Origin of the sequence: Pseudomonas sp. NPDC087342, from assembly GCF_044744265.1 — a bacterium.
Classification (GTDB): Bacteria; Pseudomonadota; Gammaproteobacteria; order Pseudomonadales; family Pseudomonadaceae; genus Aquipseudomonas; species Aquipseudomonas nunensis.
Genome location: NZ_JBIUXZ010000010.1, coordinates 95847 through 183274, shown reverse-complemented (window position 1 = coordinate 183274; position 87428 = coordinate 95847). Strand labels below are relative to the sequence as shown.

The 87428-nt window shown below is 60.9% G+C and carries 51 protein-coding genes, 1 rRNA gene and 2 pseudogenes; 40 read left to right on the top strand and 14 right to left on the bottom strand.

Going from position 1 to position 87428, the window contains the following annotated elements:
• Together rrf and ACIOYV_RS20640 are read left to right on the top strand one after the other, a co-directional pair.
• Positions 1-93 (top strand): 5S ribosomal RNA (rrf, locus tag ACIOYV_RS20645); the annotation flags it as partial.
• 303 nt (positions 94-396) lie between these two features.
• The gene (locus ACIOYV_RS20640; protein WP_401326552.1) at positions 397-2277 is read left to right on the top strand and encodes a methyl-accepting chemotaxis protein; all 1881 of its coding nucleotides are present in this window, start codon (positions 397-399) and stop codon (positions 2275-2277) included.
• A 57-nt stretch (positions 2278-2334) separates the two neighbouring features.
• On the opposite strand, the gene ACIOYV_RS20635 is transcribed toward ACIOYV_RS20640, so the two are convergent.
• The 5 genes from ACIOYV_RS20635 to ACIOYV_RS20615 form a co-directional block, all read right to left on the bottom strand.
• Positions 2335-2802: an SRPBCC family protein gene (locus tag ACIOYV_RS20635; protein WP_163914918.1), complete on the bottom strand. Its 468-nt coding sequence runs from the start codon at positions 2800-2802 to the stop codon at positions 2335-2337.
• Positions 2803-2824: 22 nt separating this feature from the next.
• Positions 2825-6235, bottom strand: coding sequence for an amino acid adenylation domain-containing protein (locus ACIOYV_RS20630; RefSeq protein ID WP_401326550.1), 3411 nt, complete (start codon positions 6233-6235; stop codon positions 2825-2827).
• Positions 6236-6248: 13 nt separating this feature from the next.
• A complete protein-coding gene (locus ACIOYV_RS20625; RefSeq protein WP_401326547.1) occupies positions 6249-7178 on the bottom strand; it encodes a diiron oxygenase in 930 nt (309 codons plus the stop codon).
• Positions 7175-7951, bottom strand: coding sequence for a DUF3050 domain-containing protein (locus ACIOYV_RS20620; RefSeq protein WP_401326545.1), 777 nt, complete (start codon positions 7949-7951; stop codon positions 7175-7177). The genes ACIOYV_RS20625 and ACIOYV_RS20620 overlap by 4 nt, the downstream gene beginning before the upstream one ends.
• Positions 7952-8736: 785 nt before the next feature.
• Positions 8737-9447 carry a GntR family transcriptional regulator gene (locus tag ACIOYV_RS20615; protein WP_401326542.1) on the bottom strand — a complete coding sequence of 237 codons (711 nt, stop codon included), beginning with the start codon at positions 9445-9447 and terminating at the stop codon, positions 8737-8739.
• A gap of 267 nt (positions 9448-9714) precedes the next feature.
• Here ACIOYV_RS20615 and lapG point away from each other — a divergent pair, with 267 nt between their 5' ends.
• On the top strand, positions 9715-10407 hold the full coding sequence (lapG, locus tag ACIOYV_RS20610) for a cysteine protease LapG (RefSeq protein WP_401326540.1): 693 nt from the start codon (positions 9715-9717) through the stop codon (positions 10405-10407).
• 14 nt (positions 10408-10421) lie between these two features.
• On the top strand, positions 10422-12368 hold the full coding sequence (gene lapD / locus ACIOYV_RS20605; protein ID WP_401326537.1) for a cyclic di-GMP receptor LapD: 1947 nt from the start codon (positions 10422-10424) through the stop codon (positions 12366-12368).
• Positions 12369-12505: 137 nt separating this feature from the next.
• On the opposite strand, the gene ACIOYV_RS20600 is transcribed toward lapD, so the two are convergent.
• The 3 genes and pseudogenes from ACIOYV_RS20600 to ACIOYV_RS20590 form a co-directional block, all read right to left on the bottom strand.
• Positions 12506-12844, bottom strand: a complete 339-nt coding sequence (locus ACIOYV_RS20600) for a hypothetical protein (protein WP_054050336.1) — start codon at positions 12842-12844, stop codon at positions 12506-12508.
• Positions 12845-12992: 148 nt separating this feature from the next.
• Positions 12993-26339 carry a LapA family giant adhesin gene (locus ACIOYV_RS20595; protein ID WP_401326557.1) on the bottom strand — a complete coding sequence of 4449 codons (13347 nt, stop codon included), beginning with the start codon at positions 26337-26339 and terminating at the stop codon, positions 12993-12995.
• Positions 26331-32747: pseudogene (locus ACIOYV_RS20590) on the bottom strand (immunoglobulin-like domain-containing protein); the annotation flags it as partial. The gene ACIOYV_RS20595 and the pseudogene ACIOYV_RS20590, both read right to left, overlap by 9 nt.
• A gap of 740 nt (positions 32748-33487) precedes the next feature.
• Here ACIOYV_RS20590 and ACIOYV_RS20585 point away from each other — a divergent pair.
• The 15 genes from ACIOYV_RS20585 (at position 33488) to ACIOYV_RS20515 (ending at position 53136) form a co-directional block, all read left to right on the top strand.
• Positions 33488-34840: a TolC family outer membrane protein gene (locus tag ACIOYV_RS20585; protein WP_054050332.1), complete on the top strand. Its 1353-nt coding sequence runs from the start codon at positions 33488-33490 to the stop codon at positions 34838-34840.
• A 42-nt stretch (positions 34841-34882) separates the two neighbouring features.
• Positions 34883-37039 (top strand): type I secretion system permease/ATPase, encoded by a 2157-nt coding sequence (locus ACIOYV_RS20580; RefSeq protein ID WP_054050330.1) that lies wholly within the window; start codon positions 34883-34885, stop codon positions 37037-37039.
• Complete coding sequence (locus ACIOYV_RS20575; RefSeq protein ID WP_054050328.1) at positions 37029-38396, top strand: HlyD family type I secretion periplasmic adaptor subunit; 1368 nt, start codon at positions 37029-37031, stop codon at positions 38394-38396. The genes ACIOYV_RS20580 and ACIOYV_RS20575 overlap by 11 nt, the downstream gene beginning before the upstream one ends.
• A 319-nt stretch (positions 38397-38715) precedes the next feature.
• Positions 38716-39603 carry a TauD/TfdA family dioxygenase gene (locus tag ACIOYV_RS20570; protein ID WP_163907644.1) on the top strand — a complete coding sequence of 296 codons (888 nt, stop codon included), beginning with the start codon at positions 38716-38718 and terminating at the stop codon, positions 39601-39603.
• Positions 39604-39620: 17 nt separating this feature from the next.
• Entirely contained in the window at positions 39621-40646 is a 1026-nt protein-coding gene (locus tag ACIOYV_RS20565) for an ABC transporter substrate-binding protein (RefSeq protein WP_054050324.1), read from the top strand.
• 5 nt (positions 40647-40651) lie between these two features.
• On the top strand, positions 40652-41515 hold the full coding sequence (locus ACIOYV_RS20560; protein ID WP_401326533.1) for an ABC transporter ATP-binding protein: 864 nt from the start codon (positions 40652-40654) through the stop codon (positions 41513-41515).
• A gap of 20 nt (positions 41516-41535) precedes the next feature.
• Entirely contained in the window at positions 41536-42402 is an 867-nt protein-coding gene (locus ACIOYV_RS20555) for an ABC transporter permease (protein WP_401326530.1), read from the top strand.
• Between the two features lie 168 nt (positions 42403-42570).
• Complete coding sequence (locus tag ACIOYV_RS20550) at positions 42571-43491, top strand: LysR family transcriptional regulator (protein ID WP_054050318.1); 921 nt, start codon at positions 42571-42573, stop codon at positions 43489-43491.
• 262 nt (positions 43492-43753) lie between these two features.
• Entirely contained in the window at positions 43754-45289 is a 1536-nt protein-coding gene (locus tag ACIOYV_RS20545; RefSeq protein ID WP_401326527.1) for an MFS transporter, read from the top strand.
• 26 nt (positions 45290-45315) lie between these two features.
• Complete coding sequence (locus ACIOYV_RS20540; RefSeq protein ID WP_401326524.1) at positions 45316-46380, top strand: HlyD family secretion protein; 1065 nt, start codon at positions 45316-45318, stop codon at positions 46378-46380.
• On the top strand, positions 46377-47915 hold the full coding sequence (locus ACIOYV_RS20535; protein WP_401326522.1) for an efflux transporter outer membrane subunit: 1539 nt from the start codon (positions 46377-46379) through the stop codon (positions 47913-47915). Before ACIOYV_RS20540 ends, ACIOYV_RS20535 begins: the two co-directional genes overlap by 4 nt.
• Positions 47916-48403: 488 nt before the next feature.
• Positions 48404-49186, top strand: a complete 783-nt coding sequence (locus ACIOYV_RS20530) for an efflux RND transporter periplasmic adaptor subunit (protein WP_401326520.1) — start codon at positions 48404-48406, stop codon at positions 49184-49186.
• Complete coding sequence (locus ACIOYV_RS20525; protein ID WP_401326517.1) at positions 49183-50502, top strand: efflux RND transporter periplasmic adaptor subunit; 1320 nt, start codon at positions 49183-49185, stop codon at positions 50500-50502. Before ACIOYV_RS20530 ends, ACIOYV_RS20525 begins: the two co-directional genes overlap by 4 nt.
• Positions 50503-52599 carry a biotin/lipoyl-binding protein gene (locus ACIOYV_RS20520; protein ID WP_401326514.1) on the top strand — a complete coding sequence of 699 codons (2097 nt, stop codon included), beginning with the start codon at positions 50503-50505 and terminating at the stop codon, positions 52597-52599. It abuts the gene before it with no gap.
• 18 nt (positions 52600-52617) lie between these two features.
• A complete protein-coding gene (locus ACIOYV_RS20515) occupies positions 52618-53136 on the top strand; it encodes a GNAT family N-acetyltransferase (RefSeq protein ID WP_054616604.1) in 519 nt (172 codons plus the stop codon).
• On the opposite strand, the gene ACIOYV_RS20510 is transcribed toward ACIOYV_RS20515, so the two are convergent.
• Together ACIOYV_RS20510 and ACIOYV_RS20505 are read right to left on the bottom strand one after the other, a co-directional pair.
• The gene (locus tag ACIOYV_RS20510) at positions 53129-53440 is read right to left on the bottom strand and encodes a DUF6916 family protein (RefSeq protein WP_054050302.1); all 312 of its coding nucleotides are present in this window, start codon (positions 53438-53440) and stop codon (positions 53129-53131) included. The genes ACIOYV_RS20515 and ACIOYV_RS20510 overlap by 8 nt on opposite strands.
• A gap of 55 nt (positions 53441-53495) precedes the next feature.
• Positions 53496-54119, bottom strand: a complete 624-nt coding sequence (locus tag ACIOYV_RS20505; RefSeq protein WP_265045735.1) for a phage tail protein — start codon at positions 54117-54119, stop codon at positions 53496-53498.
• A 191-nt stretch (positions 54120-54310) separates the two neighbouring features.
• On the opposite strand from ACIOYV_RS20505, the gene ACIOYV_RS20500 reads away from it, so the two are divergent.
• The 6 genes from ACIOYV_RS20500 to ACIOYV_RS20475 all read left to right on the top strand — a co-directional run bounded on the left by ACIOYV_RS20500 (position 54311) and on the right by ACIOYV_RS20475 (position 68825).
• Positions 54311-55903, top strand: a complete 1593-nt coding sequence (locus tag ACIOYV_RS20500; RefSeq protein ID WP_401326510.1) for a glycosyltransferase family 39 protein — start codon at positions 54311-54313, stop codon at positions 55901-55903.
• 176 nt (positions 55904-56079) lie between these two features.
• On the top strand, positions 56080-56925 hold the full coding sequence (locus ACIOYV_RS20495; RefSeq protein WP_401326507.1) for a sulfotransferase family protein: 846 nt from the start codon (positions 56080-56082) through the stop codon (positions 56923-56925).
• Between the two features lie 53 nt (positions 56926-56978).
• Positions 56979-65531, top strand: a complete 8553-nt coding sequence (locus ACIOYV_RS20490; protein WP_401326505.1) for an Ig-like domain-containing protein — start codon at positions 56979-56981, stop codon at positions 65529-65531.
• A gap of 43 nt (positions 65532-65574) precedes the next feature.
• Positions 65575-67092 (top strand): TolC family protein, encoded by a 1518-nt coding sequence (locus ACIOYV_RS20485; protein WP_401326502.1) that lies wholly within the window; start codon positions 65575-65577, stop codon positions 67090-67092.
• Positions 67093-67107: 15 nt separating this feature from the next.
• Positions 67108-67893, top strand: coding sequence for an aspartyl/asparaginyl beta-hydroxylase domain-containing protein (locus ACIOYV_RS20480; RefSeq protein ID WP_401326499.1), 786 nt, complete (start codon positions 67108-67110; stop codon positions 67891-67893).
• Positions 67881-68825, top strand: coding sequence for a sulfotransferase family protein (locus tag ACIOYV_RS20475; RefSeq protein ID WP_401326496.1), 945 nt, complete (start codon positions 67881-67883; stop codon positions 68823-68825). The genes ACIOYV_RS20480 and ACIOYV_RS20475 overlap by 13 nt, the downstream gene beginning before the upstream one ends.
• Before the next feature lie 236 nt (positions 68826-69061).
• Here ACIOYV_RS20475 and ACIOYV_RS20470 read toward each other — a convergent pair.
• From ACIOYV_RS20470 to ACIOYV_RS20460, 3 genes and pseudogenes are all read right to left on the bottom strand, one after another.
• A pseudogene (locus ACIOYV_RS20470) lies at positions 69062-69437 on the bottom strand (DUF6124 family protein).
• 348 nt (positions 69438-69785) lie between these two features.
• On the bottom strand, positions 69786-70544 hold the full coding sequence (locus tag ACIOYV_RS20465) for a slipin family protein (RefSeq protein ID WP_054050285.1): 759 nt from the start codon (positions 70542-70544) through the stop codon (positions 69786-69788).
• 2 nt (positions 70545-70546) lie between these two features.
• Positions 70547-71080, bottom strand: a complete 534-nt coding sequence (locus ACIOYV_RS20460; protein WP_401326493.1) for an NfeD family protein — start codon at positions 71078-71080, stop codon at positions 70547-70549.
• A 196-nt stretch (positions 71081-71276) separates the two neighbouring features.
• Between ACIOYV_RS20460 and ACIOYV_RS20455 the strand changes: the two genes are divergently transcribed.
• From ACIOYV_RS20455 to ACIOYV_RS20440, 4 genes are all read left to right on the top strand, one after another.
• Complete coding sequence (locus tag ACIOYV_RS20455) at positions 71277-71738, top strand: aminoacyl-tRNA deacylase (RefSeq protein WP_054050281.1); 462 nt, start codon at positions 71277-71279, stop codon at positions 71736-71738.
• Positions 71739-71857: 119 nt separating this feature from the next.
• A complete protein-coding gene (locus ACIOYV_RS20450; RefSeq protein WP_265042432.1) occupies positions 71858-72103 on the top strand; it encodes a DUF2789 domain-containing protein in 246 nt (81 codons plus the stop codon).
• 145 nt (positions 72104-72248) lie between these two features.
• Complete coding sequence (locus ACIOYV_RS20445) at positions 72249-72494, top strand: type II toxin-antitoxin system prevent-host-death family antitoxin (protein ID WP_133840022.1); 246 nt, start codon at positions 72249-72251, stop codon at positions 72492-72494.
• Positions 72484-72765, top strand: coding sequence for a type II toxin-antitoxin system RelE/ParE family toxin (locus tag ACIOYV_RS20440; RefSeq protein ID WP_169372203.1), 282 nt, complete (start codon positions 72484-72486; stop codon positions 72763-72765). Before ACIOYV_RS20445 ends, ACIOYV_RS20440 begins: the two co-directional genes overlap by 11 nt.
• Here ACIOYV_RS20440 and ACIOYV_RS20435 read toward each other — a convergent pair.
• On the bottom strand, positions 72762-72959 hold the full coding sequence (locus ACIOYV_RS20435; RefSeq protein ID WP_401326488.1) for a hypothetical protein: 198 nt from the start codon (positions 72957-72959) through the stop codon (positions 72762-72764). The genes ACIOYV_RS20440 and ACIOYV_RS20435 overlap by 4 nt on opposite strands.
• A gap of 195 nt (positions 72960-73154) precedes the next feature.
• Here ACIOYV_RS20435 and ACIOYV_RS20430 point away from each other — a divergent pair, with 195 nt between their 5' ends.
• The 11 genes from ACIOYV_RS20430 (at position 73155) to pgaD (ending at position 87299) form a co-directional block, all read left to right on the top strand.
• Positions 73155-73583 (top strand): MarR family winged helix-turn-helix transcriptional regulator, encoded by a 429-nt coding sequence (locus tag ACIOYV_RS20430; RefSeq protein ID WP_401326485.1) that lies wholly within the window; start codon positions 73155-73157, stop codon positions 73581-73583.
• A complete protein-coding gene (locus tag ACIOYV_RS20425) occupies positions 73580-75652 on the top strand; it encodes an FUSC family protein (protein WP_401326482.1) in 2073 nt (690 codons plus the stop codon). Before ACIOYV_RS20430 ends, ACIOYV_RS20425 begins: the two co-directional genes overlap by 4 nt.
• Positions 75649-75858 (top strand): DUF1656 domain-containing protein, encoded by a 210-nt coding sequence (locus tag ACIOYV_RS20420; protein WP_054050271.1) that lies wholly within the window; start codon positions 75649-75651, stop codon positions 75856-75858. The genes ACIOYV_RS20425 and ACIOYV_RS20420 overlap by 4 nt, the downstream gene beginning before the upstream one ends.
• Positions 75855-76742: an HlyD family secretion protein gene (locus ACIOYV_RS20415; RefSeq protein ID WP_123516005.1), complete on the top strand. Its 888-nt coding sequence runs from the start codon at positions 75855-75857 to the stop codon at positions 76740-76742. The genes ACIOYV_RS20420 and ACIOYV_RS20415 overlap by 4 nt, the downstream gene beginning before the upstream one ends.
• Positions 76739-78187, top strand: a complete 1449-nt coding sequence (locus ACIOYV_RS20410) for an efflux transporter outer membrane subunit (protein ID WP_054616590.1) — start codon at positions 76739-76741, stop codon at positions 78185-78187. The genes ACIOYV_RS20415 and ACIOYV_RS20410 overlap by 4 nt, the downstream gene beginning before the upstream one ends.
• Before the next feature lie 82 nt (positions 78188-78269).
• Positions 78270-78905, top strand: coding sequence for a hypothetical protein (locus tag ACIOYV_RS20405; RefSeq protein ID WP_054050265.1), 636 nt, complete (start codon positions 78270-78272; stop codon positions 78903-78905).
• Between the two features lie 284 nt (positions 78906-79189).
• Positions 79190-80695: a YdgA family protein gene (locus tag ACIOYV_RS20400; RefSeq protein WP_265042435.1), complete on the top strand. Its 1506-nt coding sequence runs from the start codon at positions 79190-79192 to the stop codon at positions 80693-80695.
• Positions 80696-80927: 232 nt separating this feature from the next.
• Positions 80928-83408 (top strand): poly-beta-1,6 N-acetyl-D-glucosamine export porin PgaA, encoded by a 2481-nt coding sequence (pgaA, locus tag ACIOYV_RS20395; protein WP_401326476.1) that lies wholly within the window; start codon positions 80928-80930, stop codon positions 83406-83408.
• A 12-nt stretch (positions 83409-83420) separates the two neighbouring features.
• The gene (gene pgaB / locus ACIOYV_RS20390; RefSeq protein WP_401326473.1) at positions 83421-85418 is read left to right on the top strand and encodes a poly-beta-1,6-N-acetyl-D-glucosamine N-deacetylase PgaB; all 1998 of its coding nucleotides are present in this window, start codon (positions 83421-83423) and stop codon (positions 85416-85418) included.
• A 1-nt stretch (position 85419) separates the two neighbouring features.
• Positions 85420-86775 (top strand): poly-beta-1,6-N-acetyl-D-glucosamine synthase, encoded by a 1356-nt coding sequence (gene pgaC, locus ACIOYV_RS20385; RefSeq protein WP_401326470.1) that lies wholly within the window; start codon positions 85420-85422, stop codon positions 86773-86775.
• A complete protein-coding gene (gene pgaD / locus ACIOYV_RS20380; RefSeq protein WP_401326467.1) occupies positions 86772-87299 on the top strand; it encodes a poly-beta-1,6-N-acetyl-D-glucosamine biosynthesis protein PgaD in 528 nt (175 codons plus the stop codon). Before pgaC ends, pgaD begins: the two co-directional genes overlap by 4 nt.
• Positions 87300-87428: the final 129 nt, after the last annotated feature.

Below are 87428 nucleotides of genomic sequence, written 5' to 3'. Positions count from 1 at the left end.
ACCACCTGATCCCATCCCGAACTCAGCAGTGAAACGATGCATCGCCGATGGTAGTGTGGGGTTTCCCCATGTGAGAGTAGGTCATCGTCAAGATTGAATTCCGAAACCCCTGTCTGCTAACGCAGACAGGGGTTTTGTCGTTTTGGAGCAGATAAATCTTCAAGCGACAGCAAGGGCTTAAAGCTAACCCAGAAGCTCTAGCGCGCCGTTCGGCGGGAATCCGCTACGAATCCATACCATTTCAGACAATCCCCTAAGATTTCTCCCGCTCGTGCCGAAAGACTGGTGAGACATGCGTGCACCAAAGTAGAGCGGCCTCAGAAGCCGTCTGCGCTGTTACATGGAATGTTGCAATCCGGAACGCATCCCCACTTTTTGCATAAGAAGTCCCATGAAATGAATCTCAAGTTCAGCCATAAAATCCTGCTGGCCGCTTCAGGCGTCGTGGTGCTGGCTTTTGCGTTGTTCACTTTGTACAACGACTATTTGCAGCGAAATACTATTCGGCAGAATCTCGAATCCTCCGTCCAGCAAGCCGGCGACTTGACCGCCAGCAGCGTGCAGAACTGGATGAGTGGCCGCGTACTGGTGCTAGAGAACCTGGCACAGAACGTTGCCCATCAAGGTGCAAACGCCGATCTGCCAGGATTGGTTGATCAACCGGCCTTCACCTCGAACTTCCAGTTCACTTACGTCGGCCAGGCCAACGGTGTATTCACCCAACGCCCAGACGCGAAGATGCCGGATGGCTACGATCCACGTCAGCGCCCTTGGTACAAACAAGCCGTCGCTGCCGACAAGACCATGCTGACTCCGCCTTACATGGCTGCGGTCGGTGGTCTGGTGGTGACCATCGCCCTGCCCGTTAAAAAGAACGGCGAACTGCTCGGCGTTGTCGGCGGTGACCTGAGTCTGGAAACCCTGGTCAAGATCATCAACTCGGTAGACTTCGGCGGCATCGGTCACGCGTTCCTGGTCAGCGCCGACGGTCAGGTGATCGTCAGTCCGGACAAAGATCAGGTGATGAAGAACCTGAAAGACATCTACCCAGGCTCCAACGTGCGCATCGAGAAGGGTAATCAGAACGTCACTCTGAACAAGCAGGACCGCATCCTCTCGTTCACCCCGGTCACCGGGTTGCCGAACGCTGAGTGGTACATCGGTCTGTCGATCGACAAGGACAAGGCCTATGCCCCGCTGAGCCAATTCCGCACCTCGGCATTGATCGCGATGTTTATCGCCGTGAGCGCCATTGCAGTGCTGCTGAGCCTGCTGATCAACGTGCTGATGCGTCCGCTGACCACCATGGGCCGTGCGATGCAAGACATTGCCCAGGGTGAAGGTGACCTGACCCGTCGTCTGGCCGTGGAAAGCAAAGACGAGTTCGGTGAACTGGGTGGTGCGTTCAACCAGTTCGTGGAGCGGATTCACGCATCGATTTCTGAAGTGTCCTCGGCGACCCGTCAGGTCCATGACCTGTCGCAACGGGTTATGGCTTCGTCCAACGCCTCGATCATTGGTTCCGACGAACAAAGCGCCCGCACCAACAGTGTGGCTGCCGCGATCAATCAACTCGGTGCCGCAACTCAGGAAATCGCGCGCAACGCCGCCGATGCTTCGCAACACGCCAGCGGTGCGAGCGAGCAGGCCGACGACGGTCGTCAGGTGGTGGAAAAAACCATCCTGGCCATGACCGAGTTGTCGCAGAAAATCAGCCTGTCCTGCACTCAGATCGAAACCCTGAATGCCAGCACCGACAACATCGGGCACATTCTGGACGTGATCAAAGGCATCTCCCAACAGACGAACCTGCTGGCACTCAACGCGGCCATTGAAGCAGCTCGTGCCGGTGAAGCCGGTCGTGGTTTTGCGGTAGTGGCGGATGAGGTGCGTAACCTCGCCCATCGCACCCAGGAATCGGCAGAAGAGATCCACAAAATGATCACTTCGCTGCAGATCGGTTCTCGCGAAGCGGTGACCACCATGAACGCCAGTCAGGTCTCCAGCGAAGAGAGCGTCGAAGTGGCGAACCAGGCCGGTCTGCGACTGGTCAGCGTGACCCAGCGCATCGGTGAAATCGACGGCATGAACCAATCGGTGGCCGCGGCGACCGAAGAGCAGACCGCAGTGGTGGAAACCCTCAACGTCGACGTCAACCAGATCAACCTGCTGAACCAGCAAAGCGTGGCCAACCTCAATGAAACATTGAAGGATTGCGATGCCTTGTCGTTGCAGGCGAATCGGTTGAAGCAGTTGGTCGACAGCTTCAAAATCTGATCCATCGATGTAAAGAAGCCCGCTGTGGAGTCGATCCACAGCGGGCTTTTTCATGCCTTACGCAAACAACTTCAACACATTGTTCATCGCATCATCAGCAAACCCCTGCACAAACTCCGTGAACCCCGGCAACGCCTCAGCGCCGCCCTGAGCAGGTTCGGCAATGATGGTCCAGGTTGCCCGGGACTTGCCTTCCCCCAGAGACTCCACATTCATTGCCGCCCACAAATTGGCCACGCCCAAGGTGTTGTAGATCGTGGTCCAGGTCATGCTCAGCGCCTGGTCGTCCCGGGAGTTGAGTTGCTCGACCACCAGGTTGCCGTCCTTGAAGAATTTCTTGCGCAAGGACGACACGCCGTCGCCGGTCATTTCGATGTGCGACAGCGCCGGGATGAATTGATCGAAGCCGGCGAAGTTGCCGACCACTGCCCAGACTTTCGCCGCGTCCGCAGGCACGTCTACCGAAGACGCTACGTGGCAGCCGTGAGGGTTTTGGATCAGGGTATCGGGTTGCAAGGTTTTCATGGTTTTGCTCCAGTTGGGTGGGTCAGATGAAGTTGATTTCTTTGAGGTAGTCGCAGCCGCGGCGTAGCAGCGCCGGGGATTTTTGTGGGTAGTGCGCGCCCATCTGCCGGACGCCGGCCTGGGCGTTGTCGTGGCCGATCATCGAGATGTCGCCGATGTCTTCTTCAAAGCCGTTGAGGTAGAAACCCAGCACGCCGAACAACGCGTTGTCGCTGTCGACCCGGCCCAGTTGCTGCTGCCAGTCGGCGACGCTGACCATCGAGAATTCCCGACCGGCTTCGCGAAACGAATCGACGTAGGCATCCCAGCTCAGCGGCTCGGGGTTGTGCAGGTTGAACACCGCGTGTTCCGGTTGATAACGGCTGGCATGGAAGGCGATAAATCGGGCGAGGAAGTCCACCGGCATCAAGTCAAAGTTCAGCGAGAACTCCGGCACCTGGCCGAGCTGGATCGAGCCCTTGAGCATCAACATCAAACGATTCTTGTGCGGCTGGCACACGCCCGTGAGGCTGTTGAAACTGATATTGCCGGGGCGATACAGATTGACCCGCACACCGCGCTCCCGCGCACGCTCAAGGATCCGCTCACCAACCCATTTGGACAGGTTGTAGCCGTTCTTGATGTAGATCGGCGGGGTCTGCGCGGCGGGCAATTCAAGCACCCGGCCATCGTCAGAAATCGTGCTGGACGCCGAAAGCGTCGAGACGAAGTTGAAGATCTTCTTGCTGCGCCCTTCACACAGGCGCAGGCACTCGAAAATCGGTTCGACGTTATCCCGTGCCAGCGACTCGTAATCGAGCACGTGATTGACGTTGGCCGCGTTGTGCACCAGCGCACCGAACTCCCGGTCCAGTCGCTCGTAGACATCCTGCGCGAGCCCCAAGGACGGGCGCGTGATATCCGCTGCATAAACCCGCACCCGATGCAGGTCCAGGTGCTCCAGACGGTTCTCGCGCAAGGCCTGGGCGAAGCGTTCCGCCGCCGATTGTCCACCGCCATCGCGTACCAGGCAGGCCACTTCTGTGGCGCCCCACGCCAGCAGCGCTTCGACAATGTGTACACCTACAAAACTGTTGGCCCCGGTGACGATCACCTTGTGCACATCCCCCATGCGACTGACCGGCAGCGGCTGCACATCCAGTTCACGAAAAGCATCGGCCATGGCCTGCGCGCTCAGCACTTCCTCGGTACCCGAGCCACGAACCAACGTCGCCAATTTCGCGATCGTCGGCAGCTCGATAAAGCGGTTGATCGAAATGCTGCGCCCAAACTCCTCACGCAGTCGCAGCAACATCCGCGACAACAGAATCGAATGACCGCCCAGATTGAAGAAGCTTTCGTCGGTGGAAATATCGCTCGCCGGCAGTTCCAGCAATTCGGCCCAGATCTCCAGCAAGAGCTCTTCATCGGCACTGGTGGGCAAACGCCGAGCGCTGTTCTCCAGCACGTTAACCGGCAGCGCCAGCAGCGCCTTGCGATCAACCTTGCCGTTACTGGCGAACGGCATGCTTTCCAGTTCAGTCCACGCACCGGGTTGCATGTAGTCCGGCAAGAATTGCACGGCGTGGGCCTTCAGCGCTTCGCGAGCGGCGCCGGGCTGGTCTTCCTGAGGTTGGGCGAGGAACGCCAGAATCCGTCGCTGACTGTCGATGACCACCGCCACTTGCCGGTAGAGCTGACTGTCCCGCAGGCAACGTTCGATCTCCTCCGGTTCGACCCGGAAGCCGCGGATCTTCACCTGATTGTCGCGCCGCCCACACAGTTCGATACCGTCGCGGGTCCACTTCGCCATATCGCCGGTACGGTAGGCACGCAGGCGTTCACCGTTCGGCAGGCTCAGCTCCAGATAGCGTTCGGCAGTTTGCTGCGGGTTGTTCAGGTAACCCAGGCACACCCCCGGGCCGACGATGTACAACTCGCCGACGGTCTGCTCGGCCACCGGTTGAAAGTCTTCATCGAGAATCAGCACCTGGCTGTTGGCAATCGGGCCGCCGAGGGTGCGGTTGTTGTCGCCGGGTCGCAGTTGCCGCGCGGTGATCAGCACCGTGGCTTCGGTCGGGCCGTAGAGGTTGTAGAGGTTGCCCTGGCGGGTCAGTTGCTCGATGACGTAGGGCTCGCAAACGTCGCCGCCGGTCATCACGTGATCCAGCACCTGCAACTGATCCAGCGGCAGAATGCTTAACAGCGCCGGCGGCAGGAAAGCGTGGCTCAGCTGTTGATTGCGGATCAGCGCCACCAGTTGCAACGGATCGCGGCGCTGGTCGTCACTGGGTACGATCAACTCGGCGCCCTGCAACAGCGTCGGAAAAATATCGATCAGCGACGAGTCGAAACTCAGCGATGAAAACTGCAATACCCGACTCTGTTCGGTCAGTTGCACGTAGTCGGCGTACCACGCGGTGAAGTGCGCGAGGTTGGCCTGGCTGAGCAGCACGCCTTTCGGGTGCCCGGTGGTGCCCGAGGTGTAGAGCGCCATGCACGGTGCATCGAGCGCCGGCCGCTGACGCATCAACGGTAGATCGAAATCCATGGCATCACAGTCGATACGACTGATATCCAGCCCCGGCATCTGATCCGCCAGAGGATGCTCGCCGTCATGCAGCAGCAACACCGCCCCGGCGTTCTCCAGAATGTACTGCTGACGTTGCAGCGGATGGCTCGGTTCCAGCGGCAGGTACACCGCGCCGCTGCCGAGAATCGCCACAATCCCTGCATACAACGCGCTGCATTTCGGCAGGCAAATACCCACCACCAATGAGCCCTGATGCTGATCAAGTAGCGGCTGCAGACGCTGCTGAATCGCGCGACTGTGAGCATGCAATTGGCGATAGCTGAGGGACGTGCCGGCGATGCTCAGTGCAGGTCGTTCGGCGCATTGGATAAAGCGCTGTTCAAGCCGCTCGATCATCGGGATCTGGCCCAGTTGCAGCAGCCCTTCGTGCGCGGTCATGTTGAGCTGATGGACGAAGGCCAGATGCTCGAGAAACAGCAGGTTTTCTACTCGATCAAAATCAATCGGTGCCACCGTTTCGGTGAGTTGGAAATACTCGGCATCCCGGGAAAACCGGCTGACCAGTAACGCCACGTGATCCACCAGTTCTGCCACCGCCCGCAGGCGCAGCGCCTGGCCGTTACCGGACGATTCTTCGGCAATCGGCACGCGAGTGAACAGCGTCGAGCCGAACTTGCACAGCAAGTCCAGGGTTGGCAGCCCCAAAGACTCCCCAACACCCAGTTGCAGCATCAATCGCGGTACATCGCCAAAGTCGGCAAAAGCCAGACTGGCGTCGTCGATGACTAAATCGACGTTGCCCAACGCTCGCTCACCCGAAGCAGCCCGCCGCACCAGTGAATGTCCATGTTGTTCGAGCTCCAGCGCCAGGTCGGTCAAGGCCTGGCTCTGCCCTATAAGCACAATGTCGAGACGTCTCATGATGTTCTCCTCGTTAAACCAGGTAGTCGCTCAGAGCTTCTTGAACGCACGGCGAATCGAGCAGCGAGCTGCTGCGAAAAAACCGCACGATGTTGGCAACCAACGGGTGATGGCGATTGATCGGGAAGGCCAGGCCCGAGACTTCGCTCTTGAGTGCGCGGCGCGCAGCGTCACTGACCTGCAAGGACTCGATCAGGCGAAAGTCGAAGGACTTCTGAATGTCGTTGGTCAGGTAGTGGCCGATAAACACCGGCAGGATCTGCGCGATGCATTGGCGGTCGGCTTCGCTCGCGGTGTGCCAGTAGATGCGCACCAGTCGCGCCCAGAAACCGGAGTGGCGGCCTTCGTCCAGCAAGTGATCGGCCATCAGCCCCTTGATCGATTGCTTGACCGTGTCGTCCTTGGCAAACGCCGCCACATCGCCGGTCACGGTGTTCTCGGCGATGGCCACGCAGATCAGTTCCACAGCGCTGCGCAAGTGTTCCGGGGCGAGCGCGACTGCTGCCGGAATCGCCCGGCTCAATTCGATTTCATCCGGCAGTTCGATCGGCGTGATGCCGGTCATGGCCACGGTCTGCTGCATGAAATCCATCGCCACCAGGGCGTGGTAATCCTCGTCTACCACCACGGTCATGGCGTCGTAGCGGCAGGCGAACGGAAAGGCCACGGCGAAGCGGTTTTTGGCGATACTGCGCGCGGTCTTGTCGACGATCTCGGTTTCGAAAATCACCACGTCGTTGATGAACTTGTAGAGCGTCTGCACCAGGGCGAAGTCCCTTTGTTCGGGGCATTCGCGCAGGAAGGTTTCGCTCAACACCAGGGGTTGGCGGCTCAACGGGTAGATCAGTTTGTCGTCGTTCTCCAGCACGCGCCGGGGCCGGGTGCGGATGGTGGCGCGGCTCTCCCAGGCGTCAGCGAAGGATTGGTAATCGGCGGCGTTCATGCACTCACCTCGCCGACGGCTTCACTCATGCTGACGCGCAAGCCATCCCACAGGGCGATGCGGCTTTCCACCGCGGCGATGGCGCTGGCGTAGACATCTTCCTGACGTTGCGGATCGCCATCGACCAGCCGGGCGAGGAGTTTTTCTGCCGCCGGGCCGTGGTCTTCGGAATCGACTTCGATGTGGCGTTCCAGGTAGTAACGGAAGGTCGGGGCTTGATCGAGGCCAATGCCCCAGTCGTCGAGAATCCGCTGGAACATCTGCGGGATCACGCTTTCCCGGCCGTGCAGAAACACGGCGGCAACGCTATGACCCGGCGCATGCAGCGCGGTGTTCAAGGTATGGCGCACGAACTGTGCAGCGGCGGGGTCGATTTTCACGCTTTGCAGTGCCACGTCGTAGCTCACGCCTTCTTTTTGCAACGCGACGAAGCGCTCTACCGCAACGGTACTTGCACCGACTTCGCGCATCGCATCCAGGTACAACTCGAAATGGCTGTAGTGACCATTGGCAGGACGGTCATCGGACTCTTCGCCGAGCACAATCTCGTTGATCAGCCGTGCCGCTTGCGGATCTTGCGGTGGCAACCAGGGCAACTGCACGCAGGTCAGTTCCTGCTGCAGGCGCTTGGTCAGCGACATAAAGTCCCAGACGGCAAACACATGGGTTTCCATGAAGCGTTGCAGGATCGACAACGAATGTATTTCGCCAAAGATTGGGTGAGCGCTAAGTTCTGCTTTCTTTTGGTTGAGACGGTCTTTAGTCGGTTTCATGGGCGAGCCTATAAGTAAATTGGAAATACCAATGGGAGATGTAAACAACTAGCGGTAGTGAGTAGATGTTTTATCTGGGCGAGCGGAGGCCTCAATCGAATTGATGTATGTGAGTAACGAAACAGTCTTTGTTGCGCCGCGTAAGGATTGGGCTTGAGCCTTGCTGGCCTGGATCCAATGGCGGCGGAGAAAAACTAATACATCAATAAAGTTCCCGGCAAGTTATTTTTATATTATTTGAAAGTTTAACTTTTTCGGGCGCGAAAAGTTTCAATAAGACTTTTGATTCAAGTTTTATTTGGATGAAGTTACTCCTTCCGGCTTATATAAGTCAGAATCGAATAAGAGAGTGAATGCCTCACTCAAAGTAACTTTAAAACTGTGATCGCTGGTGTCATCTGAGGGGATGGAAGTTGGCCGGGAATACGCCATTTACTTCCTTTCCCGTGGCAAGACTCCTTCCGTAGGTTCTTGGTGCGCAGTCGGCTCCCGCGAGAGCGGTGCGTCTGCGTTCATTGTTGAGTTGGCAGGCCCAAGAGTGAGCGTAATTGACGGTAGCCGCTATCGTTGGTACGGCATTCGTTGGCTGCCATTATCGGGATTGAGAAGAAGTTGCCAGGCGGGCTCCGGGAACGCAGGAGTGGCATTGTTCTAGCGGGTTGGTATGAGCGAAGGGGGATTTGTAAGCAGGCTTTTCGCCGAATGACCCAGGACAGGTTCAGCGACACGTTGCGGCAAGCGCTGGCGAGCACATTCGATGTGCTCGCGCGTGCCTGGGGGGCGGTTTATCTCGAGTTTTTCTTGCTTTGGGTGCCGGTGCTTTCGAGATAGCGTGTGATGACCTCGACACCGCGATTGAGGTGATGCTCAAGCAGTTCGACCGCCAGCTCAATGTTCCGGTCTTCTACGGCGCGCAACAAACTCCGGTGATCTTCCTGGGACAGCTTGCCCAGGCCCATCGCCTCAAGATTGAAGCGCAGGAAACGCTCTTCTTCGTTCAATCCGTCTTCGACCAGTCGCAACAGCCGGCGATTGGGCGCCTTGCTGTACAGTGCCATGTGGAACAGGCGATTGAGTCGACCTATCTCGGTGTAGTTGTGTTCGGTTTCCAATTCGTCGATGTAGCGGGCGGCCAGTTCGAAATCGGCGACTTCGAGCAAGGGAATCGAACGGCGCAATGCTTCGGATTCCAGCAGGATCCGCAGTTCATAGGTTTCCGTCGCATCGCCCTGTACCAGCGCAGCGACCACGGCGCCTTTATGGGCAACGACATTGAGCAGCGATTGCGCTTCGAGCTGGCGCAACGCTTCGCGTACCGGCATGCGACTGACGCCGAACAGGTCCGCCAGGTCTTGCTGGCGCAATGCTGTGCCGCAAGGGATGCGTCCGTCGAGAATGGCCGAACGCAGGGTTTCTTCGATCACCGAACGCGCCAGGTGAGCGGGAATCGGCCCGTTGACCTTGATGCTGTTCAGAGGATTGGGCTTCTGTGTCACTACTACGCACCCTGCATGACTGAAGTTGTTTTTGGATCCAAATGGACACTAGTGACTGTTATACAGGTTGTCAAACCTTGTAAAAGATCACCGCAACTTCTGTCGCGCCCGTGGCCCTTGCAGTGCTTGCTACAGGTTGTGATCTTTTTATGACTACTCACATTCCAAGTTTAGCGTGCTGGCAGTGATCTCACCGTGCCATTGTCTTTTATCGGCCTAACCTGCACCATCAACCGATTTCCACCTGCCTACCCTGGATGCCTCGCATTGGCGGTACGTTTCGCAATCCCCCGGATGTTGCGCTGGCTGTGCTGCGCGCTGCTGCTGGCCGGCGTCATGCTGGGCGGGTTGCATGCCGACTGGGATTTTTCCCTGATCAGCCGCCGTGCCCAGGCCATTTACGGGCCATTGGGCGAGGGCCAGCAACGCATCGATGCCTGGCAGCGTTTGCTGGCCACCCAGAAGCAGGTCGGCGAGATTGAAAAACTTAATGTGGTGAACCAGTTCTTCAACAAACAGATGCGCTACGAAGAAGACATCGACCTGTGGCACGAGGTCGATTATTGGGAAACCCCCATCGAAGCCTTGTGGAAGGGCGCCGGCGACTGCGAAGACTACGCCATCGCCAAGTATTTCAGCCTGCGCCATCTTGGTGTTTCCAGTGACAAGCTGCGCATCACTTACGTCAAGGCGTTGCGTTTGAACCGGGCGCACATGGTGTTGACCTATTATTCGACACCCGAGGCAATGCCGCTGGTACTCGATAGCCTGATCAACGAGATCAAACCGGCCAGCCAACGAACCGATTTGCTGCCGGTCTACTCTTTCAATGCCGAAGGCTTGTACCTGCCCGGTGCCAAGGGCAACAAGAAAGTCGGTGACACCAAGCGCCTGTCCCGTTGGCAGGATGTGTTGAAAAAAATGCAGGCCGAAGGATTTCCGGTCGAGACGACTAACTAGGAGCACGCGCTCAGATGTCTTTGTTCAAACAGCTGTTGATCGCTATCTGCCTGTTCCTTGTGGTCGCCTTCACTGGCAGCTTCATGGTCAGCCTGGAGAGCTCGCGCACTCAGTACGTCAACCAGTTGCGCTCCCACGCCCAGGACGCCGCCACGGCGCTGGCATTGTCCCTGACGCCGAATATCGACGACCCGGCGATGGTCGAGTTGCTGGTCAGTTCGATCTTCGACAGCGGCTACTACGCGAGCATCCGCGTGGTCGATCTTAAGACCGATCAGACCATCGTCGAGCGCAGCGGCATTCCGGCGGTGAATAACGTGCCGGACTGGTTCGTCAAAATGATCGGCCTGGAAGCCGCCGGCGGTGATGCACTGGTCAGCCGTGGCTGGGAGCAGGCTGCAAGGGTCGAAGTGGTCAGCCATCCGATGTTCGCCCTGGCCAAACTGTGGCAGAGCGCGCTAGGGAGTCTGGGCTGGTTGCTGATCTGTGGCGCGGTGAGTGCGGTGCTGGGCGCGTTGCTGCTGCGCCGGCAATTGAAGCCGCTGGACTACATGGTCAAGCAATCCCACGCCATTGCGCGCCGGGAATTCCTCAGCCTGCCGGAACTGCCGCGCACCCCGGAACTGCGCCGGGTGGTGCAGGCCATGAACCAGATGGTCGAGAAGCTCAAGGCGCTGTTCCAGGAACAGGCCGAGCGCAGTGAAAAACTGCGGGTTGAGTCCTATCAGGACAACCTCACGGGCCTGGCCAACCGACGCTATTTCGAAATGCAATTGAACGCCCGGGTGAGCAACCCGGAGCAAGCCAGTTCCGGTTATCTGCTGCTGTTGCGGGTCAAGGACCTGGCCGGTCTGAACCAGCGCCTGGGCGGGCAACGCACCGATGATTTGCTGAAAGCGGTGGGCGAGCAGTTATCCCGCGAGTGCGCCAAATACCCGGAAACCCAGAACCTCGTCACGCGGATTCGCGGCGGTGAATTCGCCGTGTTGGCGCCGGGACTGGTGCGCGAAGAAGCGCTGCAACTGGCGCAGAACCTCGACAGTGCGTTGGCAAGTTTGCATGCGACCGGCGCCACCGATGTGGCCTCAGTAGCGTCCATCGGGCTGGCACCGTTTGCCCATGGCGACTCGCCGCAAGCGGTGCTCGGCCTGGCGGATCAGGCGTTGGCGCAGGCCGAAGGTCAGGGCGAGCAGAGCTGGGTATGCCTGGATCACAGTGCTTCGGCGAGTGTCGGGGATGATCATCATGCGTGGCACACACTGCTCGATGGCGCACTGAATCAGCAGCGTTTCGAGTTGTATTTCCAACCTGTGGTGGCGAGTCAGGACACCGCGCTGGTGCTGCATTACAAGGTGCTGTCGCGTTTGATCGACGATCAGGGCCAGACCATTCCCGCCGGGCGCTTCCTGCCGTGGCTGGAGCGCTTTGGCTGGACGGCGCGGCTCGATCGGTTGATGTTGGAATTGGTCCTGGAGCAGATGGCCGGGCATGAAGAATCGCTGGCGCTGAACTTGTCTTCGGCGACCCTGGCGGATCCACAGGCGCTGAATAGAGTCTTCGAGATTTTGCGTCAGCATTCGAATCTGGGCGAGCGCCTGACCCTGGAAATCGGTGAAGAGCAACTGCCCGAGCAAGCGGTGCTGGAGCAGTTGACGCGGCGTCTGCGCGAACTTGGGTTCTCCCTGAGCCTGCAACGCTTTGGCGGGCGGTTCAGCATGATCGGCAACCTGGCGCGGCTGGGGTTGGCCTATCTGAAGATCGACGGCAGCTACATACGGGCGATCGATCAGGAGAGCGACAAGCGTCTGTTCATCGAGGCCATCCAGCGCGCGGCGCACAGCATTGACCTGCCGCTGATTGCCGAGCGGGTCGAGACCGAAGGGGAGTTGTCAGTGATTCGCGAGATGGGCTTGTATGGGGTTCAGGGGCAGTTGTTTGGTGAGCCCAAGCCCTGGCGGTGAAGCTGCTACCGCCATCGCGAGCAAGCTCGCTCCCACAGTGGATTGATGTTGACCACACAACCTGTGGCCAACCCAAAACCCTGTGGGAGCGAGCTTGCTCGCGATGGCGTCAGTAAAGGCACCGATGAAGGTGGGGTCTAGATCAACCCCGTCTCATCATCATCTATCAAATGACTCAACCCACCCAACGCTTCCCGGGCCTGGGTCCGGTCCATCAGTTTGGCTTGGGCGGCGGCCGGCAGATCGGTGACGCGGATCACGCCTTTGCTGGTCAGCACCTGGATCAAGTCGTCGAGTACCCGGATCATTTCCAGGTCGCTCTGCTTGAGCTGCTTGAGGCTGGTTTCCATCACTTCGTTGGCGTACCAGGCCTGGATTTCATGGTTGTCGGCCGGCAGTGTTTCCGTGGCCTCGGCGTAGGCCGCGGCTTCCACGCGCACCAATTGGCCTTGCGCATCGCGTTGCACGTAAAACATTGAGCATCCCTCAGAAATGGACCAGCGTCATGCTGTCAGCAGCATAGGCCAACTGTTGGCGAGTATGCGGTGCGGCGACGAAATCGTCACCGCCGAGATAGCCGCAAACGTGACGGCCGCCCCATAAGGGCGGCCGTTTTACCTGGCATCAGCTGTTGTTGTGGTCGACTTTGATGGTCGGATCGCTACCGGCAATCAGGTTGTGCAGGTTGGCGGTAGACCAGTTGTTGCCTTCCAGTTTGATCGTCACATCCGGTGTCGCTGCCGCAGCATCCGCCGAGTTGAACTTGCCGGCCGAGCTGACCTGCAACGACGACACGCCATCGACCGTGGTGATTTTCAGGAAGTTGTCGATGGTGCTGCCGGTTTCGCCCTGCAACAAATCGCGCAGGTCTATACGGTCACCTTCGCTGGCCTTGAAGTCCTTGATCACGTCGCTGCCGGTGTCGCCCGCCTTCCACACAAAGGTGTCGGCACCCGAGCCGCCAATCAGGATGTCGTTGCCCGAACCGCCGATCAGCGTGTCGTTGCCGGTGCCGCCGAGCAGGATGTCATTGCCCTTGCCGCCATCGAGCGTGTCGTTACCGCCCGAGCCGAACAGAATGTCATTGCCCGCACCGCCCAGCAGCGTGTCGTTGCCGTCGTGGGCGCCGGACACGTCGAACGCGGTGTAGTGCTCGGTGATGAACTGGTGCACGTTGCTGGTGGTGACTTTGCTGACGTCCACGCCGGTTTGCTGGGCAACGAATGCCTGCATGGCCTGGTAACCCTCGCCGGCGATGCCGTTGAAGCTCACCAGGTCGCCGAACAGGATGTCGTTGCCGTCGCCGCCGCTGACCGTGTCGGAACCTGGCAGCGTCGCTTCGGTGTGACCGATGATCGAGTTGGCCAGGTCTTTCGGGTCGATGTTGGTTTGTGGCGATTTGTCCGAGTCGTACGGTTTCAGGTCAGCCAGGGTCACGTCGCTGTTCAAGCCGATGGCTTCGACGTTCGACAGGTTGCCCAGCAATGCGAAGCTGCTGCTGGCGTTGTCGACGGTGGTTTGGCTGGTGCTGTTACCGCTGCCCGCCAGGCTCGACAACTCGTAGGTGCCATCGCCCTGGGCGTGCAGCGAACCCGGAGTTGTGTACGACCAACTGCCGCCGGACTTGGTCCAGACAGTCACAGCGCCCGAGGCGGAGATATCAATCTGGTGGTTGCTGTCCGGGACCAGGCTGACGGCTTTGCCCAACTGGTAATTGGTGGTGTTGATCACGCTGTCCAGTTTGACGCTGCCATACAGGTTCGGGTTGGTCTGCTCGCCGCTCTGGTAGTAGGTCGGCTTGCCGTCGGTGATGAAGTACGTGAGGTTCTTCGCCCCGGTATTCGCCACCGCGTCAGCACTCTGGAACCAGTTGGCCGTGGTCTTGAACACGTCCTCGTAGTTGGTGCCACCGCCGGACGACATCGAGTCCAGGACTGCCTTGAGCGAGGTCAGGGCATTCGGGTCGTTCAGGTTGACCGACACCGATTTGTTGACCTGGGTATCGAAGTCCACCAGGAAGATGTTCACGGTGCCCGAGTTGCCGCCCATGCTCTGCTTGAGGGTGTTGAACACCGAGGTCAGCGAGTCTTTGGCCGCGCTGATCGACGACGCGCTCATGCTGCCCGAACTGTCGACCATGAAGGCGATGTTGTAGTTGGTGCCCGGCACCACGGTCAGGCCGCCGATGTCGGCGATCATGATGTCGTTGCCGTCGGTGCCGCTGATGGTGTCACTGGCCGAGGTGGCGGTGATTGCGTTGTAGGTCGCCGGGTACACGGTGACCGGAATCTGCGCCGTGGTGATTGCCGAACCGCCCAAGGCCTCGGTGGAGGTCGAGGTCACGGTCAGGTTGAATTGACCGTTGTAGTAGGTCGGCGGGGTCACGGTCAGGGAGCCGAGGCTCCAGCCGGTAACGTTGGCTTCGCCGGAGGTCGCGGTGGCGGTGAAGGTGTGACCCGCGCCGTCAGTCAGGACCGAGCCCGCCGGGATACCGCTGATTTTCACGCTCAGGCTTTCGGAGCCGTCGGTGTCGGTCAGTGCGGTGTTGATCGCGGACAGGTGAACGCTGGTGCCTTCGAAGCCTGTGTTGAGTTTGTAGCCGTCGTAGTAACCCTCGCCGTTGGTACCGTGCAAGTCGGAGACGGTCACGCCGGAAGCGGCCAGATCCGCCACGCCGGTGTACAGCGGCACGCCAGCGCTGCTCAGGTCGATGGCGGTGCCGCCGTTGACCGACAGGTTGACGTCATAGCTGCCCGGGCCACTCTGGTTGTGGTGGTAGATGTCCAGGGTGTAGTAGCCGCTGGCGGTCGGAGTGATCGAACCACTCAGGTTACCGCCCGAACCCCACAGGGCGGACGCGACGTTCTTGCCGCCAACGGTCACGAGCAGGCTGTCATCGCCCGAGCCGCTGAAGGTGTAGGTCTTGCCGGCTTCGAGGTAGATCAGGCCGGAGGTTTTCGACGCCGTACCTGCCGCGACACTGCCGTCGGACTGCACGTTGGTCACGGTGGTGCTGGAGTTCGGTGTGCCCGCCGCGTCGATGACCGATTTGAGCGTGGCCGTCGGCGCGCCGCTGCCATCGGTGCCCAGGCCCGACAGACCGGTCCAGACTTCCTTGATCAGCCCGGTGGATTTGACGCTGTTGTCCGCTACGGTCAGGGACGGTGCATCGGCCACTGGCGTGATGTCGATTTTCACCGTGCCAGTGTTGCCCAGCAGTTGGCCATCGGTTGGCTGGAACTTGATCTGCGCGTAATCCGCCTGATTGTTGCCCAGGCCGCTGCCGCCATAGCCGTTGGTGCCGGATTCGTTGGCGTCCGGGGTGAAGCGCAGCTTGCCAGCGTCGATGTCAGCCTTGGTGATGGTCTGATTGTTAGTAACGTCGGTCCAGGTCGAACCGTTCAGGTACTGCAACTTGCCTTCGCCCGGCAGGCCGGTGATTTTCACGCCCAGGCTCGCGGCCGGGCTGTCGACATCGCTGACGCCGAAGGTCGACCAGCCGAGGATCAGCGGGGTGTCTTCAGTGCCGGTGACGTTGACCGGTGCAGCGGTCGGCGCGTCGTTCACGGCCACCACGTTGACGGTGGTGGTCGCGACGTTCGAGTAGTTGCCGCCATCGGTCACGGTCACGGTGATGATCCGTGGCACGGTGCTCGGGTCTTCACTGCTGTTGGTGAAGCTGATGTTCTTGATCGCCTGCATGTAGTCGGCCAGCGTCGCGTTGCCCGACAAGGTCAGCGTCACGGTGCCATTGGTGCTGTTGGCATTAATGGTGATGCCGTTGACGCTGTTGCCCAGGTTCAGCGCATCGCCATCCTGACGGTTAGTCAGCACGACGGTGGCGCCGGTCAGCATGGTGCTGTCCGGGTCGGTGATTTTCAGGTCGGTGTCGGCAATCGACACGCCCGCACCCGGGGTGTTTTCGGTGAAGGTCACGTTGTAATTGGCACCGGTGGCGCCGCTGGAGTTGTTGGCATCCAGGTCGATGACCGGCGGCGCATCGTTGTCGATGATCGAGGTGCTGACGCTGCCATTGGTGGCGCTGACCGCGAGGTTCTCGAAGTTGCCGCCAGTGGCCGAGTCGATCTTGACCACGAAGTTCTCGGTGCCTTCAGTGATCTTGTCGTCAATGGTCGCCACGTTGAAGTTGGCGCTACTGGCGCCGGCCGGAATCTTCACGGTGTACACGCCGGTGAAGTCCGAACCGTCGGCGGCGGTGCCGCTGTAGACGATTTTCAGCGTCACGTCGGTTTGCGCCGGGTGCGTCAGGCTGACGGTGTAGCTGGCGGTCTGGCCTTCAGTCACCGAGGTGCTGCCGGTGATGCTGACTTCGGTTTTGTCGATGGTGTCAGTGACGTTGGTCACGGCTGGCGTGTTGTTGGTGGCCAGGTTTTCGAAGCCGCCGCCGGTGGCGTTGGTGATCGTCGCCTGGACGCTGCCGGCATCCTTGTACACGTCATCAGCCGGAGCTGGAACGGTCACGGTGCCGGTGGTTTTGCCGGTGTCGATGGTGATCACCGAGCCGTTGCTGAGGGTCACGGTGACTGGCGTGCCGGCGGCGTTGGTCAGGGTCGCGGTGTAGGTGATTTGGCCACCCTCGGCGACCGAGCCGGTTGCGCTCAACGACAGGTTGGTGGTGTCGACGGTGTCGGTCACGGTGGTGCTGACCGGCGTCTTGTCGGCTACGAGATTTTCGTAGTTGCCGCCAGTGACGTTGGTGATCGAGTTGGTCAGCGGTGCGTGACCAGTCAACGCGTCGTTTGGCGCGATAGTGGTGACGGTGCCGGTGGTTTTGCCGATGTCGATCGTGATGTTTTGGCCGTTGGCCAACGTCACGGTCACTGGAGAGCCAGTCACTGGCTGCCCGACAGTCGCGGTGTAGGTGACGGTGCCACCTTCAGCGGCGGTGCCGGTTGCCGTCAGTTTGACGGTCGAGGTGTCGATGGTGTCGGTCACGTTGGTCACCGCAGGCGTGCTGCTGGTGGCCAGGTTTTCGAAGTTGCCACCGGTTGCGGTGGTGATCGTTGCCTGGACGGTGCCGGCGTCTTTGTACACGTCATCAGCCGGAGCTTGAACGGTCACGGTGCCAGTGGTTTTGCCCGCGTCGATGGTGATCACCGAGCCATTGCTCAGGGTCACGGTCACCGGGGAACCAGCGGCGTTGGTCAGGGTTGCGGTGTAGGTGATCTGACCGCCTTCAGCCACGGAGTTGGTTGCACTCAGCGACAGGTTGGTGGTGTCGACGGTATCAGTAACGGTGGTGCTGACCGGCGTCTTGTCGGCTACGAGATTTTCGTAGTTGCCGCCAGTGACGTTGGTGATCGAGTTGGTCAGCGGTGCGTGACCGGTCAGCACGTCGTTTGGCGCGATGGCGTTCACGGTGCCGGTGGTTTTACCGATATCGATGGTGATCGTCTGGCCGTTCGCCAGGGATACGGTCACCGGGCTGCCCGTTACTGGCTGACCGACAGTCGCGGTATAGGTGACGTTGCCACCCTCAGCAGCCGTGCCGGTTGCAGTCAGTTTGACGGTCGACGTGTCGATGGTGTCGGTCACGTTGGTCACCGCAGGCGTGCTGCTGGTGGCCAGGTTTTCGAAGCTGCCACCGGTGGCGTTGGTGATCGTTGCCTGGACGGTGCCGGCGTCCTTGTACACGTCATCAGCCGGAGCCGGAACGGTCACGGTGCCGGTGGTTTTGCCGGTGTCGATGGTGATCACCGAGCCGTTGCTCAGAGTCACGGTGACTGGCGAGCCGGCAGCGTTGGTCAGAGTCGCGGTGTAAGTGATCTGACCGCCTTCGGCTACCGAGTTGGTTGCGCTCAACGACAGGTTGGTGGTGTCGACGGTGTCGGTTACGGTGGTGCTGACCGGCGTCTTGTCGGCTACGAGGTTTTCGTAGTTGCCGCCGCTCACGTTGGTGATCGAGTTGGTCAGCGGTGCGTGACCAGTCAACGCGTCGTTTGGCGCGATAGTGGTGACGGTGCCGGTGGTTTTGCCGATGTCGATCGTGATGTTTTGGCCGTTGGCCAAGGTCACGACAACTGCAGAACCGGTTACTGGCTGGCCGACGGTGGCGGTATAGGTGACGGTGCCACCTTCAGCGGCCGTGCCGGTCGCAGTCAGTTTGACCGTCGAGGTGTCGATGGTATCGGTGACGTTGGTCACTGCCGGAGCCGTGCTCGGTACCAGACTTTCGAAGTTGCCACCGGTGGCGGTGGTGATCGTTGCCTGGACGGTGCCCGCATCTTTGTAAACGTCATCAGCCGGAGCTGGAACGGTCACGGTGCCGGTGGTTTTGCCGGCGTCGATGGTGATCACCGAGCCGTTGCTCAGGGTCACGGTCACTGGCGAGCCAGCGGCATTGGTCAAGGTCGCGGTGTAAGTGATCTGACCGCCTTCGGCTACCGAGTTGGTTGCGCTCAACGACAGGTTGGTGATGTCGACGGTGTCGGTCACGGTGGTGCTGACTGGCGTCTTGTCTGCTACGAGGTTCTCGTAGTTGCCGCCAGTCACGTTGGTGATCGAGTTGGTCAGCGGAGCGTGACCGGTCAGCACGTCGTTTGGCGCGATGGCGTTCACGGTGCCGGTGGTTTTACCGATGTCGATGGTGATCGTCTGGCCGTTAGCCAGCGATACAGTTACCGGCGAGCCAGTCACTGGCTGGCCGACAGTCGCGGTGTAAACGACGGTGCCACCTTCAGCCGCAGTACCGGTTGCCGTCAGTTTGACGGTCGAGGTGTCGATGGTGTCGGTGACGTTGGTCACTGCCGGAGCGGTGCTCGGTACCAGACTTTCGAAATTGCCACCGGTTGCGGTGGTGATCGTCGCCTGGACGGTGCCGGCGTCCTTGTACACGTCATCAGCTGGAGCTGGAACGGTGACGGTGCCGGTGGTTTTGCCCGCTTCGATGGTGATCACCGAGCCATTGCTCAGGGTCACAGTCACTGGCGAGCCAGCCGCGTTGGTCAAAGTTGCGGTGTAAGTGATCTGGCCACCTTCAGCCACGGTGTTAGTGGCGCTCAGCGACAGATTGGTGGTGTCGACGGTGTCGGTCACGGTGGTGCTGACCGGGGTTTTGTCGGCGACCAGGTTCTCGTAGTTGCCGCCAGTGACGTTGGTGATCGAGTTGGTCAGCGGCGCGTGGCCGGTCAACGCGTCGTTTGGCGCGATGGCGTTCACGGTGCCAGTGGTTTTACCGATGTCGATGGTGATCGTCTGGCCGTTCGCCAGGGATACGGTCACCGGGCTGCCCGTTACTGGCTGACCGACAGTCGCTGTATAGGTGACGGTGCCACCTTCAGCGGCCGTGCCGGTTGCCGTCAGTTTGACGGTCGAGGTGTCGATGGTGTCGGTGACGCTGGTCACTGCCGGAACGGTGCTCGGTACCAGACTTTCGAAGTTACCACCGGTGGCGGTGGTGATCGTTGCCTGGACGGTGCCGGCGTCTTTGTACACGTCATCAGCCGGAGCAGGAACGGTCACGGTACCGGTGGTTTTACCGGCGTCGATGGTGATTACCGAGCCGTTGCTCAGCGTGACTGTCACTGGCGTGCCGGCGGCGTTGGTCAGGGTCGCGGTGTAGGTGATCTGACCACCCTCGGCGACCGAGTTGGTAGCGCTGAGGTTGAGGTTAGTCGTATCGACAGTGTCAGTGACAGTCGTCGAAACCGGCGTCTTGTCAGCAACCAGATTCTCGTAGTTACCGCCGCTCACGTTGGTGATCGAGTTGGTCAGCGGCGTATGGCCGGTCAACGCATCGTTCGGCGCAAGGGTGGTTACGGTGCCGGTGGTTTTACCGATGTCGATCGTGATGTTTTGGCCATTGGCCAACGTCACGGTCACTGGAGAGCCAGTCACTGGCTGCCCGACAGTCGCGGTATAGGTGACGGTGCCACCCTCTGCGGCAGTGCCAGTCGCAGTCAGTTTGACGGTCGAGGTATCGATGGTGTCAGTGACGTTGGTCACCGCAGGAACCGTGCTCGGCACCAGGTTCTCGAAGTTGCCACCGGTAGCAGTGGAAATAGTCGCTTCGACTTTACCGGCGTCTTTGTAAACGTCATCGGCTGGAGCCGGAACGGTCACGGTGCCAGTGGTCTTGCCTGCGTCGATGGTGATCACCGAGCCATTGCTCAGGGTCACAGTCACTGGCGAGCCAGCGGCATTGGTCAGGGTCGCGGTGTAAGTGATCTGGCCACCTTCAGCCACGGTGTCGGTCGCTGTCAGCGACAGATTGGTGTTATCCACCGTGTCAGTGACAGTCGTCTTGGCAGGGTCAGCATTGACGTCCAGTTTCTCGTAATTGCCGCCAGTTGCATCCTTGATGGTGGCGCTCAGCGAGCTGCCGCCAGCCAGGGCATCGTTTGGCGCGACGAAATTGACCGTGCCGCTGCTTTTACCGATGTCGATCGTGATGGTCTGGCCGTTGGACAGCGTCACGACAAGCGGGGCGCCAGTCACTGGCGCACTCACGGACGCGGTGTAGACGACGGTGCCGCCTTCAGCGACGGTCGACGTGGCGGTCAGCGATACGGTGCTGGTGTCGATGGTGTCGGTGACGCTTGTGACTGCGGCCGACGGGTCTTTGACCAGGTTTTCGAAATCGCCGCCAGTGGCGTCCTTGATCGTGGCTTCAACCTTGCCGGCGTCTTTGTAGACGTCATCGGCCGGAGCGGCGACGGTCACGTTGCCGCTGGTGGCGCCGGCGGCGATCAGGATGACGGCGCCGTTGCTCAAGGTCACGGTGACCGGCGAGCCGGCCGCGTTGGTCAATGTCGCGGTGTAGACAATCGAACCGCCTTCCGCCACGGAGTCAGTCGCGCTCAGGCTGAGGGTCGTGGTGTCCGGGGTGTCGGTCACAGTGGTGCTGACCGGGGTTTTGTCGGCCACCAGATTCTCGTAGTTACCACCGCTGACATTGGTGATCGAGTTGGTCAGTGGCGCATGGCCGGTCAGTGCATCGTTTGGCGCGACAGCGTTGACGGTACCGCTGGTTTTGCCGATGTCGATGGTGATCGATTGACCGTTGGCCAAAGTCACGACAACCGGGGCGCCAGTAACTGGCTGGCCGACAGTCGCGGTGTAAACCACGGTGCCGCCTTCAGCAACACTGTCGGTGGCGGTCAGTTTGACGGTCGAAGTGTCGATGGTGTCGGTGACATTAGTCACTGCCGGAACCGTGCTCGGCACCAGGTTCTCGAAATTACCGCCGGTAGCAGTGGAGATCGTGGCTTCGACTTTGCCGGCGTCTTTATAGACGTCGTCGGTTGGCGCAGGAACCGTCGCGGTGCCGGTGGTTTTACCGGCTTCGATGGTGATCACAGCACCGTTCGACAAGGTCACAGTCACTGGCGAGCCAGCGGCGTTGGTCAGTGTCGCGGTGTAGGTGATCGAACCGCCCTCGGCAACCGAATCGGTAGCGCTCAAGGACAGGTTGGTGGTGTCGGCAGTGTCAGTGACAGTAGTCGAAACCGGTGTCTTATCAGCCACCAGATTTTCGTAATTACCACCGCTCACGTCAGTAATCGAGTTGGTCAGTGGCGCATGACCAGTCAGCGCATCGTTCGGTGCAACGGCGTTGACGGTGCCGCTGGTTTTGCCGATGTCGATGGTGATCGATTGGCCGTTGGCCAAAGTCACGACAACCGGGGCGCCAGTAACTGGCTGGCCGACGGTGGCGGTGTAAACCACGGTGCCGCCTTCAGCAACGCTGTCGGTGGCGGTCAGTTTGACGGTCGAAGTGTCGATGGTATCGGTGACGTTAGTCACTGCCGGAATTGTGCTCGGTACCAGATTCTCGAAGTTGCCGCCGGTAGCGGTGGAGATCGTCGCTTCGACTTTGCCCGCGTCTTTGTAGACGTCATCGGTTGGTGCTGGAACAGTCGCAGTACCGGTGGTTTTACCGGCTTCGATAGTAATCACCGCACCGTTCGACAAGGTCACAGTCACTGGCGAGCCAGCGGCGTTGGTCAGTGTCGCGGTGTAGGTGATCGAACCGCCCTCGGCAACCGAATCGGTAGCGCTCAAGGACAGGTTGGTGGTGTCGGCAGTGTCAGTGACAGTAGTCGAAACCGGTGTCTTATCAGCCACCAGATTTTCGTAATTACCACCGCTCACGTCAGTAATCGAGTTGGTCAGTGGCGCATGACCAGTCAGCGCATCGTTCGGTGCAACGGCGTTGACGGTGCCGCTGGTTTTGCCGATGTCGATGGTGATCGATTGGCCGTTGGCCAAAGTCACGACAACCGGGGCGCCAGTAACTGGCTGGCCGACGGTGGCGGTGTAAACCACGGTGCCGCCTTCAGCAACGCTGTCGGTGGCGGTCAGTTTGACGGTCGAAGTGTCGATGGTATCGGTGACGTTAGTCACTGCCGGAATTGTGCTCGGTACCAGATTCTCGAAGTTGCCGCCGGTAGCGGTGGAGATCGTCGCTTCGACTTTGCCCGCGTCTTTGTAGACGTCATCGGTTGGTGCTGGAACAGTCGCAGTACCGGTGGTTTTACCGGCTTCGATAGTAATCACCGCACCGTTCGACAAGGTCACAGTCACTGGCGAGCCAGCTGCGTTGGTCAGTGTCGCGGTGTAAGTGATCGAACCGCCTTCAGCAACCGAATCGGTAGCGCTCAAGGACAGGTTGGTGGTGTCGGTTGTGTCAGTAACTGTGGTCGAAACTGGCGTTTTATCGGCGACCAGATTTTCGTAGTTACCACCGCTCACATCAGTGATCGAGTTGGTCAGTGGCGCATGACCAGTCAATGCATCGTTTGGCGCGATGGCGTTGACGGTGCCGGTGGTTTTACCGATGTCGATGGTGATCGATTGACCGTTGGCCAAAGTCACGACAACCGGGGCGCCAGTAACTGGCTGGCCGACCGTCGCGGTGTAAACCACGGTGCCGCCTTCAGCAACGCTGTCGGTAGCGGTCAGTTTGACGGTCGAGGTGTCAATGGTGTCGGTGACATTGGTAACCGCTGGAACAGTGCTCGGCACCAGGTTCTCGAAGTTGCCACCGGTAGCAGTAGTAATCGTTGCTTCAACTTTGCCGGCATCTTTGTAGACGTCATCGGCTGGCGCTGGAACAGTCGCAGTACCGGTAGTTTTACCGGCCTCGATGGTGATCACAGCACCGTTCGACAAGGTCACGGTGACCGGCGAGCCGGCAGCGTTGGTCAGTGTCGCGGTATAAACAATCGAACCACCTTCAGCAACCGAGTCAGTCGCGCTCAGGCTGAGGGTCGTGGTGTCTGGCGTATCGGTAACCGAGGTCTCCGCTGGTTTGCCGTCAACGTCCAGTTTCTCGTAGTTGCCGCCCTTCGCATCATCAATCTTGACGCTCAAGGAGCCGCCGCCCGCCAGGGCATCGTTCGGTGCAACGAAGTTCACGCTGCCACTGCTTGCCCCGACCGGAATGGTGATGGTCTGGCCGTTCGACAAGGTGACGACGACTGGCGCGCCGGTCACCGGAGCGGTGACGGATGCGGTGTAGACCACGGTGCCGCCTTCGGCAACGGTCGACGTCGCGGTCAGGTTGACCGTCGAAGTGTCGATGGTGTCGGTGACGTTGGTCACGGCCGCCGTCGGATTGGTTGCCAGGGTTTCAAAGTTGCCGCCGCTGGCATCCTTGATGGTTGCTTCAACCTTGCCGGCGTCTTTGTAGACGTCATCAGCCGGGGCTGCGACGGTTACGGTGCCGCTGGTGGCGCCGGCGGCGATGGTGATCACCGCGCCGTTGCTCAGGGTCACGGTTACCGGAGTGCCGGCCGCATTGGTCAGGGTTGCGGTGTAGACGATCGAGCCGCCCTCGGCCACGGTATCGGTCGCGCTCAGGCTCAGGGTCGTGGTGTCAGGCGTATCGCTGACCGCCGTGTCCGCAGGCTTGCCGTCCACTTCCAGTTTTTCGTAGTTGCCGCCGGTGGCGCCGTCGATCTTCACGCTCAGGGACGTGCCGCCCGCCAGTGGGCTGTTCGGCGCGATGAAATTCACGCTGCCGCTGGTTTCGCCCACCGGGATGGTGATGGTCTGGCCGTTGGACAGGCTCACCACAACCGGCGCGCCGGTCACCGGAGCGGTAACGGACGCGGTGTAGACCACGGTTTCGCCTTCGGCGACGTTCGTGGTGGCGACCAGCGATACGGTGCTGGTGTCGATGGTGTCATTGACGGTGGTGACCGCCGGGGTGTCGCTGCTGACCAGGTTCTCGAAGTTGCCACCGGTCGCGCCTTTGATGGTCGCTTCAACGGTGCCGGCATCTTTATAAACGTCGTCCTTCGGCGCATCGACGGTCACAGTGCCGGTGGTTTTGCCCGCATCGATGGTGATCACGGCGCCGTTGCTCAGGGTGACGGTCACTGGCGTGCCGGCCGCATTGGTCAGGGTCGCGGTGTAAGTGATCTGGCCGCCTTCATCCACGGTGCCGGTCGCGCTCAGTGACAGGTTGGTGGTGTCGGTGGTATCGGTCACGGTGGTGCTGACCGGTGTTTTGTCAGCGACCAGGTTTTCGTAGTTGCCACCGCTGACGTTGGTGATCGAGTTGGTCAGTGGTGCGTGGCCATTGAGCACGTCGTTCGGCGCGACGGCGTTGACGGTGCCAGTGGTTTTGCCGATGTCGATAGTGATCGATTGACCGTTGGCCAAGCTCACAACAACCGGGGCGCCAGTGACTGGCTGGCCGACGGTGGCGGTGTAAACCACAGTCCCGCCTTCAGCAACGCTGTTGGTCGCGGTCAGGGTGACGGTCGAGGTGTCGATGGTGTCGGAGACGTTGGTCACCGCTGGAGCGGTGCTCGGTACCAGGTTCTCGAAGTTACCGCCGGTAGCGGTGGTAATCGTGGCTTCGACTTTGCCGGCGTCTTTGTAGACGTCATCGGCTGGCGCTGGAACAGTGACGGTGCCGGTGGTTTTGCCGGCGTCGATGGTGATGACGGCGCCATTGCTCAAGGTCACGGTCACCGGAGTGCCGGCCGCATTGGTTAATGTCGCGGTGTAAGTGATCTGGCCGCCTTCAGCGACCGAGTCAGTCGCGCTCAGGCTCAGGTTCGTGGTGTCCGGAGTGTCAGTAACCGAGGTTTCAGCCGGTTTGCCATCAACTTCCAGCTTCTCGTAGTTGCCGCCCTTGGCGTCGTCGATCTTGACGCTCAGGGAAGCACCGCCCGCCAAGGCGTCGTTCGGGGCCACGAAGTTCACGGACCCGCTGCTCGCGCCGACCGGAATGGTGATGGTCTGGCCGTTGGACAGGGTTACGACGACAGGCGCGTCGGTGACTGGAGCGCTGACGGACGCGGTGTAAACCACGGTGCCGCCTTCAGCCACGGTCGACGTTGCGGTCAGGGTTACAACCGAAGTGTCGATGGTGTCGGTGACGTTGGTCACGGCTGGCGACGGATCAGTGGCCAGGTTTTCGAAGTTGCCACCGGTTGCGTCTTTAACGGTGACTTCAACCTTGCCGGCGTCTTTGTAGACGTCATCGGCCGGGGCCGCGACGGTTACGTTGCCGCTGGTGGCGCCGGCGGCGATGAGGATGACGGCGCCGTTGCTCAAGGTCACAGTCACCGGAGTGCCGGCTGCATTGGTCAGTGTCGCGGTGTAAACGATCGAACCCCCTTCAGCCACGGAATCGGTCGCGCTCAGGCTCAGGCTGAGGGTCGTGGTGTCCGGTGTGTCGGTGACGGTGGTGCTGACCGGTGTTTTGTCAGCGACCAGGTTTTCGTAGTTGCCACCGCTCACGTCGGTGATCGAGTTGGTCAACGGCGCGTGGCCATTGAGCACGTCGTTCGGTGCGACAGCGTTGACGGTGCCGGTGGTTTTGCCGATGTCGATGGTGATGGTCTGACCGTTGGCCAAAGCCACGGTGACTGGCGAGCCGGTTACTGGCTGGCCGACCGTCGCGGTGTAAACCACAGTCCCGCCTTCAGCGACGCTGTTGGTCGCGGTCAGGGTGACGGTCGAGGTGTCGATGGTGTCGGAGACGTTGGTCACCGCTGGAGCGGTGCTCGGTACCAGGTTCTCGAAGTTACCGCCGGTAGCGGTGGTAATCGTTGCTTCGACTTTGCCGGCGTCTTTGTAGACGTCATCGGCTGGTGCTGGAACGCTGACGGTGCCTGTGGTTTTGCCGGCGTCGATGGTGATTACGGCGCCATTGCTCAGCGTAACGGTCACAGGTGTGCCCGCAGCGTTGGTCAGGGTCGCGGTGTAGGTAATCTGGCCGCCTTCAGCCACGGAGTCAGTTGCGCTCAGGCTGAGGGTGGTGGTGTCTGGCGTATCGGTAACCGATGTTTCAGCCGGTTTGCCGTCAACGTCCAGCTTCTCGTAGTTGCCGCCCTTCGCATCGTCAATCTTGACGCTCAGGGAGCCGCCGCCCGCCAGGGCATCGTTCGGCGCCACGAAGTTGACGGAACCGCTGCTCGCGCCGACCGGAATGGTGATGGTCTGGCCGTTCGACAAGGTCACCACAACTGGCGAACCGGTAACCGGTGCACTGACCGATGCGGTGTAAACCACAGTGCCGCCTTCAGCCACGGTGCTGGTGGCGGTCAGGTTGACCGTCGAGGTATCGATGGTGTCCGTCACGTCGGTGACGGCTGGCGCTGGGCTGGTGACCAGATTTTCGAAGTTGCCGCCCGCTGCATCCTTGACGGTCACTTCGACTTTGCCGGCGTCTTTATAGACGTCATCAGCCGGTGCGGCGACGGTCACGGAACCGCTGGTGGCGCCAGCGGCGATGGTGATCACCGCGCCGTTGCTCAGGGTCACGGTCAATGGCGTGCCGGCGGGGTTGGTCAAATTGGCGGTGTAAACGATCGAGCCGCCCTCGGCGACCGAGTCGGTAGCTGACAGGCTCAGCGTGGTGGTGTCGGCAGTGTCAGTAACGGTGGTCGAAACTGGCGTTTTGTCGGCGACGAGGTTTTCGTAGTTGCCGCCGCTCACGTCGGTGATCGAGTTGGTCAGCGGTGCATGGCCGGTCAGCGCGTCGTTTGGTGCGACGGCGTTGACGGTGCCGGAGCTTTTGCCGATGTCGATGGTGATCGTCTGACCGTTGGCCAAGGTCACGATGACCGGGGCGCCAGTCACTGGTGCGCCGACGGACGCGGTGTAAACCACAGTGCCGCCTTCGGCGACGCTGTTGGTAGCGGTCAGCGTAACGGTTGAAGTGTCGATGGTGTCAGTGACATTGGTCACCGCCGGAGCCGGGTCAGTGGCCAGGTTTTCGAAGTTGCCACCGGTGGCGTCTTTAACCGTGACTTCAACCTTGCCGGCGTCTTTGTAGACGTCATCGGCCGGGGCTGCGACGGTCACGGTGCCAGTGGTTTTGCCGGCATCGATAGTGATCACGGCGCCGTTGCTCAGCGTGACAGTCACAGGTGTGCCGGCCGCATTGGTCAAGGTCGCGGTGTAGGTAATCTGGCCGCCTTCAGCTACGGAGTCAGTTGCGCTCAGGCTGAGGGTGGTGGTGTCGGCTGTGTCAGTGACGGTGGTCGAAACCGGTGTCTTATCAGCCACCAGGTTTTCGTAGTTGCCGCCGCTCACGTCGGTAATCGAGGTGGTCAGCGGCGCGTGGCCGTTAAGTACATCGTTCGGCGCGACGGCGTTAACGGTGCCGCTGCTTTTACCTATGTCGATGGTGATGGTCTGGCCGTTGGCCAGGGTCACGATGACCGGGGCACCGGTCACTGGTGCGCCGACGGATGCGGTGTAAACCACCGTGCCGCCTTCAGCAACGCTGCTGGTGGCGGTCAGGGTGACGGTCGAAGTGTCGATGGTGTCGGTGACGCTGGTCACAGCCGGAGCCGGGTCAGTGGCCAGGTTTTCGAAGTTGCCACCGGTGGCGTCTTTAACCGTGACTTCAACCTTGCCGGCGTCTTTGTAGACGTCATCGGCAGGCGCGGCGACGGTAACGTTGCCGCTGGTGGCGCCAGCGGCGATGGTGATCACCGCGCCGTTACTCAGGGTCACGGTGACCGGAGTACCGGCGGCGTTGGTCAGAGTCGCGGTGTAGACAATTGAACCACCCTCAGCCACGGAGTCAGTTGCGCTCAGGCTCAGGGTGGTGGTATCGGCGGTGTCGGTAATCGTGGTCGAAACCGGTGTCTTGTTGGCGACCAGGTTCTCGTAGTTACCGCCGCTCACATCAGTGATCGAGGTGGTCAGCGGCGCGTGGCCATTCAGCACATCGTTCGGCGCGACAGCGTTGACGGTGCCGGAGCTTTTGCCGATGTCGATGGTGATGGTTTGACCGTTGGCCAGGGTCACGACAACCGGAGCACCGGTCACTGGAGCGCCGACGGATGCGGTGTAAACCACCGTGCCGCCTTCGGCAACAGACGATGTCGCGGTCAGGGTCACAACCGACGTGTCGATGGTGTCAGTGACGTTGGTTACCGCTGGAGCAGGATCAGTGGCCAGGTTTTCGAAGTTGCCACCGGTGGCGTCTTTAACCGTGACTTCAACCTTGCCGGCGTCTTTGTAGACGTCATCGGCAGGCGCGGCGACGGTGACGTTGCCGCTGGTGGCGCCGGCGGCGATGGTGATCACCGCGCCATTGCTCAGGGTCACGGTTACCGGAGTGCCGGCAGCGTTGGTCAGGGTGGCGGTGTAAACAATCGAACCACCTTCAGCCACGGAGTCAGTTGCGCTCAGGCTCAGAGTGGTGGTGTCGGCAGTATCAGTGACGGTGGTCGAAACCGGTGTCTTGTTGGCGACCAGGTTCTCGTAGTTACCGCCGCTCACGTCGGTGATCGAGTTGGTCAGCGGTGCGTGGCCATTGAGCACGTCGTTCGGTGCGACGGCGTTGACGGTGCCGGAGCTTTTGCCGATGTCGATTGTGATGGTCTGGCCGTTGGCCAGGGTCACGACAACCGGGGCACCGGTCACTGGAGCGCCGACGGATGCGGTGTAAACCACGGTGCCGCCTTCAGCCACGGTCGACGTCGCGGTCAGAGTCACTACCGATGTGTCGATGGTGTCGGTGACGTTGGTCACCGCTGGAGCAGGATCAGTGGCCAGGTTTTCGAAGTTGCCACCGGTGGCATCTTTAACGGTGACTTCAACTTTGCCAGCGTCTTTATAGACGTCATCGGCAGGTGCGGCGACTGTCACTGAACCGCTGGTAGCGCCAGCGGCAATAGTGATCACCGCGCCGTTGCTCAGGGTCACAGACACCGGAGTGCCGGCGGCGTTGGTCAGATTGGCGGTGTAAACGATCGAACCACCTTCAGCCACGGACTCAGTCGCGCTCAGGCTCAGGGTGGTGGTGTCTTTCGAGTCGGTGATGGTGGTCAGCGCCGGCTCGGCGCTCGGGGTCAGCTGCTCGAAATTGCCACCGGTGGTGCCGGTGATCGTAGTGCTGACGGTGCTGCCATTGTTGTAGACGTCGTTCGGCGGGGTATCGACGACAACGCTGCCAGTGGTTTTGCCCGCTTCGATGGTAATGACCGAGCCATTGCTCAAGGTCACAGTCATCGGCGTGCCGGCCGGATTGGTCAGCGTCGCGGTGTAGGTGATCTGGCCACCCTCGACCACAGTGCCGGTGGCGGTGAGACTCAGGCCGGTGTTGTCGATCGAATCGGTGATGGTCGTCACGGCCGGCGCCGGGTTCGGTGTCAGCTGTTCGAAGTTGCCGCCGGTTGCGCTGGTAATCGTGGTGCTGACAGTGCTGCCGTTTTGGTAGACGTCATTAGCTGGGGTCGGAACGTCCACGCTGCCAGTGGTCTTGCCGGCTTCAATGGTGATAGTCGAACCGTTGGACAGTGTGACGGTAACTGGCGTCTGCGCAGGGTTGGTCAGTGTCGCTGTGTAAGTAATCTGACCGCCTTCAGTGACAGTCGAGCCCGCTGTCAGCGTGACAGTGGTGGTGTCGACCGAATCGGTGATGGTCGTGACCGCTGGAGCCGGGTTTGGCGCCAGGTTTTCGAAGTTGCCACCGGTTGCGCTGGTAATCGTAGTGCTGACGGTGCTGCCGTTTTGGTAGACGTCATTGGTTGGCGTCGGAACGTCCACCGAGCCAGTGGTTTTGCCGGCTTCGATGGTGATGGTCGAACCGTTGGACAGGGTGACGGTAACCGGGGTTTGCGCCGGGTTAGTCAAGGTAGCGGTGTAGGTGATCTGACCGCCTTCAGTAACGGTCGAGCCCGCTGTCAGCGTGACAGTCGTGGTATCAACCGAATCAGTAATAGTCGTAACCGCTGGCGCCGGGTTCGGCACCAGATTCTCGAAGTTACCGCCAGTTGTGCCGGTAATCGTGGTCGTGACGGTGCTGCCATTTTGGTAGACGTCATTGGCTGGCGTCGGAACGTCCACCGAGCCAGTGGTTTTGCCGGCTTCGATGGTGATGGTCGAACCGTTGGACAGCGTAACGGTCACCGGCGTCTGCGCCGGGTTCGTCAATGTAGCGGTGTAGGTGATCTGACCGCCTTCAGTGACGGTGGAGCCTGCTGTCAGCGTGACGGTGGTGGTGTCGACCGAATCGGTGATGGTCGTGACCGCTGGAGCCGGATTTGGCGCCAGGTTCTCGAAGTTACCGCCAGTTGTGCCGGTGATCGTGGTCGTGACGGTGCTGCCGTTTTGGTAGACGTCATTGGCTGGCGTCGGAACGTCCACCGAGCCAGTGGTTTTGCCGGCTTCGATGGTGATGGTCGAACCGTTGGACAGCGTAACGGTCACCGGCGTCTGCGCCGGGTTGGTCAGTGTCGCGGTGTAGGTAATCTGACCGCCTTCAGTAACGGTCGAACCCGCTGTCAGCGTGACAGTCGTGGTATCAACCGAATCAGTAATAGTCGTGACCGCTGGCGCCGGGTTCGGCACCAGGTTCTCGAAGTTACCGCCAGTTGTGCCGGTAATCGTGGTCGTGACGGTGCTGCCATTTTGGTAAACGTCATTGGCAGGCGTCGGAACGTCCACAGTGCCGGTGGTCTTGCCGGCATCAATGGTAATGGTCGAACCATTGGACAACGTGACGGTAACCGGCGTCTGCGCCGGGTTGGTCAGTGTCGCGGTGTAGGTAATCTGACCGCCTTCAGTAACGGTCGAACCCGCTGTCAGCGTGACAGTCGTGGTATCAACCGAATCAGTAATAGTCGTGACCGCTGGCGCCGGGTTTGGCGCCAGGTTCTCGAAGTTACCGCCAGTTGTGCCGGTGATCGTGGTCGTGACGGTGCTGCCGTTTTGGTAGACATCATTGGCTGGCGTCGGAACGTCCACCGAGCCACTGGTTTTGCCGGCTTCGATGGTGATGGTCGAACCGTTGGACAGCGTAACGGTCACCGGCGTCTGCGCCGGGTTCGTCAATGTAGCGGTGTAGGTGATCTGACCGCCTTCAGTGACGGTGGAGCCTGCTGTCAGCGTGACGGTGGTGGTGTCGACCGAATCGGTGATGGTCGTGACCGCTGGAGCCGGATTTGGCGCCAGGTTCTCGAAGTTACCGCCAGTTGTGCCGGTGATCGTGGTCGTGACGGTGCTGCCGTTTTGGTAGACATCATTGGCTGGCGTCGGAACGTCCACCGAGCCAGTGGTCTTGCCCGCTTCAATGGTAATGGTCGAACCATTGGACAACGTGACGGTAACCGGCGTCTGCGCCGGGTTGGTCAGTGTCGCGGTGTAGGTAATCTGACCGCCTTCAGTAACGGTCGAACCCGCTGTCAGCGTGACAGTCGTGGTATCAACCGAATCAGTAATAGTCGTGACCGCTGGCGCCGGGTTCGGCACCAGATTCTCGAAGTTACCGCCAGTTGTGCCGGTAATCGTGGTCGTGACGGTGCTGCCATTTTGGTAAACGTCATTGGCTGGCGTCGGAACGTCCACAGTGCCAGTGGTCTTGCCCGCTTCAATGGTGATGGTCGAGCCATTGGACAGCGTAACGGTAACCGGCGTCTGCGCCGGGTTAGTCAGCGTCGCGGTGTAAGTAATCTGCCCACCTTCAGTGACACTGCCGCCCGCTGTCAGCGTGACAGTGGTGGTGTCGATGGTGTCAGTGACCTGGGTCGTGGCCGGCACGGTCGGCGTGGTAACCACGATGCCGGCGCCGCCAGCGATGCCAGAGACAGTGACGTCGATCTGGGTCGCATCGTTATAGACGGTGTCATTCGGCGCCAATGGGACGTTGACGGTGCCGGTAGTTTGACCGGCCTGGATCACGATCACCGAGCCGTTGGACAGGGTGATGGTCAGGTCGCTGGTCGGTGCCTGGGTCAGGGATGCGGTGTAAACCAGTACGCCACCGGCCTCGGTGATGGTCGGCGTGGCGGTCAGGCTCAGGGTCGATGCCTGCACGATGTTGGCGTTATTGGTGGTCTGGCCGCCAATGGTGTTCTGGGTGACAGCCCCGGCAGCGCCGATGCCTGCGGTCGGGAAGCCAATGGTCGGGTCTACCCGGCCAGCGGTAGCGTCCAGCATGACGAAGCTGTGGCCACCACCGGCCGCGCCGTCGCCGCCTGCTGCGGTCGGGCCGGCAGCGGTGGCTTCGAGGTCTGTGGTCGGGTCGGCGCCGGCCGCGATGGCTTGCTGCAGTTCTTCAACCGATGGCGCGGCTTGTGCAGTGGCTTCTGCCAGGTCAGTGCTGGAATCCGGATCGGTGCCGCTCCATTGAGTGTCGCGGCCAAGGTCCAGGGTCCGGCCATCAGCCAGTTCGAGGGTTACGGCGCCAGCGGCACCGGTGTCTACCTGATCGCCGACAAACAGCCGATCGCCTTCAACGAGTACGCGACGGACGCCCTCTGGGGACACCGCGAAAACCTGACCAACAATGCTTTTGACGATGGCAACAACACTGCTCATTGAAGACTTCTCCGGGTGTCACGTTCAGTTGACTTCCATGGACCTGATGGCGCTCTCGCCAAAGCAGTCTGGACGTACTTTAAAAAATTTAGTGCATAAGCTTGACGCTGCAACTCGTCAATTATTTGGCTATATTCTTTCGCTATTTACTTTATGCCAAACTATTGACCTTATGGGTGCCATCCTAAACAATCGCCCCAGTAATGTCACATTGATATTTAAGCGGCGACCTGTCCTACAGCGTGTGATCCAGTTCCTGTTTTGAACTTTCCGACATACGGTCATTCCGGTTGCCATCATCCGACGCAGCGCCCCTATTTGCTGTGATTCAAGACAAGAAGTTCTGGGATATTTCTTACATGCGTTCGTCTTTGTTCAAGGCTTTACCCTTCGCCCTCGCCGCCAGTTTCGCCCAGGCACAAAGCCTTCCAGAAGCCATGCAACAGGCGCTGGATGTCCATCCGGAGATCCAGGCAGCGGTTAACAGTCGATTGGCCGCGGATTATCAGTTAAAGGCAGCCAAAGGTGGATACCTGCCACGGGTCGATCTGCTGGGCGGTTATGGTCGCGAAGGCACGGATAACGTCACCACGCGTGCCGATACCGGTAGCAACCACTGGGAAACCTTGAACCGCAGCGAGTCAAGTTTGCGTCTCTCGCAAATGGTTTTTGACGGTTTTGCGACGTCCAGCGAAGTGGGGCGTCAACAAGCCACCGTTAACTCCCGCGCCTATTCCTTGCTTGGGACCTCGGAGCGCACTGCGCTGACCGTGGCCCAGGTTTATCTCGACGTGCTGACCCGCCGTGAATTCGTGCGCCTGGCCGAAGAAAACCTGAAGAGCCACGAACGCATTTTCGACCAGATCAAACTGCGCACCTCCCGCGGTGTAGGCAGCGGCGCTGACCTCGATCAGGCCGAAGCTCGTATGGCCCAGGCCCGCAACAACCTGATCACCGAACAGACCAACCTGGCCGATGCCGAAACCAACTTCCTCAGCGCTGTGGGCCAGATGCCCGACCAGCTCGAGCGTCCCGCGCCGTTCCTTGCGCTGCTGCCGGCCAACCTGAATGAAGCCCGCACGCAGATGCTGGAAAACAGCCCGATCCTGCGTTCCGCCGAATCCGACATCGCCGCTGCCGAGAAGCAGTACGACGCCGCCAAGTCGACGTTCTACCCGCGTTTCGACGCTGAACTGGGCCGTACCGCCGACAACGACCTCGACGGTCAAAACGGTCACAGCAACGAATGGCAAGCCATGCTGCGCATGCGCTTCAACCTGTTTGCCGGTGGCAGCAACAAGGCTGACCTGGAATCCAAGTCCTACCTGTCGAACCAGGCGCTGGACATTCGCAACAACGCCTTGCGCGTGTTGAACGAAGAGCTGGGCCTGGCCTGGAACGCCTTGAATAATGCTAACGCCCAAGTGCCGATCGCCCAGCAATATGTGGATCGCAGCACCGCTGTGCGCACGGCTTATCAGAAGCAGTTCAGCCTTGGCCAGCGCACCTTGCTCGACTTGCTCGACAGTGAAAACGAACTGTTCACCGCGTCGCGTCGTCTGGCGGACATCAAAAACATTCAGTTATTTACTCAGTACCGAATCAAGGCGACCATGGGCGAGTTGCTCAAGAGCCAGGGAGTGGTCGCACCGTTGGCATCCGTTGTGCAGAACGACGTGAAGCCAAAGGTCCAATTGCCCGGCATGAATTGAGCAGGACCTTCATTGTTCAATAGTTAGCCAAGAGTGCCGAGCGTGGAATCAGAAGTCAGTCGAGTTCAACTCATTAATGATCCACGCGCGCTGCATGACGATCCGTTGCTGGATGGCCTGCTCGCCCTGTGCACGCTGCACCAGAAACCGGCCAGCGCCGCGATGCTGACCACCGGCCTGCCGCTGCCCAAGCAGCGCCTGAGCGTCGAGTTACTGCCCCGCGCAGCCGCTCGCGCCGGTCTGCAGGGCCGAGTGCTGCAACGCAAGCTGGAAGATATTCCGGCGATTGCGATGCCGGCGCTGTTGTTGCTCAAGGACGGCCGCAGCGCGGTGCTGCTCGGCTGGCAAGGTGAAGACCAGGCCCGCGTGCTGCTCAGCGAAACCGATGGCGGCGAAAGTGTCGTCAGTCGCGAACTGCTGGCCGACGACTACATTGGCAAAGTCTTCTTCGCTCAACCGCAGCATAAATTTGACGTTAACCACGGCACGCTGATTCCGCGTGCGCGTTCGTGGTTCCGTGACACCCTCAAGCGTTCGCGCTGGCTCTATGCCGACGCCATCGCCGCCAGTTTCCTGATCAACATCATCGCCATGGCCGCGCCGCTGTTCGTGATGAACGTCTACGACCGCGTGGTGCCGAACCAGGCGGAATCCACCTTGTGGGTGCTGGCGATCGGTATCACCGGCGCCTACCTGTTTGACCTGATCCTTAAAAGCCTGCGCAGCCTCTGCCTGGATCTGGCTGGCAAGAAAACCGACCTGATCATCTCAGCCACGCTGTTCGAGCGCATCGTCGGCATGGCCATGAAATACCGCCCGGCGCGGGTCGGTAGCTTCGCCCAGAACATCCACGAGTTTCAGAGTCTCCGCGACTTCCTCGCCTCGCTGACGCTGACCAGCCTGATCGACCTGCCGTTTACGCTGCTGATCTTCATGGTCATCGCGATTCTTGGCGGGCATCTGGTGTGGATTCCGGTGCTGGCGTTCCCGATTGCCCTGTTGATTGGCTACGCGTTGCAGAAGCCGTTGGTGGCGACCATGGAACGAACCATGGCCCTCGCCGCCGAGCGTCAGTCGAGCCTGATCGAAACCCTCGCCGGCCTCGATGCGGTGAAGGTCAACAACGCCGAAAGCGAACGCCAATACCAGTGGGAGCAGACCATCGGCACGCTCAGCCGTCTCGAGCTGCGGGTGAAAATGCTTTCCGGCCTGGCGATGAACATCACCTTGCTGATCCAGCAACTGGCCGGGGTGATCATGATCGTCTTCGGCGTGTACCAGATTATTGACGGTCACCTGAGCATGGGCGGTTTGATTGCCTGCTACATGCTCAGTGGTCGAGCGCTTAGTCCGCTGGCTTCGTTGTCCGGCCTGCTGACCCGTTACCAGCAAGCGCGGGTGACCATGGTTTCGGTGGACCAGATGATGGAGCTGCCGCAAGAGCGCAATTTCGAAGAGCGTCCGCTGAGCCGCAAAGTGCTGCAAGGCGCCATCGAATGCCGTCAGCTGAACTTCACCTACCCGAACCAGCAAAACCCGGCGCTGAAGAACATCAACCTGATCATCAAGCCCGGCGAGAAAATCGGCATCATCGGTCGCAGTGGCTCGGGCAAAAGCTCTCTGGCCAAATTGCTGGTGGGCCTCTATCAGCCGGACGACGGCGCGTTGCTGGTGGACGGCGTTGATATCCGCCAGATCGATGTCAGCGAACTGCGCCACAACATCGGCTACGTGCCCCAGGACATTCAATTGCTTGCCGGCACCCTGCGCGACAATTTGGTGTCCGGTGCGCGTTATGTAGAAGACGAACTGGTGCTGCAAGCCGCCGAACTGGCCGGCGTGCACGAATTCGCCCGTCTGCACCCGCAAGGCTATGAACTGCAAGTCGGCGAGCGTGGGCAGAACCTGTCCGGCGGCCAGCGCCAGAACGTGGCCCTGGCCCGCGCGTTGCTGCTCAACCCGCCGATTCTGCTGCTCGACGAACCGACCAGCGCGATGGACAACACCGGCGAAGAACGCCTCAAGCAGCGTCTGGCTGCAGTGATCGAAAACAAAACCGTGGTGCTGGTGACGCACCGGGCTTCGCTGTTGTCGCTGGTGGATCGCCTGCTGGTGATCGACCGTGGGCAGATTCTCGCCGATGGCCCGAAAGCCGCCGTGATGGAAGCGTTGAAGAAGGGGCAGATCAGTGTTGCTTAAGTCGGGTTTCAAGGACTCTGTCCGCCGTTACTTCAAAGGCTCCGCGTCGCTGCAAGGCCAGCCGTTGCCGGAAGTGAACAAGGCGCTGATCGAAGACGCACCGCGCGTGGTGCGGCTGACAATTTGGGCGATCATCGGCTTCTTCGTGTTCCTGATGCTCTGGGCCAACTTCGCGGTGATCGACGAAGTGACCAAGGGCGACGGCAAGGCGATTCCGTCGTCGAAGATCCAGAAAATCCAGAACCTTGAGGGCGGTATCGTCTCCGAGCTGTTCGTCAAGGAAGGGCAGATCGTCGAGGCTGGCGCGCCGCTGATTCGCCTGGACGACACGCGGTTCGCCTCCAACGTGGGCGAAACCGAGGCCGATCGCCTGTCGATGCTGCTGCGGGTTGAGCGCTTGAGCGCCGAGGTGGATGACCGTCCGCTGAATTTCCCGGCCGATGTGCTGAAAGCCGTTCCCGGCCAGGCTGCCAGCGAAGAGTCGCTGTACACCAGCCGTCGCCAGCAATTGCACGATGAAATCGGTGGCTTGCAGGAACAGTTGATTCAGCGTCAGCAAGAGCTGCGCGAATTCACCTCCAAACAGTCCCAGTACCGCAATGGGCTGGCGTTGCAGCGCCAGGAAATCAACATGTCCGAGCCGCTGGTGGCCCAGGGCGCGGTGTCGCCGGTGGAAGTGCTGCGACTCAAGCGCGCCGAAGTCGAAACCCGCGGGCAACTGGACGCGACCACCCTGGCGATTCCTCGCGCCGAATCGGCGATCAAGGAAGTGCAGCGCAAGATCGATGAGACTCGCGGCAAATTCCGCAGTGAAGCGCTGACTCAGCTCAACGAGGCGCGCACTGACTTGAATAAGGCTCAGGCCACCGGCAAGGCGCTGGAAGACCGGGTCAGCCGCACGCTGGTGACATCGCCGGTGCGCGGCATCGTCAACAAATTGCTGGTGAACACCATCGGCGGCGTAATCCAGCCGGGCAGCGATCTGGTAGAAATCGTGCCGCTGGACGACACCTTGCTGGTGGAAGCCAAGGTTCGCCCGCAAGACATCGCGTTCCTGCATCCGGGGCAAGAGGCGACGGTGAAATTCACCGCGTACGACTACACCATTTACGGTGGGCTCAAAGCCAAGCTTGAGCAGATCGGCGCCGACACCATTACTGATGAAGACAAGAAGACTACTTACTACATCATCAAGCTGCGCACGGACCGCAGTCACCTGGGGACGGATGAGAAGCCGTTGCTGATCATTCCGGGGATGGTGGCGTCGGTGGATATCATCACCGGCAAGAAGACCGTGCTCAGCTATCTGCTCAAGCCGATTATTCGGGCGCGGGCTGAGGCTTTGCACGAGCGGTAGTTCTTCGGTGCGGATGCGGGCCTCTTCGCGGGCAAGCCTCGCTCCTACAGGTCCAAGTCGTGCGCAGTTAAAGCGGACGACTCAAAACCTGTAGGAGCGAGGCTTGCCCGCGAAGGCGGCCTCAAGAACTGCGCAATCCAAAAGCCATATCGTTATTCATTAACGGTATTTAAATTTCAATTCTTATATCTATAAAGTCACTCTCCTGCGTACCTGCCGACCAATCGGCGCGCCGCACGACACGAACCAACACGGGACCTCCGTGAGTTTCTGATCGACGCGCGCGCCCTTGAGCGTGCCGTGCGTGGGAGTGATTTAAATGTCAGCCGTCTCTGCATCTCAAAGCATCGCGCCGCAAACCTTCGACATCCGCCCATTCAGCGGCGCCGTCGGTGCCGAAATCATCGGCCTGGACCTGTCCCGCCCGATCAATGACCAGGATTTCGCGCGCATCCACCGCGCACACCTGGATCATCACGTGGTGGTGTTCCGTGACCAACGCATTACCCCCGAACAGCAAATCGCCTTCAGCCGCCGCTTCGGCGTGTTGCAGATCCATGTGCTCAAGCAATTCCTGCTGGCCGGGCACCCGGAAATCCTCATCGTTTCCAACATCGTCGAAAACGGCGTGTCCGTCGGCCTCGGTGACGCCGGCAAGTTCTGGCACTCCGACCTCTCTTATAAAGAGCTGCCGAGCCTCGGCTCGATGTTGCACGCCCAGGAACTGCCGTCCGAAGGCGGCGATACGCTGTTCGCCGACATGCACAAAGCCTGGGACGGCCTGCCCGACGCGCTGCGTAAAGCGGTTGAAGGTCGATCCGCCGCGCACTCCTACACGGCGCGCTACAGCGAAACCAAATTCGAAGGCAACTGGCGCCCGACCCTGACCCCGGAGCAACTCGCCCAGGTGGCCGAAGTCGTGCACCCGATCGTCCGTACTCACCCGGAAAACGGGCGCAAGGCGTTGTTCGTCAGCGAAGGCTTCACCACGCGCATCGTTGGCCTTCCGGAAGACGAGAGCAAACAGCTGCTCGACGAGCTCTACGCCCACAGCGTGTTGCCGCAAAACATCTACCGCCATCAGTGGCAGCCCCACGACCTGGTGTTCTGGGACAACCGTTCGCTGATCCACCTTGCCGCCGGTTGCCCAAGCTACCTGCGCCGCAAGTTGTATCGCACCACCATCCAGGGCGACGCGCCTTTCTGATTTGCCGGAGAACCATCATGTCCAAACGTCTTCCATTCGCGCCGTTGGCGGCTGCCATCGGCCTGGGTTTCAGCCTGATCGCCGGCAGCCTGGTGGCGCCGACCGTGGCCCACGCCGAAGGTGAAATCCGCATCGCCGAGCAGTTCGGTATTGTTTATCTGTTGCTCAACGTGGTGCGTGATCAGGGACTGATCGAAAAGTACGGCAAGCAGGAAGGCATCGACATCAAGGTCGACTGGACCCAGCTCTCGGGCGGTGCGGCGGTCAACGACGCGTTGCTCTCCGGTTCCATCGACATCGCCGGGGCCGGCGTCGGTCCGCTGCTGACCATTTGGGACCGCACCCACGGCAAGCAAAACGTCAAAGCCGTCGCTTCGTTGGGCAACTTTCCTTACTACTTGCTGAGCAACAATCCGAACGTCAAAACCATCGCCGACTTCACCGAAAAGGACCGCATCGCGGTGCCGGCGGTGGGTGTGTCGGTGCAGTCGCGTTTCCTGCAATACGCGGCGGCCAAGCAGTGGGGCGACAAGGAATTCAATCGCCTCGACAAGTACACCATCGCGGTTCCGCACCCCGACGCGACGGCAGCTTTGATTGCTGGCGGCACAGAGTTGAGCGGGCACTTTTCCAACCCGCCATTCCAGGATCAGGCGTTGGCCAATCCCAACGTCCATGTGGTGCTGAACACCTACGACCTGCTTGGCCCGAACTCGCCAACAGTGCTGTTTGCCACCGAAAAATTCCGCGACGAGAACCCGAAAACCTACAAGGCCTTCGTTGAAGCCCTGACCGAAGCCGCCGAGTTCGCCCAGAACGATAAAGGCGCGGCGGCCGACACCTACATCCGCGTGACCAAGGCAAAAATCGACCGCGCCGCGCTGCTGAAAATCATCGATAACCCGCAGTTCGAATTCAGTGTCACGCCGAAAAATACCTACCCGCTGGCGGAATTCCTCTACCGCGTCGGCGCGATCAAAAACAAACCGGATTCGTGGAAGGATTACTTCTTCCAGGACGCCAAACCGCTGCAAGGGAGCTGATCGACATGAACGCCCCCTTGCAAGGCCACACGGCCAGCAACCCGATCGCACCGACAGCCGAAGCGCTGCTGTCGGTCGATCACGTCAGCCTCGAATACCGCACGCCGCAGCGTGTGGTTCGGGCCACCCACCAAGTCAGTTTCGAGATCGATCCGGCGGACCGCTTTGTGCTGCTCGGCCCGTCCGGGTGCGGTAAATCGACGCTGCTCAAAGCGGTCGCCGGGTTTATCCAGCCGTGCGAGGGCGAGATTCGTCTTCAGGGGCAAACCGTCAACGCGCCGGGCCCGGACCGGATCGTGGTGTTCCAGGAATTCGATCAACTGCCGCCGTGGAAAACCGTCAAACAGAACGTGATGTTTCCGCTGCTGGCGTCGAAAACCCTCAAGCGCAAAGAGGCTGAAGAGCGGGCGTTGCACTATCTGGAAAAGGTCGGGTTGGCGGGGTTTACCGATGCCTATCCGCACACCTTGTCCGGCGGTATGAAGGCGCGGGTGGCGATTGCTCGCGCGTTGGCCATGCAACCGAAAATCCTGCTGATGGACGAACCCTTCGCCGCCCTCGACGCGTTGACCCGACGCAAGATGCAGGAAGAGTTGCTGCTGCTTTGGGAGGAAGTGCGCTTCACCCTGCTGTTCGTCACGCACTCCATCGAAGAAGCGCTGGTGGTGGGCAATCGCATCCTGCTGCTGTCGCCGCATCCGGGGCGGGTACGGGCGGAAGTCCACAGCCATCAATACGATTTGCACAGCCTCGGAGGCGTGGCGTTCCAGGAGTCGGCGCGGCGCATTCATCGGTTGTTGTTCGATGAAGGCCAGTCCCCGGAAACCGAGCGTGAACTGGATTTCTCCGACATTCGCATCGCTTATTGAGCCATTGAGAGGATTGCCCGATGAGCCAGTTGTCATCTGCACGCAAAGAATTTGAAACCGTCCTGGAGCCACTGACCAGCGTACCGCTGGAGCGAGAGTTACCCCTCGGCCAGCGTGTCTGGCAACAGGGCTGGGTTCGCAAAAGCCTGATCCTGATTTTGCTCGCGGTGCTGTGGGAAGTGGTTGCCCGCATCCAGAACAACGACCTGCTGCTGCCGAGTTTTCTGCAAACCAGCAGTGCGCTGTACGACGGCCTGCTCAGCGGTGAATTGCTGGGCAAAGTCTGGATTTCCCTGGTGGTGTTGCTCAAGGGTTACTTGATCGGCATCGTCCTGGCGTTTGCCCTGACCACGCTGGCGGTCTCGACGCAGTTCGGTCGTGATCTGCTGAGCACGCTGACCTCGATGTTCAACCCGCTGCCGGCAATCGCGCTGTTGCCGCTGGCGCTGCTGTGGTTTGGCCTGGGGCAGAACAGCCTGATTTTCGTGCTGGTGCATTCGGTGCTCTGGGCCTTGGCCTTGAACACCTATGTCGGGTTTCTCGGTGTCTCGGAAACCCTGCGCATGGCCGGTCGCAACTATGGCCTCAAGGGTATGCGCTTTGTGTTGTTCATCCTGATCCCGGCGGCGTTGCCGTCGATCCTGGCCGGGCTGAAAATCGGCTGGGCGTTTGCCTGGCGCACATTGATCGCGGCTGAGTTGGTGTTCGGTGCGACCAGCGGCAAGGGTGGTTTGGGTTGGTATATTTTTCAGAACCGCAATGAGCTGTACACCGACAAAGTGTTTGCCGGGTTGGCGGTGGTGATTTTGATTGGGTTGCTGGTGGAGAACCTGGTGTTCGACACCCTGGAGCGGGTGACCGTTAAGCGCTGGGGGATGCAGCGCTGAGTTCTCTGGTGTCTGAGCGGGCGCTTTCGCGAGCAGGCTCGCTCCCACATTGAAATGCATTCCCCTGCGGGAGCGAGCCTGCTCGCGAATGGCCCAGACAACCCAATAATTGAGGATGTTTGCTAGCATTGCGTCTGAATCAATCTTGATCAGCCATGAGTGCTCAGCATGCAACTCCCGGACATGAACCTGCTGGTCGCCCTCGACGCCTTGCTCGACGAGGGCAGTGTGGTGGGCGCCGCGCGGCGGATGAACCTCAGCCCGGCGGCCATGAGCCGCACTCTGACCCGCATTCGCGAGGCCATCGGCGACCCGATCCTGGTGCGCGCCGGCCGTGGCCTGGTGCCAACCCCCAAGGCATTGGCGCTGCGCGAGCAGGTGCGCGACGTGGTAGAGCAAGCGGCGCTGCTGTTCCGCTCCGCCGATGCCGTGGAACTGGGCACCTTGCGCCGTCGTTTCAGCATTCGTGCCAATGACTTTTTCGTCGGCGTTTATGGCGGCAAGCTGTTCTCCACCATGGAGCGTCAGGCGCCGCATTGTGAGCTGCGTTTCGTCCCGGAAGGTGATGGCGACGATGAGGCGCTGCGCGAAGGGCGGATCGATCTGAACATCAGCAACAACCGTCCATTGATGCCGGAAGTGAAGATTCAGAACCTGTTTTCCACGCACTTCGTCGGCTTGGCGCGAGAAGATCATCCGCTGTTCGATGAGGAAATCACCGCTGAACGCTATGCCGGGTTTGCGCATATCAGCATGTCCCGTCGCGGGATTGCCCGGGGACCGATCGATACAGCTCTCAACGCCTTGGGGCTGGAGCGACGGGTGGCGGTGATCGCGCCCAGTTTCCATGCGGCGATGTTTGCGCTGCCCGAATCCGATCTGCTGCTGCCGGTGCCGAAAGAAGCGCTGCTGAGCGTACGGCGTCTGGGCCTGAAGCTGCGCTCGTTCACACTACCAATTCCGCTGCCAACGCTGATGTTGACCCAGGCCTGGCACCCTCGCTACGACAAGGATCCGGCCCACCGCTGGATGCGCGAGATGCTCAAGGCGTGTTGCGACGAAACCTGGCTGGCCGCGCAACCAGTCTGAAGCCAACACAAATCTCCCCCTGTGGGAGCGAGCCTATGTGGCGAGGGGGCTTGCCCCCGTTGGACTGCGTAGCAGTCCCATGACTTCAAATTCTGGGTCGCTTCGCGACCCGACGGGTGCAAGCCCCCTCGCCACACAAGCCCGCTCCCACAGGGTTATTCATCGTTGCGTCTGGCGCACTTATAACCTGCCAACAAGTCAATTTTCGTAACGTCTAACCCTCCCTAAAATGCCCCGGTATTCCTCCCGGAGCTTGCAGTACATGACTTCCCTCACGGCCCCGGCCTCTCTCGCCGCGACCAGCCCTGCCGCCGCTGCGCCACCGGTCTTCGGTCTGCGGATCATCATCGGTCTGGTGGGCGTGTTGCTGGCGGTGCTGGTGTCGGGCCTCAACGAGATGGTGACCAAGGTTGCCCTGGCCGATATTCGCGGCGCGTTGGCCATCGGTTACGACGAAGGCACCTGGCTGGTCGCCAGTTACACCGCGACCTCGGTGGCAGCCATGGCGTTCGCGCCGTGGTGCTCGGTGACGTTCTCGTTGCGGCGCTTCACCCTTTACGCCATCGGTGTCTTCACCTTCCTCGGCGTGCTGTGCCCGTTCGCCCCGAACTACGAAAGCCTGTTGCTGATGCGCATCGTGCAAGGCCTCGCGGGCGGTGCATTACCGCCGATGCTGATGACCGTCGCCCTGCGCTTTCTGCCAGCCAACGTCAAACTTTATGGTCTCGCCGGATACGCTCTGACCGCGACCTTCGGACCGGGCCTCGGCACGCCGCTGGCCGGGTTGTGGACCGAGTACGTTGGCTGGCAATGGACCTTCTGGCAAATCATCGTGCCGTGCCTGATTGCCATGGCCGCTGTGGCTTACGGGTTGCCCCAGGATCCGCTGCGCCTGGAGCGCCTCAAGCAGTTCAACTGGCGCGGGTTGCTGCTGGGTTTTCCGGCGATTTGCATGCTGGTGATCAGCATCCTGCAGGGCAATCGGCTGGACTGGTTCGAGTCGAGCCTGATCTGCTTTTTACTCGGCTTCGGGTTGCTGTTGTTGGTGCTGTTCCTGATCAACGAATGGTCGCAGCCGATCCCATTCTTCAAGTTGCAAATGCTCGGCATCCGCAACCTGTCGTTCGCCCTGATGACGTTGGCCGGGGTGTTGGTGGTGTTGCTGGCGGTGGTGATCATTCCGTCCAGTTACCTGGCACAGGTCCAGGGTTATCGGCCGATCCAGACCGCGCCGATCATGCTGCTCGCGGCGCTGCCGCAATTGATCGCGCTGCCGTTGGTGGCGGCGTTGTGCAACTTTCGCTGGGTCGATTGTCGCTGGGTGCTGGGGATTGGCCTGGGCATGCTGGTGCTGTCCTGCCTCGGCGGTTCGCAGCTGACGTCGGTGTGGATTCGCGATGATTTCTACGTGCTGCAACTGCTGCAAATCTTCGGTCAGCCCATGGCGGTGTTGCCGCTGCTGATGTTGGCCACCGGCAGCATTTCGCCGATGGAAGGGCCGTTCGCCTCGGCCTGGTTCAACACCGTCAAAGGTCTGTCCGCGGTGATCGCGACCGGCATCCTCGAAGCGCTGACCACCGCCCGCCTGCATTTCCACTCGACCATGTTGGTGGACAACCTCGGCAACTCGCCCCTGGCCGACAGCGACAGCGCCGGCCTTGCCCACCGACTGCATGAGCAGGCCGTGGTGCTGACCGCTTCCGATCTTTATCTGTGCATGGCGGGTGTCGCTGCGGCGTTGATCCTGCTGATTTTCTGGCTGCCGACGCGGATGTATCCACCGCGCGCGCCGACTTGAACGCTTCACTGAACCAGAAGGTTTTTATGACGACTTTTACCAAGCAAAAAGTGGCTGTCGGCGTCGCCGCAGCGATCGTGGTCGGCGTGCTGATTTACCTGGTCGCGCCGGGCCTGTTCGGCAAACGCACGCAACAGAGCACCAATGACGCCTTTGTCTCGGCGGACTTCACCCTGGTGGTGCCGCGTGTCGCCGGGTTTATCAAAGAGGTGTTGGTGGAGGACAACCAGCAGGTCAAGGCCGGGCAACTGCTGGCGTTGATCGATGACCGTGATTTGCGCGCCGCCGCCCAGGCTGCCGATGCCGAAACCCTGGTGGCTCGGGCGCAACTGCAAAACGCCCGCGCGACCCTCGAGCGCCAGACATCGGTAATCGCCCAGGCCCAGGCCACGGTGGTGTCGGCCAAGGCGGAAATGGCTTTCGCCGAGCATGAGTTGAATCGCTACGACCACCTCGCGGGTGTCGGTGCCGGTACGGTGCAAAACGCGCAACAGGCCCGCACGCGCATCGATCAGGCGACCGCTCGATTGGCCAACGCCACGGCGGTGCTGGCGGCGGAACGCAAGCAGGTCGACATTCTCACCGCCCAGCGCGACGCGGCCGAAGGTGGGCTGAAACGCGCGCAAGCGGCGTTGGAGATCGCCAGTTACGAGCTGTCCTACACGCGGATCGTCGCTCCGCAGGACGGCATGGTCGGTGAGCGGGCGGTGCGGGTCGGTGCTTATGTCACGCCGGGGAGCAAGATTCTCGCCGTGGTGCCATTGGCCCAAGCGTATGTCGTCGCCAATTTCCAGGAGACGCAATTGACGGATGTGCAGCAGGGGCAGGACGTGCAGGTCTGCGTCGACAGCCTCGGCGGCCAACTGTTGAGCGGCCGCGTCGAAAGCATCGCGCCGGCCACCGGGGTGACGTTTGCCTCGGTCAAACCGGACAACGCCACGGGCAACTTCACCAAAGTGGTGCAGCGGATTCCAGTGAAAATTGTGCTGGATCCGGGACAGCCGTTGGCTGAGCGGTTGCGGGTGGGGATGTCGGTGGATGCGCGGATTGATACTGCCAGCGTGGATAAGCATGAGGTGGTTCAGCGATGAAGATTTTTGTTGATCGTGCTGGCGCCTTCGCGAGCAAGCCCGCTCCCACAGGGGACCGCATTTCAATGTGGGAGCGGGCTTGCTCGCGAAGAGGCCGTTTGCCTCAACTCACCTTGTTGGTCTTGAGCCTCAGCGCCTGCACCGTCGGCCCGGACTTCCACAAACCCCAGCCACAGCAAATCGCCGAATGGTCAAAACCAGCCAAGCCCGCCGAAAGCCAAGCGGTCACCCAAACCATGGACGAACGCTGGTGGGAAGTCTTCCACGACCCGAAACTTTCAGCCCTGAGCCAACGCGCCCTGACCGATAACCTCGACCTGAAACTCGCCAGCAGCCGCTTGCAACAAAGTCGCGCCGCCCGACAGGTGATCACTGCCGACCGCTACCCGACAACCGCCGCCACTGGCAGCTATGGGCGCGAACGCAACAGTGGCGAAGGCTTGAGCGATCCCTCGGGCAAAAACGGCCGCTCGGCGTTCAACCTCTGGGATGCCGGTTTCTCCGCCTCCTGGGAACTGGACTTCTGGGGCCGCGTGCGCCGCGAAACCGAAGCCGCCGACGCGACTCTCGAAGTCGCCGAAAATGATCGTCGTGGCGTGCTGCTGTCGGTATTGGCCGAAACCGCCCAGGACTACATCCAGTTGCGCGGCGTACAGAACACCCGCGCCGTCACCGAGCAGAACCTCGACGTCGCCCGGCACAGCCTGAAACTCTCGCAACTGCGCCTGGCGGACGGCGTCGCCACGGACCTGGACGTCGCCGAAGCCGCCGCCCAAGTCGCGGCCATCGAATCGCGCCTGCCAGCGTTGGAGCAGCGTCAATCGCAATTGATCAACGCCCTGAGCCTGTTGATGGGCGAGCCGCCGCAAGCGCTGCAAGCCGAGTTATCCACAGACGGCCCGGTGCCGCAGACACCGCGCCAAGTCGCGATCGGCCTGCCGTCGCAACTCGCCGAACGCCGCCCCGACATCCGTCAAGCCGAAGCCCGCCTGCATGCCGCGACCGCCAGCATCGGTGTGGCCAAGGGAGATTTCTATCCACGCATCACGCTGTCGGGCAACATCGGTTCCCAAGCCATGCAACTGAGCGATTTCGGTTCCTGGGGCTCGCGCTCATTCGGCATTGGCCCGCAATTCAGCCTGCCGCTGTTCGACGGCGGCCGTCTGCGCGGCATGCTCAACCTGCGCGAGGCCCAGCAACAGGAAGCCGCCATTGCCTACCAACAAACCGTGCTGCGCGCCTGGCATGAAATCGACGACCAACTGACCGCCTACAACGCCAGCCAACGACGCCGCGACAGCCTCGCCGAAGCCGTGCGCCAGAACCAGATAGCCCTGCGCACCGCGCAACAGCAATACGTCGAAGGCGTGGCGGATTTCGTCAACGTACTGACCGTGCAGGGCGAGTTGCTGGCGACTCAGCAGCAATGGGTTGAGAGCTCGACGGGCGTGTCGTTGGCGATGGTGGGGTTGTACAAGGCGTTGGGTGGGGGATGGGAGTCGGTTTATCCGGTGGCGGAGACTGCGCAGCGCTAATGGTGCGTGACGTTTCCTTACTATGTTGTTCATAAATCGAATTGGCGGACGCCCGGGATGCGGGTGTCATCTGAGCTTCGAGCTCAGCAAACTTCTTAGCCATAGCTGTGACCCTCTAAACGAAGAGTGCAGCGCAAAAATTCAACCTGTGGAAACGAAAAAACCGGCCGAAGCCGGTTTTTTCACCCCAACTGCCAGAGAACTGAATCTCTGCGTACGGGGTTGAGTAGTGCGCAGATCCTAATTTGGGTGCTTCACGCACCTCAACCATCGACTGAATCAGGATTCTGCCCGGCAGAATCCGTTTCACCGCTGGCAAGTCACTTTTCGTGGGATTTAGCTTCCTGGGCCAATGAATTGAAAAGAAAACCAGCGTTCTGAAACATATGTCCATTTTGAAACAACACATTTCTACCCAGTGATGGCTATTCGCTTGACGCAAACCCCCGCTGTCGTAGACTCCGACCATCCGTCAGGGAGTCACGGTTATGCCGCGTTTTGGAAGTTGGGTTGTTGGATTAGCCTTTGTAACGTGCGCAGTACAGGCGCAAACGCCTGCGCCAGACGATCCGTTGCGGGAAAACAATGCCGCCGGTGGTGGTGCGCAGGCCAGCAGCGAGGCTCGTGGTGTGTTGCGGGCTCGGGATCAGGCGGTGCTTGCCAGTGAGTTGCCGGGGCGGGTGGTCGAGTTGCCGTTCAGCGAGGGGGAGTCGTTCAAGAAGGGCGATACCTTGGCGAAGTTCGACTGCTCGGGTTTTCAGGCTCAGCTCAATGCTGCGCAGGCTGCCAGCCGTGGGGCCAGTGAAGAATTGGCGCACAACAGACAACTGGCGGCGTTGAATTCGGTCGGGCGTTTCGAAGTGGCGCGGGCCGAGGCCAAGGTCAGCGAGACTCAGGCGCAATCCCAGGTTTATCAGGTTCAAGTGAAACGCTGCAGCGTGCTGGCGCCGTTTGACGGTCAGGTCGTCGAGCGCAAGGTCCAGCGCTATGAAAGCGTGGCGGCCGGCGCGCCGTTGCTGGATGTGGTGGATAACCGCACGCTGGAAATTCATTTGCTGATTCCGTCGCGCTGGATGGGCAAGCTCAAGCCTGGCCAGACCTTCAGTTTTGTCCCCGATGAAACCGGCCAGCCGCTGGAGGCCACGGTCAAGCGTCTGGGTGCGCGGATCGATGAAGGCAGCCAGACGTTGTTGCTCGTCGCGACGCTGCCCAACGCCACGGGTCTATTGGCTGGCATGAGCGGAACGGCGCGTTTCGCGGAGCTTAAGTGAACGCTCCGATTAGCGGCGGCGCCGAGCAGGTGTTCGCCCGGTTTCTCGACCTCGAACGCCTGACCCGCGCGGCCCGCACCCCGGCGCAACTGGCCTACAGCCTGGTGAATGACAGCCAGGCGCTGTTCGGTTTTCGCCATGCGGCGCTGCTGATTGCCGGCAAGGTGCAGGCCGTGACTGGGGTCAGCGCGGTGGATCCGAACGCACCGTTCGTGGCGTTCGTCGAGCAGGCCGTGGCGCAGTTGTTCAAGCTCGACATCCTCAAACAGGCGCGGGTGATTCCGCAGGATGGGCTCAGCGATTCGATCCGCGCGGATTGGCAAAGCCTGTCCGCCGCCCAGGTGTTTTGGCTGCCGCTGGTGGATCATCAAGGCGAAGTCTTCGGTGGTTTGTGGTTGGCCCGGGACACGCCCTGGAACCCTTCCGAACAAGTCCTGCTCTCGCAACTCGGCGACACCTACAGCCACGCCTGGCTGGCGCTGCAACCGCGCAAACCGTGGCGACTGCGCTGGACCCGTAAACGTCAGGTGCTGCTGGTGGCAGCGGCACTGCTCGCGCTGTTGATCCCGGTGCGCCAATCAGTGCTGGCGCCCGCCGAAGTGGTGCCGCTGGGTGGCCGAGTGGTCGCCGCACCGCTGGACGGAGTGATTTCGGAGTTCCTGGTCAAACCCAACCAAACGGTGAAAACCGGCGACCTGCTGCTGAAATTCGAGAACACCACCCTTACGGCTCAGGCCGATGTGTCCCAGCGCGCCTTGGGTGTGGCCGAGGCCGAACTCAAGGCCAATTCCCAGCGCTCCTTCGCCGATGCGGAATCGAGTTCGAAAATCGATCTGCTAGCGGCACGGGTCGAACAAAAACGCGCTGAGCGGGATTACGCCCGTGAATTGCTCAAACGCAGCGAAGTCCGCGCTGAGCGGGATGGCATCGCGGTGTTTGCCGACGCCGAGCGTTGGACCGGCAAACCTGTGCAGACTGGTGAACGCTTGATGGAAATCGCCGACCCGAACCAGGCCGAATTGCGTATCGAATTGGCCGTGGGCGATGCGATTGCCCTGGAGCCGGGGGCGCAGGTTTCACTGTTTCTCGACAGCGATCCGTTGCAACGCCACCAGGCCAAACTCGAACGCTCGGCCTACGAAGCGCAGCCCACCGCCGGTGGACAACTGGCGTATCGACTGGACGCGAATTTCGATGCCGCACCGCCGCGTATCGGCTTGCGCGGTACTGCCAAAATCTTTGGCGACCGCGCGCCACTGGCGTTGTACTTGTTACGTCGGCCTCTGGCCGGGTTGCGTCAAAGCGTGGGCCTGTAAATGAGCCTGCCGAGCCTGCGGGCAGACTTGCAATTGCAGGCGGCGGCCCCGGCCCTCGACGGCTCGCCGCGCTGGACCCTGGCTGATCCGGTGCGCGGTCGCTATTTCAAACTCGGCACAGCGGCCATGCGCCTGCTACGCCACTGGTCCTTGGGCGACCCCGAAAAAGTCTTGCAAGCGGCGAACCGCGAGCCGGGTTTGCCACTGGACGGTGCCGAGCTGGATCAACTGCTGAATTTCCTGCGCGGCCATGACCTGATCACCGCCCTCGATCCGCAACAACGCGCCAGTTACAGCCTGAAGGCTGCCGCGCAACGGCAGTCGCTATGGCAGATCCTGTTGCACCAATACCTGTTTTTCCGCATTCCACTGTGGCGCCCGGATGCGTTTCTCAATCGCGCCTGGCCGTGGCTGGAGCGCTTTGGTCCGTATGCGCTACGCATCGGATTGCCGGCGACCCTGATGCTTGGCGTGTTTCTGGTGTCCCGGGACTGGCAGCGCTTTATCGCGACGTTTCCGCATTTGTTCAGTCTCGGCGGCGCGCTGGCGTTTGGCGTGGCGCTGTTCTTTGCCAAGCTCTGCCACGAGTTCGGCCACGCGTTCATGGCCAAGCGCGCCGGTTGCCGGGTGCAGAGCATGGGCGTGGCGTTCATGGTGATGCTGCCGATGTTTTATACCGATGTCAGCGACGCCTGGCGGGTCAATGATCGCCGCGCGCGCTTGCTGATCGGTGCCGGCGGGGTGTTGGCGGAACTGGTGCTGGCGTGCATCGCGCTGCTGGCCTGGTCGCTGTTGCCCGATGGCCCCGGACGCACCGCAGCGTTCATGCTCGCCAGCGCCACCTGGATCACCACGCTGGTGATCAACCTCAACCCGTTCATGCGATTCGATGGTTACTTTTTGCTCAGCGATTTATGGGAAGTCGACAACCTTCAAGGACGAGCATTTACCTTGTGCCGTTGGCGTTTGCGCGAGGCCCTGTTCGGCTACGGCGCGCCGGCACCGGAACCCTGGTCGCCGTCGATGCAACGGCGTCTGCTGATCTGGGGTTACGGCTCGTGGCTGTGGCGCGCGGTGCTGTTTTTCGGGATTGCGCTGGCGGTGTACCACTTGTTCTTCAAGCTGTTGGGCATCTTCTTGATGATGGTGGAGCTGGTGTGGTTCATCTTCCTGCCGATTGTGCGCGAATGGCGCGAGTGGTGGTCCCGCCGCGATCAGGCCCACGCACCGCGTGTGTTGCTGAGTACCCTGGGCTTGGTGGCGATTGTCTTGCTGTTGGCCGTGCCTTGGCGCAGCGCAGTGGAAGTGCCGTCGATGCTGGAGGCCGGGCGCGTCAGCACGTTGCATGCGCCCGTGGCGGCGCGGGTCAAAAAGGTGAATGTCAGCGATGGTCAATCAGTCGCCCAAGGTGACGTGTTGATTGAGCTGGAGTCACCGGATCTCGATTCACGCCAGGCCATCATTCGCCGGGAAATCCAGATCCAGCAGTTGCAGATGCGCCGTCAGGCCAGCCGCAGTGAAACCGTTGCCGATGCCGGGATTGTCGAGCAGCGTCTGGCCGAGGCCGTTGCCGAATATCGCGGCTTGGCGGCGCAGCGCGAGCGCTTGCTGATTCGCGCTCCGCAGACCGGCAAGGTGCGGGACCTGTTGCCGCAACTGATCGCGGGTCGCTGGTTGTCGCCCAAGGAGCCCTTGGCCCGAGTGGTGGAAGACGGTGCGCGATTACGCGGTTACTTGGCCGAAGCAGAATTGTGGCGGATCGCGCCCGGTGCCACTGGGCGTTTTATTGCCGAGGACCCGATGCACCCGGCCGTCGCCGTGCAGTTAAGCGAAATCGACGCCAATGGTGCCGGCTTCATTGATCTCGAAGCCCTGACATCCGATCACCACGGTCCCATTGCGGTGCGGCGTGATCAAAACCAGCGACCGGAACCGGTTCAGGCGCAATACGCGGTACGCCTGACGACGCTGGATAACATCGCCACCCCCGTGCAGCCGTTGCGCGGTGTGGTGATCGTGCAAGGTCACAGTGAGTCGTTGCTGGGTACGGCTTGGCGCCGGATGGCGGCGTTGGGTGTGAGGGAGAGTGGTTTTTAGCGCAGGGAGAGATTGCAAATGCTGAACAACAATTCCAATGACGTGGGTGATCTGGTGGTGCGTCCGTCCGGTGCCACCGACGGGCCGTTTTTGCACAACCTTTACCACGCCGCGCGACCCGATCTGCAATGGATCGACGGCGAGCAAGAGCTGGTGGAAGAGGTGATCGCCCAGCAATTCAAGGTGCAGGAGCAGGGCACCGGGGAGTCTTATCCCAATGCCATGCACTTTGTGGTGGAGAAACTCGGTACACCGATTGGCGCATTGACCGCCGATTTCGGTACCAATGAAATTCGTGTGCTTTACCTGGCGTTTATCCCGGCCGCGCGGGGCAAGGGCTATGGCCGCACCGTGTTGCAAGGCGTGCAGAAAGCCGCCGAACAGGTGCGCTGCCCGGTGGCAACGGTGGTCTGGGCGAATAATCCGCATGCGCGCCGACATTATCTGGCGCTGGGGTTTCAGGTCGAAGAAAGCAACGTGGCGGCCGAGCGGCTGGTCTGGTATCCGGGCCAGCCGCAGTCGGCGCTAGTCAGTTGACGGTGATGTCGAAGTAGGTGTGGCTGGCGTCGCGCCCCAGCTCCGGGGTGCGAGAGACGACGATGCCCTCGATCCGGCCCAGCTCGGGCAGCTCGATGGCGCAGGGACCGTCGATAAAGGTTGTCTGCGCCGGGCTGCTCAGTTCCACGCCAAACGGCATGCGCCCGGTGGCGGACATGCGTGCATTGGGCTTGTCCACCACGGACACAATCACCACCGGTATCTCGCTGCCATCGCTGAGGTAGAGCGGCCTGGAAGTACCGAGCAGCTGACGGAAATGCTCGCCGGTAATCTGATCAAGCATGAATCTGCTCCCTGAAAAAATAAAAGGGTCGGGGCCATCGGCCCCGACACCAGGGTCAATTGCGTGAAGGGAAAAGACCCTGCAGGGCCACGCAGAAGTTCAACACCAGGACCGGGTTGATAATGCCCAGTGGCGTGCCGCTGCCGATGGGTTGCGCGGTGGCGGTCACGTTGACGGTGCCGCCCACGGTGCTGTCGACACCCTTGAGCGCTATCGGATTGGCGCCCTGTGCGGTCGAGAAGATTGCGGCGGAGCTCGGCCCCGTGGCTGCGGAGGCACCGATGTAGGCATTGTCATTCGACGGTGTGGTGGTTGGAGTGCTCGGCACACTCGCCAGGTTGACCGTGGTGGAAGCGGTCAGGGCCGACGTGGCGGTGGCGGTGATGACGGGGGCATGCGGCGGCAGGTTGGCTACCAGCAGGCTGGTGTTTTCTGTGCCGATGACTTCACCGATGACCCGGTTCGTCAGGTTGATGCCCTGGCCCTGGTGCATCGGCAGACGCCCGCACAGGTTGGGCAGCATGAAGGTTTGCGAGCCATTGCCGCCGTAGGTCACCCCTAGCAAGGCAAACAACGCGTTGTATTGGCTGATCGGCAGCGTCTGCCCGTTAGCTTGCATCCAGCCGCTTGGGGCGTACGAGAAGCCGAAGGGAAGAATGGTTCCGAGAAACACGTCCATAGTTTTTATATCCATGTGGTTTTTTGGAGAGGAACGTACTGGCCCGACGCTACTGCTCGGGCCAGTAGTAGCGTAGACGCTGGTGTGAAAGTCGCCGGATTGCGTTCTTGCAGAGATGGGGGCAGCATCGAACGGCAACTCCAGAGTGCTTTGGAGTGATTGGGTTTTATTCGACCAGGCGGGGAAGTTTCATGGAGTACCGCAGGGAAACAGAGCTTGCCGGCAAGCCGGATGGGCGTGCCGGGCGTACTCGTGCCACGGCGTTGTCGCCGCTGCCGCAATGGCTGGCTGATTACGGGTTCTGGCTGATTCTGGCGTTGGCCGCTGCCGTGCGTTTTTACGACCTCACCGCCGCCGCTATTTGGGGCGATGAAGGCTCCAGTTTGTTGATGAGCCAATATTCCCTGGGCGATATCTGGTTTCACGCCGCCCATGACGTGCACCCGCCACTGTATTTCATGCTGCTGCACGGCTGGATCGAATTGTTTGGCGACGGCATTTTCTCGATCCGCAGCTTGAGCGCATTGCCGGGTATTGCCACGGTGGCGCTGGGGTTCTGGCTGGTGCGATTGGTGGCCAATCCCCGGGCCGCGCTGCTCGCCGGTCTGTTACTGGCGCTGCTGCCTACAGCGGTGCGCTACAGCCAGGAAGTGCGGATGTATTCGCTGCTGGGGCTGTGGTTGCTCGGGGCGACAATCGCGCTGGTGTACTGGGTCAAGCATCCCCTGCGCACGCGTTATCTGGCGATCTATGCGCTGCTGCTGACAGCGGGGTTCTACACCCACTACTTCACGGCCCTGTGCGTGGTTGCCCACTGGACCTATCTGTTGCTGCTGCGCCTGCATCCAACCCATCCGGTGAAACTCATCACCCGCCCAGCCTGGTGGCTGAGCAACGTTGCGATAGTCGCGATGTTCATGCCTTGGTTGCCTGGCCTGATCGATCTGCTGCAGCACCTCGATCAGCTAAAAGCCAACGGTGATGTGGGCTGGGAACTGCCGGTTACCCTGAGTTCACTGCCGTCGATGGTCTGGGATTTCCTGATCCAGGACGACGGTGATGCCTTGCCGTGGCCGATCTTCATTGCGCTGCCGCTGTTGTTGCTGGCAGTAATCGCAGTGACGGTTGTGCGGGACCGCAGCCTGTTTCGCTGGAGTGCATTGCTCGCTATCTACACCCTGTTGCCGTTGCTGACGGTGTACGGCGTATCGTTTATCTCGCCGGTATTTATCGAGCGCTACCTGACCGCTTTTGCGCTGGGCTTGCCGCTGATCCTGGCGCTGGCCATCGACCGGTTGTGGGATGGCTTTCGCGCGCTGGCGCTGGCTTTGCTGGTGCTGCTGCTCGGCACTGAGCTGGTGGGGCTGAAGACCAATGCCACGATTGATGTGAATGACCAGACCAGCGTGATGGTGGAGTTCGTTAATCAGCATTATGTCGAGGGCGATCAGATCGTTATCAGCGACCTGCTCTGGTACATGCCCTATGTCTATTACAACCGCACTGACGCCGCGCCGATGCTCTATACCCCTCCGTTGACCGATGGCACTTCCAGCCGTCCGAATGCCTACGGGTTTGGCACGCTTGTGGATGACAACGCTGAAAAAATCTACCTCGACCACCTTAGCGAACTGCCGCCAGGCACGCGGCGGGTATGGTTGATCAGCACTGCCGACCAGCCAGACGAATTCGCCCCGCTACCCACAGGCTGGCAAAAAGTCAGTGAAACGGAGGCTGGCAACAACCGTGCACGGCTATTTTTGATGGCAGCCCGCAAGCCTTGAACCGGATCTCTGACCCCCATCAACAAATTTTGAAACTGCTGAAACGATTCAACCCATCTGGCTCAATACTTTCAGATCAAGCCCGTATTTTTAGCTTCAAATTGATATCAAAACACCACTAGTCGGCCCCTGTTTCATAGACTACGCTTCGACATATAAAGGGACTTTCGACTAGGGTGAAGGGATTGCCGCAGTATCACTTTATATCCGGGTTGCCACGCTCAGGGTCTACTCTGCTGGCCGCCATCTTGCTGCAAAACCCACGCTTTCATGCCGGCATGAGCAGCCCTGTTGGCACGCTCTTTACCAGCGTCCTCGAACAATGCAGCGCCGGCAGCGAATTTGGCTCGGTCATCGACACGCCTTTGCGGCGTCGTCTGTTGCGCGGGTTGTTCGACTCCTACTACGCTGACCAGGCCGACAAACCCGTCGTCTTCGACACCAATCGCCAGTGGTGTTCGCGCCTGCCCGCGCTGCAAGACCTGTTTCCCAAGGCCAAAACCATTGCCTGTGTGCGCAACGTCGCCTGGGTGATGGACAGCCTCGAGCGCCTCTACCGCGCCAACCCGTTCGAGAACACCAAGCTGTTCAACGACGAAGTCGAGCGCAACACCGTTTACAGCCGTTGTGAAACCCTGGCCCAGCGCAATCGCCTGGTGGGTTTCGCCTGGACCGCGCTCAAGGAAGCCTATTACGGCGAAAACGCCGATTCCTTGCTGATTGTCGATTACGACCTGCTCAGCCAAGCGCCCGAAAGGGTCCTTCGGCTGGTCTACGAATTCATTGGCGAGCCGTGGTTCGAGCATGACTTCAATAACCTCGTCTACGACGCGCCGGAGTTTGACCAAGCCCTCGGCGTTTCAGGGTTGCATCGGGTCAAGCGCCAGGTTGCGCTGGAGTCCAGGCGCACGATCCTGCCGCCGGACTTGTTCGACAAATATGCAGAGCTGTCCTTCTGGCACGATGGGTCCTCCAGCGCCGCCAATGTCATTCGTATGAAATCCGACGCCGCGATCAATTAATTGATCGCGGCTTTTTCTTGGCCGTCATAAAAGTTCGAGTTCGGGTGAGCAGCATGTGGTGGAACAACGGCAAATCGCAAAAGGCCCAGGGCGCTCGCGTGCTGGCATCGCCGATGATCATGTCTCTGGAACCGCGCATGCTGTTCGACGGCGCGGTCGCGGCCACCGTGGCCGATGCGGCCCAGCCCGACAGTCACCCCACGGCTGAAGCTGCCAAGCCGCCGGCGGCCGATCACCCGACCGCCAGCAAAGACACGCATGGCCAGGCGGACAACGCCTCCGCCGCAACCCCCGCACCCGCGGCAACACCCACCGCCGTACCCGGCCAGAGCGTGGTGTTCGTCGATTCACGCATCAAAGACACCGATAGCCTGCTCAACGGCGTGGCACCGGGTACCGAAGTGGTGACGCTGGATGCCAGCAAGGACGGCTTGCAGCAGATTGCTGCTTACCTCGACACCCATCAGGGCGTGAGCTCGGTGCAGATCATCGCCCACGGCTATTCCGGCGACTTGTGGCTGGGCAACAGCTACCTGTCGGCCGACAACGTCGCCGCGCGCAGCGACGTGCTGGCGCAGATCGGCAAGGACATGAACGTCGGTGGCGACATCCTGATCTACGCCTGCAATACCGGCGAAGGTGAGCGCGGCGTGAGTTTTGTCGATTCCCTGGCGCAACTCACTGGCCGCGATATTGCCGCGTCCACCAACCGTACCGGTGTGGGCGGCGACTGGAATCTGGAAATCACCACCGGCAGCATCGAAAGTCGCAGCGTGTTGTCCGACGCGTCAATGGCCGGTTACCAGTACAGCCTGGCGACCGTGACCGTGCTCAATAACAGCGACAGCGGCGTGGGTTCTTTGCGTACCGCCCTGTCCAATGCCGTGGCCGGTGACACCGTCACGTTCAACACCAGCATGATCGTCGGGCTGAACTCGCAGCTGACCATCACCAAGAACGTCACGATTGATGGTGACCTGAATAACGACGGCGTTGCCGACGTCACCCTTAACGGCCAGTACAAAACACGCGTGCTGCAGGTGAACTCCGGCGTCACCGCGACCTTCGACGGCCTGGTCATCAAACAGGGCATGGTGGCCGGTGTAGGCGCGGCGGCAGGCACGGACGGCGCCGGGGCGATGGGCGGCGGTATTCTTAACTCCGGCAACCTGACCCTCAGAAACGTCACGGTCACCGATAACGCGGCCTCGGGCGGCGGTGGCGGCGGTGGCGTGACCGCTCCTTATGTCGGCGGCGCGGTCGGTGGCGGCGGTGGCGGTGGTGGTGCGCTGGGTGGTCAAACCGGTGGTCATGGCGGCACCGCCGGTTTCGGCACTGGCGTGTATGCCGGTACGGCTGGCGGGGCGGGCAGTGGCGGTAACGGTGGCACCTACAACTCCAATTACATGGGCGGCCACGGCGGTACGACCACCGGCGGTGCCGGCGGCCTCGGCGCTTCCAATTACAGTAACGGCGGCAACGGTGGCACGGCGACCAACGGCACCGTGTCCATTGGCGGTGGCGGCGGTGGCTCCGGTTGGGACAAGGTCGGCCGGGCCGGTTCTTCGGCAGCCGGCGGCATCTACAACGCTTCCACCGGCACCCTGACGGTCGTCGGTACGTCGGTGATCTCCAACAACGTCGCGGCCGGTGGTGGCGGTGGCGGCGGTGGTGGCAACGGCGGTTCCAGCGATCCGGGTGGCGCGGGCGGCAAAGGCGTTGGCGCGATCTGGAACAAAGGCACGCTGTTGATGACGGCGGCCAACTTCGGCGCCATGGCCGGCAATGCCGGCGGCAGCGGTTCGGGCGGACAGGCGTCGGGCGGCGGCGGTACCGGCAGCTCTCCGGCCGCAGTGAGCAACATCTTCAACGACGGCGGCACGCTCAATACCAACTACGCGCCGGACGTGACCCCGCCGACCGTATCGAGCATCGTGGTCGGTACCACCAACCTGAACTCCGGCGGCACCTCGCTGGTGACCATCACTTTCAGTGAGGCCGTGAACAATTTCACCAACGCCGACCTGACCGTGGCCAACGGCACGCTAAGCGCAGTCAGCAGCAGCGACGGCGGCATTACCTGGACCGCGACCCTGACGGCGGCGGGCAATATCAACGCACCGACCAACGCCATCACCCTCGACACCACCGGTGTGCAGGATTTGGCGGGTAACGTCGGCACCGGCACCGGCACCTCCAACAACTATGTGATCCACGACACCGTGGCGCCGACCGCGTCCATCGTGGTCGCGGACACCGCGCTCAACAGCAGCGAAACCTCGCTGGTGACCATCACCTTCAGCGAAGCCGTGACCGGTTTCACCAACGCCGACCTGACCATCGCCAACGGCACGTTGACGGCGGTGAGCAGCAGCGACGGCGGCATCACCTGGACCGCGACGTTCACGCCGACCGCCGGCATCACTGACACCACCAACCTGATCACCCTGGACAAGACTGGCGTGCAGGATCTGTCCGGCAATGCCGGGCTCGGTGTGATCAACTCGAACAACTACGCGATCGACACCCAGCGCCCGACGGCGACCATCGTGGTGACGGACACCGCGCTGAAAATCGGCGAAACCTCGCTGGTGACCTTCACCTTCAGCGAGGCCGTGACCGGTTTCACCAACGCCGACCTGACCATCGCCAACGGCACGCTTACGGCCGTGAGCAGCAGTGACGGCGGCATCACCTGGACGGCGACCTTCACGCCGACCGCCAGCATCAATGACACGACCAACCTGATCATCCTGGCCAACACCGGGATCAGCGACACGGCGGGCAACGCCGGCACCGGCACCACCAATTCGAACAACTACGCCATCGACACTGTGCGCCCGACCGCGACCATTGTCGTGGCCGACAACGCGCTGAGCATTGGCGAAACCTCGCTGGTGACCATCACCTTCAGCGAGGCTGTGAGCGGTTTCACCAACGCCGACCTGAGCATTGCCAACGGCACGTTGACCGCCGTGAGCAGCAGCGACGGCGGTATCACCTGGACGGCGACCTTCACCCCAACCGCCAGCATCAATGACTCCACCAACCTGATCACCCTGGCCAACACCGGCGTGCAGGACCTGTCGGGCAATGCGGGCACCGGTACGACCAACTCCAACAACTACGCGATCGACACCCAGCGCCCGACCGCAACCATCGTCGTGGCCGACAATGCGCTGAGAATCGGCGAGACCTCGCTGGTGACTATCACCTTCAGCGAAGCCGTGACCGGCTTCACCAACGCCGATCTGACGATTGCCAACGGCACGCTCACCGCGGTGAGCAGCGGCGACGGCGGCATCACCTGGACCGCGACGTTCACGCCAACCACCAGCATCAGTGACGCGACCAACCTGATCACCCTGGACAACACTGGGGTCAGTGACACGGCGGGCAACGCCGGCACGGGCACCACCGATTCCAATAACTACGCCATCGACACCGTGCGCCCAACAGCAACCATCGTAGTGGCGGACAACGCGCTGAGAATCGGCGAAACCTCGCTGGTGACTATCACCTTTAGCGAGGCGGTGACCGGTTTCACCAACGCCGACCTGAGCATCGCCAACGGTACGCTGACGGCGGTGAGCAGCAGCGACGGCGGTATCACCTGGACCGCGACCTTCACGCCAACCACCAGCATCACTGACGCGACCAACCTGATCACCCTGAACAACACCGGGATCAGCGACACGTCGGGTAACGCCGGCAGCGGCACCACCGATTCCAACAACTACGCCATCGATACCGTGCGCCCAACCGCGACTATCGTCCTGGCCGACCCGACCCTGAGTGCGGGCGAAACCTCGCTGGTGACCATCACCTTCAGTGAAGCGGTGAGTGGTTTCACCAACGCTGACCTGAGCATCGCCAACGGCACGTTGACCGCCGTCAGCAGCAGCGACGGTGGCATCACCTGGACTGCGACGTTCACCCCGACTGCCGGCATCAATGACGCGACCAACGTCATCACCCTGGCCAACACCGGCGTGGCTGACCTGGCTGGCAACGCGGGCGCGGGCACCACCAACTCCGGCAACTACACCATCGACACCGTGGCGCCGACGGCGACCATCGTGGTGGCGGACAACGCGCTGAACATTGGTGAAACCTCGCTGGTGACAGTGACTTTCTCTGAAGCCGTGACCGGTTTCAGCAACGCCGACCTGACGATCGCCAACGGCACGTTGACGGCGGTGAGCAGCAGTGACGGCGGCATTACCTGGACAGCGACGTTTACACCGACCAGCGCCATCACCGACGCGACCAACCTGATCACCCTGGACAACACTGGCGTACAAAACGCCTCGGGCAACGCCGGCAGCGGCACCACCAATTCCAACAACTACGCCATCGACACTGTGCGTCCAACCGCGACTGTCGTGGTGGCTGACCCAACCCTGGCGGCGGGTCAAACCTCGCTGGTGACCATCACCTTCAGCGAAGCGGTGACCGGCCTGACCCTCGCCGACTTCACCGTCGCGAACGGCGCCCTGTCCGGCCTGACCACCAGCGACAACATCACCTACACCGCGACCTTCACGCCAAGCGCGAGCGTCAACGACGCGACCAACCTCATCACACTGGACAACACCGGTGTCGCGGATGTGGCGGGCAACGCGGGTTCGGGCACTACCGATTCCAATAATTACGTGATCGACAGCCTGCGTCCCACCGCCACCATTGTGGTCGCCGACCCGACCCTGAGCGCGGGCGAAACCTCGCTGGTGACCATCACCTTCAGTGAAGCGGTCAGCGGTTTCGACAACAGTGATTTGAGCGTGCCGAATGGCACATTGAGTGCGGTGAGCAGCAGCGACGGCGGGATTACCTGGACCGCGACCTTCACCCCGACAGTCGGCGTCAAGGACACCACCAACCTGATCGTCCTGAACAACACCGGGGTGACCGACATTGCCGGCAACACGGGCACCGGCACCACCAACTCGGCCAACTTCACCATCGACACCGTGCTGCCGACGGCCACCATCGTGGTTGCCGACACTGCGCTGAACATCGGTGAAACCTCACTGGTGACTGTGACCTTCTCTGAAGCCGTGACCGGTTTCAGCAACGCCGACCTGACCATCGCCAACGGCACACTCACCGCCGTGAGCAGCAGCGATGGCGGCATCACCTGGACGGCCACCTTCACACCGACCAGCGCCGTCACTGACACGACCAACCTGATCACCCTGGACAATAGCGGTGTGCAGAACGCCTCGGGTAACGCCGGCAGCGGCACCACCGATTCGAACAACTACGCCATCGATACCGTGCGTCCAACCGCGACCATCGTGGTGGCTGACCCAACCCTGGCGGCGGGTCAAACCTCGCTGGTGACCATCACCTTCAGCGAAGCAGTGAGCGGTTTCACCAACGCCGACCTGAGCATCGCCAACGGCACATTGACCGCCGTCAGCAGCAGCGACGGCGGCGTGACCTGGACCGCGACCTTTACGCCGACCGCGAGCATCAACGACGCGACCAACCTCATCACGCTGGACAACACCGGTGTCGCGGACGTGGCCGGCAACGCGGGTTCGGGCACCACCGATTCCAACAACTACGTGATTGACAGCCTGCGTCCGACCGCCACCATCGTAGTCGCCGACCCGACCCTGAGCGCGGGCGAAACCTCGCTGGTGACCATCACCTTCAGTGAAGCGGTCAGCGGTTTCGACAACAGCGATTTGAGCGTGCCGAATGGCACCTTGAGTGCGGTGAGCAGCAGTGACGGTGGGATTACCTGGACCGCGACTTTCACGCCGACAGTGGGCGTCCGGGATACCACCAACCTGATCACCCTGAACAACACCGGGGTGACCGACCTGGCCGGCAACGCAGGCACCGGCACCACCAACTCGGCCAACTTCAGCATCGACACCGTGCTGCCGACGGCCACCATCGTGGTTGCAGACACCGCACTTAATATCGGTGAAACCTCGCTGGTGACTGTGACCTTCTCTGAAGCCGTGACCGGTTTCAGCAACGCCGACCTGACCATCGCCAACGGCACACTCACCGCCGTGAGCAGCAGCGATGGCGGCATCACCTGGACGGCCACCTTCACGCCGACCAGCGCCGTCACTGACACGACGAACCTGATCACCCTGGACAATAGCGGTGTGCAGAACGCCTCGGGTAACGCCGGCAGCGGCACCACCGACTCCAACAACTACGCCATCGACACCCAGCGCCCAACCGCGACCATCGTGGTCGCCGACCCAGCCTTGGGCGTTGGCCAGGCCACGCTGGTGACCATCACCTTCAGCGAAGCGGTCAGCGGTTTCGATAACAGCGACCTGACTATCGACAACGCCACCCTGAGCAACGTCAGCAGCAGCGACGGTGGGATTACCTGGACCGCCACGTTGACGCCGTTGGCCGGCATCACTGACACCAGCAACATCGTGCGCCTGGACAATACTGGCGTGCAGGATCTGTCTGGTAACAGTGGCAGCGGCACCACCGATTCCAATAATTACGCCATCGACAGCCAGCGCCCAACCGCCACCATCGTGTTGAGCGACACCACCCTGAAACCGGGCGAAACCTCACTGGTGACCATCACCTTCAGCGAGGTAGTGAGCGGTTTCGACAACAGTGACCTGACCATCGCCAACGGCACATTAAGTGCGGTGAGCAGCAGCGACGGCGGCATCACCTGGACCGCGACCTTCACCCCGACTATCGGTGTGACTGATGCGACTAACGTGATCACCCTGAACAATACCGGAGTGGCCGATGTGGCCGGCAATGCGGGCGCAGGCACCACCGATTCCGCCAACTACGTGGTAGAAACCAGCGTGCCGACCGCGACCATCGTGGTCGCTGACAACGCCCTCAAGGCTGGTGAAACGTCGGCGGTGACCATCACCTTCAGCGAAGCCGTGAGCGGTTTCACCAACGCCGACCTGACCATCGCCAACGGCACGTTGAGCAACGTCAGCAGCAGCGACGGCGGTATCACCTGGACCGCGACTTTCACCCCGACCACCAACGTGACCGACACCACCAACCTGATCAGCCTCGACAACACCGGCGTGATCAACGGTTCGGGCAACAGCGGCGTAGGCGTGACCGACTCCAACAACTACGCGATCGACACCGCGCGGCCGACCGCGGCCATCGTGGTGGCGGACACCCGCTTGGGCATCGGCGAGACGACCACGGTCACCATCACCTTCACCGAAGCGGTATCCGGTTTTGACCTGTCGGACCTCAGCGTCGCCAATGGCAACCTGTCCAACCTGCTCAGCAGTGACGGCGGCAAAACCTGGACGGCGACCCTGACCCCGACGGCCAACATCAACGACACCACCAACCTGATCCTGCTCGACAGCAGCAACGTGGCGGACGCTGCTGGCAATGCCGGTGCGGGGATTGCGATCTCCAACAACTACGCGCTCGATGCCACGCGGCCGACGGCGACCATCGTGGTTGCCAACCCGAACCTGGGCATGGGCCAGACCACACTGGTGACGATCACCTTCAGCGAAGCGGTGAACAACTTCGACCTGTCGGACCTCAGCGTGACCAACGGCGAACTGACCAACCTGGCCAGCAGCGACGGCGGCAAGACCTGGACCGGCACCTTCACGCCGACCGCCAACATCACCGACCCGAGCAACTTCATCGCGCTGGACACCAGCAACGTCAGCGACTTGTCGGGTAACACCGGCGATGGCGTGGCGGTGTCCAACAACTACGTGATCGACGGCGAGCGGCCGACCGCCACGGTCGTTGTGGCCAACCCGAACCTGGGCGTGGGCCAGACCTCTCTGGTGACCTTCACCTTCAACGAAGCGGTGAGCGGTTTCGACCTGTCCGACGTCAACGTGGCCAACGGCACTTTGTCCAACCTGTCGAGCAACGACGGTGGCAAAACCTGGACCGCGACCCTGACGCCGACCAGCAACCTGAGCAACGCCAATAACGCGATCAGCCTGAATGTCGCGGGCGTGACGGACGGCTCGGGCAACGCCGGCAGCGGCACCAGCCAATCGAACGGTTACGCGATCAACACCGTGCCGGCACCTTCGGCGACGATTGTGGTGGTACCGCCGGATCCGGAGTTCCGCGTCTCGCAACCCGTGACCGTTCCTGACCAGCCGCACCTGCCGCTGCAACCGGTCATCTTCGCCGCGCCAACCGGCACGCTGGCCTCGCCGCTGACGTTTGCGCCGCTGTTCGAAGACCGGGTGCTGGGGGACGGCATCCGGCCATTGGGCGACATCTTCATCAATCGCGGGGCGCTGGCGCCGAGCTTTATTGCCCAGGTATTCAGCAGCAGCGACAGCGGCACGGGCGATGGTTCGGGCCACGGCTTCCTCGGGTTTGGTGGCGGCGATGGCGGGGTGTTCAGCACCAGTACGCTGTCGAGCCTGTTCAATCAGGACACCGGCGCCGAGCGCGATTCGCTGAATTCCTTCGGCAGTCATTCGATCCACGGCGGTGATGTTTCCCAAGGCCTGCGCGGCGTGTTTGGCGCGCCGACCCTGAGTCAGCAATTACAAGAAATCAAAGACACCGAGCAACGGCAGGTCAACAGCCTGGCCGCTGCTTTGCAACAAGTCGGCATCAGCGAAATGCAGGCTTGAAACACACACATAATTCAGTGCGGCACCTAGGGGCGATCCAGGGATGAAAAGAAGTCATAAGTTATTCGGCGCCAGCCTGCTGGCGCTGGCGATCAGCGGATGTGCGGTCAAAAGTGAGCCGATTGAACGCAGCGTCAGCGAGCAACGTGCCAAAAGCGATATGCAGACGATGTACACCGGTCAGGAACCGCTCAGCGGTCCGTTGACCTTGCACCAGGCGATGGCCCGCGCGGTGAAGTACAACCTCGAAGGCCGGCTCAAGATCATGGAAGAGGCCTTGGCCAAACGCCAACTCGACCTCGCCAGTTTCGACATGCTGCCGCGCATGGCCCTGGATGCAGGCTATGTCGGGCGCAGCAACGTCGGCGCCTCCAGCAGCCAAAGCGTGCTCACCGGCACCCAGTCGTTGGAACCGTCGACTTCCCAGGACCGCGATCGTCGCGTGGCTGACCTGACCATGGTCTGGAACGTCCTCGACTTCGGCGTCAGCTACATCAGCGCCAAGCAGCAGGGCGACCAGCGCCTGATCGTTCAGGAACGCCGGCGCAAAGTGATCAACACCATCGTCCAGGACGTGCGCTCGGCCTATTGGCGCGCCGTGGCCGCCGAACGCCTGCTCACGCAAATCGACAGCCTGATGGCGCGGGTCGATACCGCGCGCAACAACAGCCAGAGCATGAGCGAACAGCGCATCGGCGACCCGGTCGTGGCGTTGGGTTATCAGCGCTCGCTGATCGAGGCGACCCGTCAGTTGCAGGAGCAGCGCCGCGCGTTGTCCCTGGCCAAGACCGAGCTGTCGACCCTGATCAACCTGCCGATGGGCACCGATCTGAAATTGGCGACGCCGGATGACTACACCATTCCGCAACTGAAAGTCGGCATGGCCAGCCTCGAACACGAAGCGCTGGCCAGCCGTCCAGAACTGCGCGAGCAGGATTACCAGACGCGCATCAGCACCGCTGAAACCCGCAAAGCCATGTTGCGGTTGTTGCCGGGGATCGAGTTTTCGGCCGGCGGGCACTACGACAGCAACTCGTTTTTGGTCAACGATAAGTGGGCCGACTACGGCGTGAAGCTGACCTGGAACCTGTTCAACGTGATTTCCGCCCCGGCCGCAATCAACGTGGCCAAGGCCGGCGAAGAAGTGGCCAAGGCTCGTCGTCAGGCGATGTCCATCGCTGTGCTGGCGCAGCTCTACGTGGCCAACGCCAACTATCAGGAAGCGCTGCATCAATTCCAGACCAACCAGGAACTGTCGAGCATCGACGGGCAGATCCTCGGCCAGTTGCGTAACCGTCATCAGGCGGCCGGCATCGGCGAACTGGACTTGATCCAGGGTGAGCTGAACACCTTGCAGGCGGATTTGCGTCGGGACCTGTCCTACGCCGATCTGCGTAACGCTTACGGTCAGATCTTCGCCAGCGCCGGGCTCGACCCGATGCCGGATGAAGTGCAATCCACCCAGGTCCAGTCCATCGCCACCGCGTTGGCCAATCGCGAAGCGGCGTGGGCGTCGGGCAATATTGCGGTGCCGACGCCTCCTCAAGCTCCGGCCAAATAACCTGCTGCCGGCGTGATGAGCCGCGCGGCGTTCTCTCGCCTGCCAGTAACGGTGGATCTACCGTTGCTGTTGCAGGCATTGGCGGCGATTGGCGAAGACGAGTGGCACGGTCATTTCAACACGGCTTACTTCGCTGGCGACTGGAGCGGCGTGGCGCTGATTTCGGCGGCGGATGCGTTGACTGAACTCTCGCCGGGTCTAGGTGAACCGCAGGTGCGTGCGCCGTGGCGGCGGGATGTGCGGTGGCAGCAAGGCTTGCGCGACCTGCCGCTGGACATTGTCTCGGCGCGCCTGTTGCGGCTCGGTCCGGGCGGGCAAATCCATGAGCATCGCGACTATGACCTGGGCGAGCCGGGGGCCGATTTGCGCCTGCATATTCCGCTGCTGAGTCCGCCTCAGGTGGACTTTATGCTTGATGGTCAACGCATGCCAATGACGGCGGGCGAGTGTTGGTTTCTCGATTTATCGCGACCGCATCGCGTGGACAATCGCGATTGTTCGGCGCGGGTTCATCTGGTGCTCGATTGCCGTCCCGGTCCTTGGTTGGAACAGGCGATAATCGAGGGCCTGCCGACTACGCCTGCGCCTGACGTTGGGGAAGGCGCTTTACTGCAATTTCAGCGCCTAGTGGCGAGTGATCCGCAGCTGTCGCAGACGTTGCAGGGCTTGGCGGACACTGAGGTTTTCGTCGTCTGTGTTTTAGAGATGGCGGCTGAGCGAGGTCTGGTGTTTTCCCGCGAAGAACTGCGCGCCGCGATGCGCAACGGTCGTCGCCAATGGAATGAACAATGGAACGCCTGAACCTGGAAGGTTGGTTGCCGATTCGGGTCTGGCAGCAGGCTGGTGAGTGGCTGGTGGATTGGTGTTGGTTCGGTGATACGCCGCTGCATCAGCCGTTTTTTCGAGAGGCCGTGGACGATGCGCTGCGGTTGCCGTTCAACCAGGCGTTTCGCCGGCAAACGCCGTTGGCTGTTCTTAATGATTGGCAGGTGACGAGCCCTGGATTGGCGCCGAGTGCGTTTATCTTTCACGCGTCGCGGTGCGGGTCGACGTTGATCAGTCAGATGCTTGCGCGGCTGGATGATCACATCGTTATCAGCGAAGCGCCGCCGCTCGATGCGTTGCTGCGCAGTGATTTGCCGGCGGCTGAACGGCGTAGGGCGATTGAAGGGTTGTTGTCCGCTTATGGCCAGCGTCGCGTAGGTTTGGAGCAACGGTTGGTGATCAAACTCGATGCGTGGAACATTGCTGAATTACCGCTGTTGCGTGAGTGTTTTCCCGACACGCCGTGGATGTTTCTGTACCGCGATCCGCTGGAAATTGCCGTTTCCCATCTGCGCCGGCCGGGGATGCATATGGTGCCGGGGATGATTGGGGCTAGCGGGTTGGATGATGATCAGCCATTCGACGGCCGCGAGGATTACATCGCGCGACGGTTGGGGCGGTTGTTGGAATTGGGGTTGGCGCAATGCCGTGAGTTTGGTGGGTTGGCGGTGAATTACAGTGAGTTGCCGGGGGCGATGGCGGGGCGGTTGGCCGGGTTTTTTGGGCTGGATGATGTGCGGCGAGAGCAGGTGTTTGCGGCGGTGGGGCGGCATGCGAAACAGCCTTCGGAAGCGTTTGTCGGGGACACTGACAGCAAGCGTCGCGAGGCTTCGGCGCTGTTGGTTGAGCGGGTGGAGTGTTTGGCGCGAGGGCCGTATGAGGCGCTGGAAAATGATCGGCTGATCTGACGCCATCGCGAGCAAGCTCGCTCCCACAGGTGATCTTCAGTGAGTACAAATCGTGTGTCCGACCTCAATCCCCTGTGGGAGCGAGCCTGCTCGCGAAAGCGGTGTGTCGGCCTGCATGGATGTTGAAGCTTATGGCCCCTTCGCGGGCAAGCCTCGCTCCTACAGGGTTTGCGCTGTCCTTGTAGGAGCAAGGCTTGCCCGCGAAGGCGCCCTTCAAATCACCGAAAATTTAACGGCTAAACCTTGGCCTCAGCCATCGCCTCATGGTGATCCAGCACCCGCTCCACCAACAATTGAACGCCATCTGATAGACGGCTGATCGCCAGGACTACTGAACGGCGTGTGCCTTCGACATCGTCCGCTAAATCCGCCGCAATCGCGCTGATGGACATCAAGTCTTCGGAAGCATTGGCCAGCATGACTTCGGGGTCGTTGATACCCTCGGCTACGGCGAAGAGGTGGTATTTACGGCGCTTGGATCGTTTTTCTTCGGCCGGGGGGGAAGTGATGGGCGAAGGCGCGGTCGGCGGCTTCTTTCATTTTTTTTGCGTCGAGTGCTTCAGGGGAATCGGTTCCAGAGTTTTCTGGAGGATTTGGAGTCTCTTTGAACATGATTAGCCTCTTTATGTAAAAGACGCTGACCCGGTCCGCTTGCACGCGAAGGTAGGGTGGCAGCTATGTGCGGGGTGCAAGACCGAGTAAGAGACCGACCAACAAAACCTCGGCAGATCCGAAGATCTCCCACACACAGCCGCCATAAAGCGAGGACAGCGAACACAAAGTGCTCGATGAATACCTATAGGCTAGGAATTGTTGGTGTTTTTACCCGGACTTGCACGTCCGTGTCACCGTTTATTCAGTGACAAAGCCAGACTAGACCTGGCTCCGGACCAGAACAAGTTCACCAATGCCGCTACAACTTGAAGGAAATCTCCGACGGGATTGCCGGACGCTGGGCCTCTAGGGTTTCGATGACAAATCCGCCATCCCCTTGAGCAATTCAATCGGCAACGGAAAGACAATCGTCGAACTCTTGTCCCCGGCAATCGAACTCAACGTCTGCATGTACCGCAACTGCATCGCCCCCGGCTGACGCCCGAGCATTTCCGCCGCTTGCATCAATTTTTCCGAAGCCTGCAATTCGCCCTCGGCGTGAATCACCTTGGCCCGCCGTTCCCGCTCGGCCTCGGCTTGTTTGGCGATGGCGCGCACCATCGATTCATTAAGGTCCACGTGCTTGATTTCAACGTTGGCCACCTTGATCCCCCAGTTGTCCGTCTGGGCGTCGAGCACTTGCTGGATATCGACGTTCAGCCGTTCGCGCTCGGCCAGCAATTCATCCAGCTCATGTTTCCCCAGCACCGCGCGCAACGTGGTCTGCGCCAGTTGGCTGGTGGCCATGAGGAAGTCTTCAACCTGGATAATCGCTTTCTGCGGATCGAGCACGCGGAAGTACAGCACGGCGTTGACCTTCACCGAGACGTTGTCACGAGTGATCACGTCCTGAGGCGGGACGTCGAGGACGATGGTCCGCAGGTCGACGCGGACCATTTGCTGCACCGCCGGAATCAGCAAAATCAGGCCGGGACCCTTGACCTGCCAGAAGCGTCCGAGCTGGAACACCACGCCGCGCTCGTATTCACGCAGGATGCGAAAGGTCGACCCCGCCAGCGCAATCACCAACAGCAGCAGCGCGGCAAAACCCAGTTGCAGGCCCATGGTTATTCTCCCGCCGGCGCCGCGTCAGCCGCGGCCACTTGTAGCAGTAATCCCTTGCGCCCCACGACCCGGACGTTCTGCCCCGGTTGCAGCGGCGTGGCGCTGAGCACTTGCCATTTTTCGCCTTGCAAATGCACCCAGCCGTTGTAGGCACTGTTGGCCTGCAACGCCATCACCGGCGTCACGCTGCCCACCAGTCCGGCATCGCCGCTGACGATGCGGCGCGGGCGGGTTTTCAGGGCGTGAATCACCAGGAAAATCAGCAGCAGAATGCTGATCAGTCCCAGACCGATCATCAGCGGCACGGGCACCTCGGTATTGCTCAGGATCACCGCGCCAGCGACGAACATCACCAGCCCGCCGAGCCCGATCACGCCGTAATTAGGCAAGGTCGCCTCGGCCACCAGAAACGCGACGCCAAACACGATCAGCCACATCCCGAGGGGATCGGGTGCGAACAGGAAAACCGTGTCCGCCGCGAATACAGATCCGCTCAAAGCCAACAACAACGCCACAGCACAGCAACGAATGTTCACGTGACCCTCCGCGAGAGTCGGGTGGTTCTGTATTGAGTCTAGCTGAGCTGTGAGTTGTACGAATTTTGACCAGTTTTTGCCGTGATTCCGACGGGCAGATTTCCCACGCGAAGGCGTCGGCGGGCCTAGACTTTTAGTGGAAGAAACAGCGTTAACCATCGTCCGTTTTTCGTTGCAGCGGACACCGAGGTGCATCATGCGTATGGCAAGAACCGTGCAGGACAGCCTGAATCGGGCTCAATGCGAATTCGACATCGTCACCCACCCGCACTCGGCCAGCAGCCTCGAAACGGCTCGCGTGTCGGGCATTCCTGCCGAACGGGTGGCCAAATCGGTGATCCTCGACGACCACCACGGGCATTACCTGATGGCCGTGCTCCCCGCCAGCCGTCACCTGGACCTGAGCAAAGTACGCGGCAGTGGCGAATGGCAAATCACCCGGGAAAGCACTTTGGCGCACCTGTTCAACGACTGCGAACGCGGCGCGGTGCCGGCGCTGGGTGAATCCTATGGCCTGGACATGCTGATCGACCCGTTGCTGACCCGGCAGAAAGATATTTATCTGGAAGCCGGCAACCACAACAACCTGCTGCACATGAGCATGCCGGAGTTCCTGAAAATGGTGCCGCATGCGGAGGTTTGCGAGTTGAGTCATTAGGTTTACGGTGTCAGTGATATAGCCTTCGCGGGCAAGCCTCGCTCCTACAAGGGATCGCGTTCTCCTGTAGGAGCGAGGCTTGCCCGCGAACAATTTTCCCAATCACCCAGGAGCCCAACATGGAATCCCCAACCCACAGCCTGCCCTCCCTGTTCAAACAACTCGGCCTGCCCAACGACCCGGTCAGCATCGACCAATTCATCGCCACCCATTCACCACTCAAACCGGAACTGCACTTGGCAGACGCGTTTTTCTGGACCGAAAGCCAAGCTGCCTTTTTGCGGGACGAGATTCTGGATGATGCGGATTGGGCGGAGGTGGTGGATCAGTTGGATGTGTTGATGAGGAAGGGGCGGGGGGTGTAAAAAAATCAGGGAGAAAAGGGCGAAATGTAAAAAAATCTGGTGAGTGGTAAAAAAATCTGAGGCTAAGGCCGTGCAGTAAGTTTTTTCTGAGTTGCTCAGTGGGGATCAATAGACCAGAATAACGACCTTAATTGAGGTCTTAATTATGCAAAATGTTCTGGCCGACATTGCTGTCAGCGTGTCTGAGTTAAAGAAAAATCCATCAGCGGTACTGAACGGCGCCCATGGTGGGCCTGTGGCAGTGCTGAATCACAATCGCGTCATGGGTTATATGGTTCCGGCCGATGTTTTCGAATCCATGATGGAACGCCTCGATGATCTTGAGTTGGCGGAAATTGTTCGCTCACGTAGGCATGAAACACCGATCCCGGTAAATCTGGATGACCTATAAGCTTGAGTTCCTGCCGTCCGCACGCAAGGAGTGGGACAAACTGGGTCATACGCTGCGCGAACAATTCAAAAAGAAACTGGCAGAGCGACTCGAGCTCCCGCGAGTGCCGTCGGATTCGCTACACGGCATGCCTGACTGCTACAAAATCAAGTTGAGGTCGGCGGGGTACAGATTGGTGTACGAGGTTATTGATGAGCGTGTGGTGGTTTCCGTGGTGGCAGTTGGCAAGCGTGAGCGCAGCGCTGTCTACGACCGAGCAAAACAGCGCTAACTATCCTGACCTGCTGACTTTGCCGCTTGCGCCCGTCTCGCGGAAAATTCACTTTCGATCTCTTCATTGCTGAAGCATTCGCCCTTCAGCGATAACCTTGCCTTGTCTACTTTCCTTTGCAGGAAACTGAGGTAGTGCTTTGAAACTGCGGGATCCAAGGTGTTATCGAGTTTTGATGCAGAGATTTTAGTCATTGATTCAGCCTCGGTCGGGACGTAGGGCGTTATGAGGTTACGAATGCTACGGCGATTCCTGCCTGGACCATGCGTGATGCCCTTCCACGAATTTGTTTCAAAACTTGACCGCCCTTTCCCTCGAATGCGATATTGATAGTTAGCAAACTAACAGTGTGTCATTCCCCCGTGCCAAAAAACCTCGACGCTCTCCAGATGAACATCAGCAGTGCCATGGTGGTGGCCGCCAGGCATTGGCGGAAGATCTGCCAGACCACGCTGGTCAATTATGGAATCTCCGAAGCCTGCGCCGTCCCGTTGTTGATGATCGGGCGTTTGGGGGAGGGTGTGCGGCAGGTGACGGTGGCGCAGGCGGCGGGGATGGAGAGTCCGTCGCTGGTGCGTTTGCTCGATCAGTTGTGCCATTCGGGCTACGTGCGCCGGACGGAAGACGCCCATGACCGCCGCGCCAAGTGCCTGAGCCTGACCGACTCCGGTCGGGAGCTGGTGCAAGCCGTCGAAGTCGAGTTGGTACGTCTGCGTCATGAAGTGCTGGAAGGTATTGACCAGAGTGATCTGGAAGCAGCACTACGTGTGCTCAGAGCGTTTGAAGCCGCGAGTTATCCGTCGGTGATCCAGTCTTGAGCGGTTTCTGGACAGGCATACCCCCGGCGCGGGACTGGTTCTACGGCGTGCGTACTTTCGCTGCGTCGATGACCGCGCTGTACATCGCCATGCTCATGCAAATGCCGCGTCCGTATTGGGCGATGGCCACGGTGTATATCGTTTCCAGCCCGTTTGTCGGCCCGACCAGTTCCAAGGCGCTGTATCGCGCGGTCGGTACGTTCATGGGCGCGGCGGCGGCGGTGTTTTTTGTGCCGATGTTTGTCCAGAGCCCTTGGGTGCTGGTGGTGATCATCGCGTTGTGGACCGGGACCTTGCTGTTTCTGTCCCTGCACCTGCGCACCGCCAACAGCTACGCGTTGATGCTCGCCGGTTACACCTTGCCGCTGATCGCCCTGCCAGTGCTGGATAACCCGCTGGCGGTGTGGGACATCGCCGAGGCACGGACCGAAGAAATCTTCCTCGGCATCGCCGTGGCGGCGGTGGTTGGTGCGATGTTCTGGCCCCGACGTCTGGCGCCGGTGTTCAACGACTCGGTGAATAAATGGTTCGCCGATGCCTCGACTTACAGCCTGCGGTTTCTCAGTCGCAACGTGCAGCCGGAAGAAGTCAGCGCCCTGCGTTCGGCGATGGTCACGACGTTCAACAGCCTGGAGTTGATGATCGGCCAGTTGCCCCACGAAGGCGCGCGGCCGCAAACGGTGCGTAATACCAAGGAATTGCGTGGACGGATGATCCACCTGCTGCCGGTGATCGATGCCCTCGATGATGCGCTCTACGCTTTGGAACGGCGCACGCCTGAGCTTGTGGATAAGTTCGCGCCACTGCTGGCCGCGACCACTGAATGGCTTGAGCACAAAGACGCTGACCTCGACCGTTGGCAGGCGCTGAAAGACCAGCTAGAAGCGCTGCAACCGAGCTCCGAAGCGCTGGACGATCGCAAACAGCTGCTGTTCTCCAACGCATTGTATCGCCTCGGCGAGTGGATCGATTTGTGGCAAGACTGCCGCAGCCTGCAATACGCCATCCAGTGCGAAAGCCAGGACAACTGGCGTGCGGTGTATCGACACTGGCGTCTCGGTCGGCTGACGCCGTTTCTCGACCGTGGCCTGATGTTCTATTCGGCCATGTCCACGGTCAGCGCGATCATTGTCGCCTCGGTGCTGTGGATTCTGCTCGGCTGGACCGATGGCGGCAGCGCGGTGATTCTGGCGGCGGTGGCGTGCAGTTTCTTCGCCTCGATGGACGACCCGGCGCCGCAGATTTTCCGGTTCTTTTTCTGGACCGCGATGTCGGTGTTGTTCGCCAGTCTTTACCTGTTTCTGGTCCTGCCCAACCTGCATGACTTTCCGATGCTGGTGCTGGCGTTTGCCGTGCCGTTTATCTGCATCGGCACGCTGACGGTCAAGCCGCAGTTTTACCTGGGCATGCTGCTGACGCTGGTGAATACCTCGTCCTTCATCAGTATCCAGGGTGCCTACGACGCAGATTTCCTCAGCTTCGCCAACTCCAACCTGGCCGGGCCGATTGGCTTGCTGTTCGCCTTTGTCTGGACGCTGATTGCGCGACCGTTCGGCGCGGAACTGGCGGCCAAGCGCCTGACCCGTTTTAGTTGGCGCGACATCGTCAGCCTCACTGAGCCGGCGACTTTGTCCGAACACCGCAAGTTGGGCGTGCGGATGCTCGATCGCTTGATGCAGCACCTGCCGCGTCTGGGCTTGATCGGCCAGGACACCGGCGTCGCCCTGCGCGAAGTGCGCGTGGCGCTGAACCTGCTTGACCTGCTGGCCTACACCCCGCGAGTGCTCGGCGTGCCGCAAGTGTTGCTGCATCAAGTGGTGGCGGAAGTCGGCGAGTACTTCAAGGCGTGCCTCAAAGCCGGCGAGCGTTTGCCGGCACCGAGTCCGTTGTTGATGACCCTCGACCGCACCCGCCGCGCCCTCAACACCGAGTGCGACGACGGCGCCCGGCTACATTTGCTGCACGCCTTGAGCGGATTGCGCCTGGCGTTGCTGCCCGGTGTTGAATTCGTCGGCACCAGCGCACTCGAAGAACCGCTTCCCCATGGCATCGATGGAGCGCCTTTATGATCGGTGATCTGGATATCAGCGGTGTATTCCTGCCCACGCTGCTGGTGCTGATGGGCATTACCTACCTGTTTTACCTGTTGGTGCACGGGGTGCTCACGCGCCTGCACTTTTACCGTCTGGTCTGGCACCGGGCATTGTTCAACGTGGCTCTCTACGCTTTGCTGCTCGGCGCCGTGGACTCACTCAGTCGATACCTGATGACATGAAAAAACCTTTTTTGACCATTGGTCGCGTCCTGCTGACCCTGCTGATCGTGAGCTTCGCCGTTGTCGTGGTCTGGCGCATGGTGATGTATTACATGTTCGCGCCCTGGACCCGTGACGGGCACATCCGTGCCGACATCGTGCAGATCGCCCCGGACGTGTCCGGCCTGATCCAGCAAGTGCAGGTGCGCGACAACCAGTTGGTGCAGCGCGGCCAAGTGCTGTTCAGCATCGACCAGGACCGTTTCAAACTGGCCCTGCGCCAGGCGAAAGCCGCCGTGGCGGATCGCGAAGAAACTCTGGCCCAGGCCCAGCGCGAGGCCAAGCGTAATCGTGGCCTCGGCAATCTGGTGCCGGGCGAACAACTGGAAGAAAGCCTGTCGAAAGTCGCCCGTGCGCAGTCGGCGTTGTCCGAAGCGCTGGTGACGGTGGACAGCGCCCAGCTCAACCTCGACCGCTCGACCATCCGCAGCCCGGTGGACGGCTACATCAACGACCGTGCGCCTCGCGCTCAGGAATTCGTGACCGCCGGGCGTCCGGTGTTGTCGGTGGTGGACAGCAATTCATTCCACATCGACGGCTATTTCGAAGAAACCAAACTCGACGGCATTCACGTCGGCCAAGGCGTGGATATCCGCGTGATCGGCGACCGCGCTCGCTTGCGCGGGCATGTGGAAAGCATCGTCGCCGGCATCGAAGACCGCGACCGCAGCAGTGGCAGCAACCTGTTGCCCAACGTCAACCCGGCGTTCAGTTGGGTGCGGCTGGCTCAGCGGATTCCGGTGCGGATCGCCTTCGACGACGTACCGGCGGATTTCCGCATGATTGCCGGGCGTACCGCGACGGTGTCGATCATCGACGATAAAACCGAGGAGCCCGCGAAATGAGCAAAGCCTCGGCTTTGGCGGTGGCCGGTTTAGGCCTGTTGCTGTCGGCGTGTCAGGTGGTCGGGCCGGATTATCACTTGCCGGATGAAGCCGCCGTGCACCGCGAAGACTTGCAGGGCAACCTGGCGACGAACGACAAAGATGTGGTTTCGGCGCCGGTGCCCAGTGATTGGTGGCGCTTGTATCAGGACCCGCGTCTCGACCAGTTGGTGGAGCAGGCCATGGCCTCCAACACCGATTTGCGCGTGGCGGCGGCGAACCTGTCCCGGGCCCGGGCGCAGGTCGATGAAGCCCAGGCTGCGGGCGGCTGGAGCGGCGGCGTGAAGATGGGCGCCCAGCGTTTGCAGGAGTCCGGCGAAGCGTTCTTGTTGCCTGAGAAAGTACCGGTGGCCAACGTCGGCGACATTGGCATCACCACGTCTTATCAATTCGATCTGTTCGGCACCTTGCAGCGCGGCATCGAGGCGGCCAAGGCCAATGCCGATGCGACCCAAGCGGCGGCGGACACGGCGCGTATCACCCTGGTCGCCGACGTGGTTCGGGCTTACACCCAAGTCTGCGCGGCCAATGAAGAGCAGGAAATCGCCCAGCATTCCCTCGATCTGCAAGCCCAGAGCACCACGTTGACCCAGCGTCTGCGCGATGCCGGGCGTGGTGATGAAACTCAAGTCACCCGTTCGCAAACCCAATTCAAATCCTTGCGCGCCGACATGCCGCGTTATGAGGCGTCGCGTCAGGCCGGGTTGTTCCGCTTGTCGATGCTGCTGGCCAAACCGCTGGATCAACTGCCGGCCGGTACCGCCAGTTGCGCCGAACTGCCGAAGATTGCGCAATTGTTGCCGGTCGGTGACGGCGCCACGCTGCTCAAGCGCCGCCCGGATGTGCGTCAGGCCGAGCGCCGTTTGGCCGCCGCGACCGCCGGTATCGGCATCGCTACCGGAGAGTTGTACCCGGACATCAGCATCGGTGCGTCGATCGGCACCGTCGGCACCCTGGAAAACCTCGGCAAACCGCAGACCAATCGTTGGGGCTTCGGTCCGTTGCTGAGCTGGACCGTGCCGTCCAACGGCTCCCGCGCGCGAATCCGCGAAGCCGAAGCCTCGACCCAAGGCGCGCTGGCGCACTTTGACGGCGTGGTGCTCAACGCGATCCGCGAGACGCAAACCGGTCTGGCCCAGTACTCCGCGCTGCTGCAACGCCGCGATGCCCTGGCCGATGCGGAGCAGTCGGCGCAACTGGCGGCGGATCAGACTCACCGCTTCTTCCAGGCTGGCCGCGCGTCGTTCCTGGCGGACCTGCAAGCCACCCGCACCTACACCGATGTCACGGCGCAACTGGCGTCGGCCAACACCCAGGTCGCGATGAGCCAGATCGATTTGTTCCTCGCCCTCGGCGGCGGTTGGGAAAGCGGACGAACGCAAGCGTCACAGCCCGGCAAACCCTGAGGCCGTTGCTATGCTTTGACTTGACGGGATCGCGCGACGATCCCGTCAATCAAGGCTCGCGTTGGTCATGGGGACTCTAATAATGAAAAACCCTTATGCTCCCGGCTTCTGGTGCGCTATTGCGGCATTAGTGTTGCTGTCGGCCACCTATTTCTACGGCATCATGCTCGCCCACCAGATCGACAAGGCGCTGGTGTTCCTCGACAGCGCGGCGGCACTGATTGCCGTGATGTCCATCGTCGTGGTCGCCTGGGCTTCAGTCCAGGGCACGCGCATCAAAAGAAGACACCTCGAACAAGGCAAGACCCTGGTGCTGATCTGGGATACCAAGGTTGCGCTGCGTCGGGTCGAAACAGTGTTTGATCGCTATTTCTGGGGCAGCTACTGGCAACCGGGGCGCACGTTCCAGGAAGTCATGGGCGAACTCACCGGCACACCGCTGGAAAAAAGCCTCGAAGCCTTGAAGACCCAATGCCTGGCCCTCGACAAGCAAGTCACCGAAGAAGGCTGGCACTGGCTCAACAACGCCCGCGAACTCTCCGATGTCGCCAACGCCATGGCCCGCGAACGCTATCAACTGGACTTCTGCGACCCGCGCGCGGAGGTGACGGGCGGGGCGGTGATCAATCGGGATTTTGAAGTGCTGGTCTATACGTGGACGGCGCGGCTGAAAAGCTTTGATCATCAGCTGGATGAGATTGAAATGCAGTATTCCTGATTCAATGGTGGCTGGACGGACGCCTTCGCGGGCAAGCCTCGCTCCTACAGTGGATCGCATCCGTCCTGTAGGAGCGAGGCTTGCCCGCGAAGGCGATTTCATGAGCGCTGAAACTCTCAACCCCCGCCACCGGTCCATAGACACTCTTTAACCTTTAATCATTAAGCCCTCTCGCCCCGCAAATGCTAATCTCCATCGCACTTTTGCGCAGTCGTGACCACGGCCCGTCATGGGTTCAGGGAAGACGACCACATTTTCAACAACGGACATTGATCGGGTAATTCATGAATAAATCAGCAGGCGTGCTTCTCGGAATTGTCGTTGCCATCGGTGCAATCAGCGCCGGCGGTGCCTGGTACACCGGCACTAAACTCGAAGGCGTGCTCAATGCCTCCGTCGCCGACGCCAACAAAGAACTGCAAGCCGCGCTGGTCGGTTCTAACGGCACGGCGTCCCTGGAACTGGTGTCCCTGGAGCGTGGCGTGTTCAGCAGCACCGCTCACTATCGCCTGAAGGGCGAAGGCGAGATGTTCGGTGAAGCACCGGTCGAATTGCTCTTCGTCGATCGCGTCGAACACGGCCCGCTGCCGTTCTCGCGCCTGGCTTCGTTGAAATGGCTGCCGGTCATGGCCACCAACCACTTCGAGCTGGAAAAGACTTCGACCACGGAAAAGTGGTTCGCTGCCGCCAACGGCCAGTCGCCAGTCAAAGGCGTGGTCAACATCGGCTACGACAATTCCACCAACGGCACTTTCGAATTGCTGCCGCTGGAAGTGGCACTGGATGACAAGTCCAGCCTGAAGTTTTCCGGTCTGAACATGGACATCGCTGCCAGCGCCGAGGCCAAGAAGGTCAAGGCCGACGGCTACATGGACAGCCTCAAGCTGACCACCGTGTCGGAAGATCAGGCGCCGGTCACCGTCGAGATGAACGGCCTGACCGTGGCCAGCAACCTGGTCAAAAGCACTTACGGCTACTACACCGGCGAAAACACCGTCGAGCTGACCAGCAGCAAGACCACTTTCGGTCCCAAGCAGTCGGTGGTGGGCGTCAACAAATTCGAAATGAAGAACCAGACCGAAGAATCCGGCACCAGCGCTTCCGGGCGTGCGGATTACAAGGTCGGCGAAGTGTCGTTCAACGGTAAAACCGTCGGTTCGGCTCAGATGGCCATGAGCCTGAAGAACCTCGACATCCCGTCGACCATGTCGCTGATGGAGATTTACCAGACCAAGTTGCAGCCGTACGAGCAAGCCGCCGCCAAAGCCGCTGCCGCCGGTGAACCAGCGCCCGAGCTGAACCTGACGCCAGAAGAAGAGAAGCAAGTGAAGGCCGGTCTGGAAAAACTCTTGGCCGCCGGTCCACAGTTTGCTCTGGAGAATCTGTCGTTCAACTCTGCCAACGGTGAAAGCCGCGCCAACCTGGTGCTGGACCTGACCAAACCGGCGTCCATGGACCTGCCGCCAGACCAGTTGGTCCGTCAGTTGATCGCGTTGCTGGACATCAACATCAAAGTGTCCAAGCCAATGCTGGTTGACCTGCTCAGCATTCAGGCGCAAGCGGATGGCCAGACCGACGCCAAGACCATCGTCGATCAGGCAACCGCCACCAGCGACATGTTCAGCAGCATGGCCGTGGGCACGCAACTGGCCAAACTGGAAGGCTCAGACGTCGTCACAAAACTGCATTACGCCAACAATCAGGTGGAATTCAACGGCCAGAAAATGACCGTCGAGCAGTTTGTCGGCTTCGTGATGGGCAAACTCGGCGGCGCTGGGCAAGTCCAGTAAAACCAAGGGTTACACAGAAACGCCCGGCCTCAGACGCCGGGCGTTTTGCTGTCCGGGATTTGAACAGGGCCAAGTGATGTCACGAATCTGAATAAATATTGCGTTCTGAATAGCTGACCAAATCGCGTGCAAGACTGCGCCCCGACAAGTTAGCCAGGTCCTGTCGACCCGGCTTTTACGAATGGGCAAGGGGAGCATTGCGACCCGGCTGGCCGTGTAAGGATGCTGACGAATGCCGCGTTTTGCTGGTCCCTTTATTCATCGTGGCTTACGCCCGTTGTTTCGCGTTGCGCTGTGCAGCCAGTTGCTCTGGCCGGCGCTGGCGTTCGCCGACACGCCTTACGATCAGATGGTCCGCGATGCCCGTGCGGGCAATTACGCGCCGGCGCTGACCGTACTGCGCCAGGTGCCGGTGAACCAGGCCACCACCAGCCAGGTCAGCGATCATTTGCAGATCGCCAGTTGGGCCGGCCTGGACGCCGAAGTGGTGCAGGTCTATGAAACCCAGGGCCGCAACCGCGTGCTGCCGGTTCAGGCCTTGACCGCCACGGCCCGAGCCTATCGCAACCTCAAGCGCTGGGATTCGGCAACCGGGCTCTACAACAAGGCGCTGGCGCTGGAGCCACAAAACCCGGACCTGCAACTCGGTTTGGCCATGACTCAGGCTGACGCCGGCAAACCCGACGAAGCCGTGACCCGCACCAGAGCCTTGGTGGCTGCTAAACCCGAGGATCCGTCCCGGCGATTGGCCCTGGCCTATGCCTTGACCCGCGCCGGCAATAACTACGACGCGCTGTTCGAATACGATCAGGCTTTCATCCGCGCCGGCAGCAAACCGGAAGTCGCCCGTGAATACGTGTTCGCCCTGCAACGTGCGCGCTTGCCGGAACCGGCCCTGCGCCTGGCTCAGCAACGCCCCGGATTGATTGATCCGGTGCAGTTGCGTCGTATCGAAGGCGACCTCGCGGCCGAGCGCGTGCGTTTGGCAGAACTGGCCACCCGCAGCGAAAAAGAGCGTTATGTGATCGCTGATCGGGCGTTGGCCGATTACGACAAATTGCTCGCCACCTGGACCCCGGACCCGGCGGCTCACGACGACGTCACCCGTTGGCGTATCGACCGCATGGGCGCGCTCAAGGCCCGTGCACGCACCGCTGATGTGATCAGCGAATACCAGAAACTCAATGGCGAAGGCGTGAAGATGCCGACTTACGCCCTGCGCTGGGTGGCGTCGTCCTACCTGGACCAGCGTCAGCCTGAAGTCGCCACGGACCTCTATCGCCAAGTACTGGTCGCACCAGACGCCGACGTCGGTGATCGCCTCGAAGACAGCACTGCGCTCTATTACGCGCTGCTCGAAAGCGACAAGGCTGACGAAGCGCGCACAGTCGCCGAGGACCTGGCGAAAACCCAGAAGCCACGGGTCGAACTCAAGGGCTTGCCGGTGGGCAATCCCAACGATGAATGGATGGATGCACAACAACTCGCCGCCCAGGCCGGGACCTACGGCGCCGATCTGCCGTCCGGCGAGCAGCGTTTGCAAACCTTGGTCGATCAAGCGCCGGGCAACATTGGCTTGCGCCTGGCCCAGTCCGATTTGTACCTGGCCCGGGACTGGCCGCGCCGCGCGGAATTGCAGCTCAAGGAAACCGAGAGCATGGTCCCGCGAGACGTGGGCCTCGAAGTCGCTCAAGCCCACACCGCCATGGATTTGCAGGAGTGGCGGCAGATGGACGCGCTGACCGACGATGTGGGTGCGCGTTTCCCGGACAACCGTCAGGTCCAGCGTTTGCAGCGCCAGCGCGAGGTGCATGACATGGCCGAGCTGCGGGTGCAGAGCTATGGCGGCAAGAGTTATGGCGGTGGCAACAGCGGCGCCGGTGCGGTGTCCGGCAGCAAGGATTTCGGCATCGAAACCGTGCTCTACAGCCCGCCCATTGACGAAGACTGGCGCGTATTCGCCGGTGTCGGTTACGCCACCGGTGATTTCCAGGAAGGCACCGGTCGTGATCGCACGCAGCGGCTCGGTGTCGAGCGCCGCACTCGCGACATGACCCTGGAAGCGGAAGTCTCCAATCATAACTTCGGTTACGGCAACAAGCAGGGCGCGCGCCTGGCGATTGCCCGGGACATCGACGATCACTGGCAGTACGGCGGCAGCCTCGCTTACCTCTCGGCGGATACACCGCTGCGCGCGTTGAACAGCGATGTCACGGCCAACGGCGGCAGCGGTTTCATTCGTTGGCGCGCCAATGAAAGCCGCGAGTGGAAACTCGCGGTCAGCCCTTCGCACTTCAGCGACGGCAACAACCGCGTCGAAGCCTTGCTCACCGGACGCGAGGGCGTCTACACCGCACCGAAAGTGCAAGTCGATCTCGGCCTGGAAGTCGGCACCAGCCACAACTCCGCGTCCGAGGACGTGCCGTACTTCAACCCAAAATCCGACTTCAGCGTACTGCCGACAGTCAACGTCAACCATGTGCTTTATCGCCGCTACGAAACCTCCTGGAGCCAGCAATTCCAGGCCGGCGCGGGCACCTATAGCCAGCGCGATCACGGTACCGGCGGCATCGGCTTGCTGGGTTACGGCCAGCGCTACAGCTGGAATGACGTCTTCGAGGTGGGCGGCTTGTTGACCGTCATCAACCGGCCCTATGACGGCGACCGCGAAACCGATCTGCGCCTGCTCGTCGACCTCACTTACCGCTTCTAGAAGAGTTTGAAGATGCCATTTATCTCGCGTTTCATCCTTTTGCTGGGAGCGCTGCTGGTCAGCGCCTGCGCCCAGCAAGCCCCGGCGTTCACGCCGCCGTCCGAGCGCACGCTGCCGGCCAGCGAAAAGCCGTGGCCGAAAAACCATGTGCTTGGCATCGCTTACCACGACGTCGAAGACCGCGATCCGGACCAGGCTGTTGTGGCGGTGCGCACCGAGCGCATGATCGAGCAGCTCGCCTGGTTAAGGGAGAACAACTACAAACCGGTCACCGTCGACCAGATCATCGCCGCGCGTAATGGCGGTGCTGAGCTGCCGCCCAAGGCAATCTTGCTGAGTTTCGACGACGGCTATTCAAGCTTCTACACCCGCGTGCTACCGGTGTTGCGCGCTTATAACTGGCACGCCTTGCTGGCGCCGGTCGGGGTGTGGATCGATACACCGCTGAACCAACCAGTGGATTTCGCCGGCACACCGCGCCAGCGTTCGGACTTCCTGACCTGGGATCAGATCCGCGAGATCTCTAAATCCGGTCTGGTGGAAATCGCCGCGCACACCGATGCCAGCCACAAAGGCGTGTTGGCCAACCCCCAAGGCAACCTGCAACCGGCCGCTGCGACTCGTCGCTATGACGCGGTCAACGGTCGCTACGAAACCGAGGCCGAATTCCAGGCGCGGATGCGCAGCGACGTCGCGACCATCACCGAGAAAATCCGCAAGGTCACCGGTTACAAGCCGCGCATCTGGGTCTGGCCGTACGGCGCGGCGGACGGCACTTCGCTGCAAGTAGTCAGCGAGCAGGGCTACAAAATGGCCCTGACCCTGGACGACGGCCTCGATGCCCTCGACAACCTGATGAGCAGCCCGCGCTTCCTGGTGGCCTCGGACCCGGACGGCGAGCACTTCGCTAACAGCATCGTTTCGGTGCAAGCCGAATCGCCGATGCGCGTGGTGCATGTGGACCTGGATAACGTCTACGACGCCGACCCGGCGCAGCAGGAAATAAACCTCGGCAAACTGATTCAGCGCATGGCCGACATGGGCGCCAACACGGTGTTCCTGCAAGCTTTCGCCGATCCCCAAGGCGATGGCCTGGTGCATTCGTTGTACTTCCCGAACCGCCATTTGCCGGTGCGCGCCGACATCTTCGACCGCGTGGCCTGGCAGTTGCGTACTCGCGCTCACGTCCAAGTCTTCGCCTGGATGCCGGTGCTGAGTTTTGCCCTGGATTCCAAGCTGCCGCGCGTCACGCGTTGGGACCCGAAAACCGGCAACACGTCGGTTGATCCGGACCAGTACAAACGCCTGTCGCCCTTTGATCCGAACGTGCGACGAATCATCGGTGAAATCTACGAAGACGTCGCACGCCTGACCTCGGTGGACGGGATTCTCTATCACGATGACGCGGTGCTCTCGGACTTTGAAGACGCCAGCCCCGAAGCGCTCAAGGTCTACGCGGCCAACGGTTTGCCGGGTTCGATTGCGGCGCTGCGTGATGACCCGGCCACGCTGCAACGCTGGACGCGGTTCAAGAGCCGCTACCTGATCGATTTCACCAACGAACTCACCGCCAAAGTCCGCGCGATTCGCGGGCCGCAGGTGCTGACCGCGCGCAATATCTTCGCCGAGCCGATGCTCAATCCCCAGAGCGAAGCCTGGTTTGCGCAGAACCTCGACGACTTCCTTGCCGCCTACAACTGGACGGCACCGATGGCCATGCCGCTGATGGAGAAACAAAGCCACGCGCAATCCGGGCCATGGCTCGAAGCGTTGGTGGCCACGGTCAAGGCGCGTCCCGGTGCGCTCAATCGCACGGTGTTCGAATTGCAGGCCAAGGACTGGACCAAACAAACCGATTCCGACATCGACGGCGCGCAGCTGAGCGACTGGATGGGCCGCCTCAAGCGTCAGGGCGCCACCAGTTTCGGCTACTACCCGGACAATTTCCTCGAGAACCAGCCGGACCTGAAAACCATACGGCCCGCGCTCTCCAACAAGTGGAATCCATAACATGCTGGATAGACTTTTGGCCCTGCTGGTACTGGCGATCGTCCTCGGGATACCCCTGGGGCTGATCTTCCTGGTCACCGGGCAATTCCTGATGGACTTCGTGTTCTTTTATCCGCTGTTCATGTCCGGGCTGTGGATCGCCGGCGGCCTGTATTTCTGGCTGCACTGGGAGCGCCACTGGCCGTGGAAGGACGACACGTTGCCGCCGCCATTGGCCGGCGAGCCGCTGATTTCGATCTTGATCCCTTGCTACAACGAAGGCGACAACGCCGCCGACACCATTCACGCGGCGTTGGCCCAGCATTACCCGAACATCGAAGTGATCGCGATCAACGACGGTTCCAAGGACAACACCGCCGCCGTGCTCGACGCATTGGCGGCGCAAGATCCCCGCCTGCGGGTCCTGCACCTCGCGGAAAACCAGGGCAAAGCCGTGGCCCTGCGCATGGGTGCCATTGCGGCGCGTAGTGAGTACTTGGTGTGCATCGACGGTGACGCGCTGTTGGCGCCGAACACGGCGGCGTATCTGGTCGCGCCAATGCTCGATAACGCACGCCTCGGTGCGGTGACCGGCAACCCGCGCATCCGTACCCGTTCGACGCTGGTGGGTCGGGTTCAGGTCGGCGAGTTCTCCTCGATCATTGGTTTGATCAAGCGTACGCAGCGGGTGTTCGGACGGATCTTTACCGTCTCCGGGGTGATCGTCGCGTTCCGGCGCACGGCGCTGAATCGGGTCGGCTTCTGGAGCCCGGACATGATCACCGAAGACATCGACATCAGTTGGAAACTGCAACTGGATCACTGGAGCATCTTTTACGAGCCCCGCGCCCTGTGCTGGATCCTGATGCCGGAAACCCTCGGCGGCCTGTGGAAGCAACGTCTGCGCTGGGCTCAGGGCGGCGCCGAAGTGCTGTTCAAGAACATTCGCGGCATCTGGCAGTACCGCCACCGCTACCTGTGGCCGCTGCTGTTCGAATACTGCCTGTCCACCGGTTGGGCCTTCACTTTCCTGCTGTCGGTGATCTTCTGGGCCGTGGGCAAATTCATCGAAATGCCTTCTGCAATTGCTGTGGACCATTTGCTGCCACCAGCCTTTACCGGGTTGCTGCTGGCGATGGTCTGCCTGGTGCAATTTGCGGTCAGCATCTTGATCGACCGGCGTTATGAAAAAGGCCTGGGCAAGACCATGTTCTGGGTCGTCTGGTATCCCTTGATGTTCTGGCTCATCAGTCTGCTCACCACGCTGGTCAGCTTCCCCAAAGTGCTGTTCGGCCAACATCAGAAACGCGCGCGTTGGGTCAGCCCGGACCGGGGCATCAAACCGCTGAATGATGAAGACGAAGAGGTCATAAAATGAAAATCATCAGAACCCGGCAGCGGCCCTTTCTGGTCGTGATCGATGCCTTCTTCACGGTGCTGGCCTGGATCGGCCTGCTCTATCTGTTGGTGCGCGGGTTGTGGCCGCTGATCGATACCCACGACGGCCCTCGCATCGATGCGTCAGTGTTCGATGCCCTCGGCACCTTGCAGATTTATTTGTGGGTGGCGGTGTTGAACGCGGTGATCCTGATTTCCTGGGCGCGTTATCAACATCGTAAAAGCAAAAGCTTCGCCCAGCGTCGTTTGCCGGCACCGGTGGTGGATGATCATGGGTTGAGCAAAAGCTTCAAGCTGAGCGGTGATCGGTTGGAGAAATTGCGCACGCCGGGCTCGATGACGATTCACAACAACCAGGAGGGTGATGTGAGCCATGTGGTGACGCATTACTTTCCGATTGATCCGGTGCCGCCAGTGACGCGGCTCGCACCGCTGGAGCATCCGTTGGTGATTCGCTTGCCGGCTGAGGATGACGACAATCGCGAACCGGTGGTCCATCTCTAAACTCGGCACAAATCCCTGTAGGAGCGGGGGGGGGGGGGGGGGGGGGGGGGGGGGGGGGGGGGGGGGGGGGGGGGGGGGGGGGCGGGGTGCTGGTGGTTGGGGGGGTGTGGCGGGGAAGAGGGGGTGGGG

Coding starts and splice junctions, on each gene's coding strand:
- ACIOYV_RS20510 (WP_054050302.1), bottom strand. CDS start 53,440: ATGCTTGATCAGATTACCGGCGAGCATTTCCGTCAGCTGCTCGGTACT.
- ACIOYV_RS20630 (WP_401326550.1), bottom strand. CDS start 6,235: ATGAGACGTCTCGACATTGTGCTTATAGGGCAGAGCCAGGCCTTGACC.
- pgaD (WP_401326467.1), top strand. CDS start 86,772: ATGAAAATCATCAGAACCCGGCAGCGGCCCTTTCTGGTCGTGATCGAT.
- ACIOYV_RS20440 (WP_169372203.1), top strand. CDS start 72,484: ATGACCTATAAGCTTGAGTTCCTGCCGTCCGCACGCAAGGAGTGGGAC.
- ACIOYV_RS20565 (WP_054050324.1), top strand. CDS start 39,621: ATGTCCAAACGTCTTCCATTCGCGCCGTTGGCGGCTGCCATCGGCCTG.
- ACIOYV_RS20480 (WP_401326499.1), top strand. CDS start 67,108: ATGAGCCGCGCGGCGTTCTCTCGCCTGCCAGTAACGGTGGATCTACCG.
- ACIOYV_RS20625 (WP_401326547.1), bottom strand. CDS start 7,178: ATGAACGCCGCCGATTACCAATCCTTCGCTGACGCCTGGGAGAGCCGC.
- ACIOYV_RS20530 (WP_401326520.1), top strand. CDS start 48,404: ATGCCGCGTTTTGGAAGTTGGGTTGTTGGATTAGCCTTTGTAACGTGC.
- ACIOYV_RS20520 (WP_401326514.1), top strand. CDS start 50,503: ATGAGCCTGCCGAGCCTGCGGGCAGACTTGCAATTGCAGGCGGCGGCC.
- ACIOYV_RS20455 (WP_054050281.1), top strand. CDS start 71,277: ATGCGTATGGCAAGAACCGTGCAGGACAGCCTGAATCGGGCTCAATGC.
- ACIOYV_RS20430 (WP_401326485.1), top strand. CDS start 73,155: ATGAACATCAGCAGTGCCATGGTGGTGGCCGCCAGGCATTGGCGGAAG.
- ACIOYV_RS20515 (WP_054616604.1), top strand. CDS start 52,618: ATGCTGAACAACAATTCCAATGACGTGGGTGATCTGGTGGTGCGTCCG.
- pgaC (WP_401326470.1), top strand. CDS start 85,420: ATGCTGGATAGACTTTTGGCCCTGCTGGTACTGGCGATCGTCCTCGGG.
- ACIOYV_RS20585 (WP_054050332.1), top strand. CDS start 33,488: ATGCGTTCGTCTTTGTTCAAGGCTTTACCCTTCGCCCTCGCCGCCAGT.
- pgaB (WP_401326473.1), top strand. CDS start 83,421: ATGCCATTTATCTCGCGTTTCATCCTTTTGCTGGGAGCGCTGCTGGTC.
- ACIOYV_RS20600 (WP_054050336.1), bottom strand. CDS start 12,844: ATGTTTTACGTGCAACGCGATGCGCAAGGCCAATTGGTGCGCGTGGAA.
- ACIOYV_RS20405 (WP_054050265.1), top strand. CDS start 78,270: ATGAAAAACCCTTATGCTCCCGGCTTCTGGTGCGCTATTGCGGCATTA.
- ACIOYV_RS20555 (WP_401326530.1), top strand. CDS start 41,536: ATGAGCCAGTTGTCATCTGCACGCAAAGAATTTGAAACCGTCCTGGAG.
- ACIOYV_RS20450 (WP_265042432.1), top strand. CDS start 71,858: ATGGAATCCCCAACCCACAGCCTGCCCTCCCTGTTCAAACAACTCGGC.
- ACIOYV_RS20465 (WP_054050285.1), bottom strand. CDS start 70,544: ATGGGCCTGCAACTGGGTTTTGCCGCGCTGCTGCTGTTGGTGATTGCG.
- ACIOYV_RS20410 (WP_054616590.1), top strand. CDS start 76,739: ATGAGCAAAGCCTCGGCTTTGGCGGTGGCCGGTTTAGGCCTGTTGCTG.
- ACIOYV_RS20475 (WP_401326496.1), top strand. CDS start 67,881: ATGGAACGCCTGAACCTGGAAGGTTGGTTGCCGATTCGGGTCTGGCAG.
- ACIOYV_RS20415 (WP_123516005.1), top strand. CDS start 75,855: ATGAAAAAACCTTTTTTGACCATTGGTCGCGTCCTGCTGACCCTGCTG.
- ACIOYV_RS20435 (WP_401326488.1), bottom strand. CDS start 72,959: ATGACTAAAATCTCTGCATCAAAACTCGATAACACCTTGGATCCCGCA.
- lapD (WP_401326537.1), top strand. CDS start 10,422: ATGTCTTTGTTCAAACAGCTGTTGATCGCTATCTGCCTGTTCCTTGTG.
- ACIOYV_RS20445 (WP_133840022.1), top strand. CDS start 72,249: ATGCAAAATGTTCTGGCCGACATTGCTGTCAGCGTGTCTGAGTTAAAG.
- ACIOYV_RS20485 (WP_401326502.1), top strand. CDS start 65,575: ATGAAAAGAAGTCATAAGTTATTCGGCGCCAGCCTGCTGGCGCTGGCG.
- ACIOYV_RS20490 (WP_401326505.1), top strand. CDS start 56,979: ATGTGGTGGAACAACGGCAAATCGCAAAAGGCCCAGGGCGCTCGCGTG.
- ACIOYV_RS20535 (WP_401326522.1), top strand. CDS start 46,377: ATGAAGATTTTTGTTGATCGTGCTGGCGCCTTCGCGAGCAAGCCCGCT.
- ACIOYV_RS20500 (WP_401326510.1), top strand. CDS start 54,311: ATGGAGTACCGCAGGGAAACAGAGCTTGCCGGCAAGCCGGATGGGCGT.
- ACIOYV_RS20545 (WP_401326527.1), top strand. CDS start 43,754: ATGACTTCCCTCACGGCCCCGGCCTCTCTCGCCGCGACCAGCCCTGCC.
- ACIOYV_RS20635 (WP_163914918.1), bottom strand. CDS start 2,802: ATGAAAACCTTGCAACCCGATACCCTGATCCAAAACCCTCACGGCTGC.
- ACIOYV_RS20505 (WP_265045735.1), bottom strand. CDS start 54,119: ATGGACGTGTTTCTCGGAACCATTCTTCCCTTCGGCTTCTCGTACGCC.
- ACIOYV_RS20550 (WP_054050318.1), top strand. CDS start 42,571: ATGCAACTCCCGGACATGAACCTGCTGGTCGCCCTCGACGCCTTGCTC.
- ACIOYV_RS20420 (WP_054050271.1), top strand. CDS start 75,649: ATGATCGGTGATCTGGATATCAGCGGTGTATTCCTGCCCACGCTGCTG.
- ACIOYV_RS20560 (WP_401326533.1), top strand. CDS start 40,652: ATGAACGCCCCCTTGCAAGGCCACACGGCCAGCAACCCGATCGCACCG.
- ACIOYV_RS20540 (WP_401326524.1), top strand. CDS start 45,316: ATGACGACTTTTACCAAGCAAAAAGTGGCTGTCGGCGTCGCCGCAGCG.
- ACIOYV_RS20620 (WP_401326545.1), bottom strand. CDS start 7,951: ATGAAACCGACTAAAGACCGTCTCAACCAAAAGAAAGCAGAACTTAGC.
- ACIOYV_RS20400 (WP_265042435.1), top strand. CDS start 79,190: ATGAATAAATCAGCAGGCGTGCTTCTCGGAATTGTCGTTGCCATCGGT.
- ACIOYV_RS20570 (WP_163907644.1), top strand. CDS start 38,716: ATGTCAGCCGTCTCTGCATCTCAAAGCATCGCGCCGCAAACCTTCGAC.
- pgaA (WP_401326476.1), top strand. CDS start 80,928: ATGCCGCGTTTTGCTGGTCCCTTTATTCATCGTGGCTTACGCCCGTTG.
- ACIOYV_RS20640 (WP_401326552.1), top strand. CDS start 397: ATGAATCTCAAGTTCAGCCATAAAATCCTGCTGGCCGCTTCAGGCGTC.